The organism is Sulfurimonas sp. (genome assembly GCF_041563495.1).
Lineage (GTDB): Bacteria > Campylobacterota > Campylobacteria > Campylobacterales > Sulfurimonadaceae > Sulfurimonas.
Genome location: NZ_JBFFMZ010000001.1, coordinates 230,686 through 346,028, shown reverse-complemented (window position 1 = coordinate 346,028; position 115,343 = coordinate 230,686). Strand labels below are relative to the sequence as shown.

The following is a 115,343-nucleotide window of genomic DNA, read 5'->3' as shown; positions in this document are numbered from 1 at the left end:
CGATATCAGGAGAAGCGATGATAGGATTTTTTAGGTTTTTACTTTTTATGTACTGCTCGAACGTAACTGAGCCGTAAAGATTGTCAACAGGGATATTGAAGAAACCTTGGATTTGACCTGCATGAAGGTCAATAGTTACAACTCTGTCTATTCCTGCAGTCTCATACATATCTGCAACAAGTCTTGCAGTAATAGGAACACGAGGAGCAGCTTTTCTGTCTTGTCTAGCGTAACCGTAGTAAGGAACTACTGCTGTGATGCTGTTTGCTGATGAGCGACGAAGAGCATCTGTCATGATTAGTAGTTCCATTAAATTGTCATTTGATGGAGCGCCAGTACTCTGTACTATAAAAACATCACGACCACGAACACTTTCTGCTATTTGAACAGAGATCTCACCATCACTAAATCTCTTTGTTTCAGCATTAGCTAATGGAACATCTAAAACTTGACAAATTTCTTTTGCGAATTCTACACTTGCAGAACCGGCAAAAATTTTATAACCACGCATGGGATTCCTTCTTGGAAAAATTGATAATGGAATTATATAATAATAGTTCTGAGGAGTTGTTAAAAGTGATAGTAATTATAAAAATTTATTGGCAGTTTTTACAAACACCAGATAGAACTAAATCTGTTTTAGAAATCTCAAAATTACTTTTTGATAATGCTTCATTTAAAATAGAATCCATATGCAGACTAATATCTTCTACTTTTCCGCATTTTTGACAGACTAAGTGAGAGTGAATGGTTTTTGTAAGTTCGTATACTGATTTGTTTTGTGGAATTTTGACTTCTTGTATATATGAGTTTTCAAGCATAAGATTGATGTTTTTATAGATAGTCGCCAAAGAGATAGAATTGAACTTTTTGAGCATAATAGAGTAAAGAGTATCTATATTTATATGTCCGCAGGAGTGCAGGGCATTACTGATTGCCAGTCTTTGCGGAGTTGCTTTTAAATGGTGACGTCTGAGTTCATCTGTATAATCAATCATAATGATATTATACACTAATGTAGTTTAAAGGATAAAAATTATATTTTAAGTTTAATAATAGAATAATCTTAGAAGTTTGATGATGTTGTTACCAAGAGTATTTAATCATAGCTTGAAGAGTATTTGATTCTACTTTTGAGTTGAAGTTTATATCTAGCGGTTTTTGCTTGTAGTAGTGCCACTCAGCACCTATAAAAAAATTCTTCATATTTAGAATCTTTTTTGTATCGAGTAAAAATTGATTTTGAGTTAAAAAATCATACTCCGTCCAATCAACAAAACCCTCTATGAAAAAGATTCCAGAGACCTTTTTTGTCTTATAATATGTGGATAACTGATAAGTGTCTTTACCGATATTTTGATATTTTTTATAAACATTGACTCCAAAAATATTAAAGCCATATATCTCTAAATCACTTCCAAGTCCGACAAGGTTTGCATTGTATGTATTGCTTGCATTGTACTGATATGCCAGATAGAGTTGTTTTACAAATACAAAACTTAAATTATGAGAAGTGATTTTACTAAGATTGAGTCTTGGAGAGAACTCTGTGTAAGTATCTGTTTTAGAGTAGTGATATTTAAACTCATTATCTGCGATACTATGATCCAAAAAAGCGTAAATATCGCCGTATTCGTAAGAACTGTAGTGTTCAAGAGTGATAGTAGACTTTCCGCCGTTTTTTGTGTCATAAACATAACTGTTGTCATCAAAAATTCCGTAAAGAAATTGAATGTTTGTCGTTGAGAATGCAAAAAGATTAGAAAGAAAAAGTGTAAATAAAAAAAGTTGTTTCATAAAAGTGAAATCCTTTGTATCAATATAAAAGTATATCATTATATTGATACAAGCTGATTATAAGGCAGAAAAGACGGGCGGATCAGCCTCCTCCGTCGTTAAACATTATAATTATTCTCACCATTTTTGAAAACCGCTTGTTTTGATCAACTTTTGGTGAGTGAGTGCTATTGACATCGACACGAATTAAACCATTTAACATGACATATCCTTAGTTGTAAAGCGTGTTTTAACGCTTAGGTAAAGCAACAAAGACAATTTGTGTAAATCCGATAAACACTAAGCAAAAAGTGTTCACAAAAGTATTAAGTTATGGCTGTAAATCTTTGTAATCATGAATGTCATTTTTATCAAGATCATATTGATTGATTTCACAATGAAGGTCATTTTCTTTAAGCAGGGAAATATCATTGATTTTATCTATATCTACGCTAAATCGTTTGTCACATAAAAGAGCAAAATCATCACCAAAAATTCGAAATATTTGAAAGTTGGAAAATTCTGATTTTAAATAATTGCTAAATTTGTTTAGTAATATATCTCCTTCACTCCATCCATACTTTTTATTATATGATGTAAAATTTTTAATATATATTACATTTAAGCATAAAGAGCTTTTTTTGCTATTATAGTTTTGTAGTATGTAATCAAGATAGTAATGGTTATATGTATGCGTAAGGGGATCTTTGTAAAAATATGCAAAACGTTCATCATCCATATGAGAGATAGGTGTTTGTTGGGTATGCGTATCAAGATTTACAGATTTAAAAATATCAATTGCACTATTTACTACGTCGGTATCGTACCAAGTTCCACTGTACTTACGTAACTCTTCTATTGCTTGTGCAATTGTTTTTTTCGTTTTGTAAATTCTACTAGTAGTCATAGCATCAAACGCATCTGCTACCGACATAATACGTGCAGCTAGAGGAATATCCTCAGTTTTAAGACCCCTTGGATATCCACTTCCGTCACAATGCTCGTGATGTGCATGTACGATATCGGCAAGTTCTCTATACATTGGGATTTCACTTAGTATATTATATCCCGCAGTTGCATGCTCTTTAATTAGTGAATATTCATCTTTGGTTAATCTATTTGGTTTTAACAAGATGGCATCTGGTGTGATAATTTTCCCGATATCGTGCAAAATTCCTGATTCATAAATCATATTACACTCTTGCTCCGATAGTTTCATGGCCTTAGCAATTTTTTTTGAATATAAAGCCACACGTTCACTATGTCCGCCGGTATACGTATCTCGTGCTTCTATCATCTTTACCAGAGAATGAATAGCATGGTTATAATTGAGGAGTTGCTGGCGTTGTAAATCTAAAACTGTTTTAGTTCTTTCTTCTACCATAGACTCTAGCTTTTCTTTATAAATCTCATTTTCACGTAATGCTGAAAGTTTATATACGGATTGTTCAAGCATTTGTAAAATTTGCATAAATTCAATTGGTTTGATGATATAACCGGTAACATTAAGTTGAATAGACTCTGTTAAGTATTCTGCATCTGTATAAGCTGATATAACGATTATTTCTTGTGTTTCATCTATCTCTCTGATTTTTTTTATCATCTCAAGACCGTTCATCTTGGGCATCTGTATATCCGTAAGAACAATATCATACTTTTTTAAAATATATTTTTCAAAACCTTCTTTACCGTTTTGGGCAGTATCAAGATCTGTAAAGATTTTGCTTAAAAATGAGCGGATGCCTTCACGAAGTTCCGCCTCATCCTCAACATATAAAACAGAAAAGTATCCTGCTTTTTCTTTGAGTGAGGCAATTTTAGATTTTAGTTTATCAATCATAAGCTTTCTCCACTGTACTATTGTATACTCGCACTTTAACGATATTAGCATAACTTATATTCATTTAAAATAATAAATATAAATTCGATTATGACTTAAGCAGTTTAATCCTAAAGCAAGCACCCTTTTTATCGTTATAAGCCTCAATAGAACCATGTAAGTGATTCTCAATAATCAGCTTACTCATATATAGACCCAAACCTGTTCCCGTCTTTTCACCTTTTGTTGTAAAATAAGGTTCAAATATCTTTTGTAAATTATCTTCATCAATCCCTTTTGCATTATCGCAAATTTCTGTATTGACATATTCCTCGTCGTCATATATCTTTATTTGTATCATAGATTTTTTTACAGCCTCAGAGAGTATTGCATCTTTTGCATTATTTATAATGTTCACAAAAACTTGCATTAATTCTCTTGGATAAGCGTCTACTTCAGAATTTGAATTATAAGATGTTTTAAGTTTTATATGATTGTTTTTAAGGCTATCTTGTACTATATTTATGGTTTCTTGCATAATGTTTTGAAGTTTTACTTTAGAAACTTCTTTATCGGATTTGAAAAAGTTTCTAAAGTCATCTATAGTTTTTGAGAGATGAGATGTTTGTTGAAGAATGGTTTGAGAAATTTTTTCTGCTTTTTCTGTATTAAAATCTTCTAGTATAATGTCCAACAACATATTATTAGCTGCCATTGCAATGACACTTATCGGTTGTCTCCACTGATGAGCTATCATTCCTATCATCTCACCCATAGCAGCATGGCGTGATTGCACCATTATAAGGTCATCTTTATGTTTTAATTCCGTAATGTCCATTGCGGATGTAATAATGGTACGTTTTCCATTTATGATTCCTAGAGGAGCCGAACTGAATTGCCAAATGATAGTCTCTTTATTTTTTGTAAGAATATTATATTCACCATTATCAACTTTAGTGTTTATGTCATATAGATTATCAATGCACTCTTTTATAGCCGGCATTTCTTTACCATAAGCTTTTTGAGTCCATTTGTCTATAGTATTTATTTCTGAATATTTATAGCCTGTTAGCTGTTCCCATATTTTATTGATTAAAAGAACTTCACCATCTTCATTATGTACCATTATAGGATTTGGTGCCTCTTGAATTGTAGTTTCTAGTTCTCTTTTTTTCTCTCCCAATAGCTTTGTGGTTTGTTCCTGCTCAGTTACGTCTTCATGCATAATAACAATATTTTTTACTTTGTTGTTTTTATCTTTTATCGGAAATATTTTTGTATTTAAAAAACGTTTTCTGCCTTTTCCCTGAGCCTCAGTTTTACCTGTAGGGTCAAACTCATATACAGGAACATTGACATATTCTCCGTCATAAGCCCTTTTAACGTACTCTATTAAACCTGTTTTCTTAACCTCTTGGCTTTTAAGTACATTAAATTTGTTTAAGGTTAGTTTTGCAGGAATATTCCAAAGTATTTCATACGAATGATTGACTTCTATCTGTAAACCGTCTAAATCGTATATTTCTATTACAAATGGAGATTGTTCAATCAACAATCTAAATTTTTCTTCACTTTCATTTAGAGCAGCTTGCATTTTAATGTACTCTGTAATATCTTGAGTTGTTCCAATGAATTTGACTGCTACATTATTTTTATATTTTGTACTCCAACGATGTTCCAGATATCTTGTTTCTCCGTTGTTTTCTCTAATAATTCTATTATGAAATATATTTCCTTCTGCAAAAATGAGTGATTCTTTTAAATGTTTTTTTGTCTTTTTAAGATCATCCGGGTGAATACTTTTATATAAAAAATGTTTTGTTAGTTTTTTATTAAAATCAGTAACACCGTAAATATTGTAAATTTCTTCTGTAGCTTGTAATTCATTTTTTTCTATATCAAACTCCCAGCTTCCAAGTTTTGCCAAAGATTGAGCTTCTTTTAATCGTTCAAGAGTCTCTTGTTGTTTAGTTACATCTACAGAATTTCCAACAATACCAAATGTCTCTTTATCTGAATTGATTAAAGGAGATTTTATAGTTAATAGGTAAACCTTGCTTCCATCAGGATAGGTAATCCATTCAAAATTAGATTTTGTTTCATTGGCAGTAAATATATTTTTATCATATTCGCGGAATGAGTCAGCCATTGTTTTTTCAAAAAGGTCATAATCATTTTTTCCTATGATTTCTTCTTTTGACTTACCTATAAACTTTTCAAAAGCGGAGTTACAAGTTATATAATTAAAGTTGCTGTCTTTTACGAAAATTAAGTTATCTACACTATTTATGGTGTTTTCATATAGTTCTTTGATTTGAACTATGCTATTTTTACTTTCTCTTTCTCTTTCATTACTCTCTTTTAAGCTAGCTTCTAATCTTAGGTTGTTAATTGCATATGCTATATCTCCGGCAAGTTCATATAAAAGTGAAAGTTCATCCGTATTGTTGATATGTTCATTATCAATGGATATATTGAGGTATCCGTAGAGCGTATTTTCATATTTTAACTTTATACTAAGTGCACTTTTTCCATTGTAAAAATTTATTAAGGGGCATTCATGACAATCTTGTGAAGTATCTTCAATATAAGAGTATGCCTCATCTGTTTTTGATCTCTTATGGATGCAGTGAGGAGTCCAATTTTTTTCTATTTTATTTTTAAAAGAGGTGAAATTTTCAGAAGAGTCTGAACCTACTATATGCTCAATTTGGTTTTCTTCATCAAAAGTGATAATCCAAACATTTCCATAAACATGACTAGATGCCAAGATATTACAACTGTTTTGTAGTAGTTTTTTAACTTCTTTTTCTCTGACAATAAGCTGGTTGACATTCCTTACTACAGCTAAAACATCAGTTAAGTGCTCATTTTTATTAAAGTAGTTAGTTGTTCTTTTAATAGTGTAGTAGACAATCAAAGAAAAAAGTAATAAAAGTAAGATACTTATTTCAATATTTATAAATTTTAACTTCTCAAAACTTGAATTTGCGCCCTTTTGAAAATGTAACGCTTTATTTTGTGCATATAAATATAGTTTGTTAGAAGAGTTTTCCAGTTTTAATACGTGTTTAGCACCTTTTGTTTTTGTTATTGCAACTGCTTCATTTATTTTTGCATTTTTTACAAGTTTTATTACTTCATCACGTATAGGTTTCCATGTGCTAAAAAGATCTTTAGTCTCTTTCTGAAGCGCTAACCCTTCTTTTCCTATTATATATTTTTCTGTGATTGTTAAATAGTCGTAAACATGTTTTTCATGTTTATCAACCTCTTCTATATGCTTGTTTAATTCCTTCTCAGATGATGATAAAACAATATCTTTCATATCTTTATGTATCTTATATACTTCTAGTTTGATGTTGATTGCGGCGTTTGAGACTTTTAGCGGATGTTCATATATGTCGGAAGTTGTTTTGTGTAGAGTTTCTATTTGGTAAAAACCAACCGTTTTAGAAATAAGTGCTAATATAACCATAATTATAAAAGCGAATAGAATAATATGTATTTCTTTTTTGCTTTGTTTTTGTCTATTCATCAGTCATACTTCCTTTTAGTTGAAGTTTACACTGAACTTATTATAACGAATATTTCTAATTTTTTTTAATTAAAAATGTGACTGAAGATTTTATCTTACTTCAAAACCCTCTATAAACTGCTCATTACTCTCCTCTATTTCAACAGCATCTACTTTGCTGTATTGTGAGCCTTTTTTTAGTAAAGTTATGAAGTATTCCAGTTTTGAAGCATGACATGTGACACCGGCTTCGACACTGCCGTCAGGCATGTTTTTTACATATCCGCTATATCCGGCAGCTTTTGCATTTTTTTGCACACTTACCCTATAGTAGACACCTTGTACTTTGCCGGTGATTTTAAATCTGTAGTTTTTCATACAAGTATTATACACCTAATTATGCAGTTTTGTATTTAAGTATATTTGTATTAAACTTCAAGAAGCCAAGAGAAAAGGACTAAAATGACAACCGGTTTTTTCGCTGTATTTGATGACATAGCGATGCTGCTCGATGATGCCGCTGCAATGAGTAAAGTAGCTACTAAAAAAACAGCCGGCATTTTGGGTGATGACTTGGCAGTAAATGCACAAAAAGCATCAGGCTTTGCATCTTCAAGAGAACTTCCTGTTCTTTGGGCAATAACAAAAGGCTCTTTTAGAAACAAACTCATCATACTTCCAATAGCCTTTTTACTAAGCGCATTTGCTCCGTGGATAATAGTCCCTGTTCTTATGATGGGCGGAGTTTATCTTGCATTTGAGGGTGCTGAGAAAATCCTTGAATATTTTTTTCCACATAAACAAGAGCAAAAAAGAGAAGTGCAAAAGACGCTATCAGAAGAAAAAATACTCGAGATAGAAAAAACAAAGATAAAATCTGCAATAGTGACAGACTTTATACTCTCCATAGAGATAGTCATCATGGCTCTTGGAACGGTTCTGGAAAAATCTCTTCCAGTCCAAATAATGGTAGTGACTTTAGTCGCTGTACTTGCGACCATCGGAGTTTACGGCATCGTTGCTCTTATAGTAAGAATGGACGATATGGGCTTGAAACTCATAGATATGGCAGACGAAGGTAAAAGCCTGCTAAAGTCTACAGGAGAGATGCTGGTTCTTGCTCTGCCAAAAGTCATAAGAGCTTTAACTGTTGTAGGGACACTGGCTATGATTTTAGTCGCAGGTGGCATCTTTACACATAACGTACATCAGATACATGAGTATTTACATGCTCTGCCGAGCATGCTTTTAGAGTTGTTAGTCGGGCTGGTTATAGGCGGTGTGGCAGTCTTTGTTCATGGGATGGTAATAAAAGTATTTAAAAGCCAAGATTCAACCAATGAAGCATGAATAAATACCTGCTTTATTTAAGTCTTTCGTAGTTTCTACAAGCACCCATATTCCCGGCATCGCAAGCTTTAGAAAATAACTCTTTTGCTTTTGTTCTGTCTTGTTTGACTCCGTCACCTTTAATGTATATTATTCCTAGAGTATTACAACTGTAATCGTTTCCGGCATTACAGGCTTTAGTGTAGAACTCGATTGCTTTAGGCTTGTCCTGAATTGCAGGATTTCCTTTAAAATATATTTTTCCTAGAGTATTGCAGCTGTACTTATTCCCTGCATTGCAGGCTTTTGTGTATAACTCGATTGCTTTTTTCTTGTCTTGTTTTACAAGCTTACCAAGGTCGTATATAACTGCCAAGTTATTACAACTGTTTGTTTCTCCACTTTCACATGCTTTTGTGTAGAGTTCTATAGTTGTTTTTATGTCTTGTTTTTTGCCATGATGTGCGTGTTCATGATGTTCATGGTCATGAGCTGACTCGGCAAATAAGTTTATGCTAAAAAGTAAGCTTATACTCATAATGATTTTAATCATTCTTATTCCTTGATTATTTTTAATATCAGTATTGTATCTAAATAACCATTTTGAGATTAATATTAATCAATTATTGAAAAAGTATTTACTTGCAGTGTGAGAATGGATAATATTGAAGAATATCTTTATTGATTTTGGAGAATAAAAAGTGAAAAAAATACTTATAGTCTTACTATTATGTTTTAATGTTTTTGCCGTAGAAAAACCGCATGATTTACTAAAGTCCATATCCAAAGATGCCATTAATATCGGAACAGGTAAGAAAAATGATGTGTATGTCTTTGTAGACCCGATGTGCAAATACTCAAAAAGATTCATTAAAAAGATTAGTGAAAATAAAATGCTCCAGATGCTAAACAGCTATCATGTTTTTTTATATAGATTACCAAAATATGAATCTGACAGATTAATTCAGTATATATACCAGTCAGCAGATAAAAAAAAGACATTGTTGGATGTGATGGTTAGGTCTAAGAAAATAAATCTAGATGGTTTCAAAGCTACTTCTAAAGAATATGAAATCACAAAAAGAATAACAAAAGTGGCAAAAAAACTAAAAATAAAAAAAAGACCGTACATGATATCTTTTCAAAAAGATTCCGGATACTGCAGAGTCTCAGAAGGTATTGTAGAATGTATGGAGGAATTGGATTTTTAATGTAATTTTTTAAGAGAACTCTTTAAAATTATTTTGGCATTTAGATGAGATAATAAAAGAATTTAGCGTATAATATTTTAAGTTGTTTTGTTCCAAAGGCAATAGAAAGAGTGTGTGTCATAATTTTTTGGAGAAAAAAAGATGAAAATGCTGAGTCTGTTATTTATAAATCTGTTCACTTTTTCAGTCTTTGCGGCTGATATTGTGTTTGGTGTTGTTCCTCAACAAAGTCCATCTATTTTAATTGAAAAATGGATGCCTGTAGTGAATTATTTATCTAAAGAAACAGGTTTACATATTATTCTAAATGTTGAAAAATCAATACCTGAATTTGAAAAAAAACTTAATAATGGGGTCTATGATATGGCATATATGAATCCATATCACTATGTTATCGCCAGTAAAAAACAGGGTTATAAAGCTTTCATAAGAGATTCCAAAATGATTGTCGGTATTTTGGTGTCCTGCAAAAATATTAAGATGAACTCTGTGAACCTCCGTAAAATGAAATATCTTTTTCCAGCCCCATTTGCTTTTGCTGCTACAATTTTGACAAAGTACGAAATTAACGAAAAGTATGGCGTAGACATAGATAAAAACTGCAGCCTGACATATGTAAACTCTCATGACTCTGTTTATAAAGGAGTAGCTAGAGGTGTCGGTGATATCGGAGGCGGGATAGAGAGAACTTTCAACAATCTAGAGGATAAAAAAACAAAAGAAAAACTTCAAATTATCTATCGTACTGCTCCTTACCCTAGTCATCCTATAGCATTTCATCCAAGAGTAGATAAAAAACAAACCGAACTTCTTAAAGCTGCTATATTATCCATGCCTGTTAATATTTTAAATGATTTAAGTATGAAAAAATTAATTGAAATTGATGACAGCCAATACAATGTTATTAGAAAATTAGCAAAAAACTTAGATTCTAAAGAGTAGATATGAATTCATTTAAAAATCGTTTTATTCTTGCATTTGTTATTGTAGAAACTCTTTTTATAGGTTTAATAGTATGGACAAATTTTTTACTCTTTGAAAATTCTTCAAAATTTTTTATTGAGAATAAAATAAAAGAACTGAGCAATCTAAGCATAAATCTGCTTAAAACTCCGACGGCGGTTTATGACTTGGCAACACTGGATGATATCGTGAATGGTCTCTTACGTATAGAAGAGATTGAAGCAGTTATAGTTTATGATAAACAGGGAAGTTATTTATCAGGAAAAAGCAGAGGTAATGTTCACACTATAAAAAAATTTGAAAAGATGCAAACATTGCCAAAAGAGCAAAAAAATTTGATTATTCATACTTCGCAACTTAATCTAAAAGGTTCTGATATAGGCAGTGTCAAAATACTGTTTGATACTACAAAAAGTTCAACACTCATATATGGAAATTTGCAATATGTTTTTATTTTGATTAGTATACAAATTTTATTTTCCTTTGCAATAGCCTGGTTTATACTCAGTAAATTAACTTCAAACCTGGATAAACTCAAAAAAGCAGCCGATAAAATTTCAAATAATGAAAAAATAGAAAAATTGCAGTTTCAAGGTCAAGATGAGTTCTCTGATTTAGGTGAAACACTCTATATCATGCAAGAAAAAATTGATGAGAGAACCAATCAAATTAAAAAAGCCGAAACAAAATTTTACACATTGTTTCAAGAATCATTATATGGAATAGTCCTAATTGATCCAAAAACACAAAAGTTTCTAGAGTTTAATGCAAGTGCACATGAAATGTTAGGCTACACCAAAGATGAATATGCCAAATTAAATATAAAAGACATAGAAGCAATTAAAAATGAAGATGAAATTATAAAGCGCCAGCAAAATATACTTGTACAAGGCTTCGATAGGTTTGAAACAAGACATAAAACAAAATCAGGAAGTTTAAAAAATATTTTAGTAAGTGTCAGAATGATTAAGTTAGAAGATACAACTTACTTATATACCACTTTCCAGGATATTACAAAAGATAATGAAAATAAAATAGCACTGCAAAAAGCAAAAGAGGAAGCAGAAAAAGCAAACAGAGCAAAATCAGATTTTTTGGCAAATATGTCGCATGAAATCAGAACACCGCTCAATGGAGTTTTAGGATTGACAGGGTTAGTCTTAAAAACAAAACTTGATGATAAACAAAGAGATTATCTTCAAAGAGCAAAAACATCTTCAAAAGCACTTTTACATGTTATAAATGACATACTTGATTATTCTAAGATTGAGGCAGGAAAACTTGATTTAGAAAAGAGTGTCTTTGAACTTGATAGTATTATGAAAAATCTTTTTGATTTATTTGAATATCAGGCAAATCAAAAAGAACTACTTTTAAATATAGATGTCAAAGATAAAATCATCCTTCTTGGCGACCCCCTTCGTTTAACTCAAATACTTACAAATATAGTGGGAAATGCTATTAAATTTACGCAAAAAGGCTCAATTGACGTAGATGTGCAAATAATACAAGAAAATGAACATTCCAAAAAGTTAAAATTTTCCATAAAAGATAGTGGAATAGGCATGAGTAAAGTGGTTCAGAAATATTTGTTTAAAGAGTTTATGCAAGCTGACAGTTCAATAACACGTCAATATGGTGGAACAGGGCTTGGACTTTCTATATCGAAACACCTTGTCGAAATGATGAATGGTGAAATATTGGTAGAAAGTCAAGAGGGAAAAGGAAGTATATTTATTTTTACTGCAACTTTTGGAAAAGTTGATGATAAGGTTGTAACGAAAAAAAATCTAGAACCAAAGAACTATCAATCAAATATTGATTCTATCAAAGGGGCGCATATACTCCTTGTAGAAGATAATCAGATTAATCAAACAGTAGCCGTTGGAATGTTAGAAGAGTTTTCAATAGCAATAGATATTGCTAACAATGGGCAAGAAGCAGTTGAAATGATAAAGGTGGGTAAAGAATATGATTTAATTCTAATGGATCTTCAAATGCCGATTATGGACGGTTTTGAAGCCAGTAGACAAATTAAAAAAATAAATGAGAATATACCAATAGTTGCACTTAGTGCTGCCGTAATGCAAGAAGATGTAATAAAAACCAGTCAAGCTAAGATGTCTGCACATTTGGCTAAACCTATGAATGAAAATGAAGTACTCAAAATTTTATTTCAATTTATAAAAGCAAAAAATTTTAACTCAGAACTTTTAAAAAAAGCAGAAATAACTGATGATACAAACTCTGATATAGCATATTATGGAATAGATATGGAGGAGTTAAAAGGTAGAATTGGTGAAAAACCAAAAATAATCCGACAGATAATTTCAAATTTTTGTAAGCAGTATGAAAATGCAGAGACGTTATTTAATACATTGGCAGTAGATTCTGATGAGTTTAATCAAATAATTCATTCATTAAAGGGAGTCAGTGGAAATATATCTCTTAAAGAAATCCTTTCAATTACAAAAGAGATATATGACACATCTGATATAGAACTAAGAAAAAAACTCCTTCCAAAACTGATTAAATTGTTAACAGTAACAGTCGGGACTTTAAAAATTCAATTAAATACGGAAGATAGTACGGTATTGCATAAAGAATACGTTAAAGAAGATGTTGTACGATATGTACAAAAGATTGAAGAAGATATAAAATACTTCAGAGTGATTACGCAAGATAAAGTTGAAGTATTACAAGATATGCTGTATAAATATTTGGATAAAAAAATAGTAGAAGAGTTAACTTCTTATCTTCTTTCATATGAATATAAAGAGGCAAATAAAATGTTAAGTAATATTTATAAGTTATTGGGAGATTAAAATGCAAAAGCAAAAGAATCTGGCAGAACAAAGGTTGTGTATAAAAAAAACGGGAGATGTACGTCATGAATGATAAAAAATTAAATATCCTTGTCGTGGATGATGAACCGATTAATATTCAGTTTGTGGTGGAACTGCTTTACAATGATTATGACGTTAGTGTTGCAACGAGTGGTTTGACAGCATTGGAAGTATTTGAAAAAAAGAGACCGGACATTGTCCTTCTTGATATACATATGCCCGACGTAGATGGTTTTGAAGTAGCCAGAAGAGTATACAGCGTAGAATCAAATCAGGAGATTCCAATTATTTTTTTTAGTGCTGATGACAGTATAGATTATATGGAAAAAGGTTTTGAGCTTGGTGCCGTGGATTACATCACTAAACCTATCGAGGCGAAATCATTTTTACTTAAAATCTCTTATTGGGCAAGACTGGTCAAAAAAAGCATTGAAAGCAAACATAGGCAAACATTATTGGATCAATACAAAAGTATAGTAGACAGCAGTGCCATTGTATCAAAAACAGATACAAAAGGAGTCATTACGTTTGTGAACGATAAATTTTGTGAGATTTCCGGTTATTCAAGAGAAGAACTTATCGGAAAACCCCATAGCATTGTTCGTCACAGAGATATGCCATCATCTGCATTTGAAGAACTTTGGCAAACTATAGAATCAAAAAAATCTTGGTCAGGAAAAGTTAAAAACCGTAAAAAAAACGGCGAAGCATATTATGTTAATACGATTGTTAATCCAATCGTCGATGAAAATGACAATATAATTGAATATATAGCTTTAAGACATGATATAACCGAACTTGAAGAATATAAAGAAGTTTTAAAAGATGAACTCACAACGACAAGTCAAAATTATAAAGAAAATATAAATTATATGGAACAGTATGAGTATGCTGTGAGCTCTATTACAGCTATACTTAAAACAGATACTGATAATAATATTATATATGCAAACGACAAGTTTTGTGAAATTATCGAGTATTCAAAAGAAGAGATAATGGGCAAAAAATGTAATTCATTTAGAGATGAAAAGCATAGAATACTAAAAGATTGCGAAAAGGTTCAAAATGAGTTGAAAAATAAAAGATCAGTAACCAAACTACTTACAAGTATTACAAAAAGCAATAAAAAAGTTTACATGATTACGTTTTTTTATCCTCTATTAGATTTAGATTCAAATGTTGTGGAACATTTACAAATTATGCATGATGTTACAGAGATAGTTAATCTTACTGAGGAAATCGAAGAAACTCAAAAAGAGGTAGTCTTAACAATGGGAGCTATCGGTGAGACAAGAAGCAAAGAGACAGGTCTACATGTTAAAAGAGTTGCTGAATATTCATATCTTTTGGCAAACTTACTAGAGCTTGGTGAAGAAAAAGCGAATCTTATAAAACAAGCATCACCGATGCACGATATAGGAAAAGTAGGTATTCCGGATTCTATCTTAAAAAAACCGGGTAAATTGACACATGATGAGTTTGAGATTATGAAAAGTCATACCCAAATGGGATATGAGATGCTGAAATATTCAAAGAGAGAAATTTTAAAAACAGCAGCAATTATTTCATATACTCATCATGAAAAATATGATGGAAGCGGATATCCAAATGGTATTTCTGGTGAAGATATTCCAATAGAAGGACGCATAACGGCAGTAGCTGATGTGTTTGATGCTCTAGGACATGATAGATGTTATAAAAAAGCTTGGGAGCTTGAAGCTATTTTGAAATTGTTTGAGGAAGAAAAAGGTAAGCATTTTGATCCAAAATTAATTCAACTTTTTCAAGAAAATTTAGAACACTTTTTAGAAATCATGGATAAAATGATAGATAAGTGAATTTGGTGGAGCTGTGGAGAATCGAACTCCAGTCCGAAACCACGCTACTCCTAACGTCTACATGCTTAGAGAAGTTGTTTGGTTTAATCTTGCTTCACACAACTTGCAAAGCTACACAAGACGAGCCCCGAGTTTTCGTGTTACGCTGAGACAGACGCAACATATATCTACATAAGGGTTATACTTCGAATCCTATTTATCTAGAGTCCATAGGTGAAGCAGCCCGCCGACCATCAATTAAGAGGTCGGGGTTAAAGACTTAAGCTACTGCTAAAGCTGGGCGATAATTTGTATTGTTTGCATTTAAGCAAAGTGAGCCGCGTAACGGAAATGCTCAGTCCGACATGCAGTCAGAAGCTACTTGATCCCGTCGAAACCAGGTCAGCCCCATATGTTTGAAATTATAGCAGAAGATAATAAATATTATCACCGAAATTTAATAAAACCATTAATCTTTTTTGTTGTTTTTTGCATAAGTCAATGCGCGAAATCCAAGCACTATATATAATATTACAATAAATAAAAGCTTTAAAGTTGGGAGTTTTAAATGGTGGTGGCCAATCTCGGAATCGAACCAAGGACACAGTGATTTTCAGTCACTTGCTCTACCGACTGAGCTAATTGGCCATCTTTTAAAGAGCGACATTGTAGCTCCTATGCGCTGAAAGCTAGCTTATATTTCGTACAGCTTCTTTAAATTCATCGCCTCTTTGTGCATATGAGGTGAATTCGTCTAGGCTTGCCGCGGCCGGAGAGAGTAGGGCAACTTCATTTTTGTTTAGATTTTTATCTATTTTAGAGATAGCATCTGCTAGATTCAGACATAGTTCAAAGTCTATGGAGTACTCTGTTGCAAATTTTGAGAGTTTATCTTTGTTTGAGCCGATATTATAAATCTTTACATCTATATTCTGCAGATGCTCAAAGAGTTCGTCAAGTTCGACACCTTTATCATCACCGCCTAGAATCAGGTGTATGAAAGAGTCTTTGTATCTTTTTAGTGCAGCTATGGTTGCATCCAAGTTAGTTGCTTTGGTGTCATTTACCCAAAGACGGTTTTTTGCATCCAGAAGTTCTTCTTGTCTGTGAGGGTCAAGAACAAAAGAGTTTATCTTCTCATAATCAACTTTATCAAAAAGTATTTTATCAACTGCCATTGCCAAAATAGCATCTGCAAGGAAAGCACCCTTGAATTTTACTTTATCGATCTCTATACCAAAATATTCTGCCAAATCTTTTTCGTCTTTATAAGTGACAAGATGAGCATCTGTCTTCACATCTTTATATACATCCGGGATGATTGCTACTTCGCCTTCACACATGCTCGTTAAAGGCTTCAGTTTTGCATCTACATACTCCTGCATGCTTCCGTGCCAGCTTAGGTGGTCAGGACTGAGAGGGAGTAAAACATATATGTTTGGTGCGGCTACGTTGGTATAGTGCATTGTAAAAGAACTGGTTTCAAGAATCCACATCTTGGCATCCGGATTTAGTTCCGCCAGAGGTGTTCCGATGTTTCCGCCGGCTTGGCTGCCTTTTGACTCCAGTAGATGCTGCATCATCTGAGTCGTCGTTGTTTTACCGTTTGTTCCGCTTATCCAGATTTTCAGTGGCGTTGCATCTGCGAAATAGTCATACTCGCTTATAAGGTTTTTTGCTTGGAGTATGAGCTGATTTGACGGTGGTATTCCGGGCGATGGAATCTCAAGCTGAGAATATTTTGCATTGAACTCGCTTGAGGGCTTAACCATGAAACCGTTCTCATCGCGAAAGGGCTTAGTGCATTTGTCATCGTAAAAAACGGCATCTTTTGCGACTTTTGCAATTGCTTTTGTGGTCTTGCCGTAACCAAACAGAGAAACTCTTTGCATCTAACGAATCTTTAAAGTAATAAGAGCTACAAGGTTTGAAAGAATAGCGATTATCCAAAACCTGACTATAATCTTAGTCTCAGCCCATTTTTTCATTTCAAAATGATGATGGATAGGAGCCATTAAAAAGACTCTTTTTTTGCGAAATTTATAACTGCCCACTTGAAGGATGACAGATATAGTCTCTATAACAAAGATAGAACCAATAAGAAGCAGCAGAATCTCACTTTTAGAGATAATGGCGAGATAACCCAAAAAAGCACCTATGGTAAGAGAACCGCTGTCTCCCATGAAAACTTCGGCAGGATGGCAGTTGTACCATAAAAACCCCGTCAATGCACCCATAAGAGCACTCGCAACTATGGCTACTTCACCGACATCAAAGTTTGGCATTAAAAGGTAAGAACTTATCTTTGCGTTACCGGTTATGTAGATGATAATACTGAATGAAGTCAGTGCAGCCAACGATGGAACGGTTGCAAGTCCGTCAAGACCATCGGTCAGGTTTACTGCATTGGAAGTAGAGATAATTACCAAACACCAAAATATGATAGCGTAGATGCCCATGTTCAGCACAGAAGTCTTTATAAATGGAAGATACAGATCAGTGTTGAACTCTCCTACAAAATATAAAAAACCAGTAACGACTAAAGATGCTAATATCTGCAGAGCAAGTTTTGCTCTGGCTTTTAGCCCTGCCAGGTTTTCGCTCTTTTTTATCTTTGCATAGTCGTCTTGAAAACCGATAAGAGCAAAAAGCAAAAGTGTAAGTATCGCCCCGACTGCATACATGTTTGAGAATTTTATACTTAGCAGCGAAGCTAAAACAGTAGCACCTATAAAAACGATACCGCCCATTGTAGGTGTCTTTGCTTTTTGCTGATGATTCTGGGGTGCCCACTCATTTATCGGCTGAACGCTTGAAGTTCTTTGCGCCCATCTTATAAAACGGGGAAGTAAATATAGTGTAAAAAACAGAGCCAAGAAAAATGATACACCGGCCCTGATAGTAATGTATCCAAGTATGTTGATATTTAAAAGTTCATGAATAGCATATAGCAAAGTGATAAATCCTTAATAGTTTAAAAACGACATTATAGTATAATTGCATAAAACTTTATATAAGGGAGCTAAATTGTCAAAAAAGGCTGTTTTAGTTATAACCGATGGTATAGGCTTTAGCTCTAAAACTGAGCATAACGCATTTCACAATGCTACAAAACCAAATTATGATAAATTATTTGAAGAGACTCCTCATTCACTCATCGATACTTCAGGCTTAAGCGTAGGGCTTCCGGAAGGTCAAATGGGAAATTCTGAAGTCGGACATATGAGCATAGGAAGCGGTAGAGTTTTATATCAGGACCTGGTAAAAATATCACTTGCTCTTTCTGAGGATACGTTAGAAGAAAATATAGAACTGCAAAATCTTTTTGGCACTTCAGACAGACTGCACCTTATTGGACTTATGAGTGACGGCGGTGTTCATTCACATATCGACCACTTTATGGGTGTGGCAAATATTGCGGCAAAAAACGGTAAAAAAGTCTTTTTGCATCTGATTACTGACGGTAGAGATGTATCTCCTACTTCTGCGCAAAAGTATCTTAAGATAGTCGAGAGTCACTTAAATGAAAATATTCAGATAGCTACGATGGCAGGGCGTTTTTATGCTATGGACAGAGATAACCGCTGGGGAAGAATCCAAAGAGCTTATGAAGCCATAGTGGATGCAAAGCCAAAAACAGACTTTGAACCTGCAGGCTATGTAGGTTCATCTTATGCTCTTGGCGAGACGGATGAATTTATAGAACCGACAGCTTTTGAAGGCTATGACGGTGTAAAAGACGGTGACAGCATACTTACTATTAATTTTAGAAGCGACAGGATGAGGGAACTGGTCACTGCTCTTGGCAGTATTGATTTTCATGAGTTTTCAAGAAACTATAAAATGGTGAGTCTTGCAACCATGACAGAGTATGACAAATCTTTTTCTTATCCTGTCCTGTTTTCAAAAGAGTCACCTAAAAATACTCTTGCTGAGGTGATTTCGGCTAATGGTCTAAGACAACTGCATACGGCTGAGACTGAGAAATATGCACATGTTACTTTCTTTTTAAACGGCGGTATAGATGAGCCTTACGAGAATGAGACAAGAGTCCTTATACCGTCTCCTGATGTAAAGACTTATGACATGAAACCTGAGATGAGCGCGCCTGAAGTCGGTGAGACTGTACTAAAAGCGATGGATGAAGAGTATGACTTTGTAGTTGTTAACTTTGCAAACGGTGATATGGTAGGACATACGGGAGATGAAGAAGCCGCAATGGTTGCAGTTACGACTGTAGATGCCGAGCTTGGAAAAATCATCCAAAAAGCAAAAGAGAAAGATTATTCTGTTGTTATTACATCTGATCATGGAAACTGTGAAGAGATGAAAGATGATGATGGAAACACTCTTACTAATCACACGGTTGGAAAAGTGTGGTGTTTTGTCGTGGCTGAGGGCGTTACAAAAGTAGAATCAGGCGGACTGAACAACATAGCTCCGACTATCTTAAAACTTATGGATATAGAAATCCCTTCAGAGATGGATCATAGTCTGATATAAAAGTATTTGTTTTTAGCAAAATTAACCTATAATAAACTCTAATAATCAGGAGTGCGTTATGAAAGTATTGTTAACAGGAGCAAATGGCTATATTGGTAGACGTCTAAAAAACTTGCTTATTTCGCAAAAAGATATTGAATTAAGAATATTTGTGCGAAATAAGAAAAGTTTATCTCAAGAGGTACTTGATAACTATGAAGTTATTGAAGGCGATACATTCGATAAAGAAGCTTTAAAAAAAGCTTTAGAAGGTATTGATACCGCTTTTTATCTCATCCACTCCTTAAATAAAAAAGATTATAAAGATTTAGACAGACAATCAGCCCAGAATTTTATTGAAGCATCTAGTCACTGCGGCGTAAAAAGAGTTATATATCTCGGCGGCTTGGGCGTAAAAAATAGTGATACAAGCAAACACCTTTTAAGCCGCATTGAGACCGGCGAGATTTTAAGTTCATCAAGCAGTGTACAAACAATTTGGATAAGAGCCGGAGTCATTATAGGCTCAGGAAGTGCAAGCTTTGAGATTATACGAAATCTTGTAGAAAAATTACCGTTGATGATAACACCAAAATGGGTAGACACCTATGCTCAGCCGATTGCGGTAGATGATGTTATAAATTATCTTGTTGCATCTCTATATTTAGAGCATAAGAAAAACTTGGTAGTTGATATCGGCTCTGAAAAAATGAAATATAGAGATATGATGCTTCAAACGGCAACAGCGCTTAAACTCAAAAGATATCTTATATCTGTTCCGTTTATGAGTATAAACCTTTCATCATATTGGCTGAATCTTTTTACTCCTGTCCCGTTTACGGTAGCAAAAGCACTGATAGAAGGACTTAAATCGGAAGTAACCATACAAAATGACAATGCAAAAAAGTATTATCCTCACATAAAACCTATAAGTTATATTGATGCTGTTAAAAAGGCTGTTTTGGAGATAGAACAGCATCAAGTTATAAGCAGATGGAGTGACAGTGACGGTTCAAGCTGGGATAAAAAACACAAACAACAAATAAACGATTCCATCTTTGTAGACAGAAAAGAAGTTGATATCAGCTCGTACGACAAGAAGAAAGTTTTTAAAGCCATAACATCTCTTGGCGGTGAAAACGGATGGTTTGATTATGATTTTTTATGGGAACTTAGAGGTATTTTAGATAAAGCAGTAGGCGGGGTAGGAATTAACAGAGGCAGAAGAGATAATTGTGATTTAAGACTTGGAGAATGTCTGGACTTTTGGAGAGTTGAAGACATAAAAGAGAATGAGAGATTACTTCTTTTTGCACAGATGAAAATGCCAGGAGAAGGGTGGCTGGAATTTAAAATAGATGATAATAAACTTATTCAATCAGCATATTTCTATCCCAGAGGTATATTAGGAAGAATATACTGGTATTCACTGATACCGCTTCATTATTTGGTATTTACAAATATGATAAGGAATATACTCAAAAATAGCAAATCTTAATATTTTATATTCTTTAAATAAAGCAACTATTTGGTATCGTTTTATCATTAAATTATATGAGGAAGCTTAATGAAATTTAGTGGAAAAAATGTTTTAGTTACAGGTTCAAGCCGTGGTATCGGTGCAGAGATTGCAAAAACTTTAGCCGGTTTTGGTTTAAAAGTTTGGATTAACTACAGAAGCGGTGCTGCAGAAGCAGACGCGGTTAAAGAAGCAATAGAAGCTGCAGGCGGAAATGCTGCGGTAATCGGTTTTGATGTCAGTGATGAAGATGCTTTTGTAGATGCTATTAAGACTATTGTTGATAGTGACGGTGAACTTTCTTACCTAGTAAACAATGCAGGTATTACAAATGATAAATTGGCACTGAGAATGAAAACTGAAGACTTCATGAGTGTTATAAATGCAAACCTTACTTCTTGTTTTATCGGATGTCGTGAGTCTATGAAAGTAATGAGAAAGAAAAAATTCGGGGCAGTTGTGAATATCGCTTCTATTGTCGGTGAGACTGGTAATGCAGGACAGACAAATTACTCTGCGTCTAAGGGCGGCGTAATTGCGATGAGCAAAAGTTTTGCTATTGAAGCAGCGACTAGCGGTATACGTTTTAACACAATCACTCCCGGTTTTATAGCTACTGAGATGACAGATGCTCTTAGTGATGAGATTAAAGAAAGTTTTACATCTAAAATCCCGATGAAACGCTTTGGAAATGCAAGTGAAGTTGCTGAAGCTGCTGCATTTTTACTCTCAGATCATGCAAGTTATATCACGGGTGAAACATTAAAAGTTAACGGCGGGATGAATATGGCATAGTAGTTTGTTTAAGCTACATATGTTATAATTTCGCGATTTTATACTTAAAAACATAGGAGCTATAATGGCACTTTTAGAAGATATTAAAGAAGTAGTAGTTGAGCAATTAAGCGTTAACCCGGATGAAGTAAAGGAAGATGCTAAGTTTGTTGAAGATTTAGGTGCTGATAGCCTTGACGTTGTTGAATTAGTAATGGCTCTTGAAGAGAAATTTGATATTGAAATCCCTGATGATGAAGCAGAGAAAATTCAAACTGTTGCAGATGTAGTTGCTTACATCGAAAGTAAATAATTCACGCTAAAGTGTTTTTTGAGCTCAGTAAATAGTCTCTAATAGGCTTTACTGGGTTTTGTAAAATATTTTATAAATTTTATCATGGAGAGTTTTTAAATGAGAAGAGTAGTTGTAACGGGTATAGGCATGATAAATGCGGTTGGGAATGACAAAGAGAGTTCTTTCAAGGCAATATGTGAAGGTGAATGCGGAATTGATACTATTACACTTTTTGACCCTTCTGCTTATGCTGTTAAAATTGCAGGTGAAGTAAAAAACTTTGACCCGGAAACTGTTATGTCACCAAAAGAAGTTAAAAAAGCCGATAGATTTATTCACCTTGGATTAAAAGCCGCTCAAGAAGCTATGGCAGATGCTAATCTTCCTGAAGATATCGATATGGAAAGATTCGGTATCAGTGCAGGATCTGGAATCGGTGGTCTTCCTGCTATTGAGAAAAATTCTATCATCATAGAAACTCGTGGTCCTCGTAGAATATCCCCATTTTTTATTCCATCGGCATTGGTAAATATGCTTGGTGGTTTTGTATCTATTGAGCACGGAACGAAAGGTCCGAACCTTTCAAGTGTAACAGCTTGTGCTGCAGGTACTCATGCAATAAGTGAAGCTGTTAAAACAATCATGTGTAACGGTGCAGAGCAGATGTTGGTTGTCTCAGCTGAGTGTGCTATAACAGGTGCTGGTGTTGGCGGTTTTGCCGCTATGAAAGCACTATCTACTAATAATGAAAATCCTAAAGAAGCATCTCGCCCGTTTGATGCAAATCGTGACGGTTTTGTTATGGGTGAAGGAGCGGCTTCTTTGGTTCTTGAAGAATATGAGAGCGCTGTTGCCCGCGGTGCAAATATTTATGCTGAAATAGTTGGTTTTGGTGAGAGTGGAGATGCTAATCATATAACAACTCCGAGTCTTGACGGTCCTGCTCGTGCTATGAAAGCTGCATACAAAATGGCAGGTGAACCTAAGCTTGACTACGTAAACGCTCATGGAACAAGCACTCCAATTAATGATAAAAATGAGACTGCAGCTGTTAAAGACTTGCTTGGCGGAAAAGAGAACTGTCCTCCTATGAGTTCAATCAAAGGTCAAATTGGTCACTGTCTCGGTGCAGCCGGCGGTATTGAAGCTGTTACTTGTCTAATGGCTATGAGAGACGGTATTATCCCTCCTACTATCAACTATACAACTCCGGATGAGAATTGTGATTTAGATATTGTTCCTAATGCTTCAAGAAAAGCTGAATTAAATGTAGTAATGAGTAATTCTTTTGGTTTCGGTGGAACTAACGGCGTACTAATATTCAAAAAAATCTAACGAAGGATTTAATTTGGCAACATACTTAGACTTTGAATATAAAATTAAATTTATTCAAGAAGATATTATTTCTGCACGTGTACGTCACAATGAAGGTGAGCTGGAGAAACTTCAAAAAAATCTAGATAAAGAAGTTTCTAAAATATTCAGCAACTTATCACCGTTTCAGCAGCTTCAACTTGCACGTCACGTTGACAGACCATATGCACTGGATTACATTAACTTGATTATGCGTGATAAGTATGAAATTCACGGAGACAGACACTTCCGTGAAGATGCGGCTATCATATGCTACTTAGGCTATATTGGCGATGAAAAAGTTATGGTTATCGGTGAGCAAAAAGGTCGAGGAACTAAAAATAAGATAAGAAGAAATTTTGGTATGCCTCATCCTGAAGGATACAGAAAAGCTCTTCGTGCTGCTAAAATGGCAGAGAAATTTAAAATCCCTCTTCTTATGCTTATAGACACTCCGGGTGCATATCCTGGTCTTGGTGCTGAAGAGAGAAACCAAAGTGAAGCAATCGCTAGAAATCTTTTAGAACTTTCTCAATTAGAAACTGAAACTATCTCTGTGGTAATTGGAGAAGGCGGAAGCGGTGGAGCACTTGCAATCGGTGTCGCCGATAAATTTGCAATGATGCGCTACTCTGTATTTAGTGTTATCTCTCCTGAGGGCTGTTCAGCAATTTTATGGAATGACCCTAAAAAAGTTGAAGCTGCTACTAATGCTATGAAAATTACAAGTGGTGACTTGAAGAAGCTAGACCTTATTGATGATATTATAGATGAGCCTCTTATAGGTGCACACAGAGATAAAGAAACGGCTGCTACTGCGATTGCTGATTACTTCTTAGAAAACTTAAAATCTCTTAGAGAGATGAGTAAAGAAGATCGTATGGAAGCTAGATATAATAAACTAACAGGAATAGGCGCTTACTCAGAGTAAGCACTTTTACTACTCTTGCTGGCTCTCTAGAAGAGGGTCAAATTTCGGTCTTTTCAACCTTTTTGCTTCTTTAGAAAATTTTATTAAATCTTCTACATTATTTATATTTTCATTTATATTTTCAAGTGATAGTTTAAAAAGTCCGTATGTTGTCATAACATCACTCATAGCTCTGTGGTGGGAAGCATCTGGATTTAGTCTGAATGTATCATTTAGATAAGAGAGCGCGTATCTATAAGACTCTACTGTTCTCTCAGCTAGGGCAAGCGAACATAAGCTTCTGTTTAAAAGAGGCTCAAGACCGATTTTTTGCATTGACTGAGAGATAAATTTATAGTCAAACTTTACATCATGTGCAACAAATACGGCATCTCCTAAAAAGAGTTTGAATTTATACAAAACTTCTTTAAGTGGAGGAGCATTTAAAGTATCTTTTACGCTTATACCGGTAATAGCCGTGATGTGTTCATTTATTTCAGAGCATTTAACAAGAGATTCAAAGCTATCGATAACTTTGCCGTTTTTTATTTTTAAACCTGCAATTTCAATGATTTGATGCTTGTCTATTTTTGAACCGTTTGTCTCAATGTCGACTATACAAAACTCTGCTTCATTCATAGGAATGAATTTTGTAGAAAAGTAGTAATAGCCCTTACTCTTTATGATATCAAGACCTTGTGATCTCCAGAGTTCAAGTGAAAAATCTATGCTCTCATCTATCTGAGATTTCAGTTTTTCAAGCGGCAGACCTTTTGTTGCCAACTTAGAGACACTTTTAGCATCAAGAGGAAAGTAATTAGCGAGCATTCGTTATGAAATCCTTAACTTTTTTGGGATCTTTTACGCCGTAAGACTCTTCAACACCACTGCTTACATCAACTCCGTAAAAACCGTACTCTTTTAGTGAAGAGACATTTCCTGCATCTAAACCGCCGGCAAGGATGATTTTTGAGCAGTCAACATCTTTAAACCACTCTATATTTAATCTTTTACCTGCTCCGCCATAAGCTTCACAGTATGCATCTACAAGTCTATACTCATCACAATACTCTAAGATATCTTTAGCCTCTTTAGCTCTTATGACTTTGATATATGGAACAAAAATCTGCTCATACAGCTCATTTGGAGCTTCAAAATGTATCTGTGCCAGAGTACATCCGGATTCTTGAATATAAGAGTTTATTACCTGTGCATCTACATTCACAAACAAGCCTACTTTTTCTACAAAAGGCGGGAGTTTTGAGATGATTTCTTTGGCATCTGATGGCGAGATATATCTGGGAGATTTCTCATAAAAGACAAAACCAAGTGCATCTGCACCTGCCTCAATCGCGGCCATCGCATCTGAGTAAGATGTAATTCCACAGATTTTAACTCTCATTAGATTTGCAGACTTTTTATTGCTTCTTCTTTTGAAGCGTGGTTAAATACATAGCTTCCGGCAACAACAACATCAACACCTACATCTTTAAGACTCTGAATGTTTTTGTCGCTAACACCGCCATCAACTTCAATAAGACAATTTGGGTTGATTTTGTTTCTCATCTCATTAAGTTTAGAAGCTTTTGGTATTACACTCTCAATAAAACTTTGTCCGCCAAAACCAGGATTTACACTCATAAGCAGAACCATATCCAAGTCTTTAAGTAGATACTCTATAGATTCCGGCGGAGTATGCGGGTTTAAAACGATTGCAGGTTTGATGCCTAAAGAACGAATCTTTTGAATAAGTCTGTGAGGGTGCTTTTCTTCTTCAATATGAAAAGAGATATATTGTGGTTTTAAAGGTGCAAAAAGCTCAACAAAAAAAGTGTTGTTCTCAACCATTAAATGAATGTCAAGAGGCTTTGTAGCGCATGCAGCAATAGCTGAAACTACAACGGGACCGATAGTAAGGTTTGGAACAAAGTGACCGTCCATAACATCTACATGAACCAAATCACAACCGGCATTACAGATTGCTTCTACATCTCTTTGTAAATTGCCAAAATCAGCACTTAAAACACTAGGAGCTATTAACATTTAATTTCCTTACGAGCAAAGCCCGCAAGAAATCGCTTGGGGCGCTCAGCCCACTAAAGTCAGCCTTTGTAAAGGCGTGATGCTTGGGCATTATTTTATGTAATTGTATCAAATTAGGCTTTTATCTAGTTAAGAAAAATAAAAATTTATCGTTATCAAATGATAAGTCTACTTGGACACCTTTCCTATCTTCAATGACCTCAAGAAGACTTTCCACGTCGTTATAGGTTCTAGGAAGAGTAATATCTACACTTATATTTTTATCAGAGAGCAAAGTTTTAATCTTACCGCCGACAATATTTACAAGTTCTGCAAGTGTATCTAGTACCATTTCTAAATCATCTGTTTTTTCACCAATAAGAAGTTCACATGCCTTTTTTGCAATTTCCTCCGGAAATACTAAAATAACCATTCCGTCTATATCACCATAGTAGCCGATAGAACTGGCAATTTTTCCTGTTTTATCAGCGATATTGATTTTTTGAACTTCTGCACTTTGTTTAACTGCTTTAGAGTTAGTCATCATCTCTATTGTGACAACGGTTGCATCTATAAACCTTGGAAGTTCTGTAACAGTCTGCTTGTTTATAACTCTTTTTGTTTTTATGTTTGCTGCACTGCTTGCACCTAGTTCTTCAAGTAATTTTTTATTTTGTAAAATATCGTCCATCTGCGGATAAAACAATATACCTGCATCTTCAAGAGTTTCTTTAAATACTTCCGGTGTTTTTTCAAAAGTCATACCGACAAAACATATGGTAGCATTATATTCAGCCGCTGCACTGGCGAGCTTAGAAAAAAAGTTAAGAGCATGAACATTCATGCTGATAACTTTGTAGGCGTCAAAGATAAATAGTCTAAAACCTACATTTAATGAGTTGTTATGATATTGGATATTGAACTTATTTCCAATCTCAACGTCTAAAAATGATGAGATTGTATAAATAATGGCATTTCCTGTTACACGGGTTGCAACTGATTGTCCCATTTGCCCTAAATATGTTGAGCTGATAACAATATCATAAGCTTCTTTTTTTGAACTTTTTTCTTTAAATTCTTCAAGACTTTGAGCAAGGATAGGATTATGCCCGTTATCATGGAGCTCGATAGCCATTGCTGTATTTTGGGATTTATCTTCGGTATATAGTAAAACATTTTGATTTTTATTTTTAAAGCTTGATGAAAACAGATAGGCTATTTCTACAGTTTTAAAGAGAGAAAAATTTAGCTTATTTTTGTAAAATGTTTTTATAGCATTGTATTTTTTCTCATCATAATCACAAAAACCTACGGTGACATGATTAGATTGACGTACTTTTGTAAAGAGTTTTATAAAAGCGTCTAGTCCGTTTCTGTTAAAAAACACAACTCTTTTTAGTGAAACTAAAATCATATCGACATTAAGTGAAGTAGTTGCTTCCAAATCTTCTATACTTAAAAAAGAGGTAGAACTATTTCCGTCTAAAAAGCCCTGCGGTGTGAAAATTCCAATACCGTTTTTTATAATCGGTCTCATGAAATTTCCATAAGTGTTGCAAAATCTTCATAGATATCATTGACATAGTCTACTTGAAAATCTATAAAATCGTTTAAACCGGCATTTATAAAAATAGGTTGAGACAATTCATAAAAGAGTAAAAGATGCATCCATTTTCCTAACTTATTTATAAGTTCATCATCAGAAGGATTTATACCTGATGAGGCTTGAATGATTTTAGCTATATCTTCAGGCATTTCCCATTTTTTAGAGATTTGCTCACAGATATCAAAAAGACCGATTCCGCATAAACGAGTTAAGATGGTGTTATAGTCGAGATTTTTTACACTTCTTAAAATGTTCACATCTTCTATCTTTTCACAAAAAAGTGCTTCTGAGACTATAATACTTGCAGGAAGCAGACTTATAGCACTGTTTATGTTTTTATCTTCAATGTCAAGATGCTTTAATATTTGTTCCCATCTTTTAGAGAGTTTTGCTTGAAGTTCGTGGAAGTTTTTAGTATTTAGTTTAAAAAGAAGCCATTTGCTAGGACTCAGAAGAGTTGTCATATAGTTATAGACTGTCTGTTGAGATCCTGAGACACCTAAAATACCAAATATTTGAGAAATGTCATTTATTTCATTTGCAAAACCATATATCGGTTTATTGACTAATTCTTTAAGATATGAAGATAGTGCCAAATCACTTTGTGCAACTTTTGCAGCTTTGACAAGTTCACCTTCGTTTAATAGCATAAGAGTTTCCCTCAAAGCTTTTGGGGCAGGTGGAATCTTGTCAATATATTCATTAATTTTGTTTTTTGTTATCATTTGCTTCACATATAATAAATTTGTATATATTCTAGCTGTATAATAATAAAATGAATATTAAAAAATGGCAATCAAAAGTTTACATAGAAGTAAATAAACCTTTAAGCTTTAGTTTTGCTTCAACTTGATACAATTCGCAACTTTAAAAACCTAAACAAGGAAGCTAAAATGGCAAGAAGATGTGCTATTAGTGGCAAAGGCCCTATGAGCGGGAACAATGTTTCTCATGCTAAAAACAGAACTAAGCGTCGTTTTTTATTAAACCTAAGAACAGTGCGTATCACATTAGAAGATGGTACTACAAAAAAAATTAAAATCTCAGCAAGAGAATTACGCACACTTAAGAAAAACTCGTAAAGAGAACAGGAAAATATGTTGAATCTTTTGCAAAGGATTCGCGAATTTTTACATTGGGAGTCAGCTCCCAAGCCTGAAGTAAAACTTCTTCCAGAAGTTTACCCTCACCTCAAAGCATTTCGTTTACCCCTAATTTTAACAGTAATGACTATGTTAGTTGGATCTGTCGGTTATGTACTTATCGACAATTTTACTCTTATGGATGCTATATATCAAACCGGTATTACTTTTACAACTGTAGGATTTGGAGAGATATCTCCGGTGTCTGATGCTGGAAGAATTTTTACAATAACCCTTATTATTGCCGGATTTGCCACTTTTTCAAGTGCAATAGGTATTTTAATTGCAGAGTTAAACAGGGGTAATATTACCGCTATTTTAAAGGAGCGAAGAATGTTATATAAGATAGCAAGGTTAAAAAAACATTTTGTAGTCTGTTATCACAATGATTATACTCTTGAAGTAACAAAACAGTTAAGAAAAAATCATATTCCATTTGTAGTAGTTGATCCAAGAGAAGAGATCCATGAATGGGCTATAGAGCATAACTATCCTACATATCTAAAGGCAGAACCGCACGCTGAACTCTCAATGCTCAAAGCTCATCTTGCATCTGCAAAAGGGCTAATAACACTTTCAGATTCTATAGCGGATAACATAGCTCTTATCGCATCTGTTAGACTTTTTGAACAAGAACATTTTTTGCCAAGACCTTATTATATTATTTCAGCCGCTGAGTCTATGAGCGATGTGGAAAAACTTAAAAAACTTGGTGCAGATACGGTTGTCTCACCGACTAAATTGACAGCTCAAAGAGTTAGTGCAATGGCAGCAAGACCGGACATGCAGAATCTTTTGGAAGAGTTTTTATATAAAAGTGATAATCCATTGGATATGGAAGAAGTTGAAGTTCCAAAGTATAGCTGGGCAGTGTTAAAAAAACTCAAAGAAACCCATATCCGTCAGATGACAAATACCTCGGTTATCGGAATAACAAAAAAAGACGGTAAATTTATATCTATGCCAAAAGGTGATGTACTCATTACAAGCGAGTGTAAACTTCTTCTAATCGGAATGCAGAGTGATATAACTACAACGAAAGAATTATTAAGAAAAAGAACTAAGCCTAAGGAGCTGAGATTTGTATAAGATAGTCCAAACGACAGGTGGCGTATGTGCATCTGATGGTTTTTTTGCTGATGGTATAAGTGCAGGACTTAAAAAAGATGATGCACTTGATATGGCGTTTATTTATAGTGAGACAGAGTGTGAGATAGCGTCTGTTTTTACAACAAATAAAATGTATGCGGCTCCAATAAAACATTTTAGAGCTAAGGGTGACTTTAAGACTAACTTTGTTCTGATTAACTCTAAAAATGCAAATGCTATGACAGGTCAAGCCGGTATTGATGATATTGATGAGATTTTGAGCCACTGCAGAGATGTTGTTAATCCTGTTATGAGTTCAACGGGTGTAATAGGTGTCAGACTTCCTAAACAAAAAATTATTGACGGAATGAAAAAGTTTGATTTTTCTAAAAAAGAATCCGTTAATGCTTCAAAAGCTATCATGACAACAGATGCTTTTTCAAAAGAGATAGCATTAAGAGTTGAACTTGATGACGGCAGCAGTTTTTCCATCGGTGCAATGGCAAAAGGTGCAGGGATGATAAACCCTGCAATGGCAACGATGTTATGTTTTATAACCACAGATGCCGCTGTCTCAAAAGCAGAGATGCAAGAGACCTTAGACGAAGTCACGAAAACCACTTTTAACGCAATAAGCGTCGATGGAGATACTTCTACAAACGACACGGTTTTGTTACTTTCTAACGCTAAAAGCGGAGCATATGAAGCAGAAGCGTTTAAAGAAGCACTATTTAAAGTTATGCATTTCTTGGCTTTAGAGATGGTTAGAGACGGCGAAGGCGCTACAAAACTTGTTACATATAAAATCAGCGGTGCAAAAAATGACAGAGAAGCAGAGATAGTTGCTAAAAAACTTTCAGACTCACTTCTTGTAAAAACTGCTCTTTTTGGTGAAGACCCAAACTGGGGAAGAATAGCATCTACAGTCGGAGCAAGCGGAGTTGAGGCTTATGAAGAGAAGCTTAAAATCTCATTTGACAATCTTTGTGTATATGACAGAGGCGAATTGCACTTTGACTCAGAGATGGAGAAGAAATGTGCCATAGTTATGGGACATAAAAAATTCACTATCTCTTGCGACTTGGGTGTGGGCGAAGGAAGTTTTAAAGCATACGGATGTGACCTTGGTCACGAATATGTAAATATCAATGCAGATTACCGAACTTAAGTTTTTTAACTTAATTTCGGCAGATGCCACTCTCTTTTAAAAGCAATCAGCCTTAGAATCACAGATGCTAACGCAACAGCAGAAATACTCATAGCATTCAATATATCAAACATCTCCAGTGTTGCTAAAGCAAGTGCAACTATCACTGCTATAGAACCGTAAAAATCACTGATGAGCACAGTAGGGACTTGGTTTATCATAATGTCTCTTGTAACACCGCCTCCTACTGCCGTTATGAAACTTAGAATTATTATTCCAAAGAAATTATAATCGGCATGAATAGCGAGTATGGCTCCCGTTATGCTAAATGCTACAAGTCCTATGGTGTCGCTAATGACAAATATGAGTTTTCTTTCGATAGATGGTTTTTTATATAGTTTAAAAAAATATGCGATAAGAATAGTGGTGATAAGGGTCATAGCAGGATAGAGTGAAGTAAATGCAAAAGGTGCAGAACTAAGAATAGCATCTCTTATAACACCTCCGCCAAGAGCTGTAAGTGCAGATGCTATAAGAATGCCGAGAATATCCAGGTTGTTTTTTATGGCGATTAAGAAGCCACTGATGCTAAAAGCTATAATGCCGATTATGTCTGCGATTATAAAAAATTCTGGCATTTAGTCCTGATATTCGTTTTTAAATTTTACATATCTTGAAGCAGAAGCATAAAGTTCTTCAACTTCCGCATCACTTAGTTCTCTGACAACTTTGGCCGGGCTTCCCATGATAAGTGAGCGGGGAGGAAAGACTTTGTTTTTTGTGACTAAAGCGTCTGCACCTACAATACTCTCTTTTCCTATGACGGCACCATCTAAAATAGTAGCACTCATACCTATTAGACAAGCATCTTCAATAGTACATCCGTGAAGCATGACACGGTGTCCTATTGTCACATCATCGCCGATTATAGTTGGGTTTCCATCACTCTTATCAGCTTTTTTGTAATGTGTTACATGTATCATACTAAGATCTTGGACACTTACTCTGTCTCCTATTTTAATGTAGTGAACGTCTCCTCTGATTACGGTTGAAAACCAGATGGAACAGTCACTTCCGCATGTTACATCACCTATAATATCTGCAGATGGTGCCACCCAAGTATTTTCACCAAGTGTAGGCTTAACGCCTTTAAAAGAATGTATCATATTAACTCTCCATGAAAAGACGTGAAGTAATCTGTGCAACACTTCTTTGAGTCTCTTTTTTACTTGCTTTTGAAATTTTGTTTACAAACTCTTCTAGGAGTTTATGGTTATTTGTAAGTTTTTCGTCTTCTTGTTTTTTTACTTTTATGTATGAACCGTCGCTTTGAAGTTCGTGTGCAAGAACATTGTCTGAACACTGAAGTTTTAAAATCTGGATAATCTTGTTTTGTGATTCTTCATCTTTTATGGCAGTTAAAAGCTCGATTCTTCTAACGAGGTTTCTTGGCATCCAGTCAGCAGAAGAGATATAAACCTGAGAAGCATCGTTTTTGAAGTAAAATACTCGTGGATGTTCAAGATACTTGCCTAAAATCGATATAACTCTAATGTTCTCACTGACACCTTCAATGCCTGTCTTAAGACAACATATTCCACGAACAATAAGATCGATTTTTACACCGGCCTGAGAGGCTTTATAAAGTGCGCGGATTACATCTTCATCAACTAAAGAGTTTACTTTTGCGATAATCTGTCCATCTTTGCCTTTTCTCGTTTCATTATGGATAAGAGAGAGAACTTTAGGCTTGATTTGGGCAGGAGACATATACAATTCATCAAGTTTGCCTTTTTTACTAAAGCCTGTTAGAAAGTGAAAAAATCTTGTAAGGTCATTTGTGACTTCATCTTTTGAAGTCATATAACTCATGTCTGTGTAGATCTTTGCCGTTGCAGGATTATAGTTTCCTGTTCCGATATGCGCATACTGTTTTAGTTTCCCGTTTTTTCTTCTTGTGACCAAAGTAGCCTTTGCATGAACTTTAAAACCTCGAATACCGTAGATAACATGAGCTCCAGCTTTTTCAAGTGCTTTTGCCCAGATGAGGTTGTTTTCTTCATCAAACCTTGCTTTTAACTCAACCATGACAGTAACTTGTTTTCCACTCTCAGAAGCATTCATAAGGGCTTGAACAATAGGGGAGTTTGTCCCTGAACGGTACAGCGTCATTTTTATTGATACTACATCAGGATCTTTTGAAGCCGTCTGTATGAGTTTTACAACAGGGTCAAAACTTTCATATGGATGATACATTAGCACATCTTGCTTTTCCAAAGTCGTAAAGATATTCTCAGTATGATCAAAAGGAGGCAAACTTTTTGGCTTAAATGGAGCAGCCAAAAGATGTGCAAAGTTTTTATTTCCGACTATCTGCCAAAGACTGGCAAGATTTAAAAATGTATGAAATTTGTAGATATCATCTTTGTAAACATTTGTATGACGGTTAAAGAAGTTTATGATCTCTTCATCCCCGTCACTGCCGACTTCAAGTCTGACCATCTCACCTTTTCGACGAAGTTTCAGCCCTTCTTCTAGAATTTCGAGAAAATCATCTGCTTCCTCTTCCTCTATCTCCATATCAGCATTTCTTGTAACTCTAAATGAAGCATATTTGATAAGATTATATCCGGGAAAGAGGTCTTCAACGTGCTGTACAACAAGAGACTCAACAGGAACATAAGTGCCGTTGTCTAGTTCTACAAATCTGTTTAATACCCTTGGAACTCTTATGATTCCAAAACGTTCTATTGATTCATCATCAGAATCGGATAGTTTTACAATCAATCCAAAACTGAGATTGTTCAGGTGCGGAAACGGGTGAGTGGCATCTACGGCGATTGGAATGATGACCGGATATATATTTTCACTGAAATATCTGTTTAAAGTGTTTTTCTCATGCTGGTTTACTTCATCGTAGAGTTTTATAGAGATGCCTTCAGCTTCAATTTTTTTAAGGATGCCGCTCATGCAATGTTCTATGACTTGTTGTTCTTGGTGAAGATATTTTCTTATTTCCCGAAGTTGTTGCATCGGTGTTAGTTTGTCAGCACCTGAGACTATGATTCCTGCTGCAAAAAGCTTTTTAAGCCCTGCAACTCTGATCATATAAAACTCATCGAGGTTTGTTCCATAAATAGCTAAAAATTTAAGACGTTCTAATAATGGAAGTGATTCATCTTGAGCTTGTTTTAAAACTCTGGTATTGAATTGCAACCAAGAGAGTTCTCGGTTATTATAAAGGTCTGGATTTTTAAGATTTAACATGTATTTACCTGGATTTTTTTTTCTTATTATAGCTAAATGTTATTATCTAATGATTCCGGTGCCTTTATAATTTGCTGAATGATATATGGTTGTAGCATTTTTACGCGCATAGTATCTCATAAGCAGTTTTTGAATGGTCGGCTCTATTGAGGGAGCAAACCAGGCATTGTTGCTAATAGCGATTACATAGTCGACATCACCTTCATATATTTCCTGACAAGTTGCCTCGTAACATATCGCATTTCTAAACTTAATGCCTTTTATCATAAAGTCGGTAGGTGCTTTTGCCGTTGAAAAATCAGCCTGACCGGCAAAGAAATAATCATTTATTATTTTTTGGGCAAATTTTGGAAGCGGTATATACTCTCCAAAAGGCACAAGAACCAGTTTTTTTGCCATTTCAAATTTTTTATCTTGAAACATATATGTTACGTTATAATTATTGCCGTTAGCTTTAAAAAGAGAACCTGCTATTATGGTTATATCTTGCGATAGTTCAAGAAGTTTGTCCATAAGTCTTGGACTTTTATTCATAAATAACGGGAATACGGACTCCGGAAAAACAACTACTTCATATCCTTGTTCTTTTGCACTTTTTATCTCTTTAAATATTTTTGCAATTGTCGATCCTTGAGTAGCTCTTAACCATTTTCTGTCCTGAGATATATCAGTTGCTACAAGTTTAATTTTTAGCGGTGCAACTTTGTCAATAGTCGGATTGAAATTTAGTGCTAAAACAAGTAAGAGTAGGGATGCTGCCTTATATTTGATTTTAAGATAGTTTGGAAGAGACAAAGCAGCTAAAACGAAGAATAACTGGTACTTGAATATTCCAATATAGCTATCTACAAATACCAGTTCAATCTGAAGCCAGTTCCAGTCAAACGGTTCTACAAAACTTAGCACAAAAAGTAAAATGGCACGAATATATACCTTGTCCGTAAATGCCAAAACTCCAAAAAACAGCATATAGATGACGGCAAAAGCAAAAGTGATTACGGGAGTTAAAAATCCTACACCGTTGTACTCAAAACTATAACCTATCCAGTAAAACCATAAAAGACCGACAAAAAAACCTGCTACTAAAACGGCTCTTTTTGAAATATATAAAAACAGTCCTAAAGCTGCAACTCCAAATATGGTGTTTAAAAACCTAACGGTGATTCCCCACTCTTCAAGATATATAAAAGCACTAAATAGCAGTGCAGTTATAAGCCCGATAAGAAGGTCAAAGATTAATGGATTGTTGTTTTTGAATGTTTGTATTTTTTTTAGCATTTGTTATTATAGTATATTTTTAACTTTTATATGTTTGGTTATAATGAGTCAAAAATATTTTTTGGAATGAGTTTTGATGAAACCTTTTTTTGTATTTTTAGTGTTAAGTATAAATATATTTGCAAATCCTGCTTGGTACCATAATGTAGAGAAATCTAAGCCGCAAGTCTACATAGGATATGGAAGTGGGGTAGATGAGGTTCATGCAAAGCAAGAGGCTTTTAATGATATAGCATCTCAAATATCGGTGAGTGTCAGTACTTCTTTACTTCAAAAACAAAAGCTTGAAAACGGGAAGTTTACTAACAGCGAAGATTTTATAGCATCCCAAGACTCAAAAGCTACACTATATGATTATGAACTTATAAAAACAGAGTTTTACAAGGGCAAGTATTTTGTGGCAATAGAGTATGAAAATATTCCATCTTTTGACAAATTTATAAATAAGCTCAAAACGATCCAATTAAAACATCTAATTACAAATGAGAAACAAAACAGTTATTTAAAACATACCTCAATGGCCAAAAAACTAAAAAAGACTTTAAAAAAAGATATAGATTTTGAACTTCTTAGAAAAGACAAAAAGTGGTATATAAAATATAAAACAACTCTTCAGCCTTTGGACAAAAAAGATTTTACAAAATTTTTCAACTCAGTTTCGAATTCTAAGCTTATGATAGAGACTGATAAAAAAGGGAACATTCTCTACGACAAAGAGAAGTTTTTCTTTAAAGTGAAATCTACACAAAACGGTTATATAAGTATATTGAGTGTTTATGAAGACGGTACCGTGTCTACATTAGTCAAAAACATAAAGGTAGTTAAAAATAAAATACAAAATATTCCGGATAAAGATTTTGAGAGTATATTACAAGCAGGATTAATGGCATCTGGAGTCGAGACATATGATCTTTATATAGCTATATATTCTCCTAAAAAGACTAGGTTTGAGAGTTTTGCTCACGCAGATGAAGAGTTGATAAGTGAAGAAAAATATAAAAACTTCGATGAACTTATAACATTTTTGGAATCAAAAATTTACACGAGTTTAAAAGTGGTTACAAAACCCAGATAACTTTTCTTTCAGTCACTTATTAAGAATCTTCTTGTATAATCGCCACAATTAAATTAAAGGACACCCATACCAATGGAAATTATCAGTCAATTACTACCGTTTATATTTTTAATCGCAATCATGTATTTTGTGATTATACGCCCTCAGCAAAAAGAAGCTAAAGCAAGAAAAGAGATGATAGAATCTCTTAAAAAAGGTGACAAGGTTGTTACTAATGGTGGCTTTATTGTAGTTATTCATAAAGTTGAAGAGAACTTTTTAAGTGTTAAAATGAATGATGATGTAATTGTTAAAATTGCAAAAGACGCTATTACAAGAAAGTATGAGGATGAAGCTTAATTATCGCATAGTCGTTTTTGCTATTGCAATAATATTTGGTCTGTTTTTTTCAGCACCATCTCTACTGCAAACGCAAGACGGTAAAAAAATTACTTTAGGGTTAGACCTTCAAGGTGGTCTTCATATGCTTCTTGGTGTTAAAACCGAAGAGGCTACAAAGTCTCGTATAAAATCAATCGCTGCCAGCATTAAGCATTATGCAGAGAGAAAAGACATCTTAATAGATGAATTGAAATTTGATGAGTCTTCTATATCTTTTTTACTACTAGACAGTGATGATGCAAAGCATATGAAAGAGTTCTTCGATGAGATAAAAGGTGCAAACGTATCTGTTGAAGCTGAGCGTTTTTCTCTTAGTCTTACACCGGAAGAAATAGTCAAAACAGAGAAAGAGGCTATAGATCAGGCAATAGAGACGATTAGAAACAGGCTTGACCAGTTTGGCTTGGCTGAACCTGTCGTAGCTCGTCAGGGCGCAGAAAAAATACTTGTCCAGTTAGCAGGGATTAAGACTCAAGAAGAAGAACAACGAGCAAGAGAACTTATTTCTCGTGCCGCTAAACTTGAACTTATGGCGGTTGATGAAGATAGAAATGCACGTGTTAACACTATGAGTTATTCTGATGCGAGTGCTTATGGTGATGTGATTTTAGAAGATGTTAAAGATTCTCGTCGTAAGTATCTGGTTCGTGAGATCCCAATCCTTGACGGCGGTATGCTTACAGATGCCTCTATGGGTTTTGACCAAAACAACAGACCCTTGATTAACTTCAAGTTAAATGCAGAAGGTGCTGAAATATTTGGTGATTTTACAGGTAGAAATGTTGGAAAAAGATTAGCCGTTGTTTTAGATAATAAAGTTTACTCTGCTCCAAATATCAATGAGCGTATCGGTGGCGGTGCCGGACAAATATCAGGTAACTACACGGTTGAAGAAGCAAAAGATTTAGCTATCGCTCTTCGCTCGGGTGCACTTTTAGCTCCTATCTATTTAATGGAAAAACGTTCAGTTGGACCAAGTTTGGGTGCTGATAGTATTAAGGCTAGTATGGTTGCTCTTATTGGCGGTTTTGTCTTGGTAATAATTTTTATGGTGGTCTACTATCGTATGGCTGGTGTTATTGCAAATATTGCACTGATTGCCAACTTGTTTATAATTTTAGCTGTTATGAGTCTCTTTGGTGCGACACTGACCCTTCCCGGTATGGCGGGTATAGTCCTTACCGTAGGTATGGCCGTAGATGCCAATGTTATTATCTCCGAGAGGATCCGTGAGTTGATATATGAAGGTAAATCTATGCATAAAGCTATTGAAGACGGTTACTCAAATGCAATGCGTGCAATTTTAGATGCAAACATTACGACCCTGATTGCAGCAGTTGTCCTTTACGCTTATGGGACAGGTGCAATTAAAGGTTTTGCAATCACCATCAGTATCGGTATATTAGCATCTATGTTAACGGCAATATTGGGTACGCATGGAATATACCAGATGCTTGAATCTAAAATACAAAAAAGTAAAAACAACCGTTTATGGTTCGGGATTAAGGGTTAATAATGGAATTTTTTAAATATACAAAAACCTTTAATTTTATGGGTAAGTCTAAGATAGCAATGATTTTTTCAATTGTTGTTGTTTTAGCATCTTATGCATTACTTATGACTAAGGGTTTAAATTACGGTGTTGATTTTGCCGGTGGTACAATAGTTCAAGTTAAGTATGACAAGCCTGCACCAATTGATGATATGAGAGAAAAGTTAAAAAGCAACAAGCTTTTTGACGGTGCTTCTATCACAGAGTTTGGTGCAGTAGATGAGGTAGTTATTCGTATGAAGACTACTACGGGCAGTGTTACAGTTGATATAGGCGATGTTACACGCGAAGCATTAAAAGAAACAGGTAACTACGAGATTCGTCGTGTTGACATCGTAGGCCCGACAGTTGGTGCAGAACTGAAAGAAAAAGGTATTATGTCTCTTGTATTGGCAATACTTGGGATATTGGTATACGTAGCATTTAGATTTGAGTGGCGTTTTGCAGTTGCTTCTATCGTTGCTCTTATTCATGATGTCTCGATTGCTCTTGGTGCTATCACACTTGTGGGTTTAGATGTAAATCTTGATGTTTTAGCTGCACTTCTTACGATACTCGGTTATTCCCTAAATGATACTATTATTGTATTTGACCGTATTCGTGAGGGTGTTACTAATTCTAAAAATACAGACTTGGCTGAAATTATCAATGAATCTGTCACAAGAACATTAGCAAGAACAACGCTTACGTCTCTAACGACTTTCTTCGTTGTATTTACGTTGTTTATGTTTGGCGGTGAGATTATTCATGCCTTTGCGTTTACTCTTCTTGTAGGTGTTGTAGTCGGTACATATTCATCTATTTTTGTTGCCTCACCAATCCTTCTTTGGTTTGGATTTGATGTTAAAGGTTACCATATTAAGTTGGCAGCCAAAGCACAAAGAGAAGCTGAAAAAGAAAGAATGCGTGCTCAGTACGAATCTGGAGTGATGTAAAAACTATTTTGTGCTTCCTTTTGCTATCCGTGCATTCGCATGGATAGTTTATTTTCAAAAAAAAACATATTAATATTTTTTCTTTTTATCCTTTTAATACTCTTGGTATTATAATTGTAAATAAAAGGAGGATGTTATGAGCAATATTACAATTGCAATCCTTGTACTTTTTATAGGTATATGGATTTACTCTATCGGTTCTATCTTTGGTGGTGAGTTTATAGATAAGAAGGCTAAAGTCTTTTGGGCAATTGCAGTAATTTTTGTGCCTGTACTGTCTGTTTTTTATCTGTTTATGAAGAAAAATCTGCTTGTAAAAAGGTAATGCCAAGATTTATTTTGAAACATTCATAGTTGTCTTGTATATCCTCTTGGATTCGTATTCATTAGCTCCTTAAGATATTTTATAGTATAATCTCCGCAATTAATTAATAAGGTAGTGCTATGGATTGGGGTAAGGTAATATATGTATTTTTCTCGTTGATGAGTCTAACATCAATAGCGGGATTTTTGTATGAGCATAGTGCAGTCGCACTTTTTGTTGCTGCGAGTTTAAACCTAGTTTCTACGGTTTTAAAAATCGGTGTTAGGAACCTACTTTCAGCTGAACTTTTGGCTTCTTCTTTAGTTGCTGATTTGCATCTTATTCCGGCTTTTATTTACTTAGAAGTTGTTGGAAATTTAGAGTGGGCTATAGCTTTAACTATCGGTGCACTTATAGCTAACCTTTTCTCTGTAGGACTTGTCTACATAGAGAGCTCAAAAACGCACGACGACTATTAAAAAAGACTCTTTTTGGAGTCAAAATTATTTATAAATTAGGAAACTTTTTTGGAATACAACTCTACAACTATAGAAAAAAAATGGCAAGAATATTGGGTTCAAAATAAAAGTTTTGAGCCAAGTGAAGACTTTAGTAAAGATAAAAAATATATTTTAAGCATGTTCCCGTTTCCAAGCGGAAGACTTCATATGGGTCATGTTAGAAACTACTCTATCAGTGACGCTTTTGCACGCTACTACAGACAACAAAATTTTAATGTACTTCATCCTATAGGTTTTGATAGTTTCGGTATGCCTGCTGAAAATGCAGCGATCAAAAACGGCTCTCATCCTAAGGGTTGGACTTATGACAATATAGACTACATGAAAGGCGAGTTTGCATCTTTGGGTTTTTCTTTCTCAAAAGAGCGAGAGCTTGCAACGTCTGATGAGCTTTATACAAAGTTTGAGCAAAGTTTTATCATTGATATGTTTGAAAAGGGTCTTCTTTACCGTGAGAAAGGTCTTTTAAACTGGTGTCCGCACGACCAGACTGTTTTGGCAAATGAACAGGTTGTTGATGGATGCTGTTGGAGATGTGATACTCCGATTATTAAAAAAGATATGAATCAGTATTACTTTAAAATCACGCAGTATGCTGATGAACTTTTAACCGACTTGAAAAAACTTGAAGGCGGCTGGCCAAAGCAGGTTCTTACTATGCAGGAAAACTGGATAGGTAAATCAAACGGTTTAGCGTTTGACCTTTTCTTTGACGATGAATCCAGAGCCAAGTTAAACAACACCTTTGAGTCATTTGATGTATTTACTACCCGTCCTGATACTATATACGGTGTGAGTTATACGGCACTTGCCCCTGAACATAAAATAGTCACTTACATGATTGAAAATAATCTTTTAAGTGATGAAGTGATTGCTCAGATAAAAGAGATGAAAAACACTTCTTCGATTGACAGACAAAAAGAAAAAGCAGGGATAGCTCTTGGTCTTGATGTCGTGCATCCCTTAACAGGAGAAAAAGTACCTGTTTGGATAGCTAACTTTGTTCTAATGGATTACGGTTCTGGTGCTGTTATGGCAGTTCCTGCACACGACGAAAGAGACTTTGATTTTGCTAAAAAATATGACCTTCCTATTAAAGCGGTCATTAAACCTTACGAGGGTGAACTTAGTTCAGGCTCTGCATTCACCGAAGTTGGAGAACTCTTTAACTCTGGAGAGTTTGACGGACTTAATTCTAAAAAATCTCAGTACAACATCATCAAATATTTTGAAGAAAATAAGATTGGTAAAAAGACCACAAACTATAAACTAAAAGACTGGGGTGTTTCGCGCCAGAGATATTGGGGTGCTCCTATCCCGTTTATTCACTGTGAAGATTGTGGTTTGGTTATGGAGAAAAAAGAAAATCTTCCGATCGCTCTTCCTTCAGACGTTGAGATTACGGGTGAAGGTAATCCACTTGACAAACATCCGACTTGGAAGCACTGCAAATGTTCAAAATGTGGCAAAGACGCTCTTCGAGAGACAGATACTATGGATACTTTTGTTGAGTCCTCTTGGTACTTTTTACGTTTTTGTGCATCTAAAGCAAATTGGGAGACAGAAGCTTTTTCAAAAGAGCAGATTGGCTACTGGATGGGCGTAGATCAATACATAGGCGGGATTGAACATGCTATTTTACATCTTCTGTATGCAAGATTCTTTACAAAAGTATTTCGTGATTTAGGCTATCTTGATTTTGACGAACCTTTTGATAACCTTCTTACTCAGGGGATGGTACTTAAAGATGGCGCTAAAATGTCAAAGAGTAAAGGAAATACGGTTGACCCGGATGCTATCATTGAGAAATACGGTGCAGACACAGCTAGACTTTTTATCCTTTTTGCAGCTCCTCCGACTCAAGAGTTAGAGTGGAATGATAACGCAGTTGAAGGCGCTTACAAGTTCATAAAAAGATTTTATGACAGAAGTTCGAACATTGTAAAAACTGATACTATACCGACAATAGACCACTCAACTTTATCCAAAGATGAGAAGTATGCAAGAAAGAAAGTCTATGAAGCCTTAGTCCGTGCAAATGATGTCTACAATGAAAAGTACACATTTAACACTCTTATTGCTGGTACAATGGAAGCTATGAATGCTCTTAATGCACAAAGTAACTCTGATTTATGGAGCGAGGGTTATTGGATCTTAGCTTCTATCATGGAACCTGTTATTCCTCATGTTTGCTGGCAAATAAGCAGTGAGTATTTTTCACTAAATAACTTGAACCCGCAAAGAGTCATAGATGAAGTTTTTATTGAAGACTCTATAACTTTGGGCGTATCAATCAACGGTAAGAGAAGAACCGAAATAGAAGCGGCAGTAGATGCTTCAAACGAAGAGATCATACAACTCGCACGTGAAGCAGCTTCTAAATGGATAGAAGGGAAAGAAACCGTAAAAGAGATTGTTGTTCCTAAAAAACTTGTTAATATAGTAGTTAAAGGCTGATTATGAAAGTTATTTTATCCATTCTAATCGTTTTGGGTTTTTCAGCTTGCGGTTACAAACCAAGTTCAAAATTCTCACGTGATGTTATGGGTGACAAAATAAGCACAAGTATCGTTATTTCTGCACAAAACCCAGAAAATACTGTGATTATTAAAGATGCAGTTGATGAAGCAATCATAGAAGTATTTCATGCTTCTTTATATAGCAGAGAGAGCTCTGATACACATCTGACTTTAAGTATATCTAATCTCTCTTCCACTCCTATCGTCTATGACAATAATGGTTTTGTTGTCGGGTATAGAATGAATGTAAGTCTTAATATAACTAGACTTCATAGCGGTGTTTCCAATAGTTATTCGGTTGCAGGAACATATGATTTCACAGTTGCACCTAATGCTGTTGTAACAGACCAAGAACGTTTTGATGCGATACGTTTTGGTGCTGCAAAGGCTATTCGTTCATTTGTTGCAAAAGTTTCTGCAGAAGGTGCTAGAGCAAGTAAAAAGGAGTAAGTCATGACAATCCAGAGTATTATTAAAAAAGCTATGAAAAGACTTGAGTTAGAAGGAAAACTTTTAACGCCGGATTCTTATACTGAAGCCTTTTGCAAAGAAGCACAAAAAGCGGGAATGCAAACGGAAGATTGCAATCAAGTAGACAAATTCTCAAAAACATTAAACAAAGATATTCAAAAAGAATTATCTCAATACAGAATAAAGACAATGGGGGAATTGGCCCGTTTTTTGATTTCTAAAATAAATAGAACAAACTCAACTATATGTTCAGAACAGCTTGAAGCACAAGGTACTCTTACAAAAAGAATACTGCAGGTTGTAGAAGTTCTTCATAATGCAGAAGCAACAGAACTTGCCAAACAAAGTATCAGACTTCTAAATTCAAGTCCTAGTACCGGCGAGTTGGAACAGTTCAGACAATATTGGGTCAATTTTATAACAACATATGATGACACTTTTTTAAATAAGTTAAGAGTATTTGGAAATGTAGATAGCAATAACTTAAGAAAAACTATTGAAAATCTGAATATTTCTCAAAATAGGTCAGAGGCTAACGGCGATAGAGGGGAGCTTTCAAGAATAGCTTCTCTTTTGGTCTCATCTTTTGTTCCTTCTATTGCTTCTAGTGTAAATGATAAAATAGCTCTACTGAGCGAGAGGATAAAAAACAACCCTTCACTTTTAGACAGTGCAAGTATAGAGAGTGAAATCAAAGCAGTGATTTTGCTACGAATCGCTCTTGATAAAGAGAGTGTAAAAGAGATGATAGAGTCTCTTGACGGAGTTCTTGACAAACTATCTTTAAGACTTATCGAGATGATAGAGAGTTCTGATGAATCAACTGTAGAGATTCAAAAAATAAAAGCAGAACTTGAATCGTACAACGAACATACTAGTTCCAACTTTAAAATAGCACACAAAAAACTCTTTATTATTGCTACGGCACTAGAAGAAAATACACAGATGCTTAGTAAAGATTTGAAGAACCATAGTAATGAAGTCGCAATACTTAGCAAAAAAGTTCGTAAACTTGAAGATGAGCTCGAAAAAGCCAAAAATGCTTCAAAAGAAGACTTTTTAACAAAACTATTCAATAGACGTGCATTAGATGAGTTTATGAAGGTAAAAGAGGCTGAATATGAGAGATATGGACATAACTTCACTATTGTAATGGTTGACCTCGATCACTTTAAGTCGGTTAACGATAATTACGGACATGAAGCAGGTGATGCCGTACTTAGTGCCTTTGCAAAGATATTAAAAGATGAAGCAAGAAGTGTCGATGTGGTAGGTCGTTTTGGCGGTGAAGAGTTTATGGTAATTTTGAGTGAAACGGATACCAATGGAGGTGCAATATTTGCTGAAAAAGTAAGAAAGCATGTTCAAAAAGCCCGCTTTATGTATAAAGGGAAGAGAATAGAAGTTACCGTGAGTTGCGGTGTGAGTGAGCGAAAACTTCATACCTCTCTTTCGAGCGTTGTACACTCCGCTGATGAGTATTTGTACAAAGCAAAAAAAGACGGGCGCAATCAAGTGGCGTACAAAAAATAGTGTTGGACGATTTTTTATCGCACAAACCGCTTTACTATGACGAGATAGACTACACGAGAATGCCTCGCATTTATGGACGAGTAAAAACACATCTGCCAAAACCAAATATCGTCCATGTCATCGGTACAAACGGTAAGGGTACGACAGGACGTTTTTTAGCTTCTGCTTTACACTCTTTGGGATTTAATACCGGGCATTATACATCGCCGCATATTCTAGAGTTTAATGAAAGAATTTGGAAAAACGGTGAAAATGTCGATAACAATATTTTAGAAACAGCCCATGAAGAGTTACAAAATATTTTGACAAAAGACGACGCGGATGCACTCTCTTATTTTGAATATACAACATTGCTATGCTTGTTAGTATATAAAGATTGTGAATATGTAGTAATGGAAGCAGGTTTGGGTGGAGAGTATGATGCAACGGCAGTATTTGATAAAGTTCTTACCCTTGTAACACCGATAGCGTATGACCATGAAGCTTTTTTAGGTAAATCACTAAAAGAAATAGCATCCACAAAATTAAATGCTATTCAAAACAGTGCTATTTTAGCATCTCAGAAATATAATGAAGTATATGATGAAGCAGATTTGTTAGCTGATTTAAACTCTCTAAATATAAAAAGATATAGCGAGATTCTTGATGATAATGACAGAAAAAAGATACAAGTCATAACAAAACAATTAAAACTTGAGAACTATTTGGTGCAGAATCTTTCACTTAGTATCGCAGCTTTGAAATTTTTAGATATAGACTATGATGAAAAAAACTTCACAGATGCAAGACTTTTTGGAAGATTAACTTATTTAAGTGAAAATACAATAGTTGACGTTGGACATAATCCATTGGCGGCAGAGGCTATAAAAGAGGCATTACAGCCTCAAAAATATACTCTTGTATACAATAGTTACAAAGATAAAGATTATAAAAAAATACTTGAAATATTAAAACCAATAATAAATAATGTGGAAATTATAACAATAAATGATAAAAGAGCAGAGACAAATCAGCAACTTAAAAAAACTTTAAATGAATTAGAGATAGAATATGATATATTTGAAGGCGTAAGTCATGACACTAAATACTTGGTCTTTGGTTCTTTTAGTGTTGTTGAGGCTTTTATGAAAAGGTATACGAGAGTGGATAGATAAGATATGAATAATCATTTTACTATTACTATAAATGATGATAACGGCGTAAAGCAATATCATCTTCACCAAATAGTAAAGAAAGGGCTGTGGTATGTAGCTTCCTTTTTTGGCTTTGTAGCGTTGATAGCTGTGGGTACGATTTTATATCTTAACTACTCAGTTGAACAGATAGATATAAAACGAGAAAACACTCAGCTTGCTTACAACGTGCTAAAGAAAAAAAATGCCGAATTAGATCAGAGTATGCACGATACACAGATGGCTCTTTTGGAAAAGAAAAGAGAACTCAATGAGGTTTCTGATTCTCTTTCAGAAATTGAAACACTTATCGGAATGGCACCGGTTGAAGATATGTCTTTGCAAGAAAGAGTCAGTGCGACAAAATTGAACTCTGAGCATATGGCGACACTTTTACAGTTTATACCAAGTGGTTCGCCTATTGAGTATAAAGGTGTTACCAGTAAGTTTGGATACAGAATACATCCTACTTTAGACAGAAAAGAGTTTCACCGTGGTCTTGATATGAAAGCTCCTATGGATACACCTGTATATGCTACTGCAGACGGAATTGTCGAGTATGCAGGTGTTCATAAAAGAAGCGGTTTTGGAAGACTTGTTATCTTGCAGCATAACTACGGTTTTAGATCATATTTTGGTCATTTAAACAAGATTGTGATAAAATCGGGCAAATTTGTAAAGAAGGGCGATTTAGTTGCTTATACAGGCAACTCTGGAATGAGCAGTGGTCCGCATTTACATTATGAATTGAGGTTTATTCAACGCGCAGTAGATCCATATTATTTTGTAAAGTGGAATGTACAAAACTATAAAAACATATTTGAAAAGGAAAAACAAATACCATGGCAATCTTTAATAACAGCGACAGCACACATCAAAGTACCAAACCCGACACAAACACTACCATCATCACAACTGGCTCTACGATTAAAGGAGAAATGAATCTCTCTTGTAACTTATATGTAGACGGTGAATTTGAAGGTGTGATACACTCTAACAAAGAAGTAAATATCGGTAAAAATGGTCACATTAAAGGTGATGTTACTACCCAAAGGCTTGTTGTACAAGGTTATATTGAAGGTACTGTGCATGCCGGAAGAGTTGAGATAAAAGCTGCCGGAAGAGTTAACGGGACCATAGAATCAGGTGAGCTTGTCATAGAAGCTAAAGGTATCTTTGAAGGTAACAGCGTTGTTAAAGATGCTTCTCCTGTCCCTACTCCAGAAAAACTACAAATAAAAAAAGCATAAAGTAAAAGATTCTCTCTTTTACTTTATAATCCTTTTTAGCCTCTCTTAGATAAAATTCCATTAATACAATTTCAATAGGAAAACAATGTCACAAAGTGCACTATATCAATATTTTAAAACACAGCCGAATCAAGACTTAGAAATCCTTATATGTGAGGATTCAAAAGAAGCTGGACAGTTGGAAAGTGTTGCAAGGTTTTTTGAGTGTGATGTAGTCGTGTTTCCTGATTTGAGAGCAAGTTTTGGAGATGATTTACGTGTATATAAAGAAGAACTACATCAGTTATTTTGGGCTTTAAAAACATACTACTCTTATAAAAAGAAGCCATTAGTTATATCTCCTTTAAAAACACTTCTTTTTCATTTACCGCAAGCCTCACTCTTAGAATCAAAGACAATAGAGTTTGGCTCAATCATTGACTTGAATGCTTTTAAAGAGCAGATGCTGTTTTGGGGGTATAACTTTGTTGATATGGTCCAGGTTGAGGGCGAGATATCTTTTCGCGGAGATATTATAGACATCTATGCACCGGCATCCAAGATGCCTGTACGCATCTCTCTTTTTGATAATGAAATAGAACAGATAAAGTATTTTGAACTCGAATCCCAAAGAACACAGAGTGAAGAGCTTGAGAGTATTGAAGTGACTCCCGCATTTTACTCTCTTGATGAAGAGAGTTTCAATGCTCTTAACGAGAGAGTACAAAAGAGTGAGTTTGACTCTTTAGTAAAAGATGTCGCATCTCTGGGGTTTTGGTATTTAGAAGATAGTGCATCTAATTTTTTAGATGGTAAAAAAGCAAAACTGGCAGCCTCCTTGGATAAGCTTTTAGTAGATGCATATGCTTTGAATAATCCGATAGTATCCAGAGAAGAGTTTAATTTGGAAGTTTTGGAAGATAGTGATGATTTTAGAGAAGTAGTCGTTACTGACCTTCATACTCTGCTAAAGGTTCATAAAGATAAGAAAATAACTATCATAGCTGCCAATGAAGCTTTAATGAAACAAGCGGGTCTTTTTAATCTTACAAGTATAAAAGAAGTCTATGCCCCATATATTTTAAATGTAGTTTCAAAAGATGAACTTGTCATCTCTTTGAACAAGCCCGATAAGATAAGACGCAGAAGAAAGAGCTCTATTTTGCTGGATGATTTAAAAGCCGGTGATTATGTTGTTCATGAAGATTACGGTGTAGGTATATTTGAAAAAATCGAGCAGACTGAGATACTAGGCGGAATCAAAGATTTTATAGTCATAAAATATGTCGGTGACGATAAGATCCTTCTACCTGTTGAAAATTTAGACTTTATAGACCGCTATATAGCTTCAGGTGGCTCAACACCTGTTCTTGACAGGCTTGGCAAGGGCAGCTTCGGAAAACTGAAAGAGAAGGTTAAAAAGCGACTTATGGAGATAGCAGGGCAGATTGTAAATACTGCTGCTGCGCGTGAGCTTATAAAAGCTCCAAAAATCACAATTTCAAAAAAAGAACTTCAGGATTTTCAAAAACTCTCAGGCTTTGATTATACGGATGACCAGACAAACTCAGTTGATGAAATAATCACTCAGATGAGTTCAGGTCACATTATGGATAGACTCCTTAGCGGTGATGTCGGTTTTGGTAAGACCGAAGTTGCCATGAATACTATTTTTGCGGCTTACAAATCAGGTTTTCAATCTGCCTTTATCGTTCCGACTACTCTATTATCTGCCCAACACTTTCGCTCTTTGGATGAAAGGTTTGCAGACTTAGGCATAAGATATGCAAAGTTAGACAGATTTGTAAGTACAAAAGATAAGAGCAATACTATTAAAGGCTTGGCGTCAGGAGAGATAGACGTTGTTGTAGGGACACACGCTCTTTTTGGCCTTGCATTTAAAAACTTAGGCGTTGTTATCATAGATGAAGAACATAAGTTCGGAGTTAAGCAAAAAGAGAAGATAAAAGAGCTATATCATAACGTGCATCTATTGTCTATGAGTGCTACGCCAATCCCTCGTTCATTAAATCAGGCACTCAGTTCTATCAAAACTATGTCTCAACTGCTTACTCCTCCGAGTGAGAGACAAGGTGTAAGAACCTTTGTAAAAGAGTATAATGAAAAACTTATAAAAGAAGTAGTTATGCGTGAGCTTCGCCGCGGCGGACAGGTTTTTTATGTGCATAATTCTATAGATCATATGCCGATTAAACTAGGTGAACTAAAAGCGATTCTTCCAGATTTGCGTATTGTAATGCTTCACTCAAAAATCTCGGCAGTCCAGACTGAAAAAGAGTTGTTGAAGTTTGAAGCTGGGGAGTATGATCTTATGATAGCTACTTCTATTATCGAATCAGGCATTCATATGCCAAATGTGAATACTATGATCGTTGACGGTGCAGACAGATTTGGTATAGCAGACCTGCATCAGCTTCGCGGTCGTGTAGGACGCGGTCATATGGAAGGTTTTGCATATTTTATAGTGCAAAACAAAGAGAACCTTACAGACGAGGCAAAGAAACGTCTTTTAGCCTTAGAGTCTAACTCATTTTTGGGAAGCGGTTCGGTTCTGGCTTACCATGACTTAGAGATACGCGGAGGTGGAAACCTTGTGGGAGATGCACAGAGCGGGCATATAAAAAACATAGGCTATTCACTATATCTTAGAATGCTCGAAGATGCTATTAAACTACTTAGCAATACGATGGAAAGTGAAAGAGCAAAAGTTGATATAAAACTTACTATTTCGGCATTTATATCTGATGAGGTAGTAAAAGAAGACAGACTCCGTTTAGATATTTACAGAAGGCTTTCACAATGTGAAGAGCCTGTAGAGATTTACGAAATAGAAGAAGAGATAATTGACAGATTTGGAGAGTTGGACAACCCTACAAAGCAGTTCTTTGAACTGATGGTCATAAAACTTCTGAGTTTAGAGAAAAAAATTAAAAGTGTTATGAATTATGGACAAAATATAACTGTAACATACTTAAATGATTCAAAAGAAAGCATAAAATCAGCGTCCAAAGATGATGATGACATCATCAAAGCGGTGCTTTTTTATCTTAGAAACAATAAACCAAAGGTACTATAATGAGAATTGCGTTTATAGGTGATATAGTAGGAAGACCGGGAAGAGAGATGCTAAAAGAGTATCTTAAAAAGATAAGAGAAGAGTATAGTGTTGATTTCGTAATCGCAAATTATGAGAATGCATCTCATGGTTTTGGCGTTACAGTTAAAAATGCCAATGAACTGGTATCTTACGGCATTGACTGTATGACAGGAGGAAATCACACTTGGGATAAAAAGGATGTAGAAGCACTATTTGATTCTCATGAAATACTGCGCCCGCATAACTACCCGGATGAAGTAAGCGGAACCGGCTGTAAAGTATATGAGATTGCAGGCGAAAAACTTGGAGTCTTAAACCTGATGGGTCATTATTCAATGCCGATGGCTGATAATGGTTTTAGAAAAGCTAAACAGACGGTAGCTGAGTTAAAAGAGAACGGCGTAGAAAATATCTTTATAGATTTTCATGCTGAAGCTACAAGTGAGAAACGCGGTATGATGATGATGCTTCAGGGTGAAGTCAGTGCAATTATAGGGACACATACTCATGTAGGAACTGATGATTTTCAAATATCAAAAAATACGGCGTATCTGACTGATATAGGACTAACGGGCTGTAGAGACAATGTCATAGGTATGGATCCAAAAGTGCCTTTAAAACAGTTCATAACAGGGATGAAAGGGCACTTTGACGTACCGAAAAAATGTAAAAAAATACTTCAACTTGCCATTATGGATTTTAGTGAGGGTAGGTGCTCAAATGCTTTTAAACTAAAATACTTTTGCGATGGACGCGTACTAAAAACAGAAGCTTGGATGGAAGAAGATTAGGCTGTGATTTGGTAGTACTTATCATTTTCTAGATACGTATTTACCATAACATGACGCATATTTTGTTCTTGTGCTTTTTGAAGGTCATTTGGTAGGTCTGCATCTATATGAGGTGTTTGGCTTTGAGTCGCTTTTGGCTCTATGAAAAGTGAAAACATTATCGAGTTGTCTTCATAAGCGGCTTTAGCATTTTTCAAAGTATTTATTTTTGCATATTTCACTTCATCTTTATTTGGAAACTGTTCTTGCAGTTTCTGTTTATTACTGAATGCTTTGTAGTTTGAGATGTAAGTTATCGGCAGGTTTTGAGTGCTTTTTGATTCTACTATACTGTTTTGAGCAAGTTCAGATGCAAAAGAGGCATTCGCAGGACTCGACTTTTCAATCCTCTGGTTCACGCTCTTATCTGAGTTATTTGTGTTGATGTACATATTGTACGATGATATAAACATAACACACTCCTCAGACTTATATGCAATCATTATAAATCAAATCAGCTTATAAGTTTCTTTTATCTTTATTTTGGATGTTTAGTAACTTGTTACCGTACTGTAATCAAACTAAAACAACATTTTGATACAATAATAAAAAGATATTTTGAAGGTCACATTTATGAGTGCTAAAATAGTAGTGGTTGAAGATGAAGAAGATTTACTCGAACTTATTGAATATAGTCTTGACAAAGAAGGTTTTGAAGTTATAGGCTTTTTAAATACAAAAACAGTAAGTCAAATACTTGAAGAAGAAGATATAGACCTGCTTATCATGGATAGAAATCTTCCGGGAGTGGAGGGAAGTGAGTTTGTAGCAACTCTTCGTGAAGAAGGTGTTTTAACTCCGGTTATCTATCTTAGTGCTAAAAATAGAGACTCAGATATTGAAGAGGGGTTTTTAAGAGGCGGGGATGACTATCTTACAAAACCTTTTAATATGAAAGAATTAATTCTCAGGGTAAAATCTATACTCAGAAGAACAACAAAAAAATTTAATGAAGGACAGCTCTCGCACAGAGATTTGTTACTTGATAAAAGAACAAGAGAACTAACCGTAGGTGGCAAGAGTGTAGAGATCACAAAACTGGAATTTGACCTTTTATATGAGTTTATCATTAATAAAAACAGTGTTCTAGACCGTGATTACCTTCTTACAAATGTTTGGGGAGACGGTGAAGCATATCAGTATAAAACTGTAAATGTAGCTATCAACCGACTTAAAGAGAAGATTGACCCAGATAAGACAAAAGATTATATTCATACAGTGCGCGGAGTTGGATACAAGCTTTGTTAAAAATACATCAAATATTTATCATAAAATTCTTGCTGCTTTTTGTAGGGACTCTTTTTGTGACCTCTTTAATCAGCTACGTAGCACTGAAATCAATTATAATCGATCATAGTGAAAAACATTTAAAAAATGCAATAGTCCTTATGGGATTGGAATTAGAGAACATTAATGATTTAGATGAATATGCTAAACGTGTACATAAAAATACAAAGTTACGTGTTACTATCATAAATGATAATGGAGTCGTAATCGCAGAATCCAACGCAGATAAGACAACGATGGATAACCATGGTTCAAGATATGAGATTATGCAAGCAAATCAAGAAGAATTTTCTCATATAACTAGATATTCAAAAACATTAAAAGTAGATTTTTTATATGTTGCTAAAAAGTTGACCTATAAAGGTAAGAAGATATATATTAGACTATCTATGAGTCTGGCTCAAGTCATGAGTGATTTCTACTCCTTGTGGTCAAAGCTCTTTCTTCTGTTTTTAGTAGTTGTTCTTGTCGCATTTTATATTTCAAAGCGAATGAGTGAGAGAATACTCTATGACATAGACCAAATTACATTCTTTTTGGATGAGATATCAAACAAAAACTACAATGCTATTATAAAAACAAAATATTTTTATGAGTTTTTACAGATATCCTTAATGCTTAAAAATCTCGTGAAAAAGTTAAGTTCCAGAGATAAACAAAAGCGAAAATACACGGCTAAACTCAGACTTATGAATAAGCAAAGAAATGATATTTTATCTGCTATTTCTCACGAATTTAAAAATCCGGTAGCTTCCATTGTCGGTTATGCTCAAACACTGCAAGAAGACCCTGATATAAATCCAAAGATTAGAGAAAAATTTTTAGGCAAAATCAGTTCAAACGGGGATAAGATTTCCCAGATGCTTGACCGCCTCGCACTCTCTGTCAAACTTGAAAATAATGATTTAAAGAGAAGCTTAACATTCTTTGATATGAAGAGTTTATGTGAAGAAGTCTCATCAAACATGTCTTTAAAGTACAGAGACAGAGAGATACTCGTGGAAGCGGATAAAACTATAGTAGAGGCGGATAAGACCATGATAGAACTTGTTCTTACCAATCTGGTTGATAATGCTTTAAAATACTCTCAAACAGATGTAAAAGTGATTTTAAAAAATAATAAGCTCTCTGTTGTTGATAAAGGAATAGGAATCCAAGAAGAGTATTTAGATAAAGTTACTTCAAAATTTTACAGAGTCAAAAAAAATACCTGGGACAACTCAATGGGAATAGGATTGGCCATGGTTAGTTACGTATTAAAAATGCACAATTCAAAGTTAGAGATAGAATCCAAGTTTGCAGAGGGCTCTGTATTTAGCTTTTCAGTAAAAGAGATGCTGAAAAAATAGCAAATTGTCATATATCTGTAACTCTTTTTTTTCTTGAGCTATATTTATGCTATTGATTTAGTAGGAATATATATGAGAGATTTTCATGGCGTAATTAAAGAAATAAAACTATATTTGGCAGTAGGGAAAAGTAAAAAAGTTTTAGATAAAGACGTGGCAGATGCCTTGGGACTGTCTCAGGCAAACTTTGCGACTATAAAGCGAAGAAACTCTACACCATACAGAAATATTTTAGAGTTTTGCAAAGAGGAGAATCTTTGTTGCAGTGAAATATTTTTTGAATAAATTATATTTTAGACTGTATGGTTATTTTAGTAGCTTCAAACAGTTCTATGGCTTTTTGAACTATAGGCTCTTCTTTAATATCAGTTGGATTTATCTCTTTAGCATCGTTGTTATCGGCTGAGCAGTTGGTTACACAACTGGCACTACCTCCCATTTCAGCATCTTCAATCATAGAAGTGCTTTGTTCATGTTGCATCTGAGGTTGTATTATGGGTTCTGGTTCAGGAAGATTTTTTTTTTCGATAATCTCTTTTGTGCATGCTTGATGTTTGATTCTTGTCTCAAAACCAAAAACTTCACGAACAAGTTGTTTAATAGCAGAGTAACCGTGGGTAAGAGTCTTTTTACATTCGTCATCTGCACAACTTTCCCAAGTAAGCAGATCATTTTCGTAAGAGACGAAACTTATAGATTCAGCGAAGCATCTGCCAAGTTCAGCATTACGGTCTTTAATACTTGTTATTAATTCATCAAACATCTTTAAAGATAGATTTGGTAACGGTACAGGTTCCGCTTCTCGGTGAATAGGCTCATCTTTAGATTCAGGTATATGCATCTCTGGTATCTGAGTTTCATCTTCTTCAAATTTTTCTTGGACTTGAACACTTTGAACAGGTTCTATATTTATACTTGATATCTCAGGTCGTCTTATCTCTTTTTGAAGAGACTCTATCATCTGGTCAACCTCTTTTATGCGAAGAGCTTCAACCATCTTAAAAAATATCATAGACAGAACAAATGAACCGTCTGCATTAATGCTAAAGAGAGATTTTGAATCACTTAAAATTCTAAAAAACCTGTCTAGGACAAGTGTAGAAAATAGAGCATCTTGATTATACATGCGTTCTTTAAGATAGGCAATCAGCTCATCGACAACCATCTCAGCTTCATAGTCTTCAAGAACTTTTGTATACGCTACAAGCTGGGCATAATCTTTTGCAAAGACGGCACTAAACAGGTCGGTGATAAACTTAGGGTCAACAAGACCAAGCATATCTGTTACAGTACGGACATCTACATGGTTTTTAGAATATATAATTGCCTGATCAAGGAGAGTAAGAGTATCTCTTAAACTTCCTTTTCCGCTTCTAGCCAGAATCTCAAGTGCGTCTATCTCATATTTAATCTCTTCTAGGTTGAGGATATGAGATAGATGGTCAATTATCTTTTTAGTGGCAATTGATTTAAATCTAAAGTGTTGAGTACGACTTAAAATTGTTGCAGGAAGCTTTAGCGGGTCTGTTGTTGCCAAGATGAACTTTACGTAGCTTGGAGGTTCTTCCAGAGTTTTTAAAAGTGCATTGAAAGCTTCTTTTGTAAGCATATGGACTTCATCGATGATGAAAATCTTATATCTGGCAGATGCAGGTTTGTATTTTGTCTGTTCTATCAGGTCTCTTATATCATCTATCTTGCGTGAAGATGCTGCATCCATCTCAACTATATCCATATGACGGTTCTCAACGGCTAAAGTACAGTTTTGACATTTTCCGCACGGCTGATGGGTCATGCCGTCTTCGCAGATAAGAGCCTTTGCAAATATACGGGCTGTTGAAGTCTTCCCGCTCCCTCTAAGTCCTGAGAACAGATAAGCATGGGAGAGTCTGTTTGAATCAAGTGCGAGCGATAGAGTCTGAGCAATGGTCTCTTGACCTATAAGCTCATCAAAATTTGCCGGGCGATATTTTCTTGCCAATACTTCAGAAGACTCTTTCACATGCAACTCCAAATTAAATTATAAAGATTTTAGCATCTAAAGAGTTAAACTATGATTTAATAATTAAATACGAAGATATGTTTTTGTACTCATATCATGCAACTAAGAGAAACGTGTGTTGACTCATCTTTTGCAACCTTCTTTTGGATAGATAAGATATTGTTTATATTTTCTATTGACCTCTTGTTCGTTTTTTCATGTATTATCAGGATTGAAGCACTGACAGTTAAAAGAGGGAACTGTTTTTTATTTCCCTCTCTGTCTTTTGATAGTATATAACCTCTGTTTTTATCATCCTGAGAGTAAAACTCTATTACATCGTTAGTAAACTTTTTTACCACATTGTTTACATCTGTTATGAAATTGAAGTCCTCTTTTTCATCGCTTTTTACACCGGCAAAAAAATCATCACCGCCAATGTGAGCTTTAAAAAACTCAGTAGGCAGGTTTTTCCTAAGAATATCTGCAAAAAGCTGTATGACTCTGTCTCCATTTCTAAATCCGTACACATCGTTAAATGCCTTGAAATTGTCTAAATCAAAATAACATAGAAGAAATTTTTCTTTTGACCTGGAAGCTTCCCAAATGTACTTTTCTATCATCGTGTTTCCGGGAAGTTTTGTAAGCGGGTTTTGTTCTCTTGCAAAGAGCAGGTTTTGCTCATTCATTATAGTGATGATTGCTCTTGCAGATAAAAAACCATAATACTCTGAATCTTTTGTGATAATTATTCCTATAGATTCGGAATTGTTTGAGAAAAGCTCTATAATGGTAGACATATCGCTGTTGATGTCTGCAATGGCACATGGGTGAACAAGGTTTTTCAGTTTTGACTTTTTTGACCCGTCATTTAGCAGAAGCGATCTGCCGTATGGAGAGTATAAAAAATCTTTAATCTGTGTATCTTGGAGTATTCCTACCGGTTCATAATATGAATTTACTATAGGTATGATAGTAGCTTCTTGATGTTTTTTAAAGTACTCTATAACAGCAGTCATCTTTGTTTTTATATAGAGGGTAGGAACTTTATTTATATAGCCTAATATCTCATACCTTTGTTCTGCTGAGCGTAAGTCACTGTTTACGATATCTGATATTTCTGAATAACTTGATTTTATCTCATCTATATTTGTGGTCGGTCTTTGTATAAAATAACCTTGAACAAGATGACATCCTACATCTCTGCATATAAGTAATTCTTCTTTTGTCTCTACACCCTCGGCAACTACCTGAATTCCGAGTTGAACAGCTAAATGTGTTATGCTTTTGAGCATAACTTTTTTCTTTGGATGCTTATGTACGTCCTGTAAAAAAAATCTGTCGATTTTGAGTATGTCGGGTTTTACATCGTGTAAAAGCTTGTAACCGGAGTATCCGACACCAAAATCATCTATAGCTATACAGTAGTTGTTGTCCTTGTAGTGCTGCATTATTATCTGCATATCGTGAACACCGTCTAGTTGATGTCTCTCAGATATCTCAAAGCATATGGTGTCTTTTTTGATGTTATATTCTAAGAGAATCTTTTTAGTATTTCCTTGGGCAAAGTTTGGCATCTCGAAGAGACGGTTGTCAAGATTGTAAAATAATTTGATATTTTCATATATGGCAATCTTTGTGAATTTCTCAATAGTCTTTTTTCTTAGTGCTATGTCAAATGAATATAATATATTTTTTTGATATGCTTCGTCAAAAAGTGAAAATATTGATTCAAAACCGGCCTCTTGATAGTTTCTTAAAAGTGCCTCAACAGCAAATATTTTTCCGGTATGAATATTAAGTATCGGTTGAAAAGCAATGTCTAGAATCTTTAATTTATTTTGCCACTCTTGCGGTAATTGATTTTCCATATCAGAATTCTAGTCTTAGAATATTTCAAAATGGTTACTAAAATATTTTAGCAGAATATGCTTGTAAGCATAGGAGAATTTAATTGTTACGATGATAATATTTTACTAAATAAGATATACTAAAGTAAGAGCAGATGCATAGTAAAAACAGTGATTTGATAGTAGTTAGTTATAACGGTGTTATTCAAGACCGCAGTAATAGACTGCTGGAGAGCTCCATTCTTTCTAAAAAAGATATGGTAAAAAATAAAAATATCAACGGTATTTTGGTCTCTCTAAAGGGTGTGATATACGAAGGTGACCCTAATGTTGTAATGATGATGGTTAAGTATTTGAATGCATTGAGTCAAAATATTGGAATCCCAATCAGTGTTATCGACTATAGTATGGAACTCTTTAGAATTTTAAAAAAATATACTAAAACTACTAAGATAAAATTATTTAAAAATATGAATGTTGCCAATCTGTTTCTCGATCCCAAAGCATATAAAGAAGGCATGTGTGTTTTGCTATATGATGATGACGAAGAAAATAGTAAAAGGCTCTCATCTGAACTTTCCAAATACGGCTACAGTGTTATAAGAGCAAAAGATCCAAAAGAGTTTCAAGAGCGTATGCATCAAGAAGCTCATGATATCATAATTACTCAGAGTGCTTTAAATGAAAAGCTTAGTAATGCAGCATCTTCAAAAAATGCTCTGGCACTTTCAAAAAAGCTTATAAGTAATCTTCCTGTTTTTATGGATACGGCAGTAGAGACGTTGGTGTCTTTTACCGGACTTCAAGCCGAAAAATCTGCACACACTATTAAAGGTTTCGATACAAGTTTAGATGTAGATAATATTTGTGCCGTGATGCACTTCAAGGGCGACTTGGAAGGTTATTTCACTCTGGTCTTTCCAAAAGATATCGCAATAATAGCTTTAGAATCTTTACTTGGAGAAAAAGTAGGAGCTAACGATATTGAGACTCTTAAAGACGGAGTAGGTGAGTTTTGTAACATCATCACCGGAAGCACAAAAACGGCTTTTGACAAAAAAGATATTAAGGTGATTTTTGATTTGCCAAAAACATACAACTCGCTAAAAGCAACCCAAGGTTATATCGGTGAAAATAACGGAGTCTGGATAGATATGCAGCTAGCGGGCAAAGCTTTTTATATGTTCATTACAAAGTAAATTTAAAGTGACAACCACTTTGAGGCAACTGCTTTAAGTGCATCCGGATTCTCAGATGCAAAGAATTTCAGAGTCGGATTTTCATATTTCTTAGTAAATTCAAATCTATCTTCAAGATATTCTACTATAGCATCTCCCGAGTGGATAACAATACTTTCTTTACAAAAGTAATCTTCGATAGGTCCTGAGATTAATGGAAAATGCGTACATCCAAGTATGATTGCATCAGGCTTTTTGAGTTCACAAAAGTAGTGACTAAGAGTCGCATTTAGAATCTCTCCCTCATAAATCTCTTCTTCGACTATCGGAACAAAAAGTCCTGTTGCTTTGGCTTCTAAATTGTTAAAACCTTTTTTCTCAAGCCCGTCTTCATATGCTCTTGAGTTTATGGTAGCTTTTGTTCCAAGTATGAGAATATTTGAATTTTTGTCATCAAGAGAGTTTACAGTAGCTAAGATGCCGGCTTCAACTACACCGATAACAGGACAGGAAGCATTTTCTCTCATCTCTTCAAGAGCATAGGCACTTACAGTGTTACAAGCTACTATGATAAGGTCAATATCAAAGTTTTTAAAAAACTCTACGGCTTCGATAGCGTAGCGTATGATTGTGTTTTTATCTTTGATCCCGTAAGGAACACGAGCAGTGTCGCCAAAGTAGATTATTTCTTCAAAGAGTTGGTGATTCAATAGGGACTTAACAACAGTTAAGCCTCCAATTCCACTGTCAAAAACACCTATTTTCATTATTTATCTGTATTCATGCTTTCTAAGAACTCGGCATTAGTCTCTTTTTTACCCATAGTAGTGTAGATAAATTTAAGAGCTTCAACTTCATTGTCTTGTTTATGTAGCATCTGACGAAGTATAAATACTTTTTGAAGAGTCTCAGGTCCGATGAGAAGCTCATCTTTACGAGTACCGGATTTAAGAATATCCATAGCAGGGTATATTCTTCTGTCTGCGATTTTTCTATCAAGAACGACTTCCATATTGCCCGTACCTTTGAACTCTTCAAAAATAACTTCATCCATTCTGCTTCCAGTATCAACTAAGGCAGTAGCGATAATAGTTAAACTTCCGCCATTTTCAATATTACGTGCAGCACCGAAGAATCTTTTTGGTTTGTGAAGAGCATTTGCATCTACACCACCTGAGAGGACTTTACCGCTTGAAGGTGTTACTGTATTGTAAGCACGTGCAAGACGCGTGATAGAATCAAGTAAAATCACAACATCACGTCCAAGCTCAACACGTCTTTTAGCTTTTTCAATTACCATCTCGGCAACTTTAACATGGTTTTTTGCAGGCATATCAAAAGTAGAGCTGTAAACTTCACCTTTAACGCTTCTTTCCATATCTGTTACTTCTTCTGGTCTCTCATCTACAAGTAAAACCATCAAATCTATTTCTGCATGATTGGCAGTTATACCGTGAGCAATTTCTTTTAAAAGTTCAGTTTTACCGCTTCTTGGAGGTGCAACAATCAGACCACGCTGACCTTTACCTATTGGACAGAAAAGGTCCATCATACGACCTGTTAGACCTTTCTCTCTATACTCTAGTTTGATTTGGTCTAGTGCGTAAAGTGGAGTAAGGTTTTCAAAAAGAGGTCTTTTTTTACTCTCTTCAGGAGGTAAGCCGTTTACCGCTTCTATTTTGATAAGTGCATAGTAACGTTCTTGATCTTTTGGAGGTCTAACTTGCCCCGTTACAACGTCACCGTTTCTAAGTGCAAATCTTTTTATCTGTGTGTTTGACACATAAGCATCGTTGATGCTTTCATTAAAACTTTTATCAATTGAGCGGATAAACCCATAACCGTCTTGCATAATTTCCAAGATGCCGCTAAAGAGTATGAAACCGCCTTGTTCTGTTTGAGCTTTAAGTATTTCAAAGATAACGTCCTGTCTTTTTAGTTCGTTTGGATGCTCAACATTTAACTCGGTAGCTATTGTCACTAATTCTTCGATGCTTTTAGTGCGAAGGTCTTCAACACTGGCACCTTTTACAGGTTTGTGAGTTCTTGTCTTTGAATTGTTTCTGCTTGAGCTTGAGTTAGAATTCGTACTTTTGTTGTTTTTGCGAGGTTGTTGTGAAGTGTTTTCACTCATAAAGTAATTACCTTAGTTTAATTGGGATATGTCTTGCTAGGAAAGGGTTGTAAGTTTTAATGCTGTAATTTTAGCACTTTGCTATAGTCAATGTCAAGTTTTTAAGCTAAGTTTAACTTTTGAGGCTTGAAATAGCATCTACCACGGAAGAAATATTAACTTTTGCTTCATTAAGAGCTTTTTGGGTTCTTTCTGCAAGTTTTCTGACTTCATCGGCAACAACTGCAAAGCCCCGTCCGTGTTCTCCTGCACGTGCAGCTTCAATAGCTGCATTTAGTGCCAGCAGGTTTGTCTGGTCTGCAATATCTGAGATTGTATCAAGAACGCCGAATATATCCTGGGATTGATGCTGTAGAGAATCTAGTTTATCGTTGAACTCATGTTCTTCTTCATTTTTTGCATCTTGGCACTCTTCTAAGTTATGAGCTTTTTCCAGTAGAACTTCTTTTTCTATATTGATCGTCTCAATTTTTGTATTTAGCTCCTGCAACATGGTCTCATGTGAGATTTGCAGTTCTTTTTGTTGTTCTATAAGAGTAGTGTTTTCGTTTTGTATTCTTGTGATTAAAGTCGAATCTGAGTTTAGTGCTTTTATCTTACCCTCAAGTAGAGTCTTTTCTTCTTGGAGATTTTTTATAAGCTCTTTATCTTCACTGTTGTCTTCAGATATAAGTTCAGTCTGTGTTATTTCTTTGATGAGAGTTTTTCTAAAGACAAAAAAACCGATAGCCAGACCCAAAACAACACCGATTATGCCTAGGGCTATACTTAATAAAATTGATGGTTTTTCTACTATTTTATCTTGGTAGATAATTTTGTCTTTATAAACAATTTTTGTAGCAAAATCATTTGTTTGTTTTTTTATAAGCTCCTGCCCCTCTTTGGTAATCTTTGTATACAACTCTTTCATTTTTTGAATCTGGGAAGCATCTATGTTTGAGTTATTCTCATGAAGGTCTGCTAGTGTTTTTAATGTAAGACTCTCTAGTTTTTCTAAAGAAGATACTTTTGTTTTGTCTAATGATAGTGCCGTTGTGATGTTCTCATGGGTTGATAGAACAAGAAAGTACAGAGAGACTTTTTCTTCAGGAGTCAGGTCTAGAGAGATTTTATCAATCTCTTTATTTAGTTCTTGGTAGTTCAGTTCAATGGAAGAGGCAAAAAGAGAGAATGCAAAAATAAGCGTTAAAAGAAATGTTTTCATGCCCGCTTGTAGCATGTTCTATGCCAAAGAGTTTATCTCTCTTTACGCATATATGTTTTTGTTAAACTCATCGAATTCTTTAAGCGTTTTTTCTAAAAGTTTTTGTGCTTCTTCAAATATCTTATTCAGAGATTTTTCTCCCTCTTCTTTTTTAGGAATCTCAAGTTTTTTCATAGAGTTGTCAAACATCTCTACAATGTTTGTTTTTACATTGTTCTTGGCATTTTCATCTCTTGCTTTGCTTGGTTCAAATATGCCTGCTACTTTATGTGCGAGTTGTGAGACCGGAGATTTCGGCGCTGCATCTTGGAGTTCTTTTAAAAATGAGTCTATAAAAGGCTGAGCTATTTTCATAAATCCTTCTATCTCTTTTTGGTCTTGTGCATCTATGCCGTTGCCATCAACCGAAAACTGAAATGACTGCATCGAAGAAAAACTCATCGAAGTTTTTGAACCGTTTGCATTTTCCTCATGAGAAAGTGATGCCGACTGATGATTTGCAAAATCCATCGTTATAATATCCCCGCTGGAAGTTCTCATAGCTATGTTTAAGTCATGTGCTCTGTAAGAGTCCATTGCGTATGAAGTGTTCATGATTTGTCCTTTGTATCCGTATCTATCTATATCGGAAAAAATGCCAAATCATAAAGTTTTAATTTGCATTTGTATAGAATGTCTTTATGAAAAATAAATACAGAATTTTAGTAACAAATGATGATGGTTACGAAGCAAAAGGTCTTTTAAAACTTATAGAGGCTCTAAGAGAATTAGATGACGTAAAAGTCACGATAGTAGCACCTGCAAATGAGAAATCCGCTTGTGGACATTCACTGACATTGGTGCGTCCGCTTCGTTTTATAAGCGTTGATGACGATTTTTATAAACTTGATGACGGGACTCCGAGTGATTGTGTCTACCTTTCATTGAGTACGATTTTTGAAGAGAAAAAACCTGATTTGCTTATCAGCGGGATAAATCGAGGCTCAAACATGGGTGAGGATATCACATACAGCGGAACTGCTGCAGGTGCTATGGAAGGCGTACTTCATGATGTTCCTTCTATCGCCATAAGTCAGGTTATGGATTTTACTAATCCAGATGGTGATTTCACTCTTGCACAAAAGACTATAAAAGAGCTTGTTTTAAAGATAAAAAACGGTACTTTCCCTTTGCCTCATAGAGAGTTCTTGAACGTGAATATCCCGTCTGACGTAGAAGAAGCCAAGATGCTTGTTACTTATGCAGGTTACAGATACTACGCAAATGATTCACATGTTCATAGAAACCCGCGCGGAGAAGAGCACTACTGGCTTGGTCTGCATCCATTGAATTTCTCTGCTAGAGAAGGCGTCTCAGGTATAAGTGATTATGAGGCAATAAGAGATGGACATATCTCTATCACTCCTATCCAGCTGGATTTGAGTGCATATAAAAGTATGAACAGACTCCAAGAGTGGATAGACTAGAAAGAGTATGAAATATAATCGTATAAAACTATTGCTTGAAGATGATTTTGAGAAACTTCAAAATGCCAAGATATTGCTTTTAGGTGTTGGAGGTGTAGGCAGTTTTTGTCTTGATTGTTTGATTAGAAGCGGAGTAGAAGATATAACTATAGTAGATTTTGATACATTTGATGAAACAAATCAAAATCGTCAGATGTGGTCCGAGTTGCATGATGGTGAGGTAAAGGTCGAAGCTCTTAAAAAACACTATCCCGACATTAAAATCATAAATACCCGCATAGATGAACAGTGGGTCTGGGACTTTGATTTTGATGAGTATGATTTGGTTTTAGATGCCATAGATGATGTTAGAGCGAAGCTTGCTCTTGCTCAAAAGTGTTACAAAAAACTTATCTCTTCATTTGGAAGTGCTAAAAGACTTGACCCTACAAAGATAGAAGTGACGGACATCAGCAAAACATATGGAGACAAGTTCGGCTCAAAGATTAGGTATGAGCTTAAAAAAAGGGGCTTCAAGAAAAAATACAGGGTAGTCTTTTCATCAGAAGAAGCGAAGGTAAAAGCCAAAGGCAGTTTTATGGGGGTTACCGCATCTTTTGGATTAGCTATGTGCTCTGAGGCAATTAGAATTTTAACAAGGAAATAATCTGAAATTTTTTTTAAGTCTGTTATTTATTATCGGTATTAGTATTAATCTCTTTGCAGAAAAATTAGTAGAATACGATTATGAAGCAGATGCTTACTATTTTAATGTTTCAGCATATATAGACCTCGATAGAGACAACAATGTCACAGATGCTACTAATTATACTGAGAGCAAAATATATAAAGACTTAATTTTAAATACTTTTAATCCAAATATTGTTTTATTCGAAGCAGCAGTTCACCCTATGGGTATTGCCGGTCTTTACTTTAGACAAAACCATGGGAATATGTACGAAAAATCAAATGTAGAAAATTTTAACCTTGTAAAAGCTGTGACGGCCGGTTTTGAAGAACCATATTCTGTTTCGGTTTTTATTGGAAGAATGATGATCTTTAAAAATAAAAATGATAATCATATTGGAAGTCACAGAGCCTATATAGGTTACTTAGTCAGTATTGGAGATTACTCTATTAAAGACAATCTGGCTCATTATGATAAATGGTACAACTTGGAGTTTAAGCTCAAAGGTACAAGAGACAGAGATGATAGAGATTTGGACTGGAGTTTTAGAGTCGGTACGAGGATACATCAAAACACAGACTTTGTAAACAGCATATTTATCGGTGCAAGACGAAGCAGTATAGATTACAAAAAAAATGCTTGGTCTCTAGTATACAACAGCGCATTTTCTACAGTGTTAGCGGTGAGTACAAAGACTTTTGAACTTACAGAAGCAGAGATTATGTTGGAGAAAAAATGGCCTCTTAGTTGGAGTGACAAAGTTAGTTTTGGTCTTGGAATAGGTTATCTCTACAATAGTGGAGAAAAATACAGCGGCGCGCTTAAAGAAGAGGGGGTTGATAATCATCAACTTATCCTTCGCCCAAATTTTAAATGGTAAATATATAAAGGCAGAAATTGTTTGATTTTTTAGATAGTGATTGGTTCAATATAGGTTTAGAGATTGTTTTTTTAATACTTGTCTCCTATGATATAAAAAAATATTTTGAGACCAAGAAAAAAGAGTACATAGTAAATACAGTGATGACGATAGCTTTTGCTATATGGGTGCTCTATCCATATTATAAAAGTTATTTCGGCTGGAATGAAACACAAAAGCAGGAGATGATATCAACTTGTGCAGATGTAAATGATACAAAGCTTTGTAAGTGTCTTGATGAAGCGATATTTAAAGCTTATGTTTATGATGAGTACAAAGCTTTAGATAAAAATTCAAGTGAATATAAAGAGTTTTTAGAAGATGCAAAAGAGGAGTGTTTAGATGACTCATGGTTTTGATTTAGCTTCACCTTTGGTATGTGAGGGCATTGTAGGAGACGGCTGTGGAGGAGGACGAATATTTTTTATAAAAGATGAGACCCTTTATGCACATGATCCAATAACAAAAGAGAATGTAACTTTGCTTACAAATATCAAGATGCCAAAAAAGATTAGTAAAAAAGCGTGTGATATTTTTATAAAGTGTGAAGACCAAGATATGGTCTTCAATCTATCTTCCATGAAGCTTGTTTAAATATTTAGCAGTTTTGTTCGTTGTAAAAATTTAAATATGCCTATTATGACCATAATAAAAAGATAGAACCATTGGTCTATGGCAAGTGCTTTTTGTGCCATCACAAAATGTATGGTGACAAGTAAAAGAGCAAGATATATTACTTTATGGTATTTATAAAAATCGCTAAAGAGAACTCTTAAAGATGTTATAGCCATAAACAATAAGATGAAAAACGCACTCATTCCCAGATAGATAAAGGGTTTGTTCAGGGTCTCTTTAACGGCAGATGCCAAATCCAGTTCCATATCCAAAATAACAAAATTCAGCATATGCAAAAGAGCGTAGAAAAAACTGAAGAGTCCTACGGTTCGTCTGTATTTTATGAGATTCACGGCTTTTTTGAACACAGAGATAGTAGTCGTGATGTAGAGCAAAGTGATGGCCGTGCTACCCGTGAGCGTATAGATGTATTTGATAGGATCATCAACTTCATGCACAAAAAGCATATAAATCAAAAATGCCAGAGGTATTAATAAAACCAAGACTAAAGAGAGTTGTTTGCTCAAAAGAACTTCCTTAAATCCATGTCCTTGTACATATGGGCTACTTCTTTTTCATAACATCATCCATATCCAGTACAAAAGGTTTTTCCACAAGTCCGTAGATAGTAATTTTTCACGGTTCACTCTTAAAGTTTTTAGCCAAGGTTTTTACGCCTTTTTTACTTGTAGTGAACTCGTAAAAATTGTTGTAAGAAGTTATCTGCTCATAATCGTTTAGTGGAAGATGCAAGGGGTTAGGGTCTTTTTTGAAATTAAGATTTGGCAGAGGTATAGACTCTTTTGCCGCTAAATCCATGACAGCAGACGTGCTTACCGCCAAAGCAGCTCCTAGCTTTAAGAACTTTCTTCTTTTATTGAAGAGTGTTTCATCAGTGACAAGGTCTTTGCTAAGGCTCCAACTTGTTTGTTTTAGATAATTTATAACGACTCCTTTTTAGAGCGATTGACTATAACATAACCTTGTGTTATTGCAACTTGTATACGAGAATCCTTAACATTATTTTCGATATTGTTAAATTTATTTTATGTTTAAGTTATTTATATGTTTATTAATGAAATGAAAATTTGATATAATCGCTTAAGTAAAAAATTTATGTAAAGAGAACAACTATGGAAAAAATTGAGCCAATGACACTTTTCGGTTATGAAAAACTACAAGCAGAAGTAAAAGATTTAAAAGAAATTAAAAGACCCGAAATTGTAAAAGCTATTGAAGAAGCGTTAGAACACGGTGATTTAAAAGAAAATGCAGAGTATCATGCAGCTAAAGAGGCTCAAAAAAACATAGATAACCGTTTAGCGGAACTTGCTGAACTTTTAGGTAACTCACGCATAGTCGACCCAAGTGAACTTGAACACGCCAAAGTGAGTTTTGGCTCAACCGTTGTCATGACAGACATGGAGACAGACGAGGAACTTACCTATACTATTGTCGGCGGTTGTGAGAGTAACCCTGACATGGGACTTATCTCTTTTGGTTCTCCTTTGGCAAAGCAGCTTTTAGGTCGCGCGGAGGGTGATGAGGTGAAAGTAAAGCTTCCAAGCGGAGTAAAAGAGTATGAGATAGAAGAAGTAAAATATCAGGAGATTGTTTTTGAGTGTCATTAATGTAGGTGTAATCGGTGCTACAGGCTACACAGGTTTAGAACTTGTAAAGATCCTTATAAATCATCCGGATTTTAATCTCTCTTATGTAGCAAATTCCGAGGGTAATACGACTATAAACAAACTGCATCCGTCATTAAACGGTGTCTGTGAGTTGGAAGTTCAAAAGGCTGATGTAGATGCTGCGGCTGAGAGTTGTGAGCTTGTCTTTTTGGCACTGCCTCATAAAACTGCCATGGCATATGTAAAACCGTTTATAGAAAAAAATGTAAAAGTGGTTGACCTTTCCGCTGATTATAGATTGCCTCAAGATATTTACGAAGAATTTTATACTCCTCATACAGATGCAGCCAATTTAGAACATGTTGTATATGGACTGCCTGAAATGTATCGCGAAGAGATAAAGTCTGCTAAACTTGTTGCAAATCCCGGTTGTTTTCCAACTTCTGCACTTTTAGGAGTTCTTCCGTTTATGAGTAAAAGAGTAGAGAATACTCCTATTATTATAGATGCAAAAACAGGAGTAAGCGGAGCAGGGAAAAAGCTTAGCGATGTTACTCATTTTGTCAATGTAAACGATAACTTGTTTGCTTACAATCCTCTGATGCACAGACATGCTCCAGAGATTGCACAAAAACTCGGTGTGAGTTTTGATGAGGTAAACTTTGTTCCGCATCTTGTACCTTTGACTCGCGGTATGATTTCATCTATTTATATTCAGGTAAGTAAAGACTTTGATGCATCCGAGCTTATTAAAGAATTTTACAAAGATGAGCCGTTTGTTCGTATAAGTGAGAATCCTGTTGATATGAAAAATGTAGCCGGAACAAATTTTTGCGATATCTATGTAAAACAAAAAGACAATATGCTCTTTATATCAAGTGCCATAGACAACCTTATGAGAGGAGCTTCATCTCAAGCGGTAGTAAATGCAAATATTATGATGGGCTTGTGTCAAAAAACCGGGATACCTACCATAGCTTATGTACCGTAGTGACATAGAGTTAAAAGAGGGTGCATTTGTTGTCTCAGATGCACACTACTCCCACATCCGTCCGCAATTCTTAGACTTTTTAAAAGCAATACAAACAAAAAAACTTCAACCCACGCAACTAATTTTAATGGGTGATATTTTCGATACATTATTTGGGAATGTCGCTTATACGCAAGAGGTGAACTCAGAAGCTCTAAAGATATTAAATGAAATATCTGATGAAATAGAGGTAGTGTATTTAGAAGGTAATCATGATTTTAATCTCAAAACAATATTTCCAAAAGTAAAAATATTCGGCATAAAAGAGCAGCCTGTAAGTGCTACATACAATGGAAAAAGTGTCCTTCTGGCTCATGGAGATATACAAAGTCCGATGCTTTATAAAATATATACGGCAACAATCAGAAATCCATTTGTAATCGCCATATTGAATACTATAGATTCAATATCAGGACACTATATAATAAAGCGGCTAGATGAGTATTTAAGTAAAAAAGATGATTGTAAAGAGTTTAGTGGTTTTAAAGCATTTATTGAAAAAAGACTAAGTAAAAATTACTCTTGTGATTACTTTGTGGAGGGACATTTTCATCAAAATAAGATGCTTGAGTTTGAAAATTTTATTTATATAAATTTAGCTGCTTTTGCTTGCAATCAAAGATACTTTATAGTAAAATCGTTTGAAGATGTTGAAATAATAGAAGAAAATATTTTTTTAAAATGATATTATAAAGTCAGGAGACATAAGATATGCATGGAAACAATTCGCTGAAAGTGGGTTCTAATGAGATGGAACTTGTTGACTTTCGGATTTTTAAAGAGGAAGATGGCGAAGTTTACGAGGGGATATATGGCATAAATGTCTCAAAAGTTCGTGAAATCATTAAAATGCCAAAATTAACTGAGCTTCCTGGTACGCCTCCCTATATTGAAGGTATATTCGATCTTAGAAGTGTTGTGATACCGGTTGTTAATCTTGCTAAATGGATGGGTATAACTTCACCTGAAACGGCAGAATCAAGTTCAAGAGTTATTATTACAGAGTTCAATAATGTTCTAATAGGATTTGTTGTTCATGAAGCAAAAAGAATCAGAAGAATAAACTGGGGTGACATAGAACCGGCTTCTTTTGTCAGCGGTTCCGGTTCTCTTGATGGAAGTAAAATCACAGGTGTGACTAAGATAGAAGGAGATAATGTACTACTTATTTTGGATTTGGAAACAGTTGTACAAGACCTTGGACTATATGAACCTGACATTGACCATGTTCCGGATGATATGGAAGATTTTCACGGGTTAGCTCTTGTTTTAGATGATAGTACGACAGCTAGAAAAATTGTTAAAGAAGCTCTCCAAAAAATGGGTTTTAGTGTTGTTGAAGCAGGTGATGGACAAGAAGGACTGGATAAGTTAAATGATCTTTACACTACTTATGAAACCAATATAGCTAAACATTTAAAAATCATTATTTCTGATGTTGAGATGCCGAAAATGGACGGCTTTCACTTTGCTGCAAATGTGAAAGAAGATGGAAGATTTAACAATATTCCTATTGTTTTTAACTCATCGATTAGTGATCATTTTAGTGAGATAAGAGGCAAAGAAGCAGGTGCGGAGGCTTATTTGGTTAAGTTTGAAGCAAGCGCATTTTATGACGAAATAGCACGAGTTGTTCGTGCACATATGAAGTAGGAGTGAAAATATGGATGAATTTCAGGAAATATTACAGGATTTTTTAGTCGAGTCTTTTGAACTTGTAGAAAAGTTAGATGAAGATTTAGTTGAGTTAGAAGCAACACCGGAAGACTTAGAACTTCTAAATGGAATTTTTCGTGTCGCACACACAGTAAAAGGTGCTTCTTCATTCCTTAACTTTGATATCTTAACTCATTTGACGCATCATATGGAAGATGTATTAAATAAAGCAAGACATGGTGAGTTGGTTATTACTCCTGATATTATGGATGTAGTTTTGGAGTCAATAGACTTGATGAAACAGCTTTTATTTACAATCCGTGATACGGGTTCAGATGCAGGTATTGATGTGGCTGAATGTGTAGCAAGACTTGATAAAGTAAGCGGTGGAGACGGTGATGTCCCAATGCCAGAAGCTTCAGCTCCTCTCGAAGAAGCTGCACCTGTTGTAGAAGAAGTCGCAGTTGCTGAAGAAGCTTCGGATGAGCCAGATTATGAAAATATGTCTGATGATGATGTTGAAGCTGAAATACAGAGACTTCTTGAGCAGAGACAAGCAGAAGACAGAGCTAAAAGAGAGGCTAAAATAGCTGCGGGAGAAGATGTTCCAGCACCTCCTCCTTCTCCTGATGAAGATACTCCCAAAGAATCACCGGCTCCTGCTTCAAAACCGGTCCCTGTAACTCCTCCTCCTTCTCCTACATTTGACGAAGAAGCTATAAGAGATGATGTAAAAGCTGCAGCACCTGCAAAAAGATCTGCTGCTACTGTAGAACAGACTATTCGTGTAGATGTAAAAAGACTTGATCATCTTATGAACCTGATCGGAGAACTTGTTCTTGCAAAAAACAGACTTATAAAAATAAATGATGATGTTGAAGAGCGTTACGAAGGTGAAGAGTTTTTAGAAGAGCTTAATCAGGTTGTATCTATTGTTTCTCTTGTAACGACAGATCTTCAAATTGCGGTTATGAAAACAAGAATGCTTCCTATTGGAAAAGTGTTTAATAAATTTCCTAGAATGATCCGTGATTTAAGTAGAGAATTAAATAAAAAGATTGAGCTCGAAATAGAGGGTGAAGAGACAGAACTTGATAAATCAATCGTTGAAGAGATTGGAGACCCTTTAGTTCATATTATTAGAAACTCGTGTGACCACGGTATTGAAACGCCTGAGACTCGTTTAGCTTCAGGAAAAGATGAGACAGGTACTATCGCATTACAAGCTTTTAATGAAGGTAATCAAATTGTTATCCAGATTGATGATGATGGTAAGGGACTTAATGCGAATATGTTGAAAAACAAAGCACTGGAAAAAGGTCTCATCAGTGAAAAAGAAGCTGACAATATGAGTGATAAAGAAGCCTTTACTCTGATTATGAAGCCAGGTTTTTCAACTGCTGCTGCTGTTACAAACGTATCAGGTCGCGGTGTTGGTATGGATGTTGTAAAAACAAACATAGAAAAAGTTAACGGAATCATAGACATCGATAGTGAACCTGGAATAGGAAGTAGTATTAAACTTAAGATTCCATTGACACTTGCAATTATTCAGGCTTTATTAGTGGGTGTTCAAGAAGAGGCTTACGCTATACCGTTATCATCTGTACTTGAGACTGTTAGAATTTCAAAAGATGAGATATATACGGTTGAAGGTCGTTCGGTTATGAGACTTCGTGATGATGTTTTATCATTGGTTCATATCGGAGATATATTTGAAGTTGAGAGAATCTTAGATTCAAGTGAACATGCTTATGTTGTTGTTCTTGGATTAGGTGCGCAAAAACTTGGTCTTATCGTTGATTCTCTTGTGGGTCAAGAAGAGATAGTTATTAAATCTCTTGGTGAGTATTTAAAAGGTATTGATGGTATTGCCGGTGCAACTATACGCGGTGATGGCGGTGTAACACTAATTGTGGATGTAGTAGCACTTATGGATATGGCCAAAACTGTAAAGGCAACAGCACTTATTGCTGATCAAGGCGGAGCAGGGCAGGCAAGCAAGGAAAAAACTAAGGCAAGTGATTATACTGTTATGATAGTTGATGATTCAAAAACAGATAGAATGATTATGAGAAAATCACTTGAAGAAACAGGAATTACTCTAATTGAAGCAGGTGACGGTCAAGAAGCATTGAGTATTTTAAAGCAGGGTGATCATAATTTTGACGCTATGCTTATTGATATAGAGATGCCAAGAATGGATGGTTATACATTAGCAACAGAGATCAAAAAATATAATAGGTATAAAAATATGCCTCTTATAGCGGTTACATCTCGTACAGGAAAATCTGATCGTATGAGAGGAGTAGAGTCCGGAATGGTTGAGTATATAACAAAACCATACTCTGCAGATTATCTATCTAGTGTAGTTCAAAGAAATGTTAACTTTAAATCGGAGTTCTTATAATGAGTGATAAATTAAAACAAATTATTAATAAACAGAGTGAACAACAAGACGAGTCTTTGAATCAGGCGGATGACATAGTTCAATTGGTCGGTTTTATCATTGGTGAAGAGGAATATGCAGTTCCTATTTTGTCGATTCAAGAAATTATAAAGCCGTTTACATGGACTAGAGTCCCTCAGGTTCCTAAGTATGTAATGGGTGTTTTTAATCTTCGCGGAGCAGTTATACCCCTTATAGATTTGCGTTTAAAGTTTGGAATCAGTGAGAAAAAACACAGTGATGAAACACGTTTTATCGTAATGAAAGACGGTGATGATGTTGCAGGATTCGTTATAGATAGATTAACTATGGCAATCAGAATCAAAAAAAGCAATATAGGACCTGCACCAGACACTATTAATGGTGATAATACTATGATAGACGGTGTTGGTAAGCAAGAAGACAGAATAATTACAATACTGAAAGTTAACAAACTTTTAGAGAGAGACTTTTAATTAACCATTCATTATCAGATGCTAAACTCTCTTTGATGTTCTCAGGAGAGTTTACACTTTATACCGTGACTTCTTATCAAAAAAAGATAGATGGAATTGATCTTTCGCAAGTTAGAGAGATTGATTTTGATTTAAATAATGTAGTCTATTTCGATACTACTGCATCTATCTTCATAAACACACTTATAGGTGAACTTGCACAAAAAAATATAACGTCCAACATACTTACTGATAATAAAGATATATTGGATACTTTGGCATTAGTTTCAAAGTCTAAAAAAACTTCACAAAAACTTCTACAAGAAAAAAAACAAGATTTTCTAAGATCAGTAGGTAAAAATATTTGTTCGCACTTTAATGGATTTTTAGCATTTATAGCATTTATAGGCAAGCTTTTTATTATTCAAATTAACTCTCTTAAATCTATTAAAAACATAAGATACAAAGAGATTGCATTTGAGATGAATGAGAGTGCGATTAGGGCTTTGGGAATCATCTCGCTGACAAGTTTTTTAATAGGACTTGTTGTTGCATATCAGTCTGCATATCAACTAAAGATATATGGAGCAAATATATTTATTGTGGATATGTTGGGTATTTCTATTTTTAGAGAACTTGCCCCATTGATGACTGCCATAGTTATAGCAGGTAGAAGCGGTTCGGCTTTTACGGCACAAATCGGTGCAATGAAAATAACAGAGGAGTTAGATGCCATGAGAACGATGGGATTTGATCCATACCTCTTTTTGGTTCTTCCTCGTATCGTTGCGTTAATGATTACTATGCCGATTCTTATTTTTGTTGCTGACATTATGGGAGTCTTTGGCGGATTGCTTATTGCATATATAGATTTGGGTATTTCTCCTCAACTTTTTTTAGAAAGATTCAATAATGTTATAGCCGCAAAGCATTTTTATATCGGAATATTTAAAGGTCCTTTCTTTGCATTTTTGATAGCTGCAATAGGGGTATATAGGGGATTGATGGTTAAAGATGATACACAGAGTATCGGTTTTAATACAACAAAAAGTGTCGTTGAGTCAATATTCGCGGTAATAGTTTGTGATGCTCTTTTCTCAATCTTCTTTACAAATCTGGGGATATGATGGCAAGTGTGATAGAAGTTAAAAATGTAAAGACTATTTTTGAAGAGAGAGTAGTTCATGAGGGATTAAATTTAAGTATCAATGAGGGAGAGATTTACGGCTTGCTTGGACCCAGCGGATGCGGTAAAACAACTCTTCTTAAAGAAATGGTGATGTTACAAAATTTCTCCGGCGGGTCCATAAAAGTCTTAGGGCATGACTTGAAGAATATTAAACACGACGAGGCACAAAAGTTAAGAAAAGAGTGGGGTGTTTTGTTTCAGGCCGGAGCACTCTTTTCCTCACTGAATATAAAAGAAAATATCTCTTTGCCTTTAAAAGAATATACCGATTTGTCTCAAAAAATGATAGACGAAATAGTTGAATTTAAGATTAATCTTGTTGGTCTTAAATCGGCAGATGCCTTGCTTTACCCCTCTCAGATAAGTGGAGGAATGAAAAAAAAATCTGCTCTTGCACGTGCATTGGCAATGGACCCGAAACTCATTTTTTTAGATGAGCCGACAAGTGGACTTGATCCTATCTCAGCGAGAGAATTTGATGTTTTAATAGTTAAACTGAGAAAACTTTTGGGCTTAACTATTGTAATGGTTTCACATGATTTACAATCAATTTATGATACACTTGACAGAGTTGCAATTATAGATAATAAAAAAATTGTTTATGAGGGTAATTTGGATAATATTAAAAACACTAAAAGTGAATTCATACAAACATTTTTTAAAGGAGCAGGTTCATTATGTTAGCTTCTTGCTGTAATATTTTTTGTGGAGATTTAGTTATATGAATAACAAAGTTAACTATACGGCAGTAGGCTTTATTGTCCTTCTTGGAGTGGCATTGATGCTAGGGTTTACATATTGGCTTCTAAAGCCCTCAGCAGACGATGAAACACAGAAGTATTATATACTATTTGATGAGTCTGTTTTAGGTCTGAATGTAGACTCTACTGTTAAATATAGAGGAATAAATGTCGGCAAGGTGACAAGGCTGAGAATAAACCCTAAAAACACGGAACAAGTAGAAGTCTTAGTTACGATATTAAAAAACACACCTATAAAAGAGACCACGGTAGCAAAACTTACATCTCAGGGTATAACAGGGCTAAGTTACATAAATCTTAGTCTGGGTGATAATAAGGGTGCTCTTCTTAAAGCTAAAAAAGGAGAAGAATATCCTGTAATAAAAACAGAAGCTTCATTTTTTGAGAGGTTTGAGAAATCACTAGACAGTGTCTCAACAAAACTATCAAAAACCCTAACCAGAACAGAAGAACTTTTGGATGATAATAATCAAGAACAAGTAGCACTGCTGTTAAAATCAACTGCTTCTTTTATGACTAAGATGAATAAATTGATGAGTGATGAAGCTATAGCTGATTTTCATTCATCAATTAAAAATTTTGATAGAGCTACAAAAAAAATAGACGATATGATGCCTCGTATTGAACACTTTGTAGACAACAGTGTCGCCTGGGAAGACAAAATAGCAACAACTTTCTCTTCTATTATGAATAGTTACCTTGGTATTAAAGCCTCAATGGATAGATTTAAGTTAGCCGTTGATAGTGGAGATTTTAATTTAAAAGAGATATCTACAGATATTGTTCCCACTATGAACAATACGTTAATCGAATTACAGCATCTAATGATTAGAATGGAAGGTGCTTTAAACCAGTATGAGAGAAGTCCTGGTGATATACTATTTAAAAAAGAAGAGATTAAAAAAGGTCCGGGAGAGAAATAATGATTAAACTTTTATTTGTAACAGTGTTGCTATTTTTATTATCTGGTTGTTCTACGACAAAACCTACCGTTGTAGAGTATAAACTGTCTCAAAAAGTACTAAATCATAATAGTTCAGCTAAAGGGTGTAAAGATAAATCACTAAAAGTTTCACAAGCCTTCAGTTCAAGTTCTTTAATGTCATTGAGAATGAATTATGTACTGGATGAGCATAAGATATATGCGTACTCGCAAGCGCAATGGAACAACTCGCCAAATCAAGAGATAACATCTCAGATTGCCAAGACATTAAGAGAGTCAAAGCTATTTAAAAATGTCCAAAATTCAAAATCAAGAAGTAAGAGTGATTTGATTTTAGAGATAAATATAGAAGATTTTATGCAGTACTACAGTAAAAATTTAGACTACTCAGATGCAAAGGTAGGTATTAGTTTTACATTGATTGATTCAATTACTAGTGAAGTTATTGCGACAAAAACATTTAATGCGAAAAAAGAAGCTGCCTCATTGGATGCATCAGGTGGAGTAAAAGGTTTAGATGGTGCACTTGCAGATGTCCTTACACAAGGATTAGGCTTTTTAAATGAGGTTTGTAAGTGATAAAAGAGAGTGAATATAAAAAGAGAAGAGATGCCCTGACAAAAAAACTTTCTAACAATTCTTTAACCGTTGTCTTTAGTGCAGAGAATAAAACTCGCTCAAATGATACCAACTATCCATACAGACAAAACAGCAATTTTTATTACCTTACAGGATTTAAAGAAGATAATTCTGCTCTTGTCATAGCCAAAAGTAAGAAAGAGACGAAAACGATACTCTTTGTCCAGCATAAAGATGAAGTATATGAACTTTGGAACGGCAAAAGATTAGGCAAGCTTGAAGCTAGAAAAAGATTTTTAGTGGACGCTGTTATTGTGAGCAAAGATTTTAAAAAGAGTATAAAAAAGCTTTGTAAAGAAAAAAAATATCTATATTACGATTTTCAGCAAAAAATACCAAAAGCTAAAAAACTTTTGATAGATAATTTTAAAACTCACAGAGATATATCACCTTTAATAGGTGAGATGAGGCTTGTCAAATCAAAATCGGAAATAAGTCTTATAAAAAAAGCTATAGAGATTACAAAAATAGCGCATCATGAAGCAATGGCCTTTGATAAAAGGAATAAAAACGAGTATGAACTTCTTGCATCCATAGAACATAACTTTAAAAAACATGGTGCATACAGTGACGCATATACATCAATAGTAGCATGTGGTGACAGTGCAAATACACTGCACTATATTTCTAATGACAAGCCTCTAGTAAACGGTGAGCTTATTCTTATAGACGCAGGATGCGAGTATGAATATTATGCCAGTGATATCACAAGAACCATCCCTGTAAACACAAAGTTCTCCGAGCCTCAAAGAGAGCTATACAATATGATCTTAGATACCCAACTAAAGATCATTAACATGATCAAGCCCGGTGTCTTTAGAAGTGATTTACAAAAAGAAGCAGAAATACTTCTTACAAAAGGTATGATAAGACTCGGTATTTTAAAGGGTAAGTATAAAAAACTCATTAAAAAGCAAGAACATAAAAAATATTACCCTCATGGTATCGGCCATTGGATGGGACTCGATGTTCATGACGAAGCTCCTTATCTAGATGCAAATAAAAAAGAGATAGCACTAAAAAAAGGGATGGTCTTGACCATAGAACCGGGTATTTATATATCAAAAGATGATAAAAATGTGCTCAAAAAATTCAGGGGTATAGGAATTAGAATTGAAGATGATATTTTAGTTACAAAAACATCTTATAATAATTTATCCGGCGGTATTGCTAAGACTGTAAAAGAGATAGAGACTAGATCACAACATAAAAAGATGGCTTAACTTTAAAAAAGCTAGGCGCATCTAATTATATGAATATGACCAACCAGTCAAAGCATTGTGTTTTGCTTCATTAAAGTTTTCAGAATCACCTAAAAAATCCATAACAAACATAACAGTATGAGGAATTGTTCTTTGATCTTCAGGTCTTATTAAAAGCAGAGGCATTGGAGTCTCCTGAGTACTTTTTCCAAAACCTACGGGCATTAATTGGCTCATAAGTTCTGTAGGATTACTTATACCTTGCTCGTCTAAAAATTTATCTAAAATAGCTTCTTGTATATCTTTTGGCAGATTATCGCTAGTATTTAAAAAAATACTAAAGTGAATGGGCGTATCTTTAAAATGTTTTGGAGCATCTGAGGCCATAATAATGTAATCCACATTTTTAAGGTGCTCAGATATTTCTGCAGGGTCTAAATATGTATCGGTAACAATAGCTTTTGCTTGCACTATTTGTTTTCTTCCATTAGTGGTCTGCCGATTTTTGCTTCAACTTCAGCTTGTAGTTCTGCCATGGCTTGTCTGATTTCATCAACATGATATGGCGGAACATTGTCATCTTGACTCCATTTTACTTCATCAACATTTCCGCCGTAGTCTTCACCCATCTTTTCAAACTTCTCTTTATATTCATCCATATTTTTACAGATTTCGACTCTTCCATCAGAAGTATCTGTAAGCTCTATAAACCACTCGTTATTTTCATCTACTTTTATTACGGACGTGAATACTAAACTCATTATTTATTTTTACCAGTTTCATCAAATTGTCTTGCAAAACCTTCAAGATCTTTTTTCTTTAAATCACCATTGTAAACGATGTCTCTTGGATCAATATCCTCATCATTTAGCATTTTAGGAACAACATCTGCATTTTCCAATACTTCCATATGCTCATTCAGTTCATCTTCACTATAAGCCATCTGCATATCAGCAGTAATGACATGAGGAATAGCTTCTATAACTCTTAATTTTTTTAACTCTTCTTCCACACCTTCACCTTCAATAGTGATAATTACACGACCTTTTTCATCATGCATGTGATAATCACATACTTCACAATCTTTAAGGCTTTGAACTACCTCTTCTAAAAACTTTGGCACTGTTTGAACTACTATACTCGAAACATTCATTTATTATCCTTTTTGTTATTTTACACTGTAAAAATTAATGGTTTTATTATCACTTGCAACTAAAAACTCATATTCATTTAAAAAGAGTATCTTGGTAAGTGTCATTTTGTTTCCACCATATTTACCAACTATAGATTTTGTAATGGTATTAAAAACCGTAATATTATTATTCTCATCACTTGAATAAGCGACCAACTTTCCGCTTGGTGACAAACCTACACTGTAAATTAGAAAATCAGAAGACTTATAATATGCAGAGTTGAATTTGTAAGCATAAATTACCACTCTTCTATCTTGTCCTGCCGTAGCAATAATTCCATTTTTATAATCAACTTGAAAAACATTGTCTAAATTTTGACCTTTAAGAAGTTTGACAAGTTTTCCGTCTTTTGTACTATGAACCTTAAGATTTCCACTCTCATCTGCGACAACAACTACATCTTTTGTTTCATTCAATACAAAATCTGAAAATTTTGCTCCTGATACTTGTATGATCCAGTTATAAGCTTTAGTCCTTAAGTTATAAGAAATAAGTTCATTACTAAGCATTCCAAGTAAAACAGTCTCTTTGTCTAAAAATTTAGCTTTTGCAATAGTAAGATTTTTAGTATATGGGATAACCAGCTCAAGCTTTTTGTCTTTATATATATGAACTCTTCTAAATCCACTTTTAGCTTGAGATAGAAGAAGAATCTGATCGTCTAAGACGTCAACTGAATACACTTTTGAATCTACTTCATCACCCATAAAATCTTTAATTTTGGAAACTTTAATTTTGTCGATAATCTTCTTACTATTAAGATCAAAAATATCAACACAGCTCGCGTTTGTAGCACTGTAAAGTTTAGAACCTTTAACAACTATATCTGTAACAGGTCCACTTGACACATACTCTTTAGTGGGCATTTTAATGTCTGCAAAAAGAAAAGACGCTATAAACACGGTTAAAAGTATGACTTTAATCATTTATGTTACCTTTATATATATGGATGCTGCAGGGCATCTACTTAGACAAAATCCACAAGATGTACATTTGTCGCTGTTTATTTCAGGCATAAACATAGCCTTAAAGTCAATAGCATTATCCAAGCAAGGGTCTTTGCATGAAAAACACATTACCGCATTCCAGCTTAAACACTCATTCTTTGAAATAATCACTTCAGCGTTGATATTTCTTATATCCTCTACGCTGAGAACTCCAAACTCGCAAGCTTTTGCGCATTCATCACAAAACGTACAACCACTTTTTGAAAAGTTCAAATATGGGGTATGATCATCTGCGATCTTTATTATTTCTTCTTCACAAACAGTGGCGCATTTTGCTTCACACTTACTACACTCATTGAGAAAAAGAGATTCATCACTATAGTATGGCGGTCTTATATGTCTCTCTGGACTATCTTTTTTAAGGTTTTCACCTTTTAATTTGGAGGCCAGAGAGCTAAAGAGCTCTCTTCTTTCCATTAGTGAGCTAAAGTACCAGCTGGAGAATTTGCGTTTGCAATATCTTCTGCAGTAACTTTACCACCTTCGCCTTTAATAGTATCTAATTGATCAGTTAAAGCTGAACCGCTCCAACCTGATTTGTCAGCACCATCAGCACGTGTATAGTTAGCTTCAAAAGTATTCTCAACAGCTAGATTCCCCTGAGATTGTGGAGCGTGACACTGTGAACAGTTAAATCTTGCACCTTGAAGATGAGTAGTCTCTTTAATAGACATCTCATTTTTCATATTGTCAATACTCTTAGTAAATTGTTTACCGTCAAATTTATGTGTCGGTCTAAAGTTTGTAAAGTGTGAAACCGGAATTGCTGTAGCTCCCATTGAAGCTGCAAATTCTGGTAGGTGACAACTTGTACACTGGTTGTCACCTACTTTAATCGGTAACATACCCGTTGTATCATGCGGAATCATTGGTGGAGCATCTTGGAATGCTCTTTTGATTTTTATATTTGAACCGCAACTATTCGTTCTATACTCAGTTTTTGCAGCTGAAGTACTATCTTCACTATATAGGTCAGTTTTTCTTAGACCTAAAGACTCTTCAGTAATAGTTGGCGCCACTTTAGCATTTGCAGATGGAGCAGCTTTGCCACCTTCTCCACAACCTACAATTAGCAGTGCCGCAGCAACTAAACCAATTGTTATCTTACTCATTGTTTTCATTGTTACTCTCCCGTTTTTTTGTTGTTTGCTAGATTTCTGATTGAAAAGCCTAAAGCATTATCATCACATACTTCGATACATCTGGCACAGTTTGTACATTCACCAGAAAGTACAGGCAGGCTCTCTTTATCTACCATGTGTAATACTTGACGCTCAGGGCAAACAGTTTTACATTTCATACATGCAGTACAATTTTCTACAGTATGTTGTACTCTTATCAGACTAAATTTACCTAAAAGTGAATAAAAACCACCAAGAGGACATAGATGCCCACACCAGCCATTTTTAAGCACAAAAAGGTCAAAAAGAAAAATTATGAGCATCGCTGCCCATCCAAATCCTAAACCAAATATAATCCCTCTATGAACCATAGAGATTGGACTAATAAACTCAAAAGCAGTAATGCCCATTGCTGCCGATATTATTAAACTCAAAACTAAAACCCAGTACCTCATACTGCGAGTTGCTGGTTGTCTCTTTTGGTTACGATCAATATCGAGTACTCTTCTTAGGTATGCTGCCGCATCGGTTATCATGTTTATGGGACAGACCCAACTACAGAAAACACGACCGCCAACTAATAGATAAAATATACCAATAATTGCAACACCTATAAGTAAATCTGCCGCTAAAACAGCACCTGCTGCTAACATCTGCAATGCAGCATACGGATCACTTAAAGGTACGACACCTAACAAGTTCGATGAACTAAGATTCCCCATAAGGATAGTCCATCCCCAATGATTCGCTCCAAAATACAACAATAGTAAACCTATTTGGACAAATCTTCTTAAAATAAGATATCGGTAATTATTCCATAGCGTAGCCATTAGTATAAATCTCCCGAATCATTTAAAGAATCAACAGCACTTCTTTTACTTATATTAGTCTGAGTTTTGATTTCCTTAGCGTTTTGCAAACGCTGTTCATCTTTTTTATCCCAACCTTTTATATAGTAATTTCCTGTTTTACCCATTGCAACTTCTCTAGGAAGTACAAATATAGCCGGCTTTTCTGTAACACAAGCTTTTTCACATAGACCGCATCCTGTGCAGACATTACTGTGAACAATCGGTTTCATAAAAGCATGTTTACCAGTTCTTTCATTTTTTTCATATACAATTGTTATGGCTTCACCTAGTAAAGGGCAAGCTCTATAACATGCATCACATTGAATTCCCCAAAAAGCTATACAACTTTCGTCATCTATAACTGCTAAACCCATATCGGCCACATTTATATCTAACTTTCCATCAGTTGTAACACTAGATTCATCGAGTGCACCTGTCGGACAAACAGGTACACAAGGAATATCTGGACACATATAACAGGGAATATCCCTAGGAATAAAATATGGAGTTCCTAGAGGTTTATTATCACCTGGTTTAGCGAGTGAAAGAGTATCGTATGGACATGCTTCAACGCACAATCCACACTTGATACACGTTTTTAGAAAATCCTTCTCTTTTATGGCTCCCGGTGGGCGCAGAAGTAGCTGAGAAGCCGTAACTTCATCAACATATGCACTCCATACCAATCCACCCAGTGCTGTAACTCCAACACCGCGTGCCATAGTGAGGATAAATCTTCTTCTATCACTCAATGGTTCTTTTCTTTCTATCTTAGGTCTGTTTTCGCTCAAAACGAATCTTTCCTTACTCGAAATCTAAATTTATTATGCTTTGTAAATTTTTACAGCACATTTTTTGTAGTCTGTCTGTTTTGATAATGGACAAGTCGCATCCAGACAAACTTTATTAATAAATACTTTTTCATCGAACCATGGAACAAATACAAGACCACGAGCTGGTCTATTTCTACCACGAGTCTCAACTCTAGCTTTTACTTTACCACGACGAGATTCAACCCATGCAAGACCACCTTGTTTAAGACCTTTGTCTTTAGCATCTTGTGGGTGCATATAACATAACGCTTCTGGAACTGCACGATATAGTTCAGGTACACGCATAGTCATAGTTCCTGAGTGCCAGTGTTCAAGTACACGACCTGTACATAACCATGTGTCATAGTTAGCATCTGGCATTTCCGGTGGATCCATGTACGGACGAGCAAAGATTTTGGCTTTATTTGGTATTTTCTTCTTACCAAGTTTTTTGTCAAAACCGTTTAGGTCACCTTGAAGACAATTTTTAAGGAATCCACCATAGAATGCATGTGTGTAACCTGTGTCTTTAGTTTGTTTCGCTGCATATGGATCGTACTTAGAGTTAAATCTCCATTGAGTCTCTTTACCGTCAACAACAGGCCATTTAAGACCACGAACTTTGTGATATACATCAAATGGTGCAAGGTCATGACCGTGACCACGTGTAAATGATGCATACTCTTCAAAAAGATATTTATGAATGAAGAAACCGTAACCAGTAAATACTTTACCGTCTGAACCGATAACTCCACGGCTATCGCCATTACACTCAGAGTTGTCATATCCAGCTTGTACAGGATCGTTCATATCAATTTTGTATGATTTAGCTCTATCATTAGCATATAAAATTTCATACATTGTAGTATTTTCATTATATCCCATAGCCTTGATTTTATCTAATGGAACAGCTTTAAGGTCTTTTTTACCCCAACCGACTTTTACGTCTTTCATCCATAGATCTTTAACTGTAAAACGCTTAGAGAATTCAACCCACTGCCATGTATCAGACATTGCGTCACCTACAGGAAGAACTTGTTGTCTCCAGTGTTGTGTACGACGCTCAGCATTACCGTAAGCACCCCATTTCTCATAAATCATAGCAGATGGTAAGATAAGGTCAGAAACTTTTGCTGAGATACCTGGGTATCCGTCAGAAGTTACAATGAAGTTATCCATTTCACGAGCTGCTTTAATCCAGTGAGAAGCAGAAGCTGAATCTTGGTAAGGATTACAAACATTTACCCATGCAAATTTAACATGACCATCTTCGATATCACGGTGGATACGCATGATGTGTTGTCCCATTTGACCATTAAGTGTTCCAGCAGGTAAATGCCATTGTTTTTCAGCAATCGCACGGTGCTTAGGATTTTTAACCATCATATCAGCAGGAAGTCTGTGTGTAAATGTACCAACTTCACGAGCAGTACCACAAGCAGAAGGCTGACCAGTTAAACTAAATGCACCATCACCTGGTTTAGCTTGTTTGTTTAGTAGGAAGTGAACATTGTAAGAAAGAGTATTTGTCCATGTACCACGTGTATGTTGATTCATACCCATTGTCCAGAAAGATACTACTTTTCTACCTTTTTCAATATATAAATCAGCTAATTGTTGAAGTTTCGCTTTGAATCCTTCAAGATCTTCATCAGGGTCACCTTTTGAGATTTTAGCTACATAGTCTAGTGTAAAAGGTTCTAAAGATTTTTTATATTCTTCAAATGAAATCAACCAGTGTCTAAGGCCCGGTTGGTTATGAATCATTTCATCTCCAGCTTTGTAACCATACGGTGCTAATGAAGGAGCTTCTTTTTCAGAAACGATAGTTTTCATCTCTTTAGAAATAGTTTCCATCTCAAGTGCTGTATATTTACCCTCTTTGATTGATTTATCACTAGATTTTCTCATACCGTAACCGATGTTTGGAGCAGCTGCTGCAAATACCATATGTTTGTTTACGAAATCCCAATCAATAGCTTCTGGATTATTATATACAATTTCTCTAGCAATATAGTTCCATAAAGCAGTATCTGTATTTGGTGAGAAAATAATCTCTGTATCAGCTAAATCCGATGTTCTATGAGTATAAGTTTGAATAGAGATAACTTTTACTCTTTCAGGGTCTGAAAGTTTTCTGTCAGTTACACGAGACCAAAGGATCGGGTGCATTTCTGCCATGTTTGAACCCCAAGATACGATTGTATCAGTAAGCTCGATATCATCATAACAACCTGACGGCTCATCAATACCAAATGTTTGATAGAAACCAACAACCGCAGATGCCATACAGTGACGAGCATTAGGGTCGATTGCATTAGAACGGAATCCAGCTTTCATCATTTTTTGAGCTGCATAACCTTCCATTACAGTATATTGTCCAGATGCAAATACTGCTACACCCTCAGGACCTTTTTCATTGAAAGCTGCTTTAGCTTTTTCTTCCATAATATCAAAAGCTGCTTTCCATGAGATTGGAGCAAATTTACCTTTTTTGTCAAAGTTTCCATTTGCATCAACTCTTAGTAATGGTTGAGTAAGTCTGTCCGCACCATACATAATTTTTGCATTAAAGTAACCTTTAATACAGTTAAGCCCTCTATTAACTGGAGCCGCAGGGTCCCCTTTAACAGCAACAATTTTACCGTTCTTAGTAGCCATCATGATACCACAACCAGTACCACAGAAACGACAAGCTGCCTTGTCCCATCTCCAGCCGCCTTCAGCTTGGTTAGCCGCTGCTTCTAGCTCCGCTGGTACACTCATACCAATCGCTGCTGCTGCAGATGCTGCCGCTGAACTTTTAAGAAATTCTCTTCTTGAAAGTGACATATTTTCTCCTGTTTGATAATTTTCGAAATGAAGCAAATTCAAAAATTGCTTTATTCCAATTTTTGTTAAGGTGTCCATTAACGATTTAATACTATCACTTTGAGGGTAAAAAAATCTTTGACTTATGTCAAATGGTTAGAGAAATATATTAAGTTTGGTTTTATTTATGAAAATCGTGAATATAAGTAGCACTTAAAAGAAATATCATAATCTACTATCTTGACAGCTTTTAGTAAGCTTTTCGAGTTCTAATTTCAAATTAGAAAGTTTCTTGGTTGAATTTATCAATTCTTCTGTTGATTCAATAACGATATCTTCACTGTTGTTTAGATGTTTATGTACTATTGATTTGTCTTTTAACTCATCAATAATGGAATCAAATTCATCTGTCAACTCGCCTAATTTGGAAGACGCTCTCTCAGATTGCAGCAACGCCTCAGTAGAGTATTCCATAGCGGAATTTACTTTTTGTATAAAACAGTTTATAGTATCACTTACGGCAACAATTTCTGTCTCACTTTCTGCTTGAAGTTCTAATGGTTTTATCTTTGTGATATCTTCATTATTTATAAGCATTTTTGAATATTGCATAAATGCATCTACATGTGATTCTATAGAACGCAGTTGTAGAAGGGAATATACAAATAAAATCAGCAATATTAATCCTGAAGTATATTGAAATGTTTTAATAAAGTTTGTTTTCTTCTCACTGTAGTCAGTGTACATTGTTACTAACTTGTCTACATTGTCTAATAATATAGTGTTGTCTCTATATATTGCAGTGACAATTGCTTCAAGTTCTGCCTCTCTTTTTACATTAGAATTAGTAAAAAGCTTAAAGTTTTGAATATTTTCATAAAAGCTTTCCCAAAGTTTGCTTATCTCTATTTGCTGCAGAGATATCTCATATGTCGGAACTGGATATATTTTTTTATCTGAGTCACCGTGTCTTAAAGTATTTAATCCTTTTATAAACTCATCAATAGCCTCATTTAATTCATAAAAATCTTTATTAGAGCTATAGTGTATATAAAAAACATTTTTTGACATTTTTTGGGTTAACATTCTTTGTTTACCTGCAATGTTAATGACAAGAGCATCTTTTTCATTTTGCTGGTTAAGGTATATAGTTGTAGCAATTACGCTCAGCATTAATGCTATTAAAAGAGCACCTAGTACTTTTATTTTTGTACTTATACTTGTGGCTTTTTTCATAATTGCTCTCCTCTAAATATATTATTTAACAATTCTTGATCAAGTATAGAGACGTTTGAATTCTCTACTTCTATGATATGACTTCTTTTTAATTTTTTTAAAACTCTAGAGAGCGTTTCGGGTTGAATGTGCAGCATAAATGAGACATCCTGTCGTTTGAGTGAATTGAACATTTCTAAATCGTCACTAAGCATAAATGCAACCTTTGCAGTTGCGTCGAAGACAAGTTCTCTGTTGACTACACAATGAAGTTGTTGAGTCTTTAGTAAAATTTCGTTAATAAACTCATTGTTTAGGATGTTTTTTGCTAGAAATCTATTCCTAAACTCTGTAAAGTTGACTTCTATAATAATACTGTCTTCCATAAATTCTGAGTTTGAATAACAGTAAATGGAATCATTCTCCAAACTGGTAAGTTCAGATATTAGAGAGTTTTTATGAATATGATATAGAAAGATTTCATTTTCAAATTTATCTATTTTATATACTTTTAAAACACCTGAAACTAAAAAAAATATTTTGTTATATGTGTCATTTTCGTAGTAAAGAATAGAGCCTTTTGGATATGAGACAATATTTGAGATATCTTTTATTTCATTAATTTGTTCTTCATTTAGTGATTTAAAGAACTTTAATTTTTTTATTGCTTCTAGTTTCTCATCTACCATATGTACTCTGCTTTTTTAGAAATTCTTTTAATTCTGTATATTCTTCTTTTATTGTCTTCATATTTTGAAGCATTCTTATTTTATCAACACTGGCATTATCTTTTAAAAATTCTTTTAGCCATTTAAATAGTGTCTAGTTTAAATCTGACTGGTATTTTAGCATAAAATTAATGGTATAAGATTTGCTGTTAAAAATCATAAGTAGTAAGTGATGGGAGATATATGCAATTTATTGAAGCACTTAAATTAAGAAGTAAACTGCTATTTCTTTTTATGCTCATAACGATTGGTCTTATATTGGTTGGAGTTATGGGTTATTTAAACATAAATTCAATGAAAAAAAACTTGGACTCTCTTTATTTTGGTTCTTTGGTCCCGGTGATTGAATTAAATGAAATTCTTCAAATATATCACGGAAACATAGTCAGTACCATATACAAAGCAAAAAATTTAGAAATTAGCTCATCTCAAACATCATTGCAAATTGAAAATGCTCTTATGAAGATTAACTATCAATGGAAAAATTATGAATCGCACTTTAAAAGAGATGAGGAACTTCAATATGTGCAATATACAGCTTCAGAGATTAAAGCTACAAATGATTATTTACAAGAGATACTGCAAGGTATCGTAAGAGGAAATAATTTAAAAAATATTTCTATGCTCAATTTTGAGAAAAAAATTGAGCATATACATTCAACACTGAAAAAGCTGATTAATTATGAAGTGGAAATTGCAAAATATGAAAGAAAAAACTTTTTAAATATTTATGACTCTATTATTCAAAATGTTGGAATTATTTTATCTTTAATTATTTTTGGAGTGTTGATTATCTCTTATTATGTTTTTAAAAGTATTCAAAATGATCATACAAAATTAGAGATAACAACAAAAAAATTAAAAAGAGCAAACCGAAAGCTTGAAAATGTTTCTTATACGGATGCATTGACATCGCTGCACAATAGAAGATATTTTAACTTTATATACGATAGAGAACTTAAACGTGCAAAGCGCACAAAATCTTATATAACTTTTATGATGTTAGATATAGATTTTTTCAAACAATATAACGACACTTATGGACATATAGAAGGAGACTTCGCACTTCGTAGTGTTGCCAAAGTTTTAAAAGATTCTTTAAAAAGACCTAGTGATCATGTATTTAGACTAGGTGGAGAAGAGTTTGGTGTTATCCTTATAGATACTGATGAATCAAACAGTGCAAGATTAGCGCGTGAGATTTGTGATGCTGTACGGTTAAGAGAAATAAAACATGAGTCGAGCAATGTTCATGAATTTCTTACTATATCCATAGGTGTTGTATGCTGTATAGCTGATGAAGCACTCAATGAAGAGGTATTAATAAGTCGTGCAGATGAGATGCTGTATAAGGCTAAAGAGGGTGGAAGAAACGGTTATAGCATAACTACAAATGTGAGTGAAACAACCATAAAACATACAGAAGAAATAGGAGCTTAGTGCCCGTGTTTAAATCTGAAACCTTCGTTTAGTAAGAGTTCTCTCAGCTTGTCTTTTAGTTCACCTTGAAATTCCATCCATCCATCTTTAAAAGCTCCACCACAGCCAAGTTTCTTTTTTAGGAGTTTTAATATAGCCGTAGTATCTTCTTTTGGTGTTTGAAACTCACCGACCAATGTTACGGTTTTACCTCGTCTTTTTTCTTTTTTAAAGATAAGAAAATGTTTTGAGGGATCAATGATTTCATTAGATATTTTAGATTTACGAGGAGTTTGAACCTCGGCCCAACCATCTTCAATGTCTGCACCTATAAAAATATCTAGTTTTTGACCTCTGCTCATGGTTTTAGAAGACTTTTTGAGCCAGTACACTCATCTTGTCATATGAGTTTTTTGTTATGTTTTGAATGGCTTCTTCTGATGAAAAATCATTTCTATTATAAAGTGCGATTATTACTTCATCGCCTTTTTGTAAAAATGTATTTTCGCCGTACTCCGTATATCTTGTAGCACCTATACTAATAATGGCTTCTTTGGGATTTGAACAAGCAGCAATATATTCACTTAACGGTTCTAAGGGTCCAAAGTCTTCTTGAACATTTATCTGGTTGGTCATCCAGTCAAGCAGTTTGTCGTAGAAATAGCTGTAACCAGTTAGCTCCACATCTTCTCCGTAAGCATGTAATTCTCCATTACGGCGGAGAAAACTGCAGATAGAATAAGAATCCATTATTCCGCCATTTTCAAACTTGTCTATTTTTATAAGAGTATTGCTAATACCTTTTGAATCTTCGCCCCAGTTTTTCTTATCACTGATTTTGCTGGCTCCTGCAACCCTAATAGAGCAGTCGTTGTATGCACCAAAGTAAGTTGGAATTATCTTACTTAATCTTCCGGCTTTGTACTCTAGGTCACAAATAAGTCCCACTTCCGGTTCAGCTTGAACATTCACATCTTCCTTTGGAAGTTTGATATGTGAAGTAGATAGTGGGTAAGTGCGTAAGATATCTTTTGCGTGTAACACTAATCCACTATCTATGTCAGTAGGAGTAGGTAAATAAAAAGGGAACATCCCTTTTGGTGCTGCTTCATCTGCCGTGATTATATCTTTAAAATCTTCCAGTTCACCGGCTTGCGCCAGATGAAGAGCGAAGTTTCCGGCAATGCCTAAGCCAAGAAATTTTTTATATTTTGCCATTTTCTTTTGCCTCAGCGTATTCTTCGTAACTACCTTTGAAGTCTGTAACGCTGCCATCGGCATGAATCTCGATAATGCGACTTGCAAATGCATCTAAAAGCTCACGGTCATGAGATACACAGATAACATTTCCTTTAAATTCTAAAAGAGCTTCACCCAGTGCAACAATAGCTTCCAAGTCAAGGTGATTTGAAGGCTCATCCAAAACTAAAAAGTTTCCACCCTCCAGCATCATTTTTGATAGCATCATTCTGTGTTTTTCACCACCGGAGATATTAACTACGGATTTCTCTTGTTGCTCACCATTAAATAGCATACGACCAAGACAGTTTCTGATTTCTGCAATATCACGTTTAGGATCAAAAGCTCTTAACCAGTCATAAAGAGTACCGTCTCCATTGATTGTATCAGCTGTATCTTGAGGAAAGTAAGAGTTTTCAATAGTAGCACCCCAGTGGATTTCTCCAGAAGTAGGTTTCATCTCTTCCATAATGATTTTAATAAGAGTTGTCTTACCGGCACCGTTTGGTCCGATAAGAGCCACTTTTTCACCCGGCTCAAATTTAAGGTTTATATCTTTAAGAACTTCATTGCCATCAGGATAAGTATGGTTCACACCAATAATATGTAGAGCTTCATCACCCATGACTCTTTTTGGTTTAAAAACAATACTCGGGTCTCTTCTTGAAGATGGTTTAATATCTTCAATGACAAGTTTGTCAAGTTGTTTCTGTCTTGATGTAGCCTGTTTTGCTTTAGAAGCATTTGCAGAGAAACGGCGAACGAAAGCTTCAAGTTGCTCTTTTTCTTTCTCTTTTTTAGCGTTATCAAGTTCATTTTGTTTTGCTATTACATTTGCTGCTATGTACCAGTCGTCATAGTTACCCGTGAACTCACGAATTTTTTGGTAATCAACGTCTAAGATATTTGTAACAACGGCATTAAGAAAGTGTCTATCGTGTGAGATAACGACCATAGTACCTTCATGGCGCTGTAATTCATGCTCAAGCCAGCTAATAGTCTCAATGTCAAGGTTGTTCGTAGGCTCATCAAGAAACAGTACATCAGGTTTAGGGTATAAAACTTGAGCTAGAAGAACTTTAAATTTATCGGCAGAGTCTAGTGTGCTCATAAGATTTTGATGCTGCTCTGCAGGAATACCGACATTCTCAAGTATTTTAGCAATGTTTACATCATATTCGTAAGTCGGATCTTCTTCAACACAGATAACTTCTAAATCAGCAAGACGATTGTTTACTGCTTCATCTTCGAAGTCTCCTGTCATATAAAGTTCTTCTTTTTCTTTTATAGCATCAAAAAGTCTTTTATTGCCGTATAAAACAGCATCCATAATCGTGTAGTTTTCAAAAGCAAATTGATTTTGACCTAGAACACCGACTCTGTTTGATTTAGGAATGATTACATCACCTTCATACTCATTGATCTGACCACTTAGGATTTTTAGGAAAGTTGTTTTACCCGCACCGTTTGCACCGATAAGACCGTATCTTTTATGACGGTCTAATTTAAGGTTAATGTCTTGAAACAGAATTCTATTTCCAAAGCGCATAATTAAGTTTTGTACTGTTACCATGATTAATTCTTTTTGATAAATTTGCTAAAAAACATTCTACTTTGCAGAATGTTTCAGCTATTTTTCGCGGATTATATCTAAAAGTTATTTAAAATATGATTATTTTAAGTTAAGTTTTATAACCTTTTAGCATATTGTTTAGATTTATTGTCATTTGCGTTAGCTTAGATGAAGCATTAGAAATATCATCCATACTTTTTTTGTTTTGAGTAGAGATTTTTTCTATTTCAGTCACTTTATGAATCATAGACTCAACAGTTTTTGAGTTGTTGATATAACCTGTTACCGTCTCATCTACTTGAACAATAGAACGTTCAATTGATTCCATACTGGTATTGATTTCATTCTCGGTATTGCCTGCATCTGTGGATAATTTCTCAATTGCTTTGGCATTTCTTGAGATATTATCACTGGCATCTATAACAGATTGAACAATCACACTAATAGTAGCGTTTATTTCAGATAGTGATTTTTGAGTTCTCTCCGCAAGTTTACGCACTTCATCGGCAACTACGGCAAAACCGCGTCCATGCTCACCTGCACGAGCGGCTTCGATTGCCGCATTAAGAGCAAGAAGATTTGTTTGGTCTGCAATGTCTGATATAACTACGAGAACATCTTTAACTTGAGTTGCATCTGCGCTAAGTTGTTCCAGCTTATGAGATAGCTCTAATTCATCCTCAGCCCGTTGTTGAATCTCAGTCGCTAAGTGAACTATCTGTTGGTTCGCACCTTTTAGGATATTACCTACAGTGTTAATATCTTCTTTGGTTATTTTTGCCTGTTCTATTGAACTGCTTAGAACATTTTGAAGGTCTTTACCTTCAAGTGAAACTTTATTTACAAGCTCACTCTCTTCTTGTGCTTTTTCCTTCATATTTGAAGAAGTGTCCGAGAGTGTTTGGGAGATATCTGTATTTTGAGATGATGAAGTTTTTGCTTCAGATACCGTTACGCGGACTTTATCTATAAAAGCATTAATATTTAGAGCAACTTCAGAAATCTCATCACCTTTTGGGACAATGATCTGACTTGTTAAATCACCTTCTCCCTTAGCTAAGTTATATGAGGCATCTTGAAGGGTATTGAGTTTTGATATAATTACTTTTTGCACAGACAAGATGCTTATGAGAAGAAGGACACCCATCATAGCGATGGAGATGCCGACAATCACATTTCTTGTTTCATTTACATTTTTTAATACTTCTGATTCGTCAATCTCTACAAGGATACCCCATGATTCACCAAAAACTTTTACAGGAGTAAATGAACTTAAAACTTTTATACCTCTGTAATCTTCAGTTATCATTGATCCAGTTTCTCCTCTTTTGAGTGCATCGGCAGATTCTGAGTGAATTTTAAGAACAGATATTGTAGTCCCTGCCGCTTTTATGTCAGGATCATTCATATCGTTTAGGAAACGACTGTCATTTTTCATATTTCCATCAAGTGAAATAAGAGAAGCTATACCAGTCTCTCCAAGCCCAGCTTTTTGAAAATCTCCATGAAAGTTCATTACACTGTTAATTTTGTCCTTAGGAAGTTGAAAGATTACAGCTCCTTCAAATCCATCTCTGAAAAAAAGAGGTGAAGCTAAAAACATTGATGGCTCATTGTAGCTTGGTTCATAAGGTCTAAAATCAGCAAAGGCTACGTCGCCTTTTTTTATTTTTGAAGCTTTTTTAAATGCTTCTGCCAACCCTGAGTCGGCGTATATACCATTTAGTAAGTTTGTGCCAAAGTCTTTTTCTTTAGAGACAGAGTAGACAACATCACCGTCGCTATTTACTATGAAGATATCATAAAGACCATAGTTGTCAAGTATTTGTTTATATGTAGGATGCACTTGAACATGATTTGTTGAGTACTCTTCTTTATGCTTTTTACTCATTACCAGCTGGTCTTTTTCTCCAACTTTACTTTCATTTTCTACAATGTATAAATATTGGGCTATTTGAGCATTTAGACTTTTAGGCAAATATTCTTCGGCGGATTTTTTTGGTTTTACGCCTTTTATATTAAAGTTGATTTTGTTGATATACTCATTTTCATAGTGTTTGATAAGTGCCGCTTTTATTTCGTCTTGTGATACTTCTTGCATCTCTTCTAACTCTTGAAAGCCCTCATCTAATGCCCACATTGCCTGAACTGTCGCTGAATCTGCAGTTCTTGAACGTAATAAGTTTTCTATAGAGTTAGCAAAGTCGATAATATGTTCTTTTTTTGACTCTTTTACGGCGTCCAAAAGAGCCATATTACTTTTGACTAGTGAGTCTGAAGCTCTACTGATAGATATAGTCATAATACTAATAGCCATGACAAGTAGTGAAACAGCCATCAATGCAATAACTTTAAACTTGATACTTTTTACATTCAAAATTTATCCTTTAATTGTTGTAATGATATTGTAGCAACATTTCATTCAGATAAACAAAGAGTTTGTCACTATTTGCTTCCATAGTTTTCAAGTTTTTAACAATCTGATCTTCATTTTCTATTCTTTTATCTTCTTTTTCAAAAAAAGCAATGGTATTTCTAACATTATCATGAACTGCTTTATGCGGAGCAGCAGCAGATTTGTAGGCATCTGTATTTCCAAATCTCTCTTTACCTTGATTTTCATACCATTTTCCAAGTCTGCACTCTGTATGTGAGCCAAAAGACTTGCTGTTATCAGCTGTTATGATAGAATCATAAGCATTTGCTTTATATATTATATGGTCGATTTTAGCTAAAACAATAAAGACTTTATTTTCCATATCGTTGATTACTCCTGCCATATTGACCGCATCCTGATTCATTCCGCTCATAGTTGTGTTGAAGTCATCGATTGATGAAGAAGCTTCATCTGCAAGAGATGTCATCGTTTCTGATTTATCAAGAATAATACTAGACTCTTGTTTCATAGAGTTGATAGATATGGTTATTTCGCTAGTTGCTTTTTGAGTTCTCTCAGCTAATTTACGAACTTCATCCGCAACAACCGCAAATCCGCGTCCATGCTCTCCTGCTCTTGCTGCTTCAATAGCTGCATTTAGAGCAAGAAGGTTAGTTTGTTCTGCAATATCCTTAATTAAATCAACAACAGAAGTAATCTCATTTGTCTTGTCATTAAGACCCTCAATAGAGGAATTACTATCGCTTATATGCTCAACAAGTGTTTGAAGTTTTTGTAAAATATTTTCTACCGCATTCATTGATTCATTTGATGTCTGTGCTGTCTGTTTAGTTGTAGCTTGAACTTCGCCAAGTTCTTGGATTACGTCGGTCATCTCACCTTGAATAAGTCCTAAACCATCACCGACACTGCCTACTGCTCTGACGTTTGAACTGAAGTTGATAAATGTCTGCTTCTCATGGGATGACTTCATAGCGTTTATTCCGTCTTGAACATTACGTATCGCTTCAGCAAAATCACCATTTAAACCATCACAGCTAAGATTGTACGTAAAATCTCCTTGAGAGGCTTTGTGAACTGAAGTGTTAATTCTTGCAGTTAAATCTTTTACCAAGTTTACAAGAGTTGCCAGTAAGAGTGTGATTTCATCCATCTCATTTCGCACAACGGCTCTTCTATCGACAGCGACAGATAAATCACCATTTGCTGTGATACCTCCTATGATTTCTTTAAACCTGTAGATAGAATTTGTAATTCCGTTAGATACATTTCTTGTGAGATACATACCAAATAATATTACAAGAGCGGATAGGATAGATACAAAGAGAAGTGACATAAATGATGAAGAAACCATACTGTCTGCCATATTTAGGGTGTATTTTGACAAAGTGTCTTCAAACTTTTTTAGTTTATTGATCTTTTTAGTGATTGTCTTAAACCATATAGTAGCATCTACTCCGAAATTGTTTTCTTTTGAAGATGCTATTTCTCTAAATTTGTCTACTTCTGCAAATGAACTGTCGGCTTTTGTCTTATTATATGCATCTTGCATATCGCTGTTTGCAGTATGCATAAAAAGATTTGTCAGTGCTTTTTGTTCTGATACCAAAGAAGCAAACTTTGCAGAAGTCGCTCTGGTAAAAGTATCTTTTGCAAAAACACTGGATAATACTGCACGCTCTATTCCTGCTCTCTCTTTAGAACTGATGAAAACGACAAAACTGTTGAAGTTTGTTCTTAAGTCGGCATCTTCAGGTATTGTAGAGAAGTGGGAGATTGTATCTATGATTTTTTTATTTAAACCGGTGTAGAACTTTACTGCATCTTTAACCTCGGCAGTCTGAGACTTAACTCTTGTCCTCATAGGTGGCACAGCGTCTAAATCTATTTCTTTGCTGACTTTGTCTGTTGCTGCTGAAGGGTTTTGATTGATATAAGCTCTAAGCTCTTTAATCTTTATATCACTGGAAGCATGCTGCTTTGGAAGGATATCTACAAATTTGGTGCCTTTAGAGCCCAAAAATCCCGCACTTGCTCCACGCTCTTTTTGCAATTCGTGTAAAACTGCACTCATCTTTACTGAAAGCTTTATGAGAGAGGCTGTCTGTTTGATGTTTTCATGTTCACTCCAAGTGTCATAAGCATTTTTTACAGAAAATAAAGTTATAACGGATAAAACTACAATACTTAAAAAAATAAGCTTGGCTCTGATGGTCATGTTGTCGATCATTTTGTATCCTTTTTATTTTGGAGCCAGACGCCAAGTAAAAAAAGAAGAGGGGAAGAAGTGCAACTAGACAATCTTAATTTCAATGCAAAAAATTAAGACTCACAGCTTTCCGTCCTTATTTCACAATAAGTTTGGCTTTCATATTTCACGATTGTAATAGAAGTTTCTTTAAAGTTTAATTATTTTTTAATATATTAGTATTTGTTATTTGTTTAAGTGTATTTTTAGTATTGTTTTTTAGTATACGTTATAATATGCAAATCATGTAGGTGAGAAAATGTTATGGATTGGAATAATAAAAAAATATGCAGATAAGAGAATTGGATTTAAAAGAGTTATATACAGCTTATGATGTGGTAAAACAGCTTAGACTTGAGTTGACATATCAAGAGTTTGAAGATTTGATATATGACATGAGACATATGGAATATAAGATGTTTGGGATTATGGAGGCTGAGGAACTTATTGCATATGCCGGTGTTGCTGTTCAAACAAACCTTTATCACAAAAGGCATCTTTATATTTTTGATTTGGTTACTGATGAGAAATCAAGAGGTAAAGGTTATGGAAATATGATGCTTGATTTTCTGCAAGATTATGCAAAGACATGTATGTGTGAGAATATAGTATTATCATCAGGGTTTGAGAAAGAAAAAGCACACATATTTTATGAAAAATATGGCTTTAAGAAGAAAAGTTTTGTTTTTCTAAAGAATATTATTAAGTAATTATAAGCATACAATCTACGTTAAAAATCACTTTATAGGTGCAGGACTAGACCTTTGATTGAGTTCATTGTCTATCATCAACAATCCATAGCCATCACCATTTACAAGTTTTATTTTAGATATGATTTCAGAGACTGAAGACTCTTCTTCAACTTGTTCATTAACAAACCATTGGAGCAGATTATAAGTAGCGTGATCTTTTTCTTTTAAAGCCAAATTACTAAGTTCGTTCAATTTAGATGTCATCATCTGTTCATGTTTTAAACTCATCTGAAAAACATTTAAAATAGTTCCAAAATTTTTAGGTGGTTTAGCAATTTCTATTAGAGAGACTTGAGCGCCTTGTTCGATTAAATAGTTATATATCTTAGTTGCATGCATGTGCTCTTCTTCATATTGCATTTTAAGCCAGCTCGCAACACCCTTAAAGTCTGATTGACTGCAATATGCAGACATCGCTAGATACAGATATGCAGAATAAAATTCATGGTTGAGTTGAGCAGATAAACTCTTTTGTATTTTCTTTGATAACATGGTAGACTCCTCTGTTTATTTATTTTAAGCTAAAGAGTATTAATCCAATATAAATTTTTTATCCGCAACATTTTTTAAATTTTTTACCGCTGCCGCATGGACAAGGTTTATTTCTCTCTATTTTGGTATTAAAAAGTTCTCCATCAAGATATTTCCATATGCCGTTATCTTCAATAAAACTGCTTTTTTCATGCAAAACACTTATCTTAGTGTTTTCTCTATAGTAAGCTTTAAATTCAACTATATTCTCATAAGCATCAAGTACATCCAGTTTCAGCCATTGTATTGGAGTTGAATAACTTAGTTCTTCAATAGTCTGATGTACAGAAGTCTGGGCTAAATAAACCCAGTCTTCTCGCTTAAAAGCGTCATATCTGCTTCTCATCAACTCTTCGCACTCTGTCATAGGTATTAGCTTTGTGCCTTAGTTGCTTCAATGATTGCTTGAACAACACTAGGATCTTCAAGAGTTGATATATCTTGAGTAATCTCTTCACCCGTTGCAATAAGACGAAGAATACGGCGCATAATTTTTCCCGATCGTGTTTTTGGAAGACCAGGAACAAAAATAAAACGGTCACATTTGGCAAAGGCACCGATTTCATCTTTTATAATATTATTTATCTCTTTTGCCATTTCGTCATATCCTGCATGCTCTGTAAGATTTAAAATAACAAAGGCACAAAGTGATTCACCCTTGATGTCGTGGGGCTCAGATACGACAGCAGATTCAGCAACAAATTCAGCATTGCCGATGCTGGCTTCAACTTCGGCAGAGCCGATACGGTGACCCGATACATTCATAACATCATCTGTTCGGCCGGTAATCGTAATGTAGCCTTTTTCATCAACCATAGCACCGTCACCTGAGAAGTAAACAGGCTTTCCATCTTTTTTACAATCACCAAAATATGATTTTTTAAATCTCTCAGGGTCACCCCAAATATTACGAATCATTGCAGGCCAAGGGCGAGTGATACAAAGCAGCCCTTTTTCTCCAACAGCAGTCGGAGTACCGTCTTTTTGGATAACTTCAGCCATGATTCCGGGAACAGGAAGAGTCGCACAGCTTGCTTGAATAGGAGTAGCACCAGGAAGTGGAGATATCATATGCCCGCCTGTCTCCGTCTGCCACCAGGTATCAACGACAGGACGAGTTCCTCCACCGACTTTATTGTGGTACCAATCCCACGCTTCTGGATTAATAGGTTCACCGACTGTTCCGATAACTCTTAAAGAACTCAGATCATATTTATCCGGTTCGTCCGTACCGACTTTATGAAGCATACGAATAGCCGTAGGAGCTGTATAAAATTGAGTTATTTTTAGTTCTTCTATCATCCTCCACCATCTGCCGGCGTCAGGATAAACAGGAACACCCTCAAACATCACGGTGGTTGCACCGGCCGCCAGTGGGCCGTATACTATATATGTATGACCTGTGATCCAACCTACATCGGCAGTACACCAATAGATATCGCTGTCTTTAATGTCAAACACCCACTCCATAGTCATTTGTGCCCAAAGAATATAACCTGCTTGGTTGTGCTGAACACCTTTTGGTTTACCGGTACTTCCGGAAGTATAAAGCAAAAACAGCGGGTCTTCACTCTGCATAGTTTCTGCTACACACTCATCACTCTGTGCATCTATAAAATCGTTATATATCTCATCCCTGCCATTAACCATATTAATTTCTTCGTTGTTTCTTTTAACAACTAGAACTTTTTCTATAGAGTCACATCCGCCTTTGGCTAATGCTTCATCTACGGCAGGTTTTAAAAGATATGGTTGACCGCGGCGATATGCCCCATCAGCAGTTATAACAAGTTTAGCATCTGCATCTATTATACGTTCACGAATTGCATCTGAAGAGAATCCTCCAAATACTACGGAATGAATAGCGCCGATACGTGCACAGGCTAGCATCATATATGCACTTTCTGGAATCATAGGCATATATATGACAATACGGTCACCCTTGACTATGCCATAACGGTTTTTAAGAAGGTTAGCAGTTTTGTTTACGCGAATAGAGAGTTCTCTGTACGTTATCTTTTGGATATCACCAAGTTCACCTTCAAATAAAATAGCAGTCTTGTTGCCTTTGTCTTTTAAGTGACGGTCGATACACTGTTCCGATACATTAAGTTCTCCTCCTTCAAACCAACGTACAAACGGCATATTCGACTCATCTAAAACTTTAGTGTAAGGTTTCTTCCATGTAATCTTTTTTTTGGCAAAACTGTCCCAAAAACCTTCGTAGTCATTCTTGGCAAAATTTTGCAGATCATTATACTCATCCATACTCTTTATAGCAGCATTGGCCGAAATCTCTTTGTCGGGGTAATAAAGTTTATGATACATAGTTAAAGTTCCTTTCATTAAGTTAATTCAGTTAGGAATATTGTAGCATCTTTTGATTTGAAGTGAGTTTTTTATAATTGATTAGAAATAAGAAAATGTTATTTAAGTAAAAATTGAGTTTTTGCGAGGTGGTGGGGCGTATAAATGTAGAATTGCAGGCTTTTAGCCTGCAAAGATGTTACTAAAGTGGAGTAACGTTTTCAGCTTGAGGTCCTTTTTGACCTTCACCTACTTCAAATGTAACTTTTTGCCCTTCAGCAAGAGAAACACGTCCACCACCTGTGTGGTTTACTTGACGAAAGTGTACGAATACATCTTTTCCGCCGTTATCTTGTTGGATAAATCCATAACCTTTTTCTTCATTGAACCATTTAACTGAGCCGTCTAGTAATTCTGCCATTGCAAAACCTCTTGTATTAAAATATCACTTCGTGAGAGAAGTGGAGTCAAAAATTGGAGAGTCTTTAGGGTCACAATTGAGCATATTACAAAATCACACACTAAAGATGAACTCGAGCCTCATCTTTTCATCAGAAGTATTATAGCTTAATTTTTAAAAATTATGCAAAAAAAATAAAATTTTCAAATTTTTCTTTTTTTGCCGATATGTATCAGAATAACTATAGGTGAAGGACTTACCATGCAAATATCATCAAATATGAGTGTCATGGGTTCTGCAAAGAACTCATCAGTAATTAAACCTCTTTATACCGAAAAAATATCAAAAGACGAAGTAAAAGAGATTAGGGAGCAGTTAGCTAAAAATGCCAATGCGGTAGCTTTTAACTCGGCATCTGTTCAGGCTGCTTTTATAAGTGGTGAGGATAAGTTTGTACAGGATTATCAGGATTTTCAAGATTTTCTAAAAGGTATCGGTTATGAGGGCAAGCCAATAGCCGAGCTATCTAAAGACGAAGCCGCAGAGCTTGTAGGTGAAGATGGGATTTTTGGAATTAAACAGACATCCGAACGTATAGCAAACTTTGTCATTAATGGTTCAGGCGGTGATGAAAAACTGATGCGTGCAGGACGAGAAGGAATGCTGCAGGGATTTAAAGAGGCCGAAGCAATATGGGGAGGTGAACTTCCTGAAATTTCACAAATCACTATGGCTAAGGCAACTGAAATGGTAGATAAAGCTATGCATGATTTAGGTTTTTCTATTTTAAATGAAGAAGTTTAGGAGTCAGCTATGTTAAAAACATTTATAGAAATGGTGGAGATGCAGCTTTTTTATGCATTTGTAGTTGTTTTAGCGGGCGGCTATTTTATAAGTCCGTATATCAGCTAATTTTTTAAGCGGGAATATCTAGTTTAGATAGGTCTTCTTGCGTAGTGTTGTTTTTATCTGCTTCGTTTTTATAGGTCTCTTTTCCCGTAGCGGCTTCTTGTGCTTCACGTGCGAGTTGTTGTTGCGCTTTCATCATCATAACCATTGCGCTGGAGGCTACTGCCATGTCCTGTCCGCTTGGGTCTGCAGGTGCCAGGGCTGAGGCAATGACTGCTTGAGCATTTGCTATTGTTTCTTGCGGTGTTGAGCCGGATTGGAAAGAGACTGATACTTCGCCGCCGATGGCGTACATCTTGCCGTCAGGGCCTTGCTGATATGTATAAGTTGCTCCACCTGTTGAAGCACCTCCACTCTGGTGTGCTGCTTCGTGGGCTCTGACTTCAGCATCTCTGGCTTGAAGATCAAAAACTAAGCGTTTTTCATCTTGACTTAGTTCATTGTCGGATTTTGATTTTTTTCCCTCTTTGCTCTCTTCTTTTTTAAGAGAATCATCTCCGTAACCAGCACTCTCTTTAACGCCTGAGTCAACTCTGTAACTTGAACTGATGTTGTATGAAGTGTTTAATCCAATATCCATAATGTTAATTGTACATCTGTATAAATTAAATTTAGCTATGATTCCATAACTAAATAAAGATAGGTAAATTATGAAATTTGAATTAGAAGACAATCATATAGAACTTTTTAAACTGTTGAAAGTTTTGGATTTGGTAGACAGCGGGGCACATGCAAAGATGCTTATTGCAGATGGTTACGTAAAAAGGAATGGTGAAGTTGAGCTTAGAAAAAGAGCCAAAATAGTTTCCGGAGATATTATAGAGATAGCTGAAGTGGTAATAGAGGTCAGTTAATATGAAGTTGGCTCTTATAGCTCTTATGGTTTTAACTTTTGTAATTATCTCTTCTTTGTATATTTCCTAAGAAGATAATAGCCTGGAAGGGGAACTCAAGTCCATAAAACATCCGGATTTAAAACCTCTAAAAGAGTTTCATGATAAGTTTTTAAAGATAGATATTAACTCAAAAGAGCTGGATCTTAACAATACTATCACAGAAGTAAAAAAGGCTAGAAAGCTTTACCCTCTTGATAGTATCTTACTTAGAATTGATATTGAGCTAGAACACAAAAGAGCTAATGAGACCTATAAGACCACCAAAGACTCCACCCCAGACAACTAACCAATCAAGGTGTTCTTTGATTAGTTTTTGAACTATCTCTTTCACGATTTGCGGTGTAAGTTCATTTAGTCTTGCATCTATTACACGTTCTATGGAAGAAATCATATCATCACTGAGTGATGAATTTTGCATATGATTTTCAAGTGTCTTGTTAAATGCATCTGAAGATACTATTTTGATAACCGCACTTTTCATCTTTAGTGAAAATGGTTCACGAAGACCATCAAGTGCACTCTCTCCTCCAAACATTCCAAGCATCCCTCCAAACGATGACTCCATCACTGTTTTACTTAGTGCATCAAAAGCAGGAGTAAAATCTGTCTCTTGGATAATCGGTTCGAGATTTATCTTTTTTTCTTCATTTTTGAAAAAATCATCGAGCTGTTCTTTTGTAAAAAACTCATTCATCATAAGGTTTTTAATTGACTCTTTAAAAGCTTCGAATCTTGATGGAATAACACCTGAACCATATAGAAAAGGGACTTTTTCAAAGAGCATATGAATTGCAAGATGATTAGTCAGTGCACCTGAGAGTGCAAACAGACCTGCAAAAAGAAGCAGAGAACTCTGTTCATTAGGTAGAACAAATGATAAAGCTGTTAAAATAACAGCAATAAAATGAGTAGTAAAACTTTTATTTAATTTCAATTATAATCTCCTAATTTAAAAGCGAGATTATACTAAAAATATCAAATATAACAAACATAGGATTATTATGAAAACACAGAGTTATGAACTTTTTAAAAATGCAGATATAAATGAAATAACAGAGGTTTTGGCAATGGAGCTAAAACAGAGAAATGAACAGGCTTTTTGGGCTGATAAAGTAATTCCTTTTTCAGAAGCTATATTGAGCGTGTTGATTCCTTTACGAGATGCAAATAAATTGTATAACCCTGAAGGTGTCGGCGTAGATGAGTTGACACCTGAACTGTTTTTAAAATGGAGTGATTTTGTAAGTCTTAAATCATTGGCATTCAGAATTCAAAAATCAAATAGACTTGAAGGTAAAGCTAAGACAGAGATTGACTTAAAGACATTGGGTGATTATCTCAGCCGTTATAATGTAAATCTTGAAAATGAGTCACTGGATTTTCCAATTTCAAGTTACAACTTGCACCAAGGTGTGAGTAATGTAATAAAATCGCTCCTTTAGACCATGAATAAAATTATAAAGTATTTTATAGACAACAAACGCCTAAACTATATGTTATTGGTCTTTCTGGCATATATGGGTGCTAATGCCTACATAAACATTCCAAAAGAAATCTTTCCAAATGTAGAACTTGATAAAATAAGTGTTAGAGGTGCATATAGCGGGGCTAGTGCGACTGTTATGGATAAGATGGCAGTTCGTGATATAGAAGATGAACTTAGCAATATCAGCGGTATAGATAAGACTGAAACCGTTATTACTCCCGGAGCTTTTGCAATCATCTTGACTTTGAATAAGAGTGTAAATAAAGTTAACACTCTCTCTCGTGTAAAAGATTCTATTGCACTGACAAGACAGTATCTTCCATCTGATATGAATGAACCTGTAGCAAGGCTTTTAGATAAAACAAGGTCTCTTATCAAACTCTCTTTATCGTCTGATAAAATAACTAAAGGTGAACTTACCGCTATAGCACAAGAGATAAAAACGAAAATCTCAAGAATAAAAAATATCAGTGAAATATTAATCAGAGGCGATTCGCAAGAAGAAGTTTCGGTAAGAGTTGATTCACAAGCTGTTTTAGCATATGGACTTAAACACTCGAGTGTTTTAAAAGCTATTTCAGACTTATCATATATTTTTCCTGTGGGAGACATAGAACAAAAAGGTAATTTTGTATATATATCTACTGCAAACGGTAAAGCAGACGTGAATGAGTGGGAAGAGAGTATTCTTAACATTGACGGTAAATACATTAAACTAGGTGATATTGCAAAGGTAGAGATAGAGTATCCACAAACAGATACACTTGCATCTTTTAACAACAAGCCGACTTTAACACTGGTTATATCAAAGGGGGATAGGGGAAATTCTATTGCACTATCTGCACAGCTGAGAAAATATGCAAAAAAATTAGAGAAGATTTATCCAGATATTACATTTGATTTTTATCAAGATACTTCAAAACCGGTAGAAAATAGGTTAAATACCGTAATAGCAAATCTTATGTTTGGGTTGATTTTAGTTTTTCTTTCTATGTTCATTCTTATAAACCTTAGAATTGCACTGATAGTAGCTCTTGGTATTCCGTTTTCATTTATTATAGGCCTGTTATTCATCTATCATATGGGTTATTCCATAAATATTGTTTCACTTCTAGGTGCTTTGATTGTTATAGGTATAGTCGTTGATGATGCCATAGTCGTGAGTGAAAATATTCAACGTCATATCGATGATGGCATGGAGAGTATGGACGCAGCACTTCTGGGTGTAAAAGAGATGATGCTGCCAGTTACGCTGGCAACTGTTTCTACTGTAGCAGCATTTTTGCCGATGTTTATGCTTGGCGGAGAAATTGCTCTATTTTTAATATTGATCCCTATTGTCGTTATAATGATTTTACTGGGTTCGCTTTTGGAGAGTTTTTTCTTTTTACCGCTTCACGCTTCAGAGTTTTTGAAAAAAAGTAATAATTTTGTAGATTGGAAACCATTTCAAAATCTTTATGAAAAAGTTCTCTCTTTTTTCATTGAGTATAAAAAAACATTTGTTGTACTCTTTATAGTTCTGATTCCTATAGGCACCGTTTTAACAGCTCAATCTATGAAGTTTCAGTTTTTTCCAAATTTTGACGGTAATAATCTTTATATATCGGGTAAGCTTGACATAAACACTCCACTGGAAGACACTTATAAAATCTCTCAGGAGATACAGGCAAAACTGATGGAACACTCAGAAGAATTTTCTCTGAAATCTATCTCTTCAACAAGCGGATACAGAAGAAGTCTCTCAGGTGATACTCAGCGAAACAACAGCGTGTTTTTTATTACGATGGAGCTTTACGACAGACAGGAAACGAGTTGGATAAACAAGTATATAAGTCCTGTTTTAAACTTTACTTTTGACTTTAATAATCCTGATAGAAAAAGAGAAAAACAGACTTTTGAGTTATCTCCTCTTGCAAGAGAGTTGATACTTCCTTTTAAAGAAAAGTATAAGATGGTAGAACTTGGAGTCATGGAAGATAAACCGGGACTTATAAGAAGTGATGTTCAGATAAATTTATCTGGAAGTAATGATTTGGAACTTGAGAGTGCAGTTAAAAAACTAGAAGCGCAAATTTCAAAACTAAAGGGTATAAAAAACTTTAGCAATAATATACGATATGGAAAAATGGAGTACAAGATAAAGATAAATTCTTACGGTGAGAGTTTAGGGCTTAGTGAAGCATCTGTTGCTAAAGTGCTTAGTTCTTATTTTTTAGAAAAAAAACAATCTACTACATTTAATGAACGTGGCGTAATGGAGATAAAAACTAGAGACAGTGCAAAAGACGATACACAAACCCTGCTTGATTTTAATGTGGCTTTGGGTGATGGAAGATATGTAAAGCTTACTGATATAGCTACAATTACACAGATACAAGATTATGAGAAGATTGACAAATTAAACGGAAACATTGTTAAGATTGTTTATGCTAGTGTTGATAAACGAATAATTACACCGACAGAAGTTCTTGAAGCTCTTCAAACAACTCTTGATGAGATTGTTAATTCAGGTATTGAAGTGGAACTACTTGGAGAAAAAGAGAAGAAAAAGCAGCTAAAAGACGACATGAAAAATGCATTGTTTTTAGCAGTATTTTTGATATTTTTGACACTATTGCTGATCTTTTCAAAAATAAAATACGCTTTAATGGTAATAAGCGTCATTCCTCTGTCTATTTTGGGGGCATTACTAGGACATAAACTCTTGGGAATTAACCTTAGTATGCCTTCTGTCATAGGAATACTTGGACTTGCGGGAGTTGTAATAAATGACGGTATTATTATGCTTGATTTCTTGCATGGAACCCATAAGTCAGAGGACTTTTTTAAGCGTGCCAAACTTAGACTTCGTCCGATCGTAATAACATCTCTTACAACATTCTTGGGACTTTTCACTCTTATATTTTATGCGACGGGTCAAGCTGTTATTTTACAGCCGATTGCCGTATCTTTAGGATTTGGATTAGTGTGGGGAACTTTCTTGAATCTTCTGTATTTACCAACGCTTTATGCGCTGGTAAACGGGATTAAACCCATCAAGGTTTAAGAAACAGTAGATATAGCACTCCCCAAAGTAGAAAAACGATAAGTGCTATAGCTCCAAAAACAGCCACTACTCTTATCGTAAAATGGAAAAGAAATTTTAAAAAACTCATTATCTGTTATATGGAACTACGGGCAGGTTTCTAGCTTTTAAAAATTCAATTCCGCCTAGAAGGTTAATAACATCATAGCCAAGCTGCTTAGATAAAAAATCTGCAACAATAATAGTTCTGCTTCCTGTTCTGCAAATGAGTGCAAAAGGTTTTTTAGTATCTACTTTGTTGTTTAGTTCATTTAAAAATTTTTGTACATCATAGCCGCCTGTTTCGTCAAAAAACATTATTGTAACAGCTCCTTTTACGATTCCTGTCTCCTTCCATTCAGGAGGTGTTCGAATATCAACAATAGGAATATTGGAACTTAAAATCTTTTGTGAGGGGTATTCGTTTGTCATAGAAGCCACTAATATGGCGTTTAAAAATATAAAAGATAGTAATGTTTTTATCAAGTTGTTCTCCAAAGAGTAATTAAAGTGTATAATTATAGCGACGATAATTAAATAATAGGTACAATATGTCAGCATCCAACAAAGCCGTAGAAAACTCTAACAGACTGCGTTATATAAGAGCATTAGAGAGATTTCATAAAAGTATAGTCTCTTATCTTATGAATACTCCGGAGCTATCGACGGAGAGATACATCAAAAAAATAGATAATGCTCTTAAGGTTTTAAATAGAGTTGAGGAAATAGCGCTATATAAAGGTGATTTGCAAGACTTGCAAAAACTTGTTCAAAAGATAATCGCATATAAAGATTCAGATAAAGAGATAGAAGAGATTAAAAACGATATTTTATATAGCTCAAATCAGTTAGATAAGAGTAAAAATGCAAGAAGATATAAAAAAGACAAACACTCTAGTTCCAAATATGATGAGTGGGAGTAGTTATAGTATATTTAACTAAGAGAGTGTTTTCTCTTAGTTTTGTTTGGATTCTCTTAACATAGTATCCATCAGTGCAAATAGTTCGTTAGACGCTGCTTCCATTTTGTCAAAATTACTAATAATCTCATTCGCATTATTTAGGGTAGATGTCGCTGCCGTATCATCAAGGTATGTTAGATTTTTATTGGCATTATCATGAACGATAGTGTGAGGAGAGGATAATTTAGAAAAAGATGATGTAGCTGCAAATCTTTCTTTACCCTCATTGTCATACCACTTGCCAAGGCTGCACTCATGGGTAGTGTAAGCTGGAAGTTGCTTGTCTAAAGACATCACAGCATTGTATGCACGAGATTTGTAAAGAATGTGATCTAGTTTAGCAAGAACTATAAATATCGAGTTTTCCATCTCATATGAGTAGTTGACGATCTCACTGGAGTTGTCGCTAAGCTCAATTAGTGTTCCTTCAAACTCATTAATCTTACCGGCCGAACCTTCAACAGTATTTTTCATAGTGGTTGAACTCTCTTGAATCTCATTCATGTCTTGTTGTAGAGACTTGATGGATACAGAAATTTCTCCCGTTGCTTTGTGAGTTCTTTCCGCAAGTTTACGAACTTCATCGGCAACAACGGCAAAACCACGACCATGCTCACCTGCACGAGCTGCTTCAATAGCTGCATTAAGTGCAAGTAAGTTAGTCTGATCTGCTATATCTGTAATAAGTTCTATTACAGAAGTAATATCATTGGTCTGATTCGCAAGTTCGCTTATACTATGGTTGTTTGCGCTTACTTGTTCACTTAAGTGACCTAAATCATTTACAATCTCATTAACATTTTCACGAGAATCAGATGCCAAGTCAGAAGCAGATTTTGTTGCTTTTGTAACTTCTTTTAGATTCCCGATATTTTCTCTTAGGTTATCAATTATAAGTGAAAGGGACTCAGACACATTTATACTTTTTGTACTAAGTTTAGAGTTAAAGGTATCTCTGGCAGCTTTTTGATTCTGCTCTTTCATAAATGTAATACTTTTCTCAACACTATTGATTGCTTCAACAAACTCACCGTCCATACCTGCAGATGATATTTGATGAGTAAATATACCCTTTGACGCATCAGTGATTGTCATGTTAATTTCATTAATCAAGTTTTCAATATGCCCTAGCAGCGTTGAGAGTTCACATCCAAGTATTCCAAGTTCGGTTTTTGTATCCTGTTTGCAATCTTCTTTATGTGTGAAATCGCCTCTTGCTGCATGACCAATAAGAGTAATAAATGATCCGATACCGCCCGTAATTGATTTTCTTATCATATTGGCTAAGATAAATACTATTATTGCAACAAATGATCCGGCAATAAGGACTAGTGTTTTGTAAAAATTCAAATCATCAGCTAAGGATAGAGAGTTGTTTGTTAGCTCTTCACCTTTATATTTTACAAGTTTTTTAAAAGCGGTTCTTGAACTGTTTGCAAATGGTGTTAAATCATTTTTATATTTGTGGTAAATAATTTCTTTGGAGTTTGTTATGTCATCACTACTTAAAGATTCCATCATCTTATAAGAATTGTTTAAAAAGAGCATTGTAGATGTTTTTGCTTCTTTTACCATAGAAAGTGAAGTGTCATGAGCCATCATTGTCTCCAAAGATGAAAAAAGAGTTCCAATTCTTTCAATAGACTTATTTAATTTTGACATGTCTTTGTCATAGTCACCACCAAGCATAATATCTCTTGTTGTTCTACTGACATAGTTTAGGTTTTTTTCTATCTCTAGTGTTTGAAGTGCACCTAGCATGGAGTTTTTGTGAAGATGGTCGTACTTAGACTCTATATGACTCATCGCCCAAAAAACGAATATAGTCGCTGAGAGGACAGACATTGTAACCATTAAAATGAATAGATTCATCTTTTTTTGGATACTGGTATTTGCAAACATATAATTATCCTTGTTTAATAATATTTTTGCATTTTAGCATGTAAATAAGATATTTTTATATAAAAAATGTAAAATTTAAAGACATATCAATTAAATGTGATTATTTTACAACTTTTATAAATACATGAATTGTGATAATAAGATGATAATAATAACTAAAGTAAATGGGAATATGTGACTTTTAAATACCCATGGCTGAATTTTGAAGAAAACTTGATTTATGCCTCTAAACCCAAGCCATAATCCCAAAAAAGCTTTAATACTAAGGAGTATTTGAAAATGTGTCATTCCGCTCTCTGCTATCTCTCCAAAGGCTTGAGAAAAGAGATAAAGACCTGTTACAACTGCTACAATAAGCGCTTTTGGAACAACTTTTCTTACATGCATCATAATAGCTTCTCTGGCTTTTGCATGTTCATCTGCACTCAAAGTCTGTTTCATTTTAGACATAAACAGATTATCCGTAAATAAAAAACCGCCATATATAAATACTGAAAATATATGAATAGTGTGTATAAATGTATAAGTAATAACTTATCCTTTTTTGTTTGAATTCTAACATAAGTTGCCACAAACAAGATTGCTTTATATCAAAAGAATTACGTATATATTGGATTTTATGTTACAATGTATGCCTCAGTGCTTTAAGTGCCTTTTACCCATGAAGGGCAGGGAGGGTGAATATGTCTGAAAAAAAAGTAGATAGTTCAAAACTTTATCAGATACCTATAGACGCTTTATCGATAAATGTCGCAGTTTATAGAAAAGATGCAGATGACTTCATTATTGTAGATTTTAACAAAGCAGCGGAGCTTACAGAGCAGCTAAAAAAAGAAGATGTCATCGGCATGCAACTTACTGAAGTCTTTCCTAACGTTAGAGAATTTGGTTTTTTTGAAGTGCTTGAACGCGTTAATGAAAGTGCACAGGAAGAGACATTTGATTTAAAATACTATGAAGATGAACGAATCAGCGGTTGGAGAAAAAATGAGGTCATTAAGTTACCAAACGGTGATGTCATGGCAATGTATGAGGACCTTACAAAAGAAAAACTTCTTGAAGAGAAACTGAAAAAACTTCAATTTCTCGGCAATATTCTAGACAGCTCGATCAATGAAATATATATATTTACAAAAGATGATTTTAAATTTACATATATAAACAGGGGTGCATATTATAATATAGGTTATTCCTTGGAAGAGATGGAGAAATTAACTCCTATAGATATAAAAGTCGGATATACAAAAGGTCAGTTTAAAAAAATCTTGGCACCGCTTATCGACGGCTCAAAAAAAGAAATAGTGTTAGATACCATATACTTGAGAAAAGACGGGACTACTTATAATGTAGAAGCTCATATTCAGTTGATGAAAATTGATGAAATAGAGCAGTTTGTAGTAATTGCACTTGATATTACACAAAGAAAGAAAACTCAATTGAGCCTAGAACAGAGTGAAGAAGAGTTCCGCACCATTGCTGAAAGTTCTTTGATGGGAATATTTATATATACAGATAAGTTTGTATATGCAAATAAGGCTTTTAGTGAAATGTTAGATTATACTAATGATGAGCTATTAAATATGGAGCCATGGCAAATAGTGGAAGAGTCATCTCAAGAAGAAGTTAAAAATATTATTTCAAGACGACTTTGCGGTGAACAATTTCCATATGAGTATGATGACTTAAAAATTATAGATAAACACAACGAAATAAAAATAGCCCGCATGATGACAAAAACCATAAAATATGAAGACGGATATGCCGGATTGGGAACGGCAGTTGATGTAACTGACCTCAGAAATACAAAACAGAGGTTAAGACTATTGGCACAGGCTGTTGAACAAACGGATGAGTTGGTTATGATTACGGATGATAAAGGTGTCATTATTTATGTTAATGAGGCATATGTCGCAAGCACGGGATATAAACATAACGATCTTGTAGGTAAAAATGCACGAATATTCAACTCCGGGTATCATAATAAAGAGTTCTACAGAGAGTTATGGGAGACAATAAGCTCAGGAAAAACTTACAATAATGTAATTAAGAACATGAAAAAAGACAAACAAATCTACTATGAAGAGATAACGATAACTCCAATTTTTGATGAGAAAAAAGTTATTAGAAACTATGTCGCAACGGGCAGAGATATCACTTCTAGAATAAATATGGAAGAAGAACTTAAGAAAAAAGCGACAACGGATAGTCTGACAGGTATATATAACAGATATTACGGAAATGAAATCTTGGATATAGAAGTTGACAGAGCTAATCGTTACGGAAGCAATTTTGCTGTTTTGATGCTTGATATAGATCATTTTAAATCAGTAAATGATACATATGGGCACAATGTCGGTGATAGTGTTTTAAAAAAAACAGTGGAAATAATCTCACTGCATATGCGTAAAAGTGATACTTTTATACGATGGGGAGGGGAAGAATTTTTAATCATATCTGTGCATATTGATAAAGACAAAGCAATGAAGTTTGCGCACAAATTAAGAAGATCCATAGAATCTTATGATTTTGACCCAGACTTAAAAGTAACCATAAGTATTGGAGTTGCGATATCAAAACCTGATGATACAAAAGAGAATATTTTAAAACGTTCTGATGAAGCACTTTACAAAGCAAAAGAAGATGGACGTAACTGCGTTAAATATATTTAAAAAACTATTATTTAACATAAAGAAGTTGTAAACTATAGTAGAATATGTAATGAAAAAATTAAAATATAATGTTTGCGTTATCGGTTGTGGTCCTGCAGGTTTTGCGGCAGCGATGAGATCGTACGACTTTGGTAATCATGTTTGCATAATAGAGGGAAACCATATTGGCGGAGCAGGCGTCATTGACGGTGCACTAAGTTCTAAGACCATGTGGGAACTTGCAAGAGATTTTTCAATTGCAAATAGGGTAGACCGCGGTTATAGAGCTTCGAACATAAGTGTTGACTACGAAAAAGTCCGAGATAATGTTTTTGCGGCCGTTAGAGAAAAAGAGTATCAGATTCGCTCACAGATTGAGACGTTTTCCAAAAAAGAGGGCAGTGATAAAAGCTTAACCCTTATTGAAGGTTGGGGGACGTTTTCACACCAGAAAAGTGTAATTGTGACCAAGCATGACGGTGAAAGAGTAGAAATCATTGCCGATGATTATGTAATAGCAACAGGTTCTCATCCAAGAAAACATCCGCTTCTTGAAGCAGACGGACAGATGATTATTACGTCTGACCATATATTAAAACTTAAAAAATTTCCAAGGGAGATCTTAATAGTAGGTGCCGGAATAGTAGGATGCGAGTTTGCAACAATATTTGCAGAGTTTGGTCAAACCAAAGTGCATCTGCTAGATTCGCAAGAGAGAGTCATCCCCTTTGAAGATGACGATGTAAGCGATTATGCGGCTCGGATGCTTGAAGATATCGGTGTTTCTATTCATCATCCGGCATCTCTTAGATGCATTGAAAAGCATGATACCCATATAGACGTCACACTTGATTATAAAGATTCTCATACCGAAGTTATCAGTGTAGATACCATTTTGGTCTCCATAGGACGTGTTCCGAGTTTTAAAAGGCTTGGCTTGGAAAATGTCGGTATCGAATTAACACAGAGCGGTCTTATCTGCACGGACGAAGAGTGTATGGTTAACAGTAATATATATGCAGCAGGTGATATTTCCGGACATAATGCGCTTGTAAATGTTGCTGAGATGGAAGGACGGTTTGCGGCAAAGGCGATTGAGTCTAAAATAAAATTCCCCCTTAGATACAGAAATATGTCGACAATTATGTTTTTCAACCCTGAAATCTCGGCAGTTGGTCTAAATGAAAAAGAGTGTCAAAAAGCAAAAATCGCATACAAAGTGGTTTTTTATAAACATGCTTTGGTCTCTCGTGCTATCGCGATGCGGGATACCGACGGTTTTTTCAAGATGATAGTAACGGATGAAGAAAATCCAAAAGTCCTCGGTATGCGGGCAGCAGGACCTCAAGCCGCGGCATCTATAATGTATATAGCTACTCTTATAGATCACGATATACGTCTTGGTGATATCATGAAAACAGTACATCCGCATCCAAGCATTACCGAAGGTATTCAAGAATGCATCAGAACTCTTTTGGGCAAATCAATATTTAAACCAGAAGCATTTCCTCAGTATATAAGCTTTAAAAGCTGGAAGCCTACACAAAGATAATTATAGTAGAATTACAAATTAATTAACAATATCTTTTGGAGAGTGAATGAATAATAAAAAGATTGATAAAATGCCTGCAAGATTAGATTTGACTCAAAGTATTACGGGATTGATATTAGGTCTGTTTATTATGGGGCATATCCTGTTAGAAGGTTCTATATTAATCAGTAATGAGATGATGTACAAAGTGACAATCATGTTTGAGGGTTACTACTTTTTTGGAGAGACATATCCCGGAATCGTATCATTTTTAGCTGCCGCTATATTTGTCATATTTATTGTTCACGCAGCCATAGCGCTTAGAAAAATCCCGGATAATTACAGACAACACAAGATTATGAAAAAACATGTGCTAGGGATGAAACATGAAGATACTTCTTTATGGATTATTCAGCTTACAACAGGCTTCATTATGTTTTTTATAGGTTCTGTGCATCTCTACATCATGATAGCAGAACCGTCAAACATAGGTCCGTTGGCATCTTCATTCAGGGTTGTTCATGAACACATGGGACCTCTTTACTTCTTACTGCTTTTGTCTGTGGTTTCACACGCTTTTATCGGCTTGTATCGTCTTGCGATGAAGTGGGGTTTTATGGAAGGTAAGAACACAAAAGTATCACGAGCCAGATTTAAGTTGTTGATGCGAAGTCTGGTAGTTGTTTATATCTTAGTCGGTTCATTCAGTTTGGCGAAATACACATATATCGGTTATACTCATGATTACACTGATGTTAAAAAATACAAATCAAAAATTATAGACTTGAGAGCTCATTAATGAAAGTTATTTATACAGATGTTCTTATCATTGGTGGTGGACTTGCAGGTCTAAGAGTTGCAACAGGAGTAAAAGAGCGAGGACATGACGCTGTGGTTTTAACATTGGTTCCGCCAAAGCGTTCTCACTCATCAGCTGCTCAAGGCGGGATG

Annotated in this window: 111 protein-coding genes, 1 tRNA gene, 1 other RNA gene and 1 riboswitch (2 of these 114 only partly in view); of the genes, 59 read left to right on the top strand and 54 right to left on the bottom strand. The window is 35.0% G+C overall.

Features of this window, described 5'->3' with window-relative positions:
* From ABYK18_RS01640 to ABYK18_RS01615, 6 genes are all read right to left on the bottom strand, one after another.
* On the bottom strand, positions 1-511 hold the 5' portion of the coding sequence (locus tag ABYK18_RS01640) for a ribose-phosphate pyrophosphokinase (protein WP_373034833.1). It extends 416 nt beyond the left edge of the window; only the first 511 of its 927 coding nucleotides appear in the window; the start codon lies at positions 509-511; the stop codon falls past the left edge of the window.
* Positions 512-596: 85 nt separating this feature from the next.
* Positions 597-998 carry a Fur family transcriptional regulator gene (locus ABYK18_RS01635; protein WP_373034832.1) on the bottom strand — a complete coding sequence of 134 codons (402 nt, stop codon included), beginning with the start codon at positions 996-998 and terminating at the stop codon, positions 597-599.
* A gap of 88 nt (positions 999-1,086) precedes the next feature.
* A complete protein-coding gene (locus ABYK18_RS01630) occupies positions 1,087-1,797 on the bottom strand; it encodes an outer membrane protein OmpK (protein ID WP_373034831.1) in 711 nt (236 codons plus the stop codon).
* A 310-nt stretch (positions 1,798-2,107) separates the two neighbouring features.
* Positions 2,108-3,616: an HD domain-containing phosphohydrolase gene (locus ABYK18_RS01625; RefSeq protein ID WP_373034830.1), complete on the bottom strand. Its 1,509-nt coding sequence runs from the start codon at positions 3,614-3,616 to the stop codon at positions 2,108-2,110.
* Positions 3,617-3,704: 88 nt separating this feature from the next.
* Complete coding sequence (locus ABYK18_RS01620; RefSeq protein WP_373034828.1) at positions 3,705-7,133, bottom strand: PAS domain S-box protein; 3,429 nt, start codon at positions 7,131-7,133, stop codon at positions 3,705-3,707.
* A 90-nt stretch (positions 7,134-7,223) separates the two neighbouring features.
* Complete coding sequence (locus tag ABYK18_RS01615; RefSeq protein ID WP_373034827.1) at positions 7,224-7,490, bottom strand: acylphosphatase; 267 nt, start codon at positions 7,488-7,490, stop codon at positions 7,224-7,226.
* Positions 7,491-7,574: 84 nt separating this feature from the next.
* Between ABYK18_RS01615 and ABYK18_RS01610 the strand changes: the two genes are divergently transcribed.
* Positions 7,575-8,462 carry a DUF808 domain-containing protein gene (locus tag ABYK18_RS01610; RefSeq protein WP_373034826.1) on the top strand — a complete coding sequence of 296 codons (888 nt, stop codon included), beginning with the start codon at positions 7,575-7,577 and terminating at the stop codon, positions 8,460-8,462.
* 13 nt (positions 8,463-8,475) lie between these two features.
* On the opposite strand, the gene ABYK18_RS01605 is transcribed toward ABYK18_RS01610, so the two are convergent.
* Complete coding sequence (locus ABYK18_RS01605; protein WP_373034824.1) at positions 8,476-8,994, bottom strand: tetratricopeptide repeat protein; 519 nt, start codon at positions 8,992-8,994, stop codon at positions 8,476-8,478.
* Between the two features lie 148 nt (positions 8,995-9,142).
* Between ABYK18_RS01605 and ABYK18_RS01600 the strand changes: the two genes are divergently transcribed.
* From ABYK18_RS01600 to ABYK18_RS01585, 4 genes are all read left to right on the top strand, one after another.
* Positions 9,143-9,652, top strand: coding sequence for a thioredoxin fold domain-containing protein (locus tag ABYK18_RS01600; protein ID WP_373034823.1), 510 nt, complete (start codon positions 9,143-9,145; stop codon positions 9,650-9,652).
* A 141-nt stretch (positions 9,653-9,793) separates the two neighbouring features.
* The gene (locus ABYK18_RS01595) at positions 9,794-10,594 is read left to right on the top strand and encodes a phosphate/phosphite/phosphonate ABC transporter substrate-binding protein (protein WP_373034822.1); all 801 of its coding nucleotides are present in this window, start codon (positions 9,794-9,796) and stop codon (positions 10,592-10,594) included.
* A gap of 2 nt (positions 10,595-10,596) precedes the next feature.
* Entirely contained in the window at positions 10,597-13,440 is a 2,844-nt protein-coding gene (locus tag ABYK18_RS01590) for an ATP-binding protein (RefSeq protein WP_373034821.1), read from the top strand.
* 65 nt (positions 13,441-13,505) lie between these two features.
* Entirely contained in the window at positions 13,506-15,299 is a 1,794-nt protein-coding gene (locus ABYK18_RS01585) for an HD domain-containing phosphohydrolase (RefSeq protein WP_373034820.1), read from the top strand.
* A gap of 3 nt (positions 15,300-15,302) precedes the next feature.
* On the opposite strand, the gene ssrA is transcribed toward ABYK18_RS01585, so the two are convergent.
* The 4 genes from ssrA to mraY form a co-directional block, all read right to left on the bottom strand.
* Positions 15,303-15,688, bottom strand: a transfer-messenger RNA (tmRNA) gene (gene ssrA, locus ABYK18_RS01580).
* 162 nt (positions 15,689-15,850) lie between these two features.
* Positions 15,851-15,926, bottom strand: a tRNA-Phe gene (locus ABYK18_RS01575).
* 41 nt (positions 15,927-15,967) lie between these two features.
* On the bottom strand, positions 15,968-17,170 hold the full coding sequence (gene murD, locus ABYK18_RS01570; RefSeq protein WP_373034818.1) for a UDP-N-acetylmuramoyl-L-alanine--D-glutamate ligase: 1,203 nt from the start codon (positions 17,168-17,170) through the stop codon (positions 15,968-15,970).
* A complete protein-coding gene (gene mraY / locus ABYK18_RS01565; RefSeq protein ID WP_373034817.1) occupies positions 17,171-18,232 on the bottom strand; it encodes a phospho-N-acetylmuramoyl-pentapeptide-transferase in 1,062 nt (353 codons plus the stop codon).
* 73 nt (positions 18,233-18,305) lie between these two features.
* Here mraY and gpmI point away from each other — a divergent pair, with 73 nt between their 5' ends.
* The 6 genes from gpmI (at position 18,306) to accA (ending at position 24,632) form a co-directional block, all read left to right on the top strand.
* Positions 18,306-19,781, top strand: a complete 1,476-nt coding sequence (gene gpmI, locus ABYK18_RS01560; RefSeq protein WP_373034816.1) for a 2,3-bisphosphoglycerate-independent phosphoglycerate mutase — start codon at positions 18,306-18,308, stop codon at positions 19,779-19,781.
* Between the two features lie 58 nt (positions 19,782-19,839).
* Complete coding sequence (locus ABYK18_RS01555; RefSeq protein ID WP_373034815.1) at positions 19,840-21,258, top strand: SDR family oxidoreductase; 1,419 nt, start codon at positions 19,840-19,842, stop codon at positions 21,256-21,258.
* A 69-nt stretch (positions 21,259-21,327) separates the two neighbouring features.
* The gene (gene fabG, locus ABYK18_RS01550; RefSeq protein WP_373034814.1) at positions 21,328-22,074 is read left to right on the top strand and encodes a 3-oxoacyl-ACP reductase FabG; all 747 of its coding nucleotides are present in this window, start codon (positions 21,328-21,330) and stop codon (positions 22,072-22,074) included.
* Positions 22,075-22,138: 64 nt separating this feature from the next.
* Positions 22,139-22,366, top strand: a complete 228-nt coding sequence (acpP, locus tag ABYK18_RS01545; RefSeq protein WP_372998397.1) for an acyl carrier protein — start codon at positions 22,139-22,141, stop codon at positions 22,364-22,366.
* A gap of 99 nt (positions 22,367-22,465) precedes the next feature.
* The gene (locus tag ABYK18_RS01540; RefSeq protein WP_373034813.1) at positions 22,466-23,683 is read left to right on the top strand and encodes a beta-ketoacyl-ACP synthase II; all 1,218 of its coding nucleotides are present in this window, start codon (positions 22,466-22,468) and stop codon (positions 23,681-23,683) included.
* A 13-nt stretch (positions 23,684-23,696) separates the two neighbouring features.
* Complete coding sequence (accA, locus tag ABYK18_RS01535; RefSeq protein WP_373034812.1) at positions 23,697-24,632, top strand: acetyl-CoA carboxylase carboxyl transferase subunit alpha; 936 nt, start codon at positions 23,697-23,699, stop codon at positions 24,630-24,632.
* 9 nt (positions 24,633-24,641) lie between these two features.
* Here the strand turns inward: accA and ABYK18_RS01530 are convergent, their stop codons facing one another.
* From ABYK18_RS01530 to ABYK18_RS01510, 5 genes are all read right to left on the bottom strand, one after another.
* A complete protein-coding gene (locus tag ABYK18_RS01530) occupies positions 24,642-25,439 on the bottom strand; it encodes a 3'-5' exonuclease (RefSeq protein ID WP_373034811.1) in 798 nt (265 codons plus the stop codon).
* Entirely contained in the window at positions 25,429-26,013 is a 585-nt protein-coding gene (locus ABYK18_RS01525) for a phosphoribosylanthranilate isomerase (protein ID WP_373034809.1), read from the bottom strand. The genes ABYK18_RS01530 and ABYK18_RS01525 overlap by 11 nt, the downstream gene beginning before the upstream one ends.
* Complete coding sequence (rpe, locus tag ABYK18_RS01520) at positions 26,013-26,654, bottom strand: ribulose-phosphate 3-epimerase (protein ID WP_373034808.1); 642 nt, start codon at positions 26,652-26,654, stop codon at positions 26,013-26,015. The genes ABYK18_RS01525 and rpe overlap by 1 nt, the downstream gene beginning before the upstream one ends.
* 121 nt (positions 26,655-26,775) lie before the next feature.
* Positions 26,776-28,170: a chemotaxis protein CheX gene (locus tag ABYK18_RS01515; protein ID WP_373034807.1), complete on the bottom strand. Its 1,395-nt coding sequence runs from the start codon at positions 28,168-28,170 to the stop codon at positions 26,776-26,778.
* The gene (locus tag ABYK18_RS01510; RefSeq protein WP_373034806.1) at positions 28,167-28,964 is read right to left on the bottom strand and encodes an HDOD domain-containing protein; all 798 of its coding nucleotides are present in this window, start codon (positions 28,962-28,964) and stop codon (positions 28,167-28,169) included. Before ABYK18_RS01510 ends, ABYK18_RS01515 begins: the two co-directional genes overlap by 4 nt.
* Before the next feature lie 168 nt (positions 28,965-29,132).
* On the opposite strand from ABYK18_RS01510, the gene rpmB reads away from it, so the two are divergent.
* From rpmB to argJ, 3 genes are read left to right on the top strand one after another with little or no spacing between them, the layout of a single operon-like run.
* Entirely contained in the window at positions 29,133-29,321 is a 189-nt protein-coding gene (gene rpmB / locus ABYK18_RS01505) for a 50S ribosomal protein L28 (RefSeq protein WP_013326380.1), read from the top strand.
* Positions 29,322-29,339: 18 nt separating this feature from the next.
* Positions 29,340-30,470 (top strand): TrkA family potassium uptake protein, encoded by a 1,131-nt coding sequence (locus ABYK18_RS01500; protein WP_373034805.1) that lies wholly within the window; start codon positions 29,340-29,342, stop codon positions 30,468-30,470.
* Complete coding sequence (argJ, locus tag ABYK18_RS01495) at positions 30,463-31,638, top strand: bifunctional glutamate N-acetyltransferase/amino-acid acetyltransferase ArgJ (protein ID WP_373034804.1); 1,176 nt, start codon at positions 30,463-30,465, stop codon at positions 31,636-31,638. Before ABYK18_RS01500 ends, argJ begins: the two co-directional genes overlap by 8 nt.
* Positions 31,639-31,643: 5 nt before the next feature.
* On the opposite strand, the gene ABYK18_RS01490 is transcribed toward argJ, so the two are convergent.
* The 4 genes from ABYK18_RS01490 to ABYK18_RS01475 are packed head-to-tail and all read right to left on the bottom strand — an operon-like array spanning position 31,644 to position 36,162.
* Complete coding sequence (locus tag ABYK18_RS01490) at positions 31,644-32,255, bottom strand: trimeric intracellular cation channel family protein (RefSeq protein ID WP_373034803.1); 612 nt, start codon at positions 32,253-32,255, stop codon at positions 31,644-31,646.
* Positions 32,256-32,783 (bottom strand): gamma carbonic anhydrase family protein, encoded by a 528-nt coding sequence (locus ABYK18_RS01485; RefSeq protein WP_373034802.1) that lies wholly within the window; start codon positions 32,781-32,783, stop codon positions 32,256-32,258. It abuts the gene before it with no gap.
* 1 nt (position 32,784) lies between these two features.
* On the bottom strand, positions 32,785-34,884 hold the full coding sequence (locus ABYK18_RS01480) for an RNA degradosome polyphosphate kinase (protein ID WP_373034801.1): 2,100 nt from the start codon (positions 34,882-34,884) through the stop codon (positions 32,785-32,787).
* Positions 34,885-34,926: 42 nt separating this feature from the next.
* Positions 34,927-36,162 carry an apolipoprotein N-acyltransferase gene (locus ABYK18_RS01475; protein ID WP_373034800.1) on the bottom strand — a complete coding sequence of 412 codons (1,236 nt, stop codon included), beginning with the start codon at positions 36,160-36,162 and terminating at the stop codon, positions 34,927-34,929.
* A 76-nt stretch (positions 36,163-36,238) separates the two neighbouring features.
* Between ABYK18_RS01475 and ABYK18_RS01470 the strand changes: the two genes are divergently transcribed.
* The 14 genes from ABYK18_RS01470 to ABYK18_RS01405 all read left to right on the top strand — a co-directional run bounded on the left by ABYK18_RS01470 (position 36,239) and on the right by ABYK18_RS01405 (position 51,763).
* Positions 36,239-37,237 carry an LPP20 family lipoprotein gene (locus ABYK18_RS01470; RefSeq protein ID WP_373034798.1) on the top strand — a complete coding sequence of 333 codons (999 nt, stop codon included), beginning with the start codon at positions 36,239-36,241 and terminating at the stop codon, positions 37,235-37,237.
* A gap of 72 nt (positions 37,238-37,309) precedes the next feature.
* Positions 37,310-37,576: a preprotein translocase subunit YajC gene (yajC, locus tag ABYK18_RS01465; protein WP_373034797.1), complete on the top strand. Its 267-nt coding sequence runs from the start codon at positions 37,310-37,312 to the stop codon at positions 37,574-37,576.
* Positions 37,566-39,131, top strand: a complete 1,566-nt coding sequence (gene secD / locus ABYK18_RS01460; protein ID WP_373034796.1) for a protein translocase subunit SecD — start codon at positions 37,566-37,568, stop codon at positions 39,129-39,131. The genes yajC and secD overlap by 11 nt, the downstream gene beginning before the upstream one ends.
* 2 nt (positions 39,132-39,133) lie before the next feature.
* Positions 39,134-40,105 carry a protein translocase subunit SecF gene (secF, locus tag ABYK18_RS01455; protein WP_373034795.1) on the top strand — a complete coding sequence of 324 codons (972 nt, stop codon included), beginning with the start codon at positions 39,134-39,136 and terminating at the stop codon, positions 40,103-40,105.
* A gap of 136 nt (positions 40,106-40,241) precedes the next feature.
* Positions 40,242-40,430, top strand: coding sequence for a hypothetical protein (locus ABYK18_RS01450; RefSeq protein ID WP_373034794.1), 189 nt, complete (start codon positions 40,242-40,244; stop codon positions 40,428-40,430).
* A gap of 119 nt (positions 40,431-40,549) precedes the next feature.
* Positions 40,550-40,888, top strand: coding sequence for a DUF6394 family protein (locus tag ABYK18_RS01445; RefSeq protein ID WP_372998447.1), 339 nt, complete (start codon positions 40,550-40,552; stop codon positions 40,886-40,888).
* Positions 40,889-40,936: 48 nt separating this feature from the next.
* Entirely contained in the window at positions 40,937-43,387 is a 2,451-nt protein-coding gene (gene leuS, locus ABYK18_RS01440; RefSeq protein ID WP_373034793.1) for a leucine--tRNA ligase, read from the top strand.
* A 2-nt stretch (positions 43,388-43,389) separates the two neighbouring features.
* Complete coding sequence (lptE, locus tag ABYK18_RS01435) at positions 43,390-43,899, top strand: LPS assembly lipoprotein LptE (protein ID WP_373034792.1); 510 nt, start codon at positions 43,390-43,392, stop codon at positions 43,897-43,899.
* A 3-nt stretch (positions 43,900-43,902) separates the two neighbouring features.
* Positions 43,903-45,453: a GGDEF domain-containing protein gene (locus tag ABYK18_RS01430; RefSeq protein WP_373034791.1), complete on the top strand. Its 1,551-nt coding sequence runs from the start codon at positions 43,903-43,905 to the stop codon at positions 45,451-45,453.
* The gene (locus ABYK18_RS01425) at positions 45,453-46,607 is read left to right on the top strand and encodes a folylpolyglutamate synthase/dihydrofolate synthase family protein (protein WP_373034789.1); all 1,155 of its coding nucleotides are present in this window, start codon (positions 45,453-45,455) and stop codon (positions 46,605-46,607) included. The genes ABYK18_RS01430 and ABYK18_RS01425 overlap by 1 nt, the downstream gene beginning before the upstream one ends.
* Before the next feature lie 3 nt (positions 46,608-46,610).
* A complete protein-coding gene (locus ABYK18_RS01420) occupies positions 46,611-47,567 on the top strand; it encodes a M23 family metallopeptidase (protein WP_373034787.1) in 957 nt (318 codons plus the stop codon).
* Positions 47,564-47,875 (top strand): polymer-forming cytoskeletal protein, encoded by a 312-nt coding sequence (locus ABYK18_RS01415; RefSeq protein WP_373034786.1) that lies wholly within the window; start codon positions 47,564-47,566, stop codon positions 47,873-47,875. Before ABYK18_RS01420 ends, ABYK18_RS01415 begins: the two co-directional genes overlap by 4 nt.
* Before the next feature lie 85 nt (positions 47,876-47,960).
* Entirely contained in the window at positions 47,961-50,951 is a 2,991-nt protein-coding gene (locus ABYK18_RS01410; protein ID WP_373034785.1) for a DEAD/DEAH box helicase, read from the top strand.
* Complete coding sequence (locus ABYK18_RS01405) at positions 50,951-51,763, top strand: YmdB family metallophosphoesterase (protein WP_373034784.1); 813 nt, start codon at positions 50,951-50,953, stop codon at positions 51,761-51,763. The genes ABYK18_RS01410 and ABYK18_RS01405 overlap by 1 nt, the downstream gene beginning before the upstream one ends.
* Here ABYK18_RS01405 and ABYK18_RS01400 read toward each other — a convergent pair.
* Entirely contained in the window at positions 51,760-52,215 is a 456-nt protein-coding gene (locus tag ABYK18_RS01400; RefSeq protein WP_373034783.1) for a hypothetical protein, read from the bottom strand. The two genes, ABYK18_RS01405 and ABYK18_RS01400, sit on opposite strands and share 4 nt — an antisense overlap.
* A 160-nt stretch (positions 52,216-52,375) precedes the next feature.
* On the opposite strand from ABYK18_RS01400, the gene ABYK18_RS01395 reads away from it, so the two are divergent.
* The 3 genes from ABYK18_RS01395 (at position 52,376) to ABYK18_RS01385 (ending at position 54,723) form a co-directional block, all read left to right on the top strand.
* Entirely contained in the window at positions 52,376-53,050 is a 675-nt protein-coding gene (locus ABYK18_RS01395) for a response regulator transcription factor (protein WP_373034782.1), read from the top strand.
* Positions 53,044-54,438, top strand: a complete 1,395-nt coding sequence (locus tag ABYK18_RS01390; protein ID WP_373034781.1) for an ATP-binding protein — start codon at positions 53,044-53,046, stop codon at positions 54,436-54,438. Before ABYK18_RS01395 ends, ABYK18_RS01390 begins: the two co-directional genes overlap by 7 nt.
* A 72-nt stretch (positions 54,439-54,510) precedes the next feature.
* Positions 54,511-54,723, top strand: coding sequence for a hypothetical protein (locus ABYK18_RS01385; RefSeq protein ID WP_373034780.1), 213 nt, complete (start codon positions 54,511-54,513; stop codon positions 54,721-54,723).
* A 1-nt stretch (position 54,724) separates the two neighbouring features.
* Here the strand turns inward: ABYK18_RS01385 and ABYK18_RS01380 are convergent, their stop codons facing one another.
* Positions 54,725-56,440, bottom strand: a complete 1,716-nt coding sequence (locus ABYK18_RS01380; RefSeq protein WP_373034779.1) for a DNA polymerase III subunit gamma/tau — start codon at positions 56,438-56,440, stop codon at positions 54,725-54,727.
* Positions 56,441-56,529: 89 nt separating this feature from the next.
* Positions 56,530-58,290: a GGDEF domain-containing protein gene (locus ABYK18_RS01375; RefSeq protein WP_373034778.1), complete on the bottom strand. Its 1,761-nt coding sequence runs from the start codon at positions 58,288-58,290 to the stop codon at positions 56,530-56,532.
* A gap of 134 nt (positions 58,291-58,424) precedes the next feature.
* Between ABYK18_RS01375 and ABYK18_RS01370 the strand changes: the two genes are divergently transcribed.
* Complete coding sequence (locus ABYK18_RS01370) at positions 58,425-59,468, top strand: chemotaxis protein CheX (protein WP_373034777.1); 1,044 nt, start codon at positions 58,425-58,427, stop codon at positions 59,466-59,468.
* A gap of 2 nt (positions 59,469-59,470) precedes the next feature.
* On the opposite strand, the gene murI is transcribed toward ABYK18_RS01370, so the two are convergent.
* The 4 genes from murI to ABYK18_RS01350 form a co-directional block, all read right to left on the bottom strand.
* Positions 59,471-60,214: a glutamate racemase gene (gene murI / locus ABYK18_RS01365; protein ID WP_373034776.1), complete on the bottom strand. Its 744-nt coding sequence runs from the start codon at positions 60,212-60,214 to the stop codon at positions 59,471-59,473.
* Positions 60,214-61,581, bottom strand: a complete 1,368-nt coding sequence (gene rho / locus ABYK18_RS01360; protein ID WP_373034775.1) for a transcription termination factor Rho — start codon at positions 61,579-61,581, stop codon at positions 60,214-60,216. Before rho ends, murI begins: the two co-directional genes overlap by 1 nt.
* A gap of 112 nt (positions 61,582-61,693) precedes the next feature.
* Entirely contained in the window at positions 61,694-62,785 is a 1,092-nt protein-coding gene (locus ABYK18_RS01355) for a methyl-accepting chemotaxis protein (protein ID WP_373034774.1), read from the bottom strand.
* A 42-nt stretch (positions 62,786-62,827) separates the two neighbouring features.
* Entirely contained in the window at positions 62,828-63,379 is a 552-nt protein-coding gene (locus tag ABYK18_RS01350) for a hypothetical protein (protein WP_373034773.1), read from the bottom strand.
* An 86-nt stretch (positions 63,380-63,465) separates the two neighbouring features.
* Between ABYK18_RS01350 and surE the strand changes: the two genes are divergently transcribed.
* The 5 genes from surE (at position 63,466) to ABYK18_RS01325 (ending at position 66,431) form a co-directional block, all read left to right on the top strand.
* Entirely contained in the window at positions 63,466-64,251 is a 786-nt protein-coding gene (gene surE, locus ABYK18_RS01345) for a 5'/3'-nucleotidase SurE (protein WP_373034772.1), read from the top strand.
* Between the two features lie 7 nt (positions 64,252-64,258).
* Positions 64,259-64,897, top strand: coding sequence for a ThiF family adenylyltransferase (locus ABYK18_RS01340; RefSeq protein WP_373034771.1), 639 nt, complete (start codon positions 64,259-64,261; stop codon positions 64,895-64,897).
* Positions 64,898-65,141: 244 nt separating this feature from the next.
* Positions 65,142-65,798 carry a hypothetical protein gene (locus ABYK18_RS01335; RefSeq protein ID WP_373034769.1) on the top strand — a complete coding sequence of 219 codons (657 nt, stop codon included), beginning with the start codon at positions 65,142-65,144 and terminating at the stop codon, positions 65,796-65,798.
* Between the two features lie 17 nt (positions 65,799-65,815).
* A complete protein-coding gene (locus ABYK18_RS01330; protein WP_373034768.1) occupies positions 65,816-66,196 on the top strand; it encodes a hypothetical protein in 381 nt (126 codons plus the stop codon).
* Entirely contained in the window at positions 66,180-66,431 is a 252-nt protein-coding gene (locus ABYK18_RS01325; protein ID WP_373034767.1) for a thiamine biosynthesis protein ThiF, read from the top strand. Before ABYK18_RS01330 ends, ABYK18_RS01325 begins: the two co-directional genes overlap by 17 nt.
* On the opposite strand, the gene ABYK18_RS01320 is transcribed toward ABYK18_RS01325, so the two are convergent.
* Together ABYK18_RS01320 and ABYK18_RS01315 are read right to left on the bottom strand one after the other, a co-directional pair.
* Entirely contained in the window at positions 66,428-66,979 is a 552-nt protein-coding gene (locus ABYK18_RS01320; protein WP_373034766.1) for a sulfite oxidase heme-binding subunit YedZ, read from the bottom strand. The two genes, ABYK18_RS01325 and ABYK18_RS01320, sit on opposite strands and share 4 nt — an antisense overlap.
* A gap of 109 nt (positions 66,980-67,088) precedes the next feature.
* A complete protein-coding gene (locus ABYK18_RS01315; RefSeq protein ID WP_373034764.1) occupies positions 67,089-67,295 on the bottom strand; it encodes a hypothetical protein in 207 nt (68 codons plus the stop codon).
* Between the two features lie 290 nt (positions 67,296-67,585).
* Here ABYK18_RS01315 and greA point away from each other — a divergent pair, with 290 nt between their 5' ends.
* From greA to ABYK18_RS01260, 11 genes are read left to right on the top strand one after another with little or no spacing between them, the layout of a single operon-like run.
* On the top strand, positions 67,586-68,083 hold the full coding sequence (greA, locus tag ABYK18_RS01310; protein ID WP_373034763.1) for a transcription elongation factor GreA: 498 nt from the start codon (positions 67,586-67,588) through the stop codon (positions 68,081-68,083).
* On the top strand, positions 68,070-69,074 hold the full coding sequence (argC, locus tag ABYK18_RS01305) for an N-acetyl-gamma-glutamyl-phosphate reductase (protein WP_373034762.1): 1,005 nt from the start codon (positions 68,070-68,072) through the stop codon (positions 69,072-69,074). The genes greA and argC overlap by 14 nt, the downstream gene beginning before the upstream one ends.
* Positions 69,064-69,798: a UDP-2,3-diacylglucosamine diphosphatase gene (locus tag ABYK18_RS01300; RefSeq protein ID WP_373034761.1), complete on the top strand. Its 735-nt coding sequence runs from the start codon at positions 69,064-69,066 to the stop codon at positions 69,796-69,798. Before argC ends, ABYK18_RS01300 begins: the two co-directional genes overlap by 11 nt.
* Positions 69,799-69,824: 26 nt before the next feature.
* Complete coding sequence (locus ABYK18_RS01295) at positions 69,825-70,766, top strand: chemotaxis protein CheV (protein WP_373034760.1); 942 nt, start codon at positions 69,825-69,827, stop codon at positions 70,764-70,766.
* Between the two features lie 10 nt (positions 70,767-70,776).
* A complete protein-coding gene (locus tag ABYK18_RS01290) occupies positions 70,777-73,179 on the top strand; it encodes a chemotaxis protein CheW (RefSeq protein ID WP_373034759.1) in 2,403 nt (800 codons plus the stop codon).
* Positions 73,179-73,673: a chemotaxis protein CheW gene (locus ABYK18_RS01285; protein WP_373034758.1), complete on the top strand. Its 495-nt coding sequence runs from the start codon at positions 73,179-73,181 to the stop codon at positions 73,671-73,673. The genes ABYK18_RS01290 and ABYK18_RS01285 overlap by 1 nt, the downstream gene beginning before the upstream one ends.
* A 35-nt stretch (positions 73,674-73,708) precedes the next feature.
* A complete protein-coding gene (locus ABYK18_RS01280; protein ID WP_373034757.1) occupies positions 73,709-74,779 on the top strand; it encodes an MlaE family ABC transporter permease in 1,071 nt (356 codons plus the stop codon).
* Positions 74,779-75,525: an ABC transporter ATP-binding protein gene (locus ABYK18_RS01275; protein WP_373034755.1), complete on the top strand. Its 747-nt coding sequence runs from the start codon at positions 74,779-74,781 to the stop codon at positions 75,523-75,525. The genes ABYK18_RS01280 and ABYK18_RS01275 overlap by 1 nt, the downstream gene beginning before the upstream one ends.
* A 37-nt stretch (positions 75,526-75,562) precedes the next feature.
* Positions 75,563-76,525, top strand: a complete 963-nt coding sequence (locus ABYK18_RS01270) for an MlaD family protein (RefSeq protein ID WP_373034754.1) — start codon at positions 75,563-75,565, stop codon at positions 76,523-76,525.
* A complete protein-coding gene (locus ABYK18_RS01265; RefSeq protein ID WP_373034753.1) occupies positions 76,525-77,124 on the top strand; it encodes an ABC-type transport auxiliary lipoprotein family protein in 600 nt (199 codons plus the stop codon). The genes ABYK18_RS01270 and ABYK18_RS01265 overlap by 1 nt, the downstream gene beginning before the upstream one ends.
* Positions 77,121-78,407, top strand: a complete 1,287-nt coding sequence (locus ABYK18_RS01260; protein ID WP_373034752.1) for an aminopeptidase P N-terminal domain-containing protein — start codon at positions 77,121-77,123, stop codon at positions 78,405-78,407. The genes ABYK18_RS01265 and ABYK18_RS01260 overlap by 4 nt, the downstream gene beginning before the upstream one ends.
* Positions 78,408-78,428: 21 nt before the next feature.
* Here the strand turns inward: ABYK18_RS01260 and ABYK18_RS01255 are convergent, their stop codons facing one another.
* The 11 genes from ABYK18_RS01255 to ABYK18_RS01205 all read right to left on the bottom strand — a co-directional run bounded on the left by ABYK18_RS01255 (position 78,429) and on the right by ABYK18_RS01205 (position 88,085).
* Positions 78,429-78,857 carry a hypothetical protein gene (locus tag ABYK18_RS01255; RefSeq protein ID WP_373034751.1) on the bottom strand — a complete coding sequence of 143 codons (429 nt, stop codon included), beginning with the start codon at positions 78,855-78,857 and terminating at the stop codon, positions 78,429-78,431.
* On the bottom strand, positions 78,857-79,147 hold the full coding sequence (locus ABYK18_RS01250; RefSeq protein WP_373034750.1) for a hypothetical protein: 291 nt from the start codon (positions 79,145-79,147) through the stop codon (positions 78,857-78,859). The genes ABYK18_RS01255 and ABYK18_RS01250 overlap by 1 nt, the downstream gene beginning before the upstream one ends.
* The gene (locus tag ABYK18_RS01245) at positions 79,147-79,539 is read right to left on the bottom strand and encodes a chaperone NapD (RefSeq protein ID WP_373034749.1); all 393 of its coding nucleotides are present in this window, start codon (positions 79,537-79,539) and stop codon (positions 79,147-79,149) included. Before ABYK18_RS01245 ends, ABYK18_RS01250 begins: the two co-directional genes overlap by 1 nt.
* A gap of 15 nt (positions 79,540-79,554) precedes the next feature.
* Complete coding sequence (locus ABYK18_RS01240) at positions 79,555-80,505, bottom strand: WD40 repeat domain-containing protein (RefSeq protein WP_373034748.1); 951 nt, start codon at positions 80,503-80,505, stop codon at positions 79,555-79,557.
* Positions 80,506-81,003, bottom strand: coding sequence for a ferredoxin-type protein NapF (locus ABYK18_RS01235; RefSeq protein WP_373034746.1), 498 nt, complete (start codon positions 81,001-81,003; stop codon positions 80,506-80,508). It lies immediately after the preceding gene.
* Positions 81,003-81,707, bottom strand: coding sequence for a nitrate reductase cytochrome c-type subunit (locus ABYK18_RS01230; RefSeq protein ID WP_373034745.1), 705 nt, complete (start codon positions 81,705-81,707; stop codon positions 81,003-81,005). The genes ABYK18_RS01235 and ABYK18_RS01230 overlap by 1 nt, the downstream gene beginning before the upstream one ends.
* 2 nt (positions 81,708-81,709) lie before the next feature.
* Positions 81,710-82,537, bottom strand: coding sequence for a quinol dehydrogenase ferredoxin subunit NapH (napH, locus tag ABYK18_RS01225; protein ID WP_373034744.1), 828 nt, complete (start codon positions 82,535-82,537; stop codon positions 81,710-81,712).
* Entirely contained in the window at positions 82,537-83,349 is an 813-nt protein-coding gene (gene napG, locus ABYK18_RS01220) for a ferredoxin-type protein NapG (protein WP_373034743.1), read from the bottom strand. Before napG ends, napH begins: the two co-directional genes overlap by 1 nt.
* A 33-nt stretch (positions 83,350-83,382) precedes the next feature.
* Positions 83,383-86,202, bottom strand: coding sequence for a nitrate reductase catalytic subunit NapA (napA, locus tag ABYK18_RS01215; RefSeq protein ID WP_373034742.1), 2,820 nt, complete (start codon positions 86,200-86,202; stop codon positions 83,383-83,385).
* A gap of 204 nt (positions 86,203-86,406) precedes the next feature.
* Positions 86,407-87,417: a type IV pili methyl-accepting chemotaxis transducer N-terminal domain-containing protein gene (locus ABYK18_RS01210; protein WP_373034741.1), complete on the bottom strand. Its 1,011-nt coding sequence runs from the start codon at positions 87,415-87,417 to the stop codon at positions 86,407-86,409.
* A complete protein-coding gene (locus tag ABYK18_RS01205; protein WP_373034740.1) occupies positions 87,414-88,085 on the bottom strand; it encodes a Crp/Fnr family transcriptional regulator in 672 nt (223 codons plus the stop codon). Before ABYK18_RS01205 ends, ABYK18_RS01210 begins: the two co-directional genes overlap by 4 nt.
* Before the next feature lie 222 nt (positions 88,086-88,307).
* On the opposite strand from ABYK18_RS01205, the gene ABYK18_RS01200 reads away from it, so the two are divergent.
* Positions 88,308-89,564 carry a diguanylate cyclase gene (locus ABYK18_RS01200; RefSeq protein WP_373034739.1) on the top strand — a complete coding sequence of 419 codons (1,257 nt, stop codon included), beginning with the start codon at positions 88,308-88,310 and terminating at the stop codon, positions 89,562-89,564.
* Here the strand turns inward: ABYK18_RS01200 and ABYK18_RS01195 are convergent.
* The 5 genes from ABYK18_RS01195 to ABYK18_RS01175 all read right to left on the bottom strand — a co-directional run bounded on the left by ABYK18_RS01195 (position 89,561) and on the right by ABYK18_RS01175 (position 96,983).
* A complete protein-coding gene (locus tag ABYK18_RS01195) occupies positions 89,561-89,935 on the bottom strand; it encodes a translation initiation factor (RefSeq protein WP_373034738.1) in 375 nt (124 codons plus the stop codon). The genes ABYK18_RS01200 and ABYK18_RS01195 overlap by 4 nt on opposite strands.
* Positions 89,910-90,761, bottom strand: a complete 852-nt coding sequence (locus ABYK18_RS01190) for a DUF5718 family protein (RefSeq protein ID WP_373034736.1) — start codon at positions 90,759-90,761, stop codon at positions 89,910-89,912. Before ABYK18_RS01190 ends, ABYK18_RS01195 begins: the two co-directional genes overlap by 26 nt.
* On the bottom strand, positions 90,748-92,355 hold the full coding sequence (locus tag ABYK18_RS01185) for an ABC-F family ATP-binding cassette domain-containing protein (protein WP_373034735.1): 1,608 nt from the start codon (positions 92,353-92,355) through the stop codon (positions 90,748-90,750). The genes ABYK18_RS01190 and ABYK18_RS01185 overlap by 14 nt, the downstream gene beginning before the upstream one ends.
* Before the next feature lie 109 nt (positions 92,356-92,464).
* Positions 92,465-94,732: a methyl-accepting chemotaxis protein gene (locus ABYK18_RS01180; RefSeq protein ID WP_373034734.1), complete on the bottom strand. Its 2,268-nt coding sequence runs from the start codon at positions 94,730-94,732 to the stop codon at positions 92,465-92,467.
* A 10-nt stretch (positions 94,733-94,742) separates the two neighbouring features.
* On the bottom strand, positions 94,743-96,983 hold the full coding sequence (locus tag ABYK18_RS01175; protein ID WP_373034733.1) for a nitrate- and nitrite sensing domain-containing protein: 2,241 nt from the start codon (positions 96,981-96,983) through the stop codon (positions 94,743-94,745).
* 55 nt (positions 96,984-97,038) lie between these two features.
* A riboswitch (cyclic di-GMP riboswitch) is annotated at positions 97,039-97,129 on the bottom strand.
* 159 nt (positions 97,130-97,288) lie between these two features.
* Between ABYK18_RS01175 and ABYK18_RS01170 the strand changes: the two genes are divergently transcribed.
* Positions 97,289-97,711 carry a GNAT family N-acetyltransferase gene (locus ABYK18_RS01170; RefSeq protein WP_373034732.1) on the top strand — a complete coding sequence of 141 codons (423 nt, stop codon included), beginning with the start codon at positions 97,289-97,291 and terminating at the stop codon, positions 97,709-97,711.
* 27 nt (positions 97,712-97,738) lie between these two features.
* On the opposite strand, the gene ABYK18_RS01165 is transcribed toward ABYK18_RS01170, so the two are convergent.
* From ABYK18_RS01165 to ABYK18_RS01150, 4 genes are all read right to left on the bottom strand, one after another.
* Entirely contained in the window at positions 97,739-98,245 is a 507-nt protein-coding gene (locus ABYK18_RS01165) for a ferritin (RefSeq protein ID WP_373034731.1), read from the bottom strand.
* Between the two features lie 58 nt (positions 98,246-98,303).
* Positions 98,304-98,651, bottom strand: coding sequence for a YchJ family protein (locus tag ABYK18_RS01160; RefSeq protein ID WP_373034730.1), 348 nt, complete (start codon positions 98,649-98,651; stop codon positions 98,304-98,306).
* Between the two features lie 5 nt (positions 98,652-98,656).
* The gene (acs, locus tag ABYK18_RS01155; protein ID WP_373034729.1) at positions 98,657-100,612 is read right to left on the bottom strand and encodes an acetate--CoA ligase; all 1,956 of its coding nucleotides are present in this window, start codon (positions 100,610-100,612) and stop codon (positions 98,657-98,659) included.
* Between the two features lie 181 nt (positions 100,613-100,793).
* Complete coding sequence (locus ABYK18_RS01150) at positions 100,794-101,012, bottom strand: cold-shock protein (protein WP_321268031.1); 219 nt, start codon at positions 101,010-101,012, stop codon at positions 100,794-100,796.
* Between the two features lie 240 nt (positions 101,013-101,252).
* On the opposite strand from ABYK18_RS01150, the gene ABYK18_RS01145 reads away from it, so the two are divergent.
* Complete coding sequence (locus tag ABYK18_RS01145; protein ID WP_373034728.1) at positions 101,253-101,795, top strand: hypothetical protein; 543 nt, start codon at positions 101,253-101,255, stop codon at positions 101,793-101,795.
* Between the two features lie 112 nt (positions 101,796-101,907).
* Here the strand turns inward: ABYK18_RS01145 and ABYK18_RS01140 are convergent, their stop codons facing one another.
* Positions 101,908-102,480: a putative metalloprotease CJM1_0395 family protein gene (locus ABYK18_RS01140; protein WP_373034727.1), complete on the bottom strand. Its 573-nt coding sequence runs from the start codon at positions 102,478-102,480 to the stop codon at positions 101,908-101,910.
* A gap of 70 nt (positions 102,481-102,550) precedes the next feature.
* Between ABYK18_RS01140 and ABYK18_RS01135 the strand changes: the two genes are divergently transcribed.
* Positions 102,551-102,754: an RNA-binding S4 domain-containing protein gene (locus tag ABYK18_RS01135; RefSeq protein WP_373034726.1), complete on the top strand. Its 204-nt coding sequence runs from the start codon at positions 102,551-102,553 to the stop codon at positions 102,752-102,754.
* Between the two features lie 265 nt (positions 102,755-103,019).
* On the opposite strand, the gene ABYK18_RS01130 is transcribed toward ABYK18_RS01135, so the two are convergent.
* Positions 103,020-103,730, bottom strand: coding sequence for a DUF445 domain-containing protein (locus ABYK18_RS01130; RefSeq protein WP_373034725.1), 711 nt, complete (start codon positions 103,728-103,730; stop codon positions 103,020-103,022).
* A gap of 67 nt (positions 103,731-103,797) precedes the next feature.
* Here ABYK18_RS01130 and ABYK18_RS01125 point away from each other — a divergent pair, with 67 nt between their 5' ends.
* Positions 103,798-104,238, top strand: a complete 441-nt coding sequence (locus ABYK18_RS01125) for a hypothetical protein (RefSeq protein WP_373034724.1) — start codon at positions 103,798-103,800, stop codon at positions 104,236-104,238.
* A gap of 3 nt (positions 104,239-104,241) precedes the next feature.
* Positions 104,242-107,331: an efflux RND transporter permease subunit gene (locus tag ABYK18_RS01120; RefSeq protein WP_373034722.1), complete on the top strand. Its 3,090-nt coding sequence runs from the start codon at positions 104,242-104,244 to the stop codon at positions 107,329-107,331.
* Positions 107,332-107,439: 108 nt separating this feature from the next.
* Here ABYK18_RS01120 and ABYK18_RS01115 read toward each other — a convergent pair whose 3' ends face one another.
* Complete coding sequence (locus ABYK18_RS01115; protein WP_373034721.1) at positions 107,440-107,835, bottom strand: rhodanese-like domain-containing protein; 396 nt, start codon at positions 107,833-107,835, stop codon at positions 107,440-107,442.
* A gap of 65 nt (positions 107,836-107,900) precedes the next feature.
* Here ABYK18_RS01115 and ABYK18_RS01110 point away from each other — a divergent pair, with 65 nt between their 5' ends.
* The gene (locus ABYK18_RS01110; protein ID WP_373034720.1) at positions 107,901-108,272 is read left to right on the top strand and encodes a hypothetical protein; all 372 of its coding nucleotides are present in this window, start codon (positions 107,901-107,903) and stop codon (positions 108,270-108,272) included.
* 33 nt (positions 108,273-108,305) lie between these two features.
* Here ABYK18_RS01110 and ABYK18_RS01105 read toward each other — a convergent pair whose 3' ends face one another.
* Positions 108,306-110,117, bottom strand: a complete 1,812-nt coding sequence (locus tag ABYK18_RS01105) for a methyl-accepting chemotaxis protein (RefSeq protein WP_373034907.1) — start codon at positions 110,115-110,117, stop codon at positions 108,306-108,308.
* A 210-nt stretch (positions 110,118-110,327) separates the two neighbouring features.
* The gene (locus ABYK18_RS01100) at positions 110,328-110,663 is read right to left on the bottom strand and encodes a hypothetical protein (protein ID WP_373034719.1); all 336 of its coding nucleotides are present in this window, start codon (positions 110,661-110,663) and stop codon (positions 110,328-110,330) included.
* Between the two features lie 233 nt (positions 110,664-110,896).
* On the opposite strand from ABYK18_RS01100, the gene ABYK18_RS01095 reads away from it, so the two are divergent.
* The 4 genes in view from ABYK18_RS01095 to ABYK18_RS01080 are tightly spaced (at most 49 nt apart) and all read left to right on the top strand, a layout consistent with a single transcriptional unit that may run on beyond the window.
* Positions 110,897-112,882 (top strand): diguanylate cyclase, encoded by a 1,986-nt coding sequence (locus ABYK18_RS01095; RefSeq protein WP_373034718.1) that lies wholly within the window; start codon positions 110,897-110,899, stop codon positions 112,880-112,882.
* A gap of 49 nt (positions 112,883-112,931) precedes the next feature.
* Entirely contained in the window at positions 112,932-114,413 is a 1,482-nt protein-coding gene (locus ABYK18_RS01090) for an NAD(P)/FAD-dependent oxidoreductase (protein WP_373034717.1), read from the top strand.
* Positions 114,414-114,459: 46 nt separating this feature from the next.
* Positions 114,460-115,191 carry a fumarate reductase cytochrome b subunit gene (locus tag ABYK18_RS01085; RefSeq protein ID WP_373034715.1) on the top strand — a complete coding sequence of 244 codons (732 nt, stop codon included), beginning with the start codon at positions 114,460-114,462 and terminating at the stop codon, positions 115,189-115,191.
* Positions 115,191-115,343, top strand: partial view of a fumarate reductase flavoprotein subunit gene (locus ABYK18_RS01080; protein WP_373034714.1) — the 5' portion only. 1,836 nt of this gene lie beyond the right edge of the window; only the first 153 of its 1,989 coding nucleotides appear in the window; it begins with the start codon at positions 115,191-115,193; its stop codon lies off the right edge, out of view. The genes ABYK18_RS01085 and ABYK18_RS01080 overlap by 1 nt, the downstream gene beginning before the upstream one ends.

Coding starts and splice junctions, on each gene's coding strand:
- ABYK18_RS01415 (WP_373034786.1), top strand. CDS start 47,564: ATGAATCTCTCTTGTAACTTATATGTAGACGGTGAATTTGAAGGTGTG.
- ABYK18_RS01285 (WP_373034758.1), top strand. CDS start 73,179: ATGAGTGATAAATTAAAACAAATTATTAATAAACAGAGTGAACAACAA.
- ABYK18_RS01610 (WP_373034826.1), top strand. CDS start 7,575: ATGACAACCGGTTTTTTCGCTGTATTTGATGACATAGCGATGCTGCTC.
- ABYK18_RS01105 (WP_373034907.1), bottom strand. CDS start 110,117: ATGAGTCATATAGAGTCTAAGTACGACCATCTTCACAAAAACTCCATG.
- ABYK18_RS01595 (WP_373034822.1), top strand. CDS start 9,794: ATGAAAATGCTGAGTCTGTTATTTATAAATCTGTTCACTTTTTCAGTC.
- ABYK18_RS01120 (WP_373034722.1), top strand. CDS start 104,242: ATGAATAAAATTATAAAGTATTTTATAGACAACAAACGCCTAAACTAT.
- ABYK18_RS01470 (WP_373034798.1), top strand. CDS start 36,239: ATGAAACCTTTTTTTGTATTTTTAGTGTTAAGTATAAATATATTTGCA.
- surE (WP_373034772.1), top strand. CDS start 63,466: ATGAAAAATAAATACAGAATTTTAGTAACAAATGATGATGGTTACGAA.
- ABYK18_RS01110 (WP_373034720.1), top strand. CDS start 107,901: ATGTCAGCATCCAACAAAGCCGTAGAAAACTCTAACAGACTGCGTTAT.
- ABYK18_RS01275 (WP_373034755.1), top strand. CDS start 74,779: ATGGCAAGTGTGATAGAAGTTAAAAATGTAAAGACTATTTTTGAAGAG.
- ABYK18_RS01270 (WP_373034754.1), top strand. CDS start 75,563: ATGAATAACAAAGTTAACTATACGGCAGTAGGCTTTATTGTCCTTCTT.
- ABYK18_RS01525 (WP_373034809.1), bottom strand. CDS start 26,013: ATGAGAGTTAAAATCTGTGGAATTACATCTTACTCAGATGCGATGGCC.
- ABYK18_RS01175 (WP_373034733.1), bottom strand. CDS start 96,983: ATGATCGACAACATGACCATCAGAGCCAAGCTTATTTTTTTAAGTATT.
- ABYK18_RS01615 (WP_373034827.1), bottom strand. CDS start 7,490: ATGAAAAACTACAGATTTAAAATCACCGGCAAAGTACAAGGTGTCTAC.
- ABYK18_RS01165 (WP_373034731.1), bottom strand. CDS start 98,245: ATGTTATCAAAGAAAATACAAAAGAGTTTATCTGCTCAACTCAACCAT.
- ABYK18_RS01475 (WP_373034800.1), bottom strand. CDS start 36,162: ATGCTAAAAAAAATACAAACATTCAAAAACAACAATCCATTAATCTTT.
- ABYK18_RS01480 (WP_373034801.1), bottom strand. CDS start 34,884: ATGTTAAATCTTAAAAATCCAGACCTTTATAATAACCGAGAACTCTCT.
- ABYK18_RS01185 (WP_373034735.1), bottom strand. CDS start 92,355: ATGGTAACAGTACAAAACTTAATTATGCGCTTTGGAAATAGAATTCTG.
- secF (WP_373034795.1), top strand. CDS start 39,134: ATGGAATTTTTTAAATATACAAAAACCTTTAATTTTATGGGTAAGTCT.
- ABYK18_RS01340 (WP_373034771.1), top strand. CDS start 64,259: ATGAAATATAATCGTATAAAACTATTGCTTGAAGATGATTTTGAGAAA.
- ABYK18_RS01295 (WP_373034760.1), top strand. CDS start 69,825: ATGCATGGAAACAATTCGCTGAAAGTGGGTTCTAATGAGATGGAACTT.
- ABYK18_RS01400 (WP_373034783.1), bottom strand. CDS start 52,215: ATGTTTATATCATCGTACAATATGTACATCAACACAAATAACTCAGAT.
- murI (WP_373034776.1), bottom strand. CDS start 60,214: ATGAAAATAGGTGTTTTTGACAGTGGAATTGGAGGCTTAACTGTTGTT.
- ABYK18_RS01430 (WP_373034791.1), top strand. CDS start 43,903: ATGACAATCCAGAGTATTATTAAAAAAGCTATGAAAAGACTTGAGTTA.
- ABYK18_RS01200 (WP_373034739.1), top strand. CDS start 88,308: ATGCAATTTATTGAAGCACTTAAATTAAGAAGTAAACTGCTATTTCTT.
- ABYK18_RS01145 (WP_373034728.1), top strand. CDS start 101,253: ATGCAAATATCATCAAATATGAGTGTCATGGGTTCTGCAAAGAACTCA.
- ABYK18_RS01450 (WP_373034794.1), top strand. CDS start 40,242: ATGAGCAATATTACAATTGCAATCCTTGTACTTTTTATAGGTATATGG.
- ABYK18_RS01590 (WP_373034821.1), top strand. CDS start 10,597: ATGAATTCATTTAAAAATCGTTTTATTCTTGCATTTGTTATTGTAGAA.
- ABYK18_RS01510 (WP_373034806.1), bottom strand. CDS start 28,964: ATGATAACAAAAAACAAAATTAATGAATATATTGACAAGATTCCACCT.
- ABYK18_RS01420 (WP_373034787.1), top strand. CDS start 46,611: ATGAATAATCATTTTACTATTACTATAAATGATGATAACGGCGTAAAG.
- rpe (WP_373034808.1), bottom strand. CDS start 26,654: ATGTTAATAGCTCCTAGTGTTTTAAGTGCTGATTTTGGCAATTTACAA.
- ABYK18_RS01190 (WP_373034736.1), bottom strand. CDS start 90,761: ATGGCAAAATATAAAAAATTTCTTGGCTTAGGCATTGCCGGAAACTTC.
- ABYK18_RS01300 (WP_373034761.1), top strand. CDS start 69,064: ATGTACCGTAGTGACATAGAGTTAAAAGAGGGTGCATTTGTTGTCTCA.
- lptE (WP_373034792.1), top strand. CDS start 43,390: ATGAAAGTTATTTTATCCATTCTAATCGTTTTGGGTTTTTCAGCTTGC.
- yajC (WP_373034797.1), top strand. CDS start 37,310: ATGGAAATTATCAGTCAATTACTACCGTTTATATTTTTAATCGCAATC.
- ABYK18_RS01405 (WP_373034784.1), top strand. CDS start 50,951: ATGAGAATTGCGTTTATAGGTGATATAGTAGGAAGACCGGGAAGAGAG.
- ABYK18_RS01125 (WP_373034724.1), top strand. CDS start 103,798: ATGAAAACACAGAGTTATGAACTTTTTAAAAATGCAGATATAAATGAA.
- ABYK18_RS01485 (WP_373034802.1), bottom strand. CDS start 32,783: ATGATACATTCTTTTAAAGGCGTTAAGCCTACACTTGGTGAAAATACT.
- acs (WP_373034729.1), bottom strand. CDS start 100,612: ATGTATCATAAACTTTATTACCCCGACAAAGAGATTTCGGCCAATGCT.
- ABYK18_RS01335 (WP_373034769.1), top strand. CDS start 65,142: ATGGGTATTGCCGGTCTTTACTTTAGACAAAACCATGGGAATATGTAC.
- fabG (WP_373034814.1), top strand. CDS start 21,328: ATGAAATTTAGTGGAAAAAATGTTTTAGTTACAGGTTCAAGCCGTGGT.
- ABYK18_RS01160 (WP_373034730.1), bottom strand. CDS start 98,651: ATGACAGAGTGCGAAGAGTTGATGAGAAGCAGATATGACGCTTTTAAG.
- ABYK18_RS01395 (WP_373034782.1), top strand. CDS start 52,376: ATGAGTGCTAAAATAGTAGTGGTTGAAGATGAAGAAGATTTACTCGAA.
- ABYK18_RS01135 (WP_373034726.1), top strand. CDS start 102,551: ATGAAATTTGAATTAGAAGACAATCATATAGAACTTTTTAAACTGTTG.
- ABYK18_RS01085 (WP_373034715.1), top strand. CDS start 114,460: ATGAATAATAAAAAGATTGATAAAATGCCTGCAAGATTAGATTTGACT.
- ABYK18_RS01445 (WP_372998447.1), top strand. CDS start 40,550: ATGGATTGGGGTAAGGTAATATATGTATTTTTCTCGTTGATGAGTCTA.
- ABYK18_RS01370 (WP_373034777.1), top strand. CDS start 58,425: ATGCATAGTAAAAACAGTGATTTGATAGTAGTTAGTTATAACGGTGTT.
- napH (WP_373034744.1), bottom strand. CDS start 82,537: ATGGCTACGCTATGGAATAATTACCGATATCTTATTTTAAGAAGATTT.
- ABYK18_RS01250 (WP_373034750.1), bottom strand. CDS start 79,147: ATGAGTTTAGTATTCACGTCCGTAATAAAAGTAGATGAAAATAACGAG.
- ABYK18_RS01555 (WP_373034815.1), top strand. CDS start 19,840: ATGAAAGTATTGTTAACAGGAGCAAATGGCTATATTGGTAGACGTCTA.
- ABYK18_RS01625 (WP_373034830.1), bottom strand. CDS start 3,616: ATGATTGATAAACTAAAATCTAAAATTGCCTCACTCAAAGAAAAAGCA.
- ABYK18_RS01350 (WP_373034773.1), bottom strand. CDS start 63,379: ATGAACACTTCATACGCAATGGACTCTTACAGAGCACATGACTTAAAC.
- acpP (WP_372998397.1), top strand. CDS start 22,139: ATGGCACTTTTAGAAGATATTAAAGAAGTAGTAGTTGAGCAATTAAGC.
- ABYK18_RS01170 (WP_373034732.1), top strand. CDS start 97,289: ATGCAGATAAGAGAATTGGATTTAAAAGAGTTATATACAGCTTATGAT.
- ABYK18_RS01205 (WP_373034740.1), bottom strand. CDS start 88,085: ATGGTAGATGAGAAACTAGAAGCAATAAAAAAATTAAAGTTCTTTAAA.
- ABYK18_RS01375 (WP_373034778.1), bottom strand. CDS start 58,290: ATGGAAAATCAATTACCGCAAGAGTGGCAAAATAAATTAAAGATTCTA.
- ABYK18_RS01150 (WP_321268031.1), bottom strand. CDS start 101,012: ATGGCAGAATTACTAGACGGCTCAGTTAAATGGTTCAATGAAGAAAAA.
- ABYK18_RS01140 (WP_373034727.1), bottom strand. CDS start 102,480: ATGGATATTGGATTAAACACTTCATACAACATCAGTTCAAGTTACAGA.
- ABYK18_RS01515 (WP_373034807.1), bottom strand. CDS start 28,170: ATGAGACCGATTATAAAAAACGGTATTGGAATTTTCACACCGCAGGGC.
- murD (WP_373034818.1), bottom strand. CDS start 17,170: ATGCAAAGAGTTTCTCTGTTTGGTTACGGCAAGACCACAAAAGCAATT.
- ABYK18_RS01095 (WP_373034718.1), top strand. CDS start 110,897: ATGTCTGAAAAAAAAGTAGATAGTTCAAAACTTTATCAGATACCTATA.
- ABYK18_RS01290 (WP_373034759.1), top strand. CDS start 70,777: ATGGATGAATTTCAGGAAATATTACAGGATTTTTTAGTCGAGTCTTTT.
- ABYK18_RS01280 (WP_373034757.1), top strand. CDS start 73,709: ATGTTCTCAGGAGAGTTTACACTTTATACCGTGACTTCTTATCAAAAA.
- ABYK18_RS01410 (WP_373034785.1), top strand. CDS start 47,961: ATGTCACAAAGTGCACTATATCAATATTTTAAAACACAGCCGAATCAA.
- rho (WP_373034775.1), bottom strand. CDS start 61,581: ATGAGTGAAAACACTTCACAACAACCTCGCAAAAACAACAAAAGTACG.
- ABYK18_RS01630 (WP_373034831.1), bottom strand. CDS start 1,797: ATGAAACAACTTTTTTTATTTACACTTTTTCTTTCTAATCTTTTTGCA.
- ABYK18_RS01540 (WP_373034813.1), top strand. CDS start 22,466: ATGAGAAGAGTAGTTGTAACGGGTATAGGCATGATAAATGCGGTTGGG.
- ABYK18_RS01235 (WP_373034746.1), bottom strand. CDS start 81,003: ATGGAAAGAAGAGAGCTCTTTAGCTCTCTGGCCTCCAAATTAAAAGGT.
- ABYK18_RS01245 (WP_373034749.1), bottom strand. CDS start 79,539: ATGAATGTTTCGAGTATAGTAGTTCAAACAGTGCCAAAGTTTTTAGAA.
- ABYK18_RS01585 (WP_373034820.1), top strand. CDS start 13,506: ATGAATGATAAAAAATTAAATATCCTTGTCGTGGATGATGAACCGATT.
- ABYK18_RS01100 (WP_373034719.1), bottom strand. CDS start 110,663: ATGTCTAAAATGAAACAGACTTTGAGTGCAGATGAACATGCAAAAGCC.
- ABYK18_RS01605 (WP_373034824.1), bottom strand. CDS start 8,994: ATGATTAAAATCATTATGAGTATAAGCTTACTTTTTAGCATAAACTTA.
- ABYK18_RS01090 (WP_373034717.1), top strand. CDS start 112,932: ATGAAAAAATTAAAATATAATGTTTGCGTTATCGGTTGTGGTCCTGCA.
- ABYK18_RS01620 (WP_373034828.1), bottom strand. CDS start 7,133: ATGAATAGACAAAAACAAAGCAAAAAAGAAATACATATTATTCTATTC.
- ABYK18_RS01355 (WP_373034774.1), bottom strand. CDS start 62,785: ATGAAAACATTTCTTTTAACGCTTATTTTTGCATTCTCTCTTTTTGCC.
- ABYK18_RS01325 (WP_373034767.1), top strand. CDS start 66,180: ATGACTCATGGTTTTGATTTAGCTTCACCTTTGGTATGTGAGGGCATT.
- greA (WP_373034763.1), top strand. CDS start 67,586: ATGGAAAAAATTGAGCCAATGACACTTTTCGGTTATGAAAAACTACAA.
- ABYK18_RS01230 (WP_373034745.1), bottom strand. CDS start 81,707: ATGAAAACAATGAGTAAGATAACAATTGGTTTAGTTGCTGCGGCACTG.
- secD (WP_373034796.1), top strand. CDS start 37,566: ATGAAGCTTAATTATCGCATAGTCGTTTTTGCTATTGCAATAATATTT.
- ABYK18_RS01530 (WP_373034811.1), bottom strand. CDS start 25,439: ATGCTCGCTAATTACTTTCCTCTTGATGCTAAAAGTGTCTCTAAGTTG.
- ABYK18_RS01240 (WP_373034748.1), bottom strand. CDS start 80,505: ATGATTAAAGTCATACTTTTAACCGTGTTTATAGCGTCTTTTCTTTTT.
- ABYK18_RS01265 (WP_373034753.1), top strand. CDS start 76,525: ATGATTAAACTTTTATTTGTAACAGTGTTGCTATTTTTATTATCTGGT.
- napA (WP_373034742.1), bottom strand. CDS start 86,202: ATGTCACTTTCAAGAAGAGAATTTCTTAAAAGTTCAGCGGCAGCATCT.
- rpmB (WP_013326380.1), top strand. CDS start 29,133: ATGGCAAGAAGATGTGCTATTAGTGGCAAAGGCCCTATGAGCGGGAAC.
- ABYK18_RS01490 (WP_373034803.1), bottom strand. CDS start 32,255: ATGCCAGAATTTTTTATAATCGCAGACATAATCGGCATTATAGCTTTT.
- ABYK18_RS01635 (WP_373034832.1), bottom strand. CDS start 998: ATGATTGATTATACAGATGAACTCAGACGTCACCATTTAAAAGCAACT.
- ABYK18_RS01385 (WP_373034780.1), top strand. CDS start 54,511: ATGAGAGATTTTCATGGCGTAATTAAAGAAATAAAACTATATTTGGCA.
- ABYK18_RS01210 (WP_373034741.1), bottom strand. CDS start 87,417: ATGAAAAAAGCCACAAGTATAAGTACAAAAATAAAAGTACTAGGTGCT.